The following is a 110,291-nucleotide window of genomic DNA, read 5'->3' as shown; positions in this document are numbered from 1 at the left end:
GACCCCGTCGATGCGGTCGGTTCCCTCGCTGTTCGGGGTGCCGTCTTCACTGCGGCTGTCCATGCCGTCCGGGCGCTCGATGTGGTGCGGGCTGTTCATGCGCCCAAGTATGCGTGGCCCTCGCAGTACCAGGATCGCCGTTCCGCCGTTGACCAGGGTGCTGGCTACCCGGCCCCGCCCGGGAGAACGTACGGGCATGACCGAAGCAACACCGCAGCAGCGCAAGAAGATCCTCGTCGTCACCGCCCACCCGGAACCCCGTTCGCTCAACGCCGCGCTGGCCGCCTTCGCGGTCGAGCACCTGCGAGCGGCAGGCCACGAGGTGCGGGTGTCCGACCTCTACGCGATGAAGTGGAAGTCGGCGGTGGACGCCGACGACTTCCCCGACCACAGCGCGGACCACCGGCTGGATGTGCTGGCCGCCCATGAGCAGGCCACGCTGGCAGGTCGCCTGTCGCCCGACATCGCGGCCGAGCAGGAGAAGGTGCGCTGGTCGGACGCGGTGGTCCTGCAGTTCCCGATGTGGTGGTTCTCCGTGCCCGCGATACTCAAGGGCTGGATCGACCGGGTGTTCACCAACGGGTTCGCACACGGCCCGGCGGTCCCCCCGCCCTACAGCGAAGGCGCGCTGGGAGGGCGGCGGGCGCTGGTGTCGGTGACGATCGGCGCCCGTGAGTCGGCGTTCTCCGACCGGGGCATCCACGGGCGGCTGTCGGACGTCCTGCACCCGGTGCAGCACGGCCTGTTCTGGTTCACGGGCATGACGCCGCTCGACCCGTTCGCCGTGTACAGCACCGTCGACCTGCCGGAGGAACGGTTCGAGGCGGCGAAGCGGGAGTACGGCCAACGGCTCGACGGGCTCTTCACCGACGATCCGGTCCCGTTCCGCTCACTCGTCGGCGGCGACTACGACCATGAGATGCGGCTGTTGCCGGATGTGGAGACGTCGGGGACGAGCGGACTCGCCCTGCACGTCCGCCCAACTGCCTGAGGCCCGGGGTCAGTGGTCAGTGGTCAGTGGCCACTGGTCATGGTCACTGGTCACTAGCCACTGGTCTGGCCAGTGGTCGCTGGCCGCCTCACCTCCCTGCCGTACGACGCTCGGCTCGGGTGGGGAGGCGAGGCGGCCGACCCGACGGCTTCCACCAGGCACGATGTGCCTGCACGAACGAGGCCGAGCGCGCCATGCATACCGCCCGGCGCGCGGTGCCTGCCCTGCGGAAATTGCGCTGGACAGACTCCGCCTGCCTGGCCGATAGTGCGCCGCATGGCCTCTGTTGTGCGACACCTCACCATCGACTGCTCCGACGCCTACCGCTTGGGGCAGTTCTGGGCCGCGGTCCTGGACGGCTCCCTCGCTGACGACGACTTCCCCGGCGACCCCGAGGCGGTGGTCACGGCACCCGGCTCGAACCTCCTGTTCATCACGGTTCCGGAAGCCAAGACCGTGAAGAACCGGCTGCATGTCGATCTGCAGCCGCAGGACCGTTCGCGCGATGAGGAAGTGGAGCGGATCCTCGCCCTGGGCGCGACCGTGGTCGGCGATCACCGCAACCCGGACGGGACGGGTTGGGTGACCATGGCCGATCCCGAGGGCAACGAGTTCTGTGTGGAACGCAGCGCGGCCGAGCGGGCACGGGCACGGGCACAGTGAGCTGCGAGAGGTGAACCGAGCCTCAGGTCACGGTCCAGGCTTGAAGCAGGCTAGGCGGCGCCGGGCAGGCCCAGAGCGACCAAGAGGGCTGAGGAGAGCTCCTCCGCGAACTGGGCCGACCCGGTGAGCGCCTGTCGAACGGCTTCCTCATCGGGCGTCAGCCCGGCGGCCGCCGCCCAGGCGAGCGCGCCGGCCACGGCGGGTTCGATCGGGAACTGGTCCAGGGGTATCTCGTAGTCCTCCGCCATATCGCGATTGAGCAGCCCCTCCCAGCTGGTGCCGTCCGGCATGGCGGCCTCGATGAACCCCACGTCGCTGTCGAGGAAGGACACCGCGATGGCCGGCGTCCCCGTTCTCTGTACGAGGGTCGCCATGCTCCGCGGTCCGGCGTCGGCGAAGTCGGTCACCTGCCAGCCGTCCGCCAACGCCTCCGCGTCGTCCATGCCCGTGAACCCGGCTGCCCGCATGAGCTGATGCAGTTCGCCGGTCGACCGCGTCGTCAATGATCCGCCTGAGTTTCCCATGGTCCGCAAGCTAGCGGATGCCTCTGACAATCCAGGTGACAGCCCAGGTCGCAGCCCACGCGGCTCAGTTCTTCAGTGCGACGCCGACCCAGAGGATGTAGTCGTGCTGGGCGCTGGCCTTGGAGCTGCCCTTGAGCTCGTGCCAGCTCTGCCACAGCCTCTTGGCACCGGGATCCTCCGGGCACTCGCCTTGTACGTCCCCGATGGTGGCCTGCATGTACAGGCCGTAGAGCGCCGACTGGAAGCGGCCCGGGGTCGTGTGGAGCGCCGCCGCCTTGGCGTGCGTCTGCTCGAACTCGTCCTGCAGCGACATCTTGTGCCAGTGCTCCTGCGGATAGAGTTCGAAGGGTTTCCCGTTGTCGCTGATGACCGTGGTGCCCCGGTGGCCGGCACAGGTCCAGTCGAGTTCGAGTTGCCAGCAGACCTCCTCTCGACGGGCGGAGGGCAGCAGGCGGAACTGCTCGATGTCCGTGGCGCTGATCGTGAAGGGGAAATCGACCCCGTCCTCCGTGCTGCTCAGCCGTGGCGGGTCGGCGTCGAGGTCGACGGTGAAGCCACGAGGCCGCATTTGGAGGGCGTCGTATCCTCGGCGGAGCGGCCGGGGAAGCCGACGGGACAGCACCACGGGGCGCATCGCGCGCAGCACCACTGCACGGGCGGGCCGTGCCTCCAGGGTGATCACGTGGCTCGCGCCGCTCTTCATGACGGCCGTTGGCGGGTCGGCATCCACCACCAGGCCTCCCAGGCTCGGCAGATCAACCGTGGCGATGATCGGGTCCTCGATATCGCTGCGCACATCACGGGCAGCTGCCGCTCCGTGGACCTCCAGGCGGGCGATCTCCCCCGCCTGGATGATCGTGTGGTGGTGCCCGCCCTCGGCCCGGTTGTGCACGCTGCCGGCCCGATCCTCGTTGCTCATGGCATTCCCCCGTCGGCGAACGTCCGCTGGCCGACCAACGTACTCGGCCAAGGACGGACGGGGCACGGGGGCGATGGCTTCGACCGAAGGCCGCTCATGGCATGAGGCGATGGCATGAGGCGAAGGGGCAGGGGACCAGACGCCGGCGACCGACGGCCCGGGCGGCCTGCTCGCCCCGTCCCTGCACGGGCGGCAGTTGCCCGCACCTGGTCAGCCGGCCGGCGCCACGTTGGTCGCTGCCACCGCGGGGCGCAGGGCACGGGCGATCCTGACACCGTCACCGACGAGCCAGAAGTGGACGAAGAACAGGCGGGGTTTGTCCGTCAAGCCGTGGTTGTGCAGCTCCACGAGCTCGGCCCCGGCCCGCCGCAGGGCCGCCAGGACGTCCTGGACCTCCTTGGCGATCATGGCGCAGTCACCGCTGAGCGCGGCGTAACCACCGCCCAGCGGCTGGAAGTTGAACGCGGTGGTCGATCCCAACCCCGGGGGCAGTACCCGGCGACCGTCGCTGATGGTCTCGCGGCGGACGAAGACGGACTTGTAGATGCCGTCGTCGATGGAGCCCTTCGCGCCCAGCGTGGCATCGATGGCGGCGGTGTCCAGGTCGAGAGGCTGTGGCGGGGCCGATGCCAGCGGGGGCGGTGTGGCGGTGCGGTCGAGCGCCGCCCGAAGGCCGCGGGCCAGGGTCACGGGGTGGTGGCCATGCGCGTGGACGTGCACCCACCAGATGTCGGGCCTCTGGGAGAGCAGGTGCTTGTGGATCGCGGTCAGCCCGATCTCGTGCTCGGTCAAGGCATCGATGAAGGGCTGCAGTTCGGACTCGGCGACCACCAGATCGCCCATCATCATCGTGCTCTCGTCGGCGTAGCGGACGAAGGACACATGCGAGCCGAGGGCCAGCGCCGGCCTGACGATGACGCCGCGGGAGCGGACGAGGAGGTCCCGGCGCGGGAAGGCCGTGTGGTACATCATGTTGCGCTTCATATCGCCCGGGCGGCCCAGCACGTTGGCCACGGCTTCCCAGCCCGATACGGCAGTGGGGACCGGTTTGACCAACCTGCCGTTCTTTCCCCCGGCCGTCCCGGCGGCCATGGCCCGAGCGGGGGCCGACGCCCCGGCCAACATCGGGGCCAGGGCGGCCGCGGCCAGCACGCGCCGCCGCGGCGCACCCGCGTGCGGGTAGTCGTCCTGCTGTGGGGATCCAGCCATCACGTGAGCACCTCCATGACGAGATGGAAGCACGGCGGACCGGCATCAAGGCCGTCACCCGCATCGCTTGAGGCCACATGGGCTAAGCAATCAGCCCCCGGTCCCGGTGCGGGCGGCACGCGGTGGGCGCACGCTGTCCGCGCCACGCCGCGTGCTGCCACGGCGCGGCGCGGTCGAAGCCGGGGCGGGACCGGGACCGGGTCGCGGGGCCCACCCGCCCCTCGCTCATGGCCGCGTGGTCGAGCGCAGGCGGTGCCGTACCACACGCTGGGCGAGCGGACCGAGCTCGTCGAGGGCGGCGGCCAGTACGGCGAGTTGTTCGAGCGCATCGAGGGCGAGCGTCGCACCGCGTTCGTCGACACCTTCGTAGAGTTCGAGACCGACGAACGAGGCCGCCACGGCGCGGGCGAGTCCCGGGATGTCCGTGAACTCGGCGATCGGCGAGCCGTCCAGGACCCTGGCCAGGACCTTCTCGATCTCGTCGATCCACAGCTGCAGGCCGGCAGCGGTGGCGGGCGCGAGACGCGGCTGGGTCTGGGCGGCTGCCAGCAGCTGTCCGAGGAAGGCGACCTGGCCGGCCGCCCGCTCCTCGATGTGCATCTCGCGGCCGAAGGCGAGGAGCTCCGCGAGGCTGCCGATCTTCGCAAGCCGGGCACGGTAGCGCGCGACGCGCTGCTCGGCTCCATGGCGGCAGGCGGCGGCGAGCAGTTCGTCGACCGAGCCGAAGTGATAGAAGACCAAGGCCTGGTTGACGCCGGCCGCCGCCGCGATGGAGCGGGCGGAGGTCTTGGCGATGCCCTGTTCGGCGAGCGTGCGAAGCGCGCCCTCCAGGAGCTTCTCCTTGGTGGCCGGGGCCTTGGTGTCTGCGGCCTTGGTGTCTGCGGCCCTGGTGTCTGCGGCCTTGATATCCGGGGACTTGGCGTCCCCTGCCTTGGTGGTATCCGCCTCGGCACTCTGGGTCCTGGTGTCCCGGCTCATGCCCGCTCCTCCTCGCGTACGGGACGCAGGCCGGCGCGCACTCCGCACGCGTCCACGTCGGAGTATTCGGCGGTGAACGACCCCTCGTAGCCGAACAGTGGGCCGAAGTAGCGGTTGGTCACCCGTACCCGGATTCGGAAGCGGCCGGTGGAGTCGTCGAAGGACTCCCGTACCTCCGCTTCACCGCCGATCAGCGCCGGTACGCGGAGGTCCAACGGCCCTTCGCGGAAGCGGTGTTCACCGGACCGGATGAGGAGCGAGCCGTCCGGCTCGGCCGTGGGGTGCAGGTCGGTGGCGAGGTGCTGGTGGGTGCCGAGGTAATCCAGCACGCAGTCGCGCTCGGGGCTGTGGACCATGGTGGCGTCGAAGCGGCGTGGCCCGCCGGGCAGCGCGAACGTGCGGACGAAGGTGACGGTCTCGCGACCGTGGGAGTCGACGTAGGGGACGTTCTCGATGGTGAAGGGGGTGTCGGTGCCGGTGCGCGGGACGAGGATGTTGCGGCTGGCGCCGAGTGCGAGAAACGGCTTGACGAAGGCGGGGCCGTGCCAGATCCGGTCCATCACACCACGGCCGGTGCAGGCCTCGCCGCTTTCGAGTCCTACGGAGAAGCGCCGCCGTAGTTGCGGGTGGAGCCGGTTGAAGGCGCGGTCGCCCATGACACGTTGGAAGATCGAGGTCATGCGTGCTCCAAGGTGGCGAGTAGGCCGGGCGCCGCGGTAGGCGCGGGTGGAGTGCGGCGGCAGCGGCGGGCGGCCGGGGTCCGGGGCGAGGGCGGCGCGAGGAGCGCGACGACGGCGAGCGTGAGCGTGAGGTACGCGGCGGCGCTCATCTCCGGCAGGTAGGAGGGCTGGACCGCCCACATCATCGCCGTGCAGACGATGGCCGTTGCCACGGCCAGGGCACGGGCCGTCAGCTCGGCGATCGCATACGCGAGTGACCGGGCCGGGCTGATGCCGCGCTCGCACCACAGCCGCAGCCGGTCGAAGGACCAGGCGGTCGCCCAGCCCATCAGCGGCCGGAACACGATCCGGTCGGCGGTGGCACCGAAGTGGCCCCAACGCGGCCGGTAGTCGTAGCCGGTGAGGAACCGCACGCCGTCGGTGGTGGGCACATACCTCCAGTAGCCACTGCCCTCGGCGAGGAGCGAGAGGCGCTGGGGCGAGGCGAATCGGAGGGCCGAGACGCGCTCACCGCCGCTCCGATGTCGCTCCCCCGCCGATATGCCGGTGCCGGCGACGGTCAGGAAGGGCAGCACCCGGGTCGCGTACCGGAAGCGCTGGGGTTCGCCGGGGGCACGCGGCAGGTAGTCGATCTCCGTGAAGCGCAGGTCCCAGCGTTGGTGATGAGCGGGGACCTGGGTCCGTTCCCAGATCGTCTCCATGTCGGCGCGGATATGCGTCTCCACGTAGAGCTTCATGAACGCCCCGTCCTCACTCATCGACCTGCTCCTGGCGCATCGCCATTTGAGCGACTGCTCAAGGTGAAGTTAGCAGGCGCTTGAGCGGTCGCTCAACAGGGGGTGACGGGGCATCATGCGTCGATCGAGGAGACTGCTTTTCGGGCCCGTCGAGGCGCCTTCTTGAGATCTTCCCGAGCTGACCGATGAGCGGTGCGTCCGGACGCGATGGCCGGCCATGCCATCCCGTCCGGACGCGATCAGGCGCGCGTCCCCTCCCGTCCGGACACGCGGCGGCTTGTCACTCCGTGGACTGTCGCCCCGTCAGGATTCTTCGGTTGTCGGCGTCTTGAGGTACTCAGCCAGGATCGCGACGACGCGGGACTCCGTGGCGGCCTTGTCGATGCCGGCGTCGGCGAGCAAACCCGTGCCGTTCTCGTGTTCAAGGAGCGCCAGCAGGATGTGCTCGGTCCCGATGTAGTTGTGGCCCAGGCGCAGGGCTTCGCGGAAGGTGAGTTCGAGCGCCTTCTTCGCGTCGGCGTCGAAGGGAATGAGGGCCGGCATGCTCTCCGCGGCCGCGGGCAGCGCCGCCGTCGCCGTCTGCCGGAGGGTGTCGAGATCGACGTCCTGGGCACGGATCACGTTCGCCGCGAGCGCCTCGGGCTCGGTGAGCAGTCCGAGGACGAGGTGCACGGTGCCGATCTCGTTGTTCCCCGCCGCGTGAGCGGCGTTCTGCGCGGCCACCACGACGCTCCTGGCGCGGGGCGTGTAGCGACCGAAGCCCTGGTTGGGGTCGAGATCGGTCTCACCGGGGGCCTTGGGTACGAACCGCTTCTGTGCGGCCTGGCGGGTGACGCCCATGCTCTTGCCGATGTCGGTCCAGCTGGCGCCGGAGCGCCGGGCCTGGTCCACGAAGTGGCCGATCAGGTGGTCGGCGACATCGCCGAGGTGATCGGCGGCGATCACGGCATCGGTCAGCTGGTCGAGGGCGTCCGTGTGGACCTTCTTGATGGCTTCGATCAGGTCGTCGAGGCGGACGGGAACAGAGGTCTGGGTTGGCTTCTCCATGTGACAACCGTAGGTTGACACCCAGAGGGGTGTCAACCCGAGGTTGACAGTGAATTGTGGTGCCCGGACGGGCGTCGGCGACGGGGGCTCAGCTACCGGGCTCCTCGGCCAGCCAGGCCGCTATGGCCTGGGCGATGGGCTGATCGGTGTCGACCTGGACGAACCCGAACTGGCCGCCCTGGTTGCACTCGAGGAACCACCACACCCCGTCGCAGTCCACGGCGAAGTCGAAGGCGCCGTAGGCGAGTTGGGTGACGTCCATATAGGAGTCGACCGACCGGCGAACGGTGTCCGGAACCTCGGCGGGCTTCCAGGCGCCCTGCTCCGTGAAGCGGCTGTCGACCTCGTCGGCGTCGGCTTCCTTGCGGGCGGCGAAAATGCGACCGCCGACCCAGGTCAGCCGGATATCGGCCCGCTTGCGGATGTGCTGCTGAAACAGCGTCGGCCCGGCCTCCACCGCGGAGAAGTCCGCATCGGGACTGACGCGGGTGGTGGGCAACACCATCGGAGGGTCACCGGGATGCCGCCCCGAAACCGACTTCACCACCAGGTCCTGGTGCTTGGCCGCGAACTGGCGCGCGACCACCGGGAACGAAGTGATCAACGTGGCGGGAACGCTGAAGCCGCTCTGCTGGGCGATATGCAGTTGCCACGGCTTGTAGCGCGCCTGCACGGCCGCGACGGGATGGTTCATCCAACGCGCCGGGGTGCAGAAGAGCATCCCGTACAACGCCTGCTCGGACTCGGCGGACAGCCACTCGGACTGCTCCACGGCACGGGCACCCGGTGCGCCGGGCCGGCGAACCCACACGGACCGCAGGCTGCTCAAGCTCACCATGCGCTCATCCGTCTTCAGATACCCGCGGAAGTCGCCGCCGGCGTAGTCCGCCGACAGGGCGACCCTCCCCGGCAGATCGGCGGGGTCGAGGCGGACAAGCGGAACACCGAGGTCGTGCAGGGCCGCGACCACCATGTCCGCCGTCAAGTCCTCCTCACAGGTAAGAACAAGAACAGTCATGGACGTTCAATCATCGAAGTGCGTCTTGGAACCAGCGGTGGAGGCAGTGGTTCCCGTCGCCAGCAGCACCGCCCGATTGCGGGCGGCCGGACGCCCGTCAGGAAGGACGTTGAGCTGCCGCGCAGCGTCATAGACGTACGGAGCGGCAACCACCGACCTCACCACCGGACGGGCGTAACCCAAAGCGAACGGACGCATACCTTCTCCTTATAAAACCCATGCCCCACCCCCACGGGCAGATGCAGAGACAGGGAGACTTCACCAGACAACTCTGCACAGATGACGCGATCATCCGGTCAAACAGTTGCCTGTTTCGATCGAATCCGAAGAACTGCTTGACGCAGCAACCCTTAGAACGTAGATGCCGCATGACGGGCGCAACCGGACCACCTCCCTCCGCACAGCATCATCCCGATCAGCGGGACAGCACGGCCCCGCCGCTCCGCAGCCCTCTCCTCGACCTGACCCGCCCGTTCCGTCCGGAACCGGAGCGACGACTCATGAACGCGCGCCGCCCTCACGCGCCAATCCACCAACTCCCCTCCCACCCAAGGAACTTGGCATTGACGGTGCAATAGCCCGATTGACAGGGTGACCGGAACTGACCAATTGCGACAGGGGGAAGCATGGGACACCGTGAAAACGACGCATTAGCAGGCACCGGGAACGGTCGCCCGATGAGTCGGGCGAGGTTTCTGAGGACTGCTGCGGGGGCGGTGACCGCTGGGGGCGCGCTGCTCGGCGGCGTCGGCGCGGCGCAGGCGGTGACCGGGCCCGGCAGCTGTGGCAGTACGACCACGGCAACCCGGAGTTCGACACGGTGCTGCCGGGCGACGTGCTCACCATCGGCGACACCATGTATCTGCATGTGGCCGTCCAGAAGCCGTACCCCACCGTGGTGTGGACGGAGATCTGGAAGTCCAACGACTCCGGTGCCACTTGGGAGCACACCGGCTGCCGCTGGGGCAAGGACGGCGACCCGGGCCTGAGCCCGCACTTCCAGATGGTCACCTGGGGGCAGGGCGACAACGGCTATGTGTACTGCTGGTCCACGAAGTTCGACGGCACCGAGTCGGTCATCATGCACCGGGTCCGGGAGGATCAGATCACCAACCCCACGGCGTACGAGCCGTGGACCGAGGCGGGTTGGGGCACCTGGGGCGACCCGGCCAAGTTCGTCCTCACCGGCAAGTACCGCGAGCTGTGCCTGCGGCCGATCGGCGGAAAGTGGCTGTTCACCGGGCTCGACCTGGGCGGCGGACGGATCGTGGCGCACATCCTGGACGTACCGGACGGCGCGCCGGGCCCCGGTCACACCCTGATCCAGGGCGTACCGAACTGGTCGGAGAACGACCCGAACTCCGGCCGCGTCGCGCAGCCGTACGGCGGCTATGTCATCCCGGGCTCCACCCTGAACGACCTGCACATCACGGTCAGCCAGTGGGAGAACCCGGACGACCAGGTGCCGGACTCCTGGTCGTACCACGTGATGCAGTTCCGCGTCCAAGGCCTGGCCGGCTGAGTCGATCCCGGCATGCGGCCGGTCCGCACCGGGCCGCTCCTGCACCGTTCCACCCCCTGTGCACCGTCCCACCCCACTGCGACACATACGCCCCCTCATCAGGAGAGATGGCGTAAGATCTCCAACCAATACGCACGACTTCGAACAACTGTCGCAGTCACCGCACACTCGGAGTATCCCTCCGTACCGGACCAAGGTGACCGCACAGGGGGGAAGGAAAACTCGATGAAGTCATCCCGTCTTCGGCGCCGTCTGGCCGGAACCGCCGCAGCCACCGTCCTGGTCGGCGCCGGTGCGCTGGCCGCCGCGCCGTCCGCCGTCGCCAAGGCCAATCTCCTGGCCATCGGCAAGGTCTCGCTCCAGGCGTCCGGCCTCCGGGCGAACGTCACGTACTCCTGCGACCCCGGCATGAACCACCAGTTGGTCGCCAACGCCACCAAGGTCAACCCGGCCGGCCACGACGAGTCGATCGCCGCGGGCACCATCAAGAGCGCCAAGCTCACCTGCGACTACAACAGCCACGCCGCGCAGGTCTCGCTGCGTCCGGCCGTCGGTTCGCACTTCGCCAAGGGCGACAAGGTGAAGGTCGCGGTCTTCTACTTCGACGAGGACGGGTTCAGCTACGCGCGCCAGGAGACGGTCACCGTCCTCTAGGCCCCCACGCACCCACGCATCCACGCGCTCCCGTCCGGCAGACGACATTCCGTCACACGTCGTCGCCTGCCGGGCGGGAGACGCGCTGGATGGACTACTTGGATGGACTACTTCTTGCCGGCGATCGTGATGATTTCCCGGCTCGTCGTTGGTCCCCGCGCCGCTGACGACCAGCGCACGCACCAGGTCGGGGTGTTCCAGCGCGGTGTCGGCGGCTATGCCCCGCGCCCATCGACAGCCCTACGAGCACCGCCGGGCCGACGTCGAGATGGCGCAGGAGCGCCGCCGGTGCCGGTGTCGCGGTACGCGAGTCGGCCGTCCGCCAGCTCGAACGAGTACACGTCAGAAGGTCATCGATCTGCTGCGTGCACACGGGCCCATGACCGTCCCGCAAATGGGCCGGGCGCAGGCGCTGAGCCGGCAGTTCGTGCAGCGGATGGTCAACGATGCCGCGGCACAGCAACTCGTCGAGGGCATCCCCAACCCCGCTCACCAGCGGTCTTCGTTGATCCGGCGGACCGAGGAAGGCAGCGCGGCCATCACCGGCGCCGTCAGTCGTGAGCGTGCGGTGCTGCGGCAGGTCGGCGGCGATCTGACGGACGCCGACGTCGAGGCCTGTGTGCGGGTGCTCACCGAGATGCTCAGGCTCTTCGACAACGTCGATGTGAACTGATCTGCGCGCGCCGTGCGGTCGGCGGAGCGGTACGGCGGAACGGTCGGCGGCGGGATCAACCTACGGCAGCACGGAACGGATACGTCTGCCTCGGCGCTTTCCCCGCCGCCGCGCTCCCGATCCGGCTCCGGCTCCGGCTCCGGCTCCGGCTCCGGCTCCGGCTCCGGCTCCGGCTCCGGCTCTCTACGATCCTGGCCGGAGAGAGAACCTAGGCCTGGGGGCCGGGCCGCAAGGTGGCGAACAGCCCCTGGGCGCGGGTGCCGTCCGGAAGGTCCCAGGCGCCGGCGACGTGACCGGTCGCCCCCTGCGGGGGAAGGGGCGAGTCGTCTGCGGCCGGCCGAAGTACCCGATGTACGTGCAGGGTTGCGCCGTGCGGCGTGGTCAGCTCGGTGCCCTCATTGTTGTCGGTGGTCGCAGTCGTGGAGCCCGTGGCGATGCGGCCTTCGCCGGTGTAGGAGCGGGTGACGTCCAGGTTCGGGGTGTCGGTGGTGCTTTGGGCCTGGGCCTGGACCCGCCCCTCTATCAGGGCCAGCAACTCGGTGTTCAGCACCTGGTCGTGGAAGCCGTCGTAGACCCAGCGCTGCCCCAGCACTCCGTGCTCCATCGTGCCGACGAGGGCGTGCTCGGCCCCGTCGAGCGGGGCACCGCGATAGGTCATCGGCACGAGGTAGGTGGTCGGTTCAGGTCCAGAGGTGTCGGTGACCACCATGAACTCGATCCCGACCTCGCCTTCCGGATCGTCCAGCCGGAAGCCGCCGGCCTTGGCCAACTGCGGTTCACCCGCGCCGTCGCGGTACCACGGGCGGGTGGGTAGCCAGGTGGTGAGCAGCTCCAGCTTGGTCGGCTTGATGGTGGTGCGGTGGATGACGGCCATGCCGGAGCTTCTCTTTCGTCAGGTGGATATGAGCACCGACAGCTTTTCATCCGCACGGCGCCGGTAGGGCGGTTCTCCGGAGAACAAGATCCGTTGACCGCGGACACGCCGACTCAGCCCAGCCGCACCTCGGACCCGATCGACTGCTCCCGTGCCGCGGCGACGACGAGGGCCGCCGCCGCGGCGTCCTGGGCCGCTACGCCGACGGACTTGTAGAGGGTGATCTGGTCGTGCGAGGAGCGGCCCGGTTTGCTGCCGTTGAGGAGTTCGCCGAGTTCGGCGTGTACGTGCGCTTCGGTGATGACGCCGTCGCGGATCGGGTTCAGCAGATCGCTGCTGCCTGCGGGGAAGGGCGCCAGTGCCGCCTGTCGCGTTTCCACGCACACCAGGGCCTCGGCGATCGTGGCGTCGTCGATCTCACGGCCGGCCGGGTTGAAGCCCACCGAGGTCACATGGACGCCCGGGGTCAACCAGGCGCGGCGGATCACGGGGTCGGTGGCGTGGGTGGTCGCGGCGGCGATGTCCGCGCCGTCGAGGGCCTGCGCGTACGTGGGTGCCGCCTCGACGGGAAGTCGGAGTGCGGCGGTGAGTTCCTCGGCGAGGGCGGCCGCCTTGGTCTCGTTACGGCCCGCTACGCGGATGTGCCGAATCGGGCGGACCCTGCACATGGCCTCGGCATGGGACCGGGCCTGGGCGCCGGTCCCCAGGACCGCCAGCACCGAGGCGTCCTCGCGGGCGAGCAGCCGCGCCGAGAGGGCGGAGCAGGCGGCGGTCCGTGCCGCGGTGATGGCCGTACCGTCCAGCAGCGCCACGGGCTCGCCGGTCTCCGGATCGAAGACGACGATCAGCGCCTGATGGGTCGGTAGAGGTGTGCCGGCGTTGTGGGGGAAGACGGAGACCAGCTTGCTCATGAGTACCCCGGCCGACGGGACACTTCCCGGCATGGCCGCCAGGAAGCCGTCCCGTTCGGGTACCAGCGCGGCGACGCGGTCCGGTGAGGAGGCCCGGCCGGCGCTGAGGTCCGTCATCGCCGATGCCAGGCCGTCGATCAGCGTGTCCACGTCCAGCAGCGCCTCGACCTGCGAGCGACCGAGAACCAGCATCCGCCTCAACCTCCTGATGGCAGCCGTACGGCCGGCGATTCGCCTGGCCCCGGAGTCGACCGTAGCCCCGTACGGACCATCGGGGCGCGGCGCACCGGTGGAACGCGGCTGCGCCGCCAGACTGGCTCTCCGAGCCGCCGTTGAGGGAGACGGCTCCTGTGACGGAAGGGACCCAGACCATGACCACGGACGCCCACCCCGGCCCGCTGCGCCTGCTCGTCTTCGGTGCCGCGCTGCGCGAGGAATCGACCAACGCCCGTCTGGCGTCCCTCGTCGCGGGGATACTGACCGATGCCGGTGCCACCGTGGACCTCGCCGCGATGCGGGAGTTCGACATGCCGCTGTACGACGGTGACCTGGAGACGGCACACGGGCTGCCGGACGGCGCCCTGGCACTGCGTGACCGGCTGGAGTGGTGCGATGCCTTCGTGCTCGCCTCCCCCGAGTACAACGCCTCCGTGCCGGGCGTGGTGAAGAACGCGATCGACTGGGTTTCGCGGGTGAGGCCGCAGCCGTTCAAGACCAAGCACGCGCTGCTCGTCTCGGCGTCCCCGTCCCTGATCGGCGGCAATCGGGGGCTGTGGGCCCTGCGGGTGCCGCTGGAACACCTCGGTACCCGGGTCTACCCCGACATGTTCAGCCTTGCCGGGGCCCACAAGGGATTCACCGAGGACGGGCAGTTGACCGACGCCGGGTTGCAGCAGCGCCTCGGGGAGACGGTGACGGCCTTTCTCCGTCTCGTCGAGGCCGATGCGCGCTATGTCTGCCTACAGCGCCGGTGGTACGAGTTCCCGGGCGACCGCACGGAGGCGCCGGTGACACAGCGGGCGGAGGACTGACGGGCTCCGCCTCGACGCCGCGGACCGGCCTTCGGGGGTGCACCCGGTCGGCGGCGTTCGGGACGCAGGGAGAGAAGCGGGCGCTCATGGTGATCTTATGAAAACTACACGGATGAATCGCTCGCAAAGGGCCGTTTCACGGTCGCTTGCCGCCACCGCTGCCCTGGGTGTCGCACTGGCGACAGGGGCGGCGTCGGCGGCGGCCGCGGTCCCCGACCCGGACGCCGCCACCGGGCCGACGGCCACTCGGCCCCACCATTCCAAGCCTGCTGAGGGACACTCGTACGAGGGCGGGGAACAGCGGAGCCCGTTCGGCGGCAACCACGAAGACGAGTGCAGTCTCATCATCCTCTGCGTCCTGTGACGGATGATCCGTGTACGGCAGGGTGCTCGGCTGCGGGCTGACTCTCGGTCAGGCCGAGGCCGAGCGGCTCTCCTCAGCCTCCGACGCGGAGGTAGTGGCCCCAGTAGCCCTGGTGGCGGCCGTAGCGGGTGGTGAGTTCGGCGAAGGCGGTGTCGTCGAGGGTGCGGCCGTATACGCGTTGGGCGGCGCGGATCATCTCCTTGTCGGGGGTGAGGTGTTCGGTGCGGCCGAGGCCCCGGATCAGGAGGAACGTGGCCGACCAGGGGCCGATGCCGGTCAGGCTCAGGAGCTGGTCGCGGACCTCGTCGTACGGGCCGGTGCGCAGGAAGGCCTCGTCCAGGTCGAGCCACTGGCGGGTGGCGCGATAGAGGTAGCCGGCCTTGCGTTGGTTCCCGATGAGGTGCTGGAGGGCGGGTTCGTCGAGGGTGGCGAGCTGTTCGGCGTCGGGGAAGGCCCAGCGGGGTTCGCCGTCGACGGTGATGCGGTTGCCGATCGCTTCGACCAGGGCCTGCTTCATGTTTCTGGCCACCGGCATGGGGACGCGCTGGCAGAGGATCGCCCAGCACAGCAGTTCCAGCGGTGAGGGGAATTTGACCTGGTGGTAGCCGTACAGTCGGTCCACGACGCGGGAGAACGGCCGGTCGAGGCGGGCGAGGCGGTAGAAGTCGGTGAGGTCGTCGGCAAGGCCCAGGTGGAAGGAGAGCCGGTCCGCGGCGGCTTGGGCGGTGGCGTCACTGATGGGGGCGGCCGCGGTCAGGAGGCAGTCGACGGCCGGTTCGCCGGAAGCCGCCGTCACGCGGGCGCCCAGGGTGGTGCCGTTCTCGCGCAGGGCCAGCGTCAGGGTGTCCTGCGCCGTGCCCTGTTGTCCGGTCATGGCGGGGAACGCGCCGATGAAGGCGAGGGAGGCGGAGAAGGAGAAGGGGGGCCGGGCCGCCAGCCGGACGGTGCGGGTGGCGGATGCCGCTGCGGTGTCGGGTGCGGTCACCGTCCGGCCGTACCCCTGGCCGGCGGTCGGAGGGGAGGTGGCGAAGGCGCCGGCCCCGAGGGATGTGGTGTCGGTCATCGCGGTCTCGCTTCGTTCGGTGGCGGCCCGGAGGGGGAATCAGACCGCGCGGCCGAGCCAGCCGGCCAGGCGGCGGTGGATGTCGGCGTCCTCGGGGACGGGGTGGACCGCGGCGAAGGGCATCTCGCCGCCGCGCGGCTCGGGCGGCAGGACCTTCTGCGCGATGCCGAAGGCCATGTGGGCCAGGTCCTCGTCCAGCTTCGCGTCAGGTGCGATGACCTGGGCGATGTCCCAGGTGTGGGTCACGGTCTCCATCACATAGCCGCTGAGGGCGATCCGGCCCTCGGCCACGCCCCACGGAACCTCGAACTCCGTGGCGAGCTTGTCGTCGTCCGCCCAGGCGGCGAGCGCGCGAGCCCGGGCCCGGCCGACCGCGCCGCCCCAGTCGGTGTCCGCGATCTCGCCGGCCGCCGCGGGGACGTCCATGCCGCGTCCGCCTTCGCCGATGTAGGCGATCCGGTGGAGCGCGCCGACGGTGTGGCTCAGCAGCGCCCGCAGGTCGTACGCCTCGCAGGGGGTCGGCCGGCCGAGGTGGGCCGGGTCGAGGCCGCTCACCAGCTTCTCCAGCTGGTCCATGGCGTTGAGGAACTGGGGGCGGGGGTCGAACGCGTTCATGGGACGCACCTCTCGTACGGGGCCAGGGCGGTGTGCGCGGGCCGGTGAGACCACTTTGCGGGGTGATACCTGACAGGGCCCGTCAGGTTTTAAACTGCGCGGTATGAAAGCCGACCGGCTGCTGTCCATCCTGTTGCTGCTGCAGGCCCGCGGCGGTATCCCGGCGACGGAACTCGCCGCCCAGCTGGAGGTGTCGGTCCGTACGATCTACCGGGACGTCGAGGCGCTCTCGGCCGCCGGGGTGCCGGTGTGGGCCGAGCGGGGGCGCAACGGCGGGGTGCGGCTGCTGCCCGGGTACCGCACCGACGTGACGGGGCTGACCTCCGACGAGGCTCGGGCGCTGTTCGTGCTGGCGGCCGACGGGGCGCACAAGGCGCTGGGGCTCGGCGGCTCGATCGCCTCCGCGTTGCGCAAGGTGATGGCGGCGCTGCCCCCGGATCACCGGCCGGTGGCGGAGCGGACCAGTGAGCGGATCCTGGTCGACCCGGTGCGCTGGATGCAGGGCCGCTCCTCCGACGTGGAGCTGGGCGAACTGCAGCGCGCGGTGTTCACCGACCGGCGGCTGCGGCTGCGCTATCGGCGCAGCGGGGAGGCCGAGGCGGGCGAGTACACCGTCGACCCGTACGGCCTGGTGAGCAAGGCCGGTGTGTGGTACCTCGTCGCCGACCGGGACGGTGCGCCGCGACTGTTCCGGGCGGACCGGGTGCAGGCGGCGGCGGTCGCGGAGGAACCGGTCCGCCGGCGCCCGGGGCTGGGGCTGGCGGAGGTCTGGACGGCGTTGCGGGACGGGGTGGAGCGGGTCCCGGACGAGGTGCGGGTGCGCTGCCGGGTGCGGAGCGAGCGGCTGGACATGTTTCTGCGGATCCAGTCGGCGCATCTCGCCGGGCCGCCGGTGGACCGGGGCGACGGGTGGGCGGAGGTGGAGCTGGCCTTCCGGGCCGTGCGGGCGGCGCGTGCGCTGTTGGTCTTCGGGGCGGACGTGGAGGTGCTGACGCCCGCCTCGGCGCGCGAGGAGCTGACGGCCGCGGCGGCGGAGGTGACGCGGTTGTACGGGGGCGGGGGCGACGGCGCCGGCCGGGGGTGAGGCGCGCGCCGTGCCCGGCGCGCCGGGCACGCGCCGGGGTGTCGCCGCCGGCGGCCGGGCGACCGCTCAGACCAGCAGCTTCTGGTAGAGGTCCTGCACCTCCGGCGAGGGCTGTACGCCGAGTTCGGCGTCGAGGATGCGCCACAGCCGCTGGTAGGCCTGCAGGGCCTCGGCCCGGCGTCCGCAGTGGTGCAGGGTGCCGATGAGCTGGGCGTGGAAGCCCTCGTTGAGCGGGTTCTCCGACACCAGCGTGCGCAGCTCGGGCACCAGCTCGCGGTGCCGGCCGAGGCGCTGCTGGGCCTCGATGCGGATGCCGACCGCGTTGAGGCGCAGCTCCTGCAGGTAGGTGACGTGCGCGTCGAGGACCTTGCCGATGGGCATGCCCGCGAACGCCGGGCCGCGGGAGAGCCGGAGCGCCTCGGTGATGCGGGTGGCCGCCGATTCGACGTCCCCGCTGCCGAGGAATCCGCTGCCCTGTGCGACCAGGCATTCGAACTGGGAGGCGTCCAGGGCACTGTCGTCGACCGCGATGAGATATCCGGACGGCCGGGTGACCAATATCCTTTCGGTGTTGTGCAGCCGCAGGGCCGTCGCCAGTGTTTTTCGGGCGTGGTAGACGTACGTCTGGAGTGTGGTGAGAGCGCTCCGCGGAACACGCTCTCCCCACAATTCCGCGATCAGCGTGTCGACGCTGACGGTCTCGTTGTTCCTGGCCAGCAGGAGAGAAAGCATCTGCCCGACCTTTGACCTCCCCACGATCAATGACTGGGCTTCATGAGATATCTCCACCTGTCCGAATACCTTGAACTGCACAGCGGCCCCCCGCTTCCATGCTGTCTGGTTTCAGCGACGACTTCGACCGTCCGCCGGAGCCTAACCCCGCCGGTCGGTTTTCCGGCTCAAGAATCAGTAATTTCCCAGCCCCCCGCACACGTTGAGGGCCTGTGCGGTGACCGCGCCGGCGCCGGCAGCGACCAAGTACCGCACCATCGCGGCCACTTCGGACGGCTCCACATAGCGGCCGATCGGCACCCGCCCGGTGATGCGCTGATGCGCCTCCGCCTCGTCCACGCCCCAGACCCCGGCGTAGTGTTCCCGCACCCGTTCCGCCATGGGTGTTTCCACGAATCCGGGGCAGACCGCGTTGACGGTGATCGGCGTCCTGGCGAGCTCCAGCCCCAGCGCCTTGGTGAATCCCACGACCCCGTGCTTCGATGCCGAGTAGGGGGCCGCGTGCACGACGCCTTGTTTACCGCCGGTGGATGCGATGTTGATGATGCGTCCGTAGGCCGCCTCAGTCATTCCACCAAGGGTGAGTACGCGTTTGGTGACGAGAAATACGCTGTTGAGATTGGTGTTGATGACGTCGTACCAGAGGTCGTCGGCTACCTCCGCCGTAGCGCCGCCACCTGGCCGTCCGGCGTTGTTGACCAGGATCTCCACGGGACCGTAGCGGTCCACACAGGCGCGTACCAGCCGGTCGGCCTCGGCGGCCGAGGTCACGTCGCAGGCGGTGCCGTCGACGTCGAATCCGTGCTGCTGGAGCTCCTTGACGGTGGCGGCCACGGCTTCCGGTCGGCGTGAGCAGAGGAAGACCCGGGCTCCGTCCTCGGCGAGAGTCCGGGCGATCTCCAGTCCTATGCCGCTGGTCGCCCCGGTCACCAGTGCCACGCGGTGCTGTGCGCTCATGGTTGTCCCGTCCCTTCCGCGATGTCCGTAAATGATTCGTCGGCACCAGAGAGACCACACGGCGCTCGAAGCTCCCTCGCAGGGCTCTGGAAGGTCGCTCGAAGACCGGTCGAAAGGCCGTCGAAAGGGGAGCGAGACACGGCACGGCACGGCGACGCGGGCCTCCACCGCGCAGTTGAGCGCCCTTCGAGCGGGGTGGGCGATCGTGGCGCGGCGATCGCATCGTGCGGCGCGAGAGGGGAGATCCATGACCGAGCCGGCAGACGAGACGGTGGGCGACCCGTATCCGAACAAGTGCTATCTGCCGTTCATCCTGTACCCGCCGGGCATGCACCGGACCTCCGGCGGCCGGGAATGGCTGGAGTCGCATATCGATATGCGGCAGCAGGGTGGCGACTTCGTGCTGTACATCGGCATCCCGTTCTGCCGTACGCGCTGCAAGTCCTGCCCGTACTTCGCGAGCCTGCTGTCCGAGAAGGACCCCAACGGCCGCGAGGAGCGCTATATCGAGGCCCTGATCACCGACCTCAGGCGGTGGGGCGCCTATCCGAAGTTCGCGACCGGTCTGATCCGCAACATCTTCATCGGCGGCGGCACCGGCAGCATTCTGCGCACCGGGAATCTTCGGCGGCTGGTCGACACCGTCTTCGAGACGTTCCAGGTCGCGGACGACTGCGAGTTCACGCTGGAGGGCAACGCCCGCGACTTCGACGAGGAGAAGATCGACTACGTCGCGGGTTCGGCGATCAACCGGCTCAGCCTGGGCGTCCAGTCCTTCCAGCCGGAACTGCTCGGGGTGATCGGCTCTCCGCACGCCGCGGAGGACAGCGCCCGGGTCATCAAGGAGTTCCAGGCGCGGGGCTTCCGCAACATCCAGCTCGACCTGATGTACAACATGCCGGGGCACACCCTCGACATCTGGCGGCGTGACCTGCAGACGCTGTCCAGCCTGGACGTCCCGCACTTCACGATCTACCTCTACCGGATCCACCAGGACACCATCCAGGCGAAGCTGATCACCAAGGGCAAGGTCGACCGGCCGGCGGACCCCGAGGGCCCGATGGTGAAGGCGATGTACCGGGAGGCCATCGGAATAGCCGAGGAAATGGGCTACTCGATGTACATGGTCGACCATTTCTGCAAGCCGGGCTACGAGAACATGTACAACCACTGGAACTGGAAGGTGTACATCGACACCCTGGCCGTCGGCCCCGGTTCCTACAGCTACTTCGACGGATACCGGCTGGGCACCGAGACGGACGTCGAGAAGTACGTCGAGACCGTCGAGAGCGGCGACTTCCTCATCAGCACGGTCACCGACGAACTCTCCCCGCGCGTCCAGCGCGAGCGGTACGTGGTCTTCGCCCTGCTGTACTATGAGATCGAGTACGCCTTCTACCGGAGCAAGTTCGGCAGCGACTTCCGCGAGGACTTCGCCGACGAACTGGGGCGGCTGGAGCGCAAGGGGCTCATCGAACTCACCGAGGACCGGATGCGGTTGACGCGGCTGGGCCTGATCTGGCACACCAACGTCATCCTCGAATTCTTCAATCCGGAGTTCTGGAACGACTCGCGGTCGCTGACCGAACCGAACTGGTCGCTCAACGGCGTGATGGTCGAGGTCGGCGCGCACTCCCGCGAGTACTGGCTCGGCGAGAAGGACGTGACCTTCTTCCCGCCGCCCGGCGACGCGGCGGCCGTGACGGCGGCTTCCGGCACCCGGCAGGAGGCGGACGGCCGTGGCTGAGACCCAGCGGTTCGTCGCGCAGGCGACCGTCACCGTCAATGCGCTGGTGCACGACATCTGGGCGGTGTGGGTGGACGTCAACGCCTGGAAGACCTGGGACGACGGTATCGACAGCACCCAGCTGCACGGCAACTTCAAGGCCGGCAACAGCTACACCCTCACCCCGCAGGGCGGGCAGCCGCTCACGGTCACCCTCACCTCCGTCACCCAGGGCGAGGAGTTCAGCGACGAGGCGGTGCTGCCGTTCGGGACGCTCGTCACCCACCACCGCATGGAGCCGCTCGGCTCCCGGATCAAGGTGACCCACGAGCTGGTGGCGGATATCGCCGACGAGACCGTGCCGGCCTTCGCGCGGGACGTCTGGCCGCATCTGCAGAGCGGGCTGGCGCAGTCGCTGGTCAACCTCGCCGACCTCGTCGGCAGCGACTGAGGGCCGGGCGGCGATGGGGGTCAACGACGTCCGCTCCGGCACCCGGCCCGCGGTCAAGCTGGTCGACCTGTTGCTGGGGCCGGGCCCTGCGTCCGGCACCGGGGCCGGCGGGGCGTTCCGGCTGACCGAGCCGGGTCGCACCTACACCCGGCAGCAGCTCGCCGACACCGCCGGGCGCTGCGCCCGGCAGCTGCGCCGGCACGGTCTGGCCCGCGGCGACCGGGTGCTGGCCCTGCTCGACCACGACGCGCGCGGTATCGCCTTCCTCGCCGCGGCCGGGGCGCTGGGCCTGCGGGTGCTGATGCCCTACAACCTGCGGGCCGCGGCGCTGCCGGAGTGGCGCACCATCGTCGCCGACGCCCGCCCCGACGCCGTCGTCCACCTTCAGCGCGACGACGGCGGTGCCGATCGGCTCGCCGGGATACGCGCCCTGGGCGGGCTCGGGCCGCGGGTGCTCGTCCTCCCCGAGGAGACCGCGCATGCGCGGCCCGGTGAGGCCGCCACTCCCCTGCCGCCCGGTCCGCCGGAGCCGGTCGAGAACTTCCTGACGCTCTTCACGAGCGGTTCGACCGGTTCGCCCAAGGCCGTCAGTGTCTCCGAGGCGCTGGTGTGCCGGCGGGTGCGCAGCGTGACCCGCATGCTGCGGTTCGGGCCCGGCTCCCGGGTGTTCCTGTCCGGGCTGCTCAACAACACGACCGGGGTGATCTTCTCCTTCGGGGCGCTGCTGCACGACGCCGCGCTGATCGTGCCGCAGAGCCGGGACCCCGCGCGCTGGGCGGCGGAGGTCGCCGCGCACCGGGCCACGCACATCATGCTGCGGCCGTTGGCGTTGCGCCGCTTCCTCGACGGCGCCGAGGCCGGCCCGGCCGATCTGTCCGGGCTGCGGGTGGTCGCCTACGGCGCGGCCGCCATGCCCCGCACCCTGCTCGAACGCGGCCGGCGGGCCATGCCGTGCGCGTGGGTGCAGGGCTACGGCCTGAGCGAGACGTACGGGCCGTTCTGCTGGCTGGACGAGGCCGCGCACCGCGCGGGGCGCCAGCTGCGCGGCGCGTACAACGTGGGGCGGCCGGACGACACCCTGGAGGTACGGCTGGACCCGCTGCCGGGCCATCCGCCGGAGGTGGGCGAGGTCCTGGTGCGCGGCGGGGCCGTCATGGAGGGGTACCTCGATGTGGCCTCCGGTGCCGTCGAGCCGCCGGGCCGGTGGCTGCGCACCGGCGACGTGGGCGCCTGGAGCCCGGACGGCGATCTGCTGCTCAAGGGGCGGCTGAACGGCTCGGTGATGAGCGCGAACGGCCACCGCGTCTACCCGGAAGAGGTCGAGGCGGTACTCGCCGGGCTGCCCGGGGTGCGGGAGGTGGCGCTGGTGGCGCTGGCCGGCGCCGAGACGCTGTCCGAGCGTCCGGTGGCCTGCGTGTCGGGCCCCTTGGGAGCCCGCCCGGCCACGGAGGTCCGGGCGGCGGTGAAGGCCGCGCTGAGCGGGGTGCTCAGCCGGGAGAAGTGGCCGGACCTGGTGTACGCGAGCGACGCCCCGTTCCCCAAGAGCGGCAACGACAAGGTGCTCCGCGCCGAGGTCGCCCGGCGGATCGACCGCGGCGCGCTGATCGATCTGTGACCCGCCGCCGCGCGGCCCGCCCGGCCGTGCGGCACACCACCGTCGAAGAGCAGGAGTTGTGTGCCATGCGCTACCACCTGTCCCACTCCGTCGTCTGTGCCGCTCCGCCGGGGCGGGTGTACGACGTGATCCGCCGTTCGGCCGACTGGCCGCGGATCTTCGCACCGTGCCAGGCGGTCACCGTGCTCGAACAGGAGCCGGACCGCGAACTGATCGAGATCCGCGCCCTGGTGGGCGGCGCGCCGATGACCTGGCGCTCGCGGCGCCGGTTCCTGCCGGAGGTGTGCGGCGTCCGGGCCGAGGTGGTGCGGCCGATGAAGCTGGTCGCCGCGATGACCACCGAGTGGCGGGTGGTCGCGGTCAACGCCCAGCAGAGCCTGCTGTTGCTGGAGCACGCCTACGACCTGTGCGAGGACGTCGCCGGGCAGGTCGAGGGCGTCACCACCCGGGAGCAGGCGGAGCACTTCATCGAGTCCGCGATCGACGCCAACTCCGCGACGGAGCTGGGCAATATCAAGGCCGCGGTCGAGCGGCCCGCGCCGCCCGCCGACGAACGCGACTGCCACGCACGGCACTCCGTCGTCGTCGGCGCGCCGGCCGACACGGTGTACGGGCTGATCCGGGACACCACCCACTGGCCGCGGATCTTCGACGCCTGCCTGGGCGCGGCCTCCGTCGGCTCGGACGCCACCGGCGAGCTGGTGCGCATCGAGGCGGCGCAGGACGGGCGGACCGTGGCCTGGGAGACCCGGCGCCGGTACTACGACGCGATCCGCCGGATCGACTACCACCTGCCGGTGCCGATGCCGTTCGTGGCGTCGATGCGCGGTGAGTGGCGGGTGGTGCCGCTGGGGACGGCGCGCTGTCTGCTGACCGTGGACCGGCACTGGCGGATGCTCGACGACGTCCGGGGCGTCCGCGACGGGGTGACGACCGTGGCGGAGGCCGCCGCGTTGGTCCGCGGCTTCGTCGAGACCAATGCGGCCGCCGAGATGACGGCGCTGCGCGCCTACGCCGAGGACGGCATCGACACCCTCACCGAGATCACCACCCGCATTTCGCTTCCGCACCCCCCGGACGCGGTGTACACCCTGCTCGCCGATGTGGCCGGCTGGCCGAAGCTGCTGCCGCACTGCGAGGGGCTGGAGTTGCGCCACGACGACGGGCGCCATCAGGAGTTCGTGCTGGAGGTGCGGACCGCCGCGGGGGCCGAGGCGTTCCGCAGTGTGCGGCACTGCGACGCCGAGCGGCTGTCGATCGTCTACTTCCAGCCGGAGCCGCCGCCGCTGCTGCTGCGCCACGAGGGCAGCTGGCAGGTGCGGGCCGCCGACGACGGCGGCAGCGAGGTGGTGTCCCGGCACACCGCCGTGCTCGACGCGGTGGCCTGCGAGAAGGCGTTCGGCACGGCCGAGCTGCGGGAGCACAAGCGGCGGGTGCGCGACATGCTGGACGGCAACAGCCGGCGGACCGTGGAGGCGTGCGCGCAGGCGCTGGAGCACCGCCCGCGGCCCGCCAACGGCGCCGCCCCCGCGCCGGTCGGGCACGGTGGCTAGCGCACCGCCGGCCGTCCGGCCGGCCCGGCTTCCCGAGCCGCTCTTCCGCGCCTGCGGCTACTTCCTGCCGCGGCTGCTGTTCCTGCGCTCGCGCTACGCCCCGCAGGTCGGCTGGGGCGATATCGCGGTGGCCCTGGACGGGTTCCCCTGCGACGACCTCGATCTGGCGTCGGCCGCGTTCTGGGACGAGTGGCGGCGGCGCTGGACCTCGCTCGGCGACCGCTACGCACGGCTGTCCGGCGGCTCGTCGACGGCCGCGGGCCGGGCGCGGGCCGCCCGCGCCGCCGCCGGCTGCTACCACTGGGCGGAGTTCATGTACTTCGACGACGCCCCGCGCAAGTACCGGCTGCGCGGGCAGGTCCGCGAGTTCTTCCGCGCCGGCCTGGAGGGCGCGGACCTGGACTTCGAGGAGGGCGAGCTGCCCGCGGGAGAGGTCGGCCCGGAGCCGGTCCCGTACTGGCTGGTGCTGCCGCCCGCGCACCGGCGGCCGGCCGGCCGGCTGCCGTGCGTGGTGCTGTCGAACGGGCTGGACTCGATGACCGAGGTGGAGGTGCTGGCGCTGGCGGAGACCTATCTGGACCGGGGCATGGCGGCGCTGCTGTTCGACGGTCCCGGCCAGGGCCTCCAGGTCGGCCGCACACCGCTGCGGATCGACATGGAGGACGTGGTCGCGGCGCTGGTGGAGCGGCTGCGCGCGGATCACCGGATCGCGGCGGACCGGCTGGCCTTCTTCGGCGTCAGCTTCGGCGGGTACTTCGCGCTGCGGGTGGCGCGTTCGCTCGGCGACGCGTTCGCGTGTGTGGTCAACGCCTCCGGGGGGCCGCGCGTCGCGCCGTACGACGAACTGCCGCGCCGTCTGAAGGACGACTTCCGCTTCGCGTTCATGGGTGGCGGAGCCGCCGACATGCGCGTTCGCCTCGCGGCACTCGCCCTCGACGTCGGCGGCCCGATCGGCACGGAGGTGCTGAGCATCCACGGTGCGCTGGACGACATCTTCCCGCTCTCCGCGTTGGAGGAGCTCGACCGTGCATGGGGGCCTCGCCATCGGCTGCTGACGCATCCCGGCGAGGCGCATGTGTGTCTGAACATGATCGATACCTGGAGCCTGGAGGCCGCCGACTGGGTCGCCGACCGGCTGTTGGCCCCGGGCGGGCCGGCGTGACGGGGAGCGGCGGGTGCCGTCCGGTCGACAGCCCACCACCGCAACGTAAGGAGATGCCATGGCTCTGACGATCCCGACCGGACTGGTCGCCCTCGTGACGGGCGGTGCCGGCGGTATCGGCACCGCCGTCTGCCAGCGGCTGGCCGCCGACGGCCACCATGTCGTGGTGGGCGCCTTCACCGGGGACGCCGCGGCGAAGCAACTGGTCGCCACGATCGAGCAGTCGGGGGGCACCGCCGAGGCGGTGCACCTCGATGTGACCGACGCCGGGCAGGTGTCCGCGGTCTTCGCCGGTGTCCTGGCGCGCCACGGCCGGCTCGACGTCGTGGTCAACAACGCCGGGACGACCGCGCCCCGGCCGCTCGCGGAGACCGAGGAGGAGCACTACGAGCGGGTCTTCGACGTCAATGTGCGCGGGGCGCTGAACGTCCTGCGGGAGGCGAGCCGTCATCTGACGGAGTGGGGGCGGATCGTCGGCATCTCCTCCACGCTCGTGCACGCGCCGATCGCCGGGGCCGGCCTGTACGCCGCGAGCAAGGCCGCGCTGGAGCTGCTGAGCACGGTCGCCGCGAAGGAGCTGGGCGCCCGTGGCATCACCGTCAACTCCCTGCGGGTCGGGCCGACCGTGCCCGGCATGTTCAGCCGGGCGCCCGCCGAGCGGCAGGCGGCGATGGCCGAGGCGTCGCCGTTCAAGCGGCTGGGGCAGCCGCAGGACGTGGCCGATGTGATCGCGTTCCTGGTGAGCGACGCCGGCCGGTGGATCACCGGCCAGGTCATCACCGTGGACGGCGGCGCGACGCCGTAGCCGGGCCACCGCACCGACGACACCACGGGGGAACGGAGAGCAGGGTGCTGGTACGCATCACCAAGGGCGAACCGACAGCGGAGGAGTTGGCCGCGCTGACCGCGGCGTTGGTCGGCGCGTTGGTGCGGCGGCCGCCGCCCCGGCGCGTCCGGCCCGCTCCGGACGGCGAGCGCTACGCCGGGTGGCAGCGCCTGGAGCGGCTGCCCCGCCATGCCGCGCCGGGCAGTTGGCGGCGCGGCCACTGACCGACTACGGCCAGGGCGCCCGCGGCCGACCGCCGCGGGCGCCCTGCGTGTGTCCGCCTCACGCCGCGCAGCCGGGCAGCTTCCCGCCGTTGTAGGCGACCATCTCGCCGAAGACCGGTGGCACGTCCAGCGCCGCCCCCGGCGTGGCGCCCGGTGTCAGTTCGGCGTACGCCCGGTGCAGATTGCCCACCAGCCGCTCCGGGTCCAGCCACCGCCCGAACTCTCCGGGGCCCGCCTCCCGGGCCGCCCGCAGCGGGCTCCAGCCCTCCGCGGTGCCGGTCGCGGCGATGTCCTGGACGCGCCGCAGATAGGCGGCGTTCTCCTCGAACACCTCCGGGCCCGCCACGGGGCCGTGACCGCATACGACGGTCCGGGCGCCGAGGCCGCGCAGCCGCTCGATCGCCGCGAGGGAGCCGGACACCGAGCCCATCAGCGCGAACGGGGTGCAGCCGGACAGCACCACATCGCCGGCGAACAGCACCCTCGGCTCGGGCAGCCACACCACGATGTCGTTGGTGGTGTGCGCCGGGCCGATGTGGAAGACCTCCATGTGCTGTTCGCCGACCCGCAGGGCGATGCGGTCGGCGAAGGTGAGGGTGGGCCGGGCGACGCGGACGTCCCCCCACTCCACGTCGGGCCACAGCGCGGTCAGGGCCAGGCCCGTCTCGTCGAGTTCGGCGACCGCCCGCTCGTGGGCGATCACCTCGGCCGCGGCACCGAAGACATGGTTGTTGAAGGTGTGGTCGCCGTGGTGGTGGGTGTTCACCACCGTGCGCCGCGGGCCGATGCCCAGCGCGTCCACCGACGCCCGCAGCCGCTCGGCCCGCCGCTGGGTGGCGAGGGTGTCCACGACCAGGGCGCCGTCCCCTCCCGCGACGACACCCGCGTTGCTGACACACCAGCCGCCGGGCGGCTGGACGTAGGCATAGACGTCGTCGGCCACCTCGGTCAGGCTCGCCGACTCGGTGGGGTTCTCCATCCGGCCGCTCCCCCGTCCTCAACGCGCCTGTGCGGCGGCGCCGTTGACCAGGTCCAGCACGGCGCGCGGGGTGCGCAGCTCGAAGAGGTCCTCGTCGGCGATGCGCACCCCGAACTCCTGGGTGATCAGCGCCGCGGTCTCCAGCAGGGCCAGCGAGTCATAGCCGAGCGCCTCGAACTCGGTGTCCTCGATGTCGCCCGCGAGGACGCCGTGCTCGGGTTCGCCGGCCGCCTCGGTCAGCATCCGGCGCAGATCGTCGAGGGTCATGGGGGTCGTTGCCATGGTCAGCTCCTTGGTGTGTGGATGGTGCGGGCGAGGTGGCTCGCCGTGCCCGGTGGCTCGGGCCGTGCGGGGTCAGCGGGGGGCGTCGCGGACGACGACGGCGGCGTTGAAGCCCCATCGGCCGCGGGCCAGGACCAGCGCGCAACCGACCCGCGCGGCCCGCGGCCGCCCCCGCACGAGGTCGATGCGGTACTCCTCCGGGACCGTGCCGCCGGGCGTGGGCGGGATGACGCCGTCCCGTATGGACATCAGCGCGGCGGCCACGTCGACCGGTCCGGCCCCCGAGAGCAGCCGTCCGGTGAGGGCCTTGGGCACGGTGACCGGCACACCGTGCGGGCCGAAGAGGTCCGCGAGGGCGTCGGCCTCCGCGCGGTCGAGCTCGGTCACCCCGGCGCCGTCGGCGAACACCACATCCACCTCGCGGGGCGCCACCCCCGCCTGCGCGAGGGCGAGTCGGGCGGCCCGGCCGAGCCCGGACGGCGGTGCGGAGCCGGGCGGGGTGGGGGCCCGGTCGAGGGCGGGCGGCGGGTCGAAGGTCGCCGCGTAGCCGGCGATCTCCCCGTAGATCTGCTGCGCGCCGCGCCGGTGTGCCGCGTCGGCGTCCTCCAGCACCAGCAGTGCGCCGCCCTCACCGGGCACATGGCCCAAGGCCCCGCGGTCGAAGGGCAGATAGGCGGCGGCCGGGTCGGTCGACGGGCTCACCCGGCCGCCGGCGATCTGGGACGCCCAGCCCCACGGGTCCAGTGCGGAGTCCACCCCGCCGGTGACGACCAGCGGGGTGCCGTCCACGATCGTCCGGCGCGCCTGGCCGATCGCGTCCAGCCCGCCGGCCTGTTCGGTCACCAGCGCGCTGCTCGGCCCGCGCAGCGCGTTGCGGATGGAGATCTGGCCGGTGTTGACCGCGTAGAACCAGGCGAAGGACTCGTACACGCTGACCGCTTCCGGCCCTTGTGACCACAGCTTGCGGAACTCGCGGTGGGTGAAGGCGAATCCGCCGCACGCGTTGGCGGTCACCACTCCCATCTCGTAGTCGGCGTACGCGCCGGGCTCCACCTTGGCGTCCTGTAGCGCCCGGTCCCCGGCGACCAGGGCCAGTTGGGTGGACAGGTCCGTCTGCGGCAGCAGCCGACCGGGCAGATGCCGCGCCGGGTCGAAGCCGGTGACCTCGCCGGCGAGCCGTGCCGGGTAGCGCGAGGCGTCGAAGCGCGTGAGCGGGCCGATTCCGCTGCGTCCCTCCAGCGTGGCCTCCCAGAACTCCTCCAGGCCCGACCCGTTGGGCGTCAGCAGACCGATTCCGGTGACGACGGTCCGGACGCCGTCGACCGGCCGCGGCCCGGCGGGTGTCTGCGGCTGTGTCATGCCCGCGCTCCTTCCGGGCGGCGCAGCACCATCGCGCTCTGGAAACCGCCGAACCCGCTGCCCACCGTCAGCACGGTGTCCACGCGGCATTCGCGGGCGGTGCGCGGTACGTAGTCGAGGTCGCACTCGGGGTCGGGCGTGTGCAGATTCGCCGTCGGCGGCACCACACCGTTCTCGATGGCCAGCGCGCACGCGGCGATCTCGATGGAGCCGATCGCGCCCAGGGAGTGCCCGACCATCGACTTGATGGAGCTGACCGGTGTCCGGTAGGCGTGCTCGCCGAGGCTGCGCTTGTAGGCGGCGGTCTCGTGCCGGTCGTTCTGCTTGGTGCCGGAGCCGTGCGCGTTGATGTAGTCGACGTCCGACGGGTTCACTCGGGCCTCCGCGAGCGCGACCCGTATCGCCTCGGCCATCTCCCGCCCGTCGGACTTCAGCCCGGTCATGTGGTACGCGTTGCACCGGTTGGCGAAGCCGGAGATCTCCGCGTAGATGTGCGCGCCGCGGTGGCGGGCGTGGCCGTACTCCTCCAGGACGAACATCGCGGCGCCCTCGGCGAGGACGAAGCCGTTGCGGGTTTTGTCGAACGGCCGTGAGGCGTGCTCGGGGTCGTCGTTGCGGGGGCTGGTGGCCTTGATCGCGTCGAAGCAGGCGACCACGATCGGGGTGATCGGGGTGTCCGCGGCGCCGGCGAGCATGACATCGACGCTGCCCTCGCGGATCAGGCGGCAGGCATGGCCCACCGAGTCCAGGCCCGAGGTGCAGCCGTTGGAGACCAGCGCCACGGGGCCCTGTGCGGCCACCGTCCACGCCACTTCGGCGGGCATCACGCTCGGCACGAGGTAGTCCGCCATGTGCGGTGACATCCGGGTGTGGTCCACCAACCAGTCGCGGCCGGCCCCGGACACCGCGAGGTACTGCTGCTCCAGGCTGGTGGCGGCGGCGACCGCGCTGCCGAGGCTGACGCCGGTGCGGGTGGGGTCCAGCGCCGCGAAGTCCAGGCCGCTGTGCGCCACCGCCTCCCGTGCGCACACCACGGCGAACTGCGAGGCGCGGTCCATCCGTTCGGTCTCGGCGGGGGTCAGGCCCTCGGCGGCGGCGTCGAAGTCCGCTTCGGCGGCCACCTGCGAGCGGTACGGGGACGGGTCGAAGAAGGAGATCCGGCGAGTGGCGGTACGTCCGGAGGTCAGCAGCTCCCAGAACGGCGCGGTGCCGCAGCCGCCCGAGGTGCGTACCCCGATGCCCGTCATGACGACGCGGCGGCTCATGCCGGACCGCCGATCACCGGTGATTGTTGACCGCAGACCATCGCGAACTCCTCTTCCCCCTGGCGGTGTCGATGCGGTACAGCGTGCTCAGCGGGGCTTGAGCGCCGCTTGGCGGCCGATCACCGCCATTGGCCGCGCGCTTCCAGCCGACTTCGAGCGACTTACCAGCGGACCACGACCGGCGTTCGATCAACTGGCCTCCCAGTCGGCACGACAGCAGGGAGAGGGCAGCACACATGGCGCCGACCCAAGGTGATCCGGATTCCGCGCGCGGCCCTCGGGTCACGGCGCCGACCGCCCCGAAGCCCGCCGCGGCCGTGCCCCGCGAGGTGTGGCGGGTGACCGCGGTGGTGATCGTCGGCGCCTTTCTGACGCAGCTCGACGGCGCCCTGGTCAACGTCGGACTCGCCACCGTCGCCGACTCACTGGACGCGCCGCTCTCGTCGGCGCAGTGGACCGTCAGCGGCTATCTGCTGGCGCTGGTCATCGGGTTGCCGCTGTGCGGCTGGGGCAGCCAGCGGCTCGGCGCGGGCCGCCTGTGGCTGTGGGCGCTCGGCGGCTTCACCGCCGCGTCGGCGCTGTGCGCCCTGGCCACCGACATCCGGCTGCTGATCGCCTTCCGGGTACTGCAGGGGCTGGCCGGAGGTCTGCTGCTGCCGGCCGGGCAGACGGTCATCGCCCAGGTCGCCGGCCGCGCGCTCATGGGGCGGGTGATGAGCACCGCGGGGATGGCGCTGGTGCTGGGGCCGGCGGCCGGGCCGACGATCGGCGGTCTGCTGATCGCCCACGCCTCCTGGCAATGGCTGTTCCTGGTGAACGTGCCGCTCGGCCTCCTGGGACTGTGGCTCGGCCGCCGCATCATCCCGCTCGGCGAACGGGCCACCGGGACCCGCTTCGACGTCCGCGGGTTCGTCCTGATCGGCGTCGGCCTGCCCGCCCTCACCTACGCGGTCAGCCTCCCCGGCCGATCCGGCGGGCCCGGCCTCGCCACGACCTACGCCCCACTGCTGCTCGGCTGCTGCGCCCTGGCGGCCTTCGTACTGCTCGGCCGGCGCACCGAGTCACCGCTGCTGCGCATCGGCCTGTTCACCAACCGCGTGTTCGCCGCCGCTGCCGCGTCGAGCTTCCTGGCCGGTGTGATCCAGTTCGGCGCCCTGGTCGTCTGGGCCCTGTACTTCCAGATGGTGCGCGGCTACGACGTGATCGGCACCGGCCTGGCGATGGTCGGTTTCGCGGCCGGCGCCGCGGTGCTGCCGCTGTCCGGCAGGCTGACCGACCGCTTCGGCGGCGGCCCGGTCTCCCTGGCCGGTGCGGTCCTGACGACCGCGACGTTCCTCCCGGCGGCGCTGCTCCCGCCGGACGCCTCCCTCCTCGTCCTGGAGGCCTGCCTGTTCTTCCTCGGTGTCGGCAACGCCCTGTCGGTCGTCCCGTCGTCCACGGCCGCCTATGTCACCGTCGACCCACCGCACCTGCCCGACGCGGTCACCCTCGTCAACATCTTCCTCCGCCTCGGCGGCGCGGTCGGTGCGTCCCTCCTGGTCGCCGTCGTCACCCACAGCGCCGGTGGCCAGACCGCTCCCGGCAGTTACCACTCGGCCTTCTGGTGCCTGATCGCGGCCTCCGTCCTGGCCATCGCCGGCGCCGCGGCCATCCTCATCGCGTCGGACCCGCGGGCGGAGGGAACCGGGAAGTAGAGACCGGGCGAACGGTGGGACAAGCCGTGACCAGACGGCCGCAGTCATCATTTGTCTGTTATATATCTTGTCGCGCGGACTGATCACCCGCACTGTCGGTTCCGGCAGTCGTTGATCACCACCGCCACGCCGGAGAACGGCTGCCCCGCGGGCAACACCGCCCGCACCACCGACCGTTCCCCCGCAGCCAAGGTCTCATGATGACTGAAACGACCGAACGTCACGCCGCCGTACGCGCCGAACTGGAACGCTTCCTGCAGACCCCGGAGTTCAGCTGTCTGGGGGCGCGCGCCGCACTGAAACGCGGCACCATCACGCATCGGCACTACCGAAGAATGGGCGAGCCGGCGTCGGCTCGGGACAACCACCGCGATCTCGTGGCGTATGTCGAGGAGGTGCGGCCCCAGCTGTCCGACCAGAGCTTTCGCACCTTCGTCGCGACGTTCGACGAACCCGGCCCGGTGGACGAACTCGCCTACGAGGGGCTGATATGGCAGCACCTCCAGCTCATGCACGACATCGACAGCCGGACGTACGGCCTGGACACGGGCGCCTCGTCCGACCCCGACCGGGCCAATTTCGGCTTTCACGCCGGCGGGCATGCGTTCTTCGTCGTGGGGATGCACCCCGGTTCGTCGCGGACCAGCCGCCGCTTCTCGGCGCCGGCGATCGCCTTCAACTCCCTGGCGCAGTTCATGCTGCTCGGCGAGAAGTTCTACTCGATGCAGGACGCGATCCGCCGACGCGAGGAGCGCCACAACGGCTCGGTCAATCCGAGCTTCACGGTCTACGAGTACGAGCAGCCCGCTCGGCATTTCTCCGGGCGGTTCACCGAGGCGGACTGGAAGTGCCCCTACGTCGCACGGCATGAACCGGCCACCGAGGACTACACCGAGGGGCTGATGCAGCACAAGCGGTGAGACGCCCCGCACCACGCCGGGCCCCGCTCACCCGCTCGCCCGGACAAGGCCTACAGCACGTCCGAAGCCGAGTCCGCCGGTCGTCGGCGTGCCGCGCGGGCGGCCGGCAGTATCGCGGCCGCCCCGGCGACCGTCACGGCCAGGGCGACGACCAGCAGCAGGAGGCTCAGGGCGGGGCGCTGGGCGATGCCGGTGCCCCAACCACTGGTGTGACCCTGGAGGTTGATCAGCCATTGGGCGGCGAGGACGCCGAGCGCCGTGCCGGCCAGTGCGGCGGCCAGTGTGACGAAGCCGGCGGCCGAGACGATGACCGCGATGATCTGACGGGGAGTCAGGCCGACGGCCCGGAGGGCGAGGAGGTCGCGACTGCGGTCGCGTACGGCGGCGCCGACCGTCGTCGCCAGTTCGACGAGCCCGATCAGGGTCACCACGGCGATCAGGCCGGCGGTCACGGCACGGACCGAGGTGAGCTGGTCGGCGGGGTTGGGCGTCTGGCGCACTTCGAGACGGCCGGCCGAGACCTCGGTCAGGGCGTGGCGTACGGCGCCGGGGTCGGCGTCGTGCGGCAGGACGAGGTGGTAGAAGTCCGGGCGGGGCGAGCCGGCTCCGGCGGGCGCCGGGGGCTCCTCGCGCAGGGTGTCGAGGGTGGTGGAGACGGTGCGGCCGCCGTCGGCGGTCTCGATGCCGCGGCCGACGAGGTGCAGGACGTGCGGGCGGCCGGCGACGGTCATCCGGACCCAGTCGCCGACGTGTGCGTCGAGGAGGTCCAGCAGGCCCTGTCCGGCGACCGCCTCGTCGGGTCCGTGCGGGGCGCGCCCCTCCGCGATGGCGTAGGGGTAGGGGCGGGCGTCCGTGCCCAGCCCGCGCAGCGTGATCGTCCCGGTCTGGCCGGGGACGAGGGCCTGGACCTCGGTGCCGGGGTAGGCGGTGACGTCCGGCTCGGTGGCGAGCAGCCGCTGCACCGCGCGGTCGTCGAGGGTGTCGGAGCGGGCGGTGAGGGCCGCGGGCAGGCCCACGCTTTCCGGGTGGGCGGTGAAACGGTCGAGCGTGGTCCAGGTGCCCAGGGCGATGGTGATCAGCAGCAGGGGCACGGCCAGGCGTGCCACGGCGGCCGTCGAGCGCAGCGGGCGGTGGAAGGCGCCGCGCCAGCCGAGGACCAGGGCGGGCGGGATGCCGAGGCCGAGCGCCCGCCGGGTCGTGGCGGAGGGCCGGCCGGCGGTGGGCGCGGCGGCGCGGGCGACGGGCAGCGGCGGTACCCGTCCGGCCCGCCAGGCGGCCAGGCAGGTCGCGGAGCCGATGAAGGCCATCACCCCGCCGACGATCGCCAGGGGCAGCCAGGCGTGCTCGGGGAGCTGCTCCCACAGGGTCATCGCCTCCCCGATCCGGCCGGGGACGAGGGCACCGAGCGTCTGGGCGAGCAGCGCTCCGAGAGCCGTGCCCAGCAGGGCGAGACCGAGGTGGAGCGCGAGGAACATGCGGACGACCTGGCCGGGGGTGAAGCCGATGGCCTTGAGGACGGAGATGTCCCGCAGGTGTCCGTGGATGCGGTTGGTGATCGCGCCGCCCACGGCGAGGGCGGCGGCGAGCAGGGCGCCGAGACCGAAGAGGCCGAGGAGCCGGGCCAGGAGGTTGTTGTCTCCGGCGGCCTCGGCCTTGGCCTGGCGCCAGGTGGAGACGTCGGTGATCTGGTCGGCGCCGAGCTGGGTGACCGCCCGCTGGACGACGTAGTCGGTGTCCTCGGTGTGGGTGAGCTGGAGGCCGATGGTGCGGCCGCGCTGGTCGCGGGCCGCGTCGGAGGCGGTGAGGGTCCCGGGCAGCACCCAGGCCACACCCGGGGTCTCGCCCGCGTGGAAGGGGGCCTCGGCGGTGTCGGCGATGCCGACCACCCTCAGGGGTGCCTTGAAGCCGCTCAGGGCGAGGGAGTCGCCCGGCTCCGCCCACATCGCGCGGGCCACCGAGCTGTCGAGCACGATGCCCTGGGTGGCGCCCGCGTCGGCGCCCTCGTCGAGCCAGCGGCCGGCGACGGTCTGGGGGGCCGCGGTGGTGGGGCGCTGGGCCGTGCCGCGCAGCTCCAGGGTCGCCTTGGTGCCGCCGGGCTGGAGGCTGGCGGTGGTGCGGACGGTGGGGAAGGGGCCGGAGGTGGCCCGTACCTCGTCCAGCGTGGCGAGTGATCCGGCGGGGGCGTCGGCCTGGGTGTGGATCCAGACGTGGGCGCCGGCGGACTGGGTGAAGACGCGCTGCCAGGGGTCGGTGGCGTAGGCGAAGAGGGCGCTGGCCAGCAGGAGGGAGATGGTGATCCCGGCGGTGGCCAGCACGATCAGCACGGCCGCCGGGCGGTGTGCTCTGAGGTGCGCCTGGGTCCAGCGTGCCGCTGCTCGCACGGATCAGCCCTTGAGCTTCAGTACGTCGGCCACGCCGGCGGCGGGGCGGTCGTGGGGCTCGCCGAGGTGTGCGTCGTCGACGACCTGGCCGTCGTGGAAGCTGATCACCCGGTCCGCGGCGCTGGCGATCCTGGCGTCATGGGTGACCAGCAGGATCGTCTGGCCGCGCTGGTGGAAGCGGGCGAGCAGCCGCAGCACCTCGCGGGTGCCCCTGCTGTCGAGGCTGCCGGCGGGTTCGTCGGCGAGCAGCAGGCTGGGCGTGTTGACCAGGGCGCGGGCCAGGGCGACGCGCTGCTGTTCACCGCCGGACAGCTCACTGGGTGTGCAGTTCTCCTTACCCGTCAGGCCCAGCTCGTCGAGCAGCTCGGCACGGGCCGTACGGGCCTGCCGCGGGGACCGGCCGGCCAGCAGCGCGGGGAGTTCGACGTTGTCGGTGACGGTGAGGTTGGAGACGAGGTTGAAGAACTGGAAGACGATGCCGAGGTGCTTGCGGCGCAGCACCGCCCAGCGGGCCTCGCTGTAGGCGTCGACCTGGCGGCCGCCGAGCCAGAGGGAGCCGCTGTCGGGGCGGTCGAGGCCGCCGAGGAGGTGCAGCAGGGTGGACTTGCCGGCTCCCGAGGGGCCGGTGACGGCGACGAATTCGCCCCGTTCGATACGGAGGTCGACACCGCGCACCGCGTGGACGGGGGCGGCGCCTTCCGACCGGTGGGTCTTGACCAGGCCGGCTGCCCGCAATATCGGGCCGGATGGCTCGTCCCGGTTCATTCCAACTCCTCTTGGCAGCGCTCCAGCCAGTCGAGATCCGCCTGCAGATGCAGCATCGCGCCCTCGATCAGCAGCTGTGCGACGCGGTTGCCCCGGTCCTCGACGGCCGCGAGTTTCGACAGGTCGCGCATGGTGTTGAGGTAATGGCGTCGCTGCTTGTTGATCAGGGCGATCTGGTTTGCGGTCCCGGTGTGGCGGGCCAGGGCGAGCTTCATGAAGAACTCGTCCCGTACCCGTGGTTCGGCGGTGGTCTCCTCGAACCACGCGTCCACCGTCTCCCGTCCCGCCTCGGTGATCCGGTAGATGCGCTTGTTCGGACGGTCGGACTGCTCGACGTCCTCGCCCTCGATCAGGCCCGCCTTCTCCAGCCTGCCGAGGGTGACGTAGATCTGGCCGACATTTGGCTGAGGGTAAGCGGCGCCGAGGAGGTTCTCAAGGCCCTGTTTCAGTTCGTAGCCGTGTGCGGGTCCGCTGACCAGCAGTGCCAGGAGTGGCAGCCGCACGCTCTCTCCCTCTCCTCCCCGCCCTACATGCCGGTTATCTGGGCCTGTCCGACTGTGAGCCGGATCGCCGTCGTATCTTCCTGCGACATCTAGTATCCCGCATGGCTAACAGGTATACATGGGGCGGGCTGTCGGTCCTGTGTCCCGTCGACGCCTGGTTCAAGGAGGAGCCCATGCGGTGGAAGCGTGCCGCGGGGAGGGCTCTGCTGATTTTCTCGCTGCTGCTCACGGGCAGTGCGGGTGCGCAGGCCGGGGAACCGGCCGGCGGCTCGGACGGCCGGGGCCCGGTCACGCTGGTGACCGGCGGTGACCTCACGGGCTATCTGCGGGGCGTCCTCAACGGCTGGAACGAGCAGCATCCGCGCGAGAAGGTGACGCTGGTCGAGCTGCCGGACGCGGCCGACGAGGTCCGGGCGCAGATGGTCACCGAGCTGCGCTCGCGCAGCGCCCGCTTCGATGTGCTGAACATCGACGTGGCGTGGACGTCGGAGTTCGCCGCCGCGGGCTGGATCAAGCCGGTCGACGGCGGCCAGTTCCCGCTTGATCGCTTCCTGCCGCCGGTGGTCGACACCGCCACCTTCCGTGGCCGGCTCTACGCGGTCCCGTACGTGACCAACGCGGCGCTGCTCTACTACCGCAAGGACGTCCTGGCGAAGGCGGGCGCGCACCCGCCGCGCACCTGGGCGGAGTTGGCCCATCTGGCGAAGACGGTCGCGCCCAAGTACGGGCTGGACGGCTACGCGGGCCAGTTCCTGCCGTACGAAGGGCTGACCGCCAATGTCGTCGAGGCCGTCCAGTCGGCGGGCGGCACGGTGCTCGCCGGGGAGGGCGAGCGGGTGACGGTGGACTCCCCCGCGGCCCGGCGGGGCCTGTCCTTCCTGCTCGACGGGGTGCGCGAGGGGTGGATCCCCCAGCGTGCGCTGTCGTACAAGGAGGAGGAGTCCCGCGAGGCCTTCCAGGACGGCCGGCTGTTGTTCCTGCGGAACTGGCCGTACGCGTACGCGCTCGCCGGCGGCCCGTCCTCGAAGGTGGCGGGCAAGTTCGGCGCGGTGCCGCTGCCGGGCCCCGACGGCCCGGGGTCCAGTGCGCTGGGCGGTTCCAACCTGGCCGTCAACACGCAGTCGCGGCACCAGAAGACGGCCACCGAGCTGATCTCGTATCTGACGTCCGAGGCGGTGCAGCGCCGGGTGCTCACCGAGGGTGCGCTGCCGCCGGTCTGGGCCGGGCTGTATACAGATCCCCAGTTGGTACGGCGGTTTCCGTACCTGCCCACGCTCGAGCGGAGCATCCTTGCGGCCAGGCCGCGTCTGAAGAGCCCGCAGTACGACCAGGTGAGCCTCGCGGTGCAGGCCGTGATGCATGACGCGCTGGTCCACCGGCGGAGCACGGACGCCACCGTCGCGCGTCTGGTGCCCGAGCTGAGGGCGATCGTCAGCCGCGGCTGACCCCGTCTCATTCGGTCGCGAGGGCGACCCTTCTCTAGTTACTTGTTAGGTACAGCCTCGCGCTGCCGCGCCTCTCGCGACTGCACAAGTCACCGCAAACTAGGACACTTAACGAGCATATTCGTCCGCTCCGTTGACACCCAAATAACATCCCTACTTAACATGCATGCATAACAGCGACCAGCAGGTCGCACGGCACGCCCCTGCAAGAACGGGATCACGGCAGATGCTCATAGCCACGGCGGACAGCGGCCAGCCGGCCGACTCCGCGCCCTCTCTCCCCCTCCCCGGCCCGGGCGCCCCCGCGCTCGCTCCCGCCACCGAGGACGCGTCCCGGAGCACGGCTCAGCGCTGGTGGCGCGACGCGGTGATCTACCAGGTCTACGTCCGCAGCTTCCTCGACAGCACCGGCGACGGCATCGGCGATCTCGACGGCGTCCGCACGGGGCTGCCGTACCTCAAGAAGCTGGGGGTGGACGGCATCTGGCTCAGCCCCTTCTACCCCTCCCCGCAGCACGACCACGGCTACGACGTCGCCGACTACCGCCAGGTGGACCCCGTCTACGGCGACCTCGCCGCCTTCGACCTCCTGGTGGCCGACGCCCACCGGCTCGGCCTGAAGGTGCTCCTGGACATCGTCCCCAACCACTGCTCCAGCGAGCACCCGTGGTTCCGCGCCGCCCTGGAGGACCGGCCGGGCAGCCCCGCACGCGAGCTGTTCCACTTCGCCGACGGGCGCGGTGAGAACGGGGAGCTGCCCCCCAACAACTGGCGGGCGATGTTCGGCGGCCCCGCCTGGTCCCGCGTCACCGAGGCGGGCGGCACCGCCGGCCAGTGGTACCTGCACATGTTCACGCCCGAGCAGCCGGATCTGAACTGGCGCAACCCCGCCGTGGGCGCCGACTTCGAGAAGGTGCTGCGTTTCTGGCTGGATCGCGGCGTCGACGGGTTCCGGATCGACGTGGCCGCCGGCCTGTTCAAGCACCCCGAGCTGCCCGACTCCCCCGACCCGTCGGCCGACGAGCGAACCCGCGACTCGGTCAATCCGCTGGCCTGGAACCAGCCCGAGGTGCACCAGGTGTGGCGCGAGTGGCGCGCGCTGTGCGAGGAGTACACCGCCCGCGACGGCCGCGACCGACTGCTGGTCGGCGAGGTCTCCGTACGGACGCCGAGCGAGCAGGCCGCCTACGTCCGGCCCGACGAGCTGCACCAGGCGTTCTTCTTCCACCTGCTGACCGCGCGCTGGGACATCGACACCTTCCGCACGGTGATCTCCGAGGCGCTGACCGACATCGCCGCCACCGGCTCCACCGTCACCTGGGTGCTCAACAACCACGACCAGGTCCGCACCGTCACCCGCTACGCGGCCGGGCCCGACGGCGGGACCGGAGCCACCGCCGGTACGGAGCCCGCGGACGGGTGGGGACCGGCGCGGGCCCGCGCCGCCGCCCTGCTGATGCTGGCGCTGCCCGGCGCGGCGTACATCTACCAGGGCGAGGAACTCGGTCTGCCGGAGGTCGTCGACCTGCCGGACGAGGTCCTCACCGACCCGATCTTCCACCGCACGGGCAGCCGGCAGCACGTCCGCGACGGCTGCCGGGTGCCGCTGCCCTGGTCCGGGCAGGCCTCCCCGTTCGGCTTCACCGCCACCGCCGACGCGGCACCGACCTGGCTGCCGCAGCCCGCGTGGTTCGCCGAACACACCACGGACCGGGCGCTGTCCGACACCCGGTCGTTCTGGCACCTGTACCGCGAAGCGCTCCAGCTGCGCCGCAGCCTGCCGCAGCTCGGCGAGGGCACCCTGCGCTGGCTGCCCTCGTCGCCGCTGGTCCTGGCGTTCGTCCGCGGCGACGGCCTGGTCTGCGCGGTCAACTTCGGCACCGAGCCGGTGCCGGCGCCCGTACCGGGCCTCCCCCTGCTGGCCAGCGGCGACTGCCCGCCGGGAACGCTCCCCGGCTCCACCGCCGCCTGGTGGATGCACACCCCCGACCCCCGATAACGCCACCCCTCCAAGCCCCGCCCCGCTGGCCCCGCCAGTCCCCCGCCCCGTCCTCGCAAGTCCTCCCGAAGGGAATCCCACGATGAGACGCTCCGCAGTACGACACACCCGAGTCGCCCTTTCCGGCGCGGCCGTACTCGGCCTGGCCCTGTCCGCCACGGCATGCGGCGGCGACGTCTCCGCCGGAGGCGGCAAGAAGGAACTCAACGGCCAGACGGTGACCGTCGCCGGGGTCTGGACCGGCGTGGAACAGCGCAACTTCAAGCAGGTCCTGGACGCCTTCTCCGAGAAGACCGGCGCCAAGGTCGTCTTCTCCTCCACCGGCGACAACGTCTCCACCGTCGTCGGCAGCCAGATCGAGGGCGGCAACGCGCCCGACGTGGTGATGGTCCCCCAGGTCGGTGTGCTCCAGCAGTTCGCCAGGAAGGGCTGGCTGGCCCCGCTCTCCCCGGAGATCTCCGCCGCCGCCAAGACCAACTTCGCGAAGGTGTGGAAGGACTACGGCACGGTCGACAAGACCTACTACGGCCTGTACTTCAAGGCCTCGCACAAGTCGACCGTCTGGTACAGCCCGGAGGCCTTCCAGCAGGCCGGGGTCGAGCCCGCCAAGACGTACAAGGAGTTGCTGGCGTCGGGCCGCACCCTCTCCGACTCGGGTGTCCCGGCCTTCTCCGTGGCGGGCGAGGCCGGCTGGCCGCTCACCGACTGGTTCGAGAACGTCTACCTCTCCCAGGCCGGTCAGGAGAACTACGACAAGCTCGCCGCCCACAAGATCCCCTGGACGCACCCCACCGTGGTCAAGGCGCTGACCACTCTGGGCAAGCTGTTCGGGGACAAGAACCTGGTGGCAGGCGGCGGATCGGGCGCGCTGCGCACCGACTTCCCCGAGTCCGTCCAGCAGGTCTTCGGCCCGGAGCCGAAGGCGGGCATGGTCTACGAGGGAGACTTCGTCAGCGCCCTGGTCACCGACGAGCTGCACAAGCAGGTCGGCAAGGACGCCAAGTTCTTCCCCTTCCCCTCCGTCGACGGCGGCAAGGCGCCGGTGGTCAGCGGTGGTGACGCCGCGGTGGTGCTCAAGACCGGGAAGAACAAGAAGGCCGGGATGGAGCTGGTGAAGTACCTGGCCTCCCCCGAAGCGGCGAGCGTCTGGGCCAAGGCCGGCGGCTATATCTCCCCCAACAAGAAGGTGCCCGCGAGCGCCTACCACGACGAGGTCACCCGCGATGCGGCCAAGTCGCTGACCGACGCCGGGAACTCGGTGCGGTTCGACATGTCCGACCAGGCGCCCGCGGCCTTCGGCGGCACCCAGGGAGCCGGCGAGTGGAAGCTGCTGCAGGACTTCCTGCGTGACCCCTCCGACCCCAAGGGGACGGCCGACAAGCTTGAGGCCGCCGCGGCCAAGGCGTACGGAAAGTAAGGAACAGGGCCCCTTCCATGCCTGTCACCACACCGGAGGTGCCGCGCGCCACGACGCGCGGCACCCCGCCCCTCCCGCCGGGCGGCACCCACCGCCGGGCCGACACCGCCCGGCGCGTCGTCCGGCGCCGCCGCCGGATCGCCGCGGTGTTCCTGTTCCCCGCACTGTTGCTGCTGGGCGCCCTCGTGGCCTATCCCATCGTCTTCTCGGTCATCCGCAGCCTGTACGACGCCTCGGGCGACACGTTCGTCGGCGCCGGCAACTACACCCAGATGTTCCAGGACCCGGCCACGCTCCGGGCCATCCGCAACAGCGCGATCTGGGTGGTCTTCGCCCCCGCGCTGCTGACCGGACTCGGCCTGGTGCTCGCCGTGCTGACCGAGAAGATCCGCTGGAAGACCGCGTTCAAGCTGCTGATGTTCATGCCCATGGCGATCTCCTTCCTCGCCGCCGGCATCATCTTCCGCCTCGCCTACGAGCAGGATCCGCAGCGCGGCGTCCTCAACGCGGTCACCGTCGGCATCCACGACAGCGTCCAGGGCGAGTCCGCCTCCTTCCCCACCGCCAAGACGCGCATCGGGGACAAGCAGTTGACCCACGGCCGTGACGGCTCCTACCGCACGGCCGACCGCACCTCCCCCGGACACACCGTCAACCTCGGCCTGGTCGGCGTGGCGCCCAAGGACATGCCGCCGCAGGCACGCCCCGCCGCACCGGCCGCCGACGCCCCGGTGGCGGAAGGCGAACTGCGCGGTGTGGTCTACCTCGACTTCACCCCCGGCGGTGGCGGCACACCCGGCACCGTCGACCGCGGCGAGCGCGGACTGCCGCGGCTCTCGGTCGAGGCGGTCGACTCCCACGGCAAGGTGACGGCCACGGCCACCACCGGACCGGACGGCTCCTACCGGCTGAAGGGCCTGTCCTCGGGTTCCTACACCGTCCAGCTCCCCGCGAAGGACTTCGCCCCGCCCTACGAGGGCGTCTCCTGGCTCGGCCCGGCCCTGATCACGCCCGCCATCATCGGCGCCTACATGTGGATCTGGACCGGCTTCGCGCTCGTCCTGATCGGCGCGGGACTCTCGTCGATGCCCCGGGACGTCCTGGAGGCCGCGCGGATGGACGGCGCGAACGAGTGGCAGGTGTTCCGCAGGATCACCGTGCCGCTGCTCGGCCCCGTCCTGGGCGTGGTGTTCGTGACGATGGTGATCAATGTGATGAAGGTCTTCGACCTCGTCTACATCATCGCCCCCGGCCCCGTACAGCAGGACGCCAACGTCCTGGCCCTGCAGATGTGGCTGGTCTCCTTCGGCGGCGGCAACAACCAGGGCCTGGGCAGCGCCCTCGGTGTCCTGCTGCTGCTCCTGGTGGTGCCGGCCATGGCCCTCAACATCCGACGCTTCCGCAGGAGCCAGTCTTGACGTCCTCGCCGGGTTCGCACGCAAGGAGAATTCGATGACCACCGTCCAGCGAACCGCCGCGCCCCGCAAGCGGGCGGCCGCGCGGCCGGCGAAGTGGCTCAGCCGCGGCGCGGTCCAGATCTTCCTGGCCGTCGTCGGGCTGGTCTGGCTCACTCCGGCCGCGGGCCTCTTCCTCTCCTCGCTCCGTACGGAGGAGGCGAACGCGAGCAGCGGGTGGTGGACCGCGCTGACCGCGCCCGGCCAGATGTCGTTCGACAACTACGCGGCGCTGCTGAAGGACTCGGGCATCGTCCAGGCCTTCTGGAACACCGTGTTGATCTCGGTGCCCACCACCCTGGCCGTGGTGGTGTTCGCCGCGCTGGCCGGATACGCCTTCGCCTGGATGGAGTTCCCCGGCCGGGACTGGATCTTCCTGGTGGTGGTCGCCATGCTCGTGGTGCCGGTCCAGATCGGACTGCTGCCGGTGGCCAAGCTGTTCGGCGCGCTCGGCCTGTTCGGCTCCATCCCGGGTGTGATCCTCTTCCACACCGCGTACGGTCTGCCGTTCGCCATCTTCCTGTTGCGCAACTACTTCGCGGAGATCCCCAAGGAGATGCTGGAGGCCGCCCGCATGGACGGCGGCGGGGAGTGGCGGATCTTCTCCCAGCTGGTGCTGCCGCTGGGCCGGCCCGCCATCGCCAGCCTGGCCATCTTCCAGTTCCTGTGGGTCTGGAACGACATGCTGGTCGCGCTGCTGTTCGCCGACAACTCCTCGCAGCCGCTGACGGTGGCCCTGCAGTCGCAGATGCGGCAGTTCGGCAGCAACATCGGCGTGCTGGCGCCCGGTGCGTTCCTGTCCCTGATCGTGCCGCTGATCGTGTTCTTCGCGTTCCAACGGCACTTCGTCCAGGGGATCATGGCGGGCTCGGTCAAGTAGCCCGCCCCCGGGGCGCAAGGAGGGGATGGGCGAGGCGGCGCCGGGGTTCTCGGCGCCGCCTCGCCCATGCCGTCTTCCTACTTGCCGGGGTCCGGCAGGGGAACCGCCTGGCCCGTCACCCGTATCCGGGCGTCGTCGGGGTGCAGGTCGACGAAGAGGTCGCTGGGGCGGCCCATGTCCTCGCCCTGCCGGATGTGGATCCGCAGGGGCTCGGTGACCAGGCCCAGCGTGCGCAGATAGCCGCCGAAGGCCGCCGCGGCGGCGCCGGTCGCCGGGTCTTCCACGACGCCCCCGACGGGGAAGGGGTCGCGGGCGTGGAAGTCGAGGCGGTCGGGGGCCGCACGGTGCACAAGGTGCACGGTGGTCCAGCCGTGCCGCCGCATGATCTCGTGCAGGGCGTCGAAGTCGTAGTCGAGCGCGGCCAGTCGTGCCCGGCCGGCGACCGCCAGTACGAGGTGCTCGTTGCCGCCGAAGGCGACGTGCGGCGGGAGGTCGGCGTCCAGGTCGTCCCGGCTCCAGCGCAGGGCCCGCAGCACCGGTTCGACCTCGGTGTCCTCGGCCGGGCGGGAGTGCGCCGGAACGCTGGTGAGCGTGGCGCGGACCGGCCCGTCGCCGTCGGCGGTGGTCCCCACCCTGATCTCGCCCGCGGGCGTGTCGAAGAGCAGCTCGCCGGTCCCCGTCCGGGAGGCGAGGGCGACCGCGGTGGCGATCGTGGCGTGCCCGCAGAAGACGACCTCGGCGCGGGGGCTGAAGTACCGCAGCCGGTAGCGGCGGGCGACGGGGTCGGACGCGGTGACGAACGCGGTCTCGGAGTATCCGACCCGGGCGGCGATGGCGAGCATCTGCGCGTCGTCGAGGTCCTCGGCGTCGAGCGCCACGCCGGCCGGGTTGCCGCCCGCGGGGTCCGCGGTGAAGGCCGAGTAGCGCAGTACGTCGAGGGCGGGCGCCGAAGCGGTGGAGGACTGCTGTGTGCTGGTCATGCACTCACCCTGGCACCGTGCGTCCATCGCGTCCAACGATGGTTTTCGTTCACCTCCATCGAGTATCACGATAGTGTGCGCCGATGGACACCAGACTCCTGCGGACCTTCGTGACGCTCGCCAGAACGGGCGGCTTCACGGCCGCGGCCCGCGCACTGCATCTGGCGCAGTCCACGGTCACCGTCCAGATCCGCACGCTGGAGCGGGAGCTGGGGACGCCGCTGTTCGACAGGCTGCCCTCGGGGACGGTGCCGACCCGTGCCGGGGCGCGACTGCTGGAGGCGGCCGAGGAGGTGCTCGACGCGGTGGCCCGGCTCCGCGCGACGGCCTCGGCCGGGCAAGGCGACCCGGAGGGCGGGACGGTCGAGGGCGAGGTGGCCGTGGGGGCGGGTGATTCGCTGTGCTCCTCACGGCTGCCCGCGGTGATCGCCGCGTTGCGGCGCGACCACCCCGGTCTCGATGTCCATCTTCACTCCGTCGGCACGGCCGCGGCGGTGGACGGTCTGCGCACCGGTCGGCTCGACCTCGCGCTCCTCCTGGAGCCGGAGGTCGCCGAGAGCGATCTGCTGGCCCGCCGGGTCGCGAGCGAGCCGCTGGCGTACGTGGTGGCACCGGACCACCGGCTCGCCGACCGGGCCGCCGACTGGGAGGAGTTGGCCGGTGAGAGCTTCTTCGTGCACGAGGAGGGCTGCTCCTACAGCGATCGGCTCGTCCGGACATTGCTGGGTATATCCGAAGCCCGTCCCCGGATCACCCGGTTCGGCAGCATCGACGCCGCCCGGTCGTGCGTCGAGGCCGGACTCGGTCTGACCCTGCTCCCCCGGGTGACGGTCGAACGGCATCTGTCGGAGGGCCGGCTGTCCGCGGTGGACGGCCCGGAGGCTCGGCCGGTCCCCGTCCAGCTGGTCCGGCACCGCAGGCGCTGGGTCTCGCCGGGCGCCCGGGTCGTGGCGGAGGAGCTGACGCGGACCTTCGCCGGGGGCTCCGACGCGGCGTCGCACGGGGCCTGACCGGACGCCGGCATCGGGCTCCGGCGCGGCGTCGGGGATCCGGATAGCGGACACCAGACGACTCCCCTGTGATATCCGCCATACCTGTGGGCGGCATCAACTAAGCCGGTTAGTAATTGATCTGCTGGCGACATAGGGGACTTGTCCGTCTTGATAGCGGAATACCTCATGCGGGGCAGGACGATATGAGTTCACCCTGAAGCGGTCCCCCGCCCATTCGCCACACAAGGCATTCTGACGGGGCACCAGCAATTCCCGGACGATGTGGATCAGGGCCTGCATGCCGATACCTCCATGACAAGGGCCGAGGCGATCTACTATTCGCTTTAGTACTTTGCTTTCTTGTCTTGCCCGGCAGCGGTCCGAAGAATGACGACCCGACGGCATCTCCGCAGCTCAGAAGCGGGGACTAGGCGGAGCAAGCCGCACTCAAAGGCGCTCCGCGATTACCGAGCGAGGTCAGGGATGAGCAAGCACCGCAAGACGAGGCACCGCCGGAAGATAGTCATCGCCGCTCTCGCCGTCGGCGCCGTGGGTGTGCCCTCCGTCGCCATGGCGTGCTTCGGTGATCAGGGGGACGAGCGCGTCCGGTCCCATGACCGCGGGCAGCACGGGTCCCACCAGCGCTGGCAGCACGAGTCCCCTGACGGCCGGCAGCACGATCGGTCCCAGCACCACCGGTCGCGGCACGGCGAAGGGCACGCGAAGCCGACCGCGAAGGCCACCGAGACCCCCACCGCGACGCCCACCAAGGCCCCCTCCAAGGCGCCGACCGCGACGCCCACCAAGACCGCCACCAAGGTACCCACCAAGGCCCCCGCCCCGGCGCCGAGCGCCACGAGGACCGCCGCTCCGGCATCCTCCTCGGCCACCGCCCGCGTGGTGGAACTCGTCAACATCGAGCGCAGCAAGGTCGGGTGCTCGCCGCTGAAGGTGAATGCGCAGCTGACCAAGGCCGCTCAGGATCACAGCAAGGACATGGCGGCGCATCGGAACATGTCCCACACGGGATCCGACGGATCTTCTCCGGAGGACCGTATCCAGCGTGCCGGCTACAACTGGAGCACGTACGGCGAGAATGTCGCCTACGGATACTCCACACCGGAGAGCGTGATGAAGGGCTGGATGTCCAGCCCCGGCCACAAGCGCAACATCCTGGACTGCTCGTTCAAGGAGATCGGCGTCGGTCTGGCCCAGCCCGGCTATTACTGGACGCAGGACTTCGGAACGGCCGGATAACCGCGAGAAGTCGAAGCAGCCGAATATCCGCGGTACTTCGAAAACGGCTATGAGGTCCCCGGCGGGAATTTCCGTCGGGGACCTCAGCGCTGTCCGACCGCCGACGCCTTGCCGTCGCGGGCGATCAGCAGATGGCGCGGACCGCGCAGCACGGGGCTGCGCCGGTACGGCGGCGGGTCCTCGATCAGCCGGGGGTCGTCGAGGTGCCGGATGAGTTCGGTGAGGGCGATCTGGGCCTCCAGACGGGCGAGCGGTGCGCCGAAGCAGCTGTGGATGCCGCTGCCGAACCCCAGGTGCTGGTTGTCCTCGCGCGCCGGGTCGAAGCGGTCGGCGTCGCGGAACCGCAGCGGGTCGCGGTTGCCGGAGGCGAGCACCAGGACGAGCGGAACGCCCTTGGGGATGGTGACGCCCGCGACCTCGATGTCGGCCAGCGGGGTGCGCTGCGGCAGCATCTGGACCGGCGGCTCGTAGCGCAGCAGCTCCTCGACCGCCGGCGGCATCAGCGCGGGTTCACGGCGCAGGCGGGCCAGCTGGTCGGGGTGGCGCAGCAGGGTCAGCACGCCGTTGGTGATCAGGTTGACGGTCGTCTCGTGGCCCGCGATGAGCAGCAGGACCGAGGTGGTCATGATCTCCAGCGGTGTGAGCTGCTGGTCGGCGCATTCGCCGGCGCCGTTGACGAACGCGGAGAGCATGTCGTCGGACGGCTGGTCGCGGCGCTGCTCGGCGAGCCCGCCCAGATACAGCCCCATCGCCTTGCGGGCCTCCAGGGCGGCGTGCTCCCGTTCCGCGGGATCCTCGCCGGGAGTGGGGTCGAAGCCGGCGACGATGACGTCCGACCACTGCCGGAACTGCGGCTCGTCCTCGGTCGGTACGCCCAGCAGCCGGCAGATGACGGTGACGGGGAGCGGGTAGGCGAAGTCGTCCACCACGTCGATCCGGTCCTTGTCCCCGACGCCGGCGAGCAGTTCCTTGACGATCCGGGCCATCTCCCCGTGCATGGCGTCGATCCGCCCCGGGGTGTGCGGGGGGCCGAAGGGTCGCATCGCCAGGCCGCGCAGCCGGTGGTGGGCGGGGTCGTCGAGCCCGATGAAGGACGGCGGAAGCTGCTCCCCGGCTCCCGTCCCGGCGCCCTCCGGCGTGGTGCGTTTGCGGCGGTCGGAACTGATCCGCGGGTCGTGGAGCAGCGCCGTGATCTCGTGGTACGTGCCGACCAGGTAGCTGCCGTCCTCCTGGCGCACCACCCCCGCCTCGCGCAGCTCGGCGTAGAGCGGATAGGGGTCGGCCCGGCCGGCGTAGTCGGTGATCCGGTGGAACAGGGTGTCCGAGGCCATGGGCGGGGGCTCCTCATCGCTCTGCGTCGCTAGGGAGTGGCGGGTCTCAGCGGGCCGGGCGCACCAGGGTCAGGCGCCGGTCCGGCAGATGACCGGTGAGGGCGACGGTCGGACCGTGCGAGAGCACTTTCGGGTCCGGTACGTCGGAGGGGGCCGGCGCCATGCGGCCGACCTGGTCGGGGGAACCCGGCCCGGGCGGGAACGGCGCCGCCGTCTCGATCATGCGCTCGTAGTGCTCCAGGGACTTGGCCTGGTTCACGCTCACCGCGGCGGTGACGCGCCCCCGGTAGCCGTAGACGGCGACCAGCCGGGCTTCCTGGAGCGACCCCTGGGCGATGACCACCTGGTCGGAGAAGGTGGGGACGCCGACCGACTTGATGTTGAGGCCGAACTGGCTGGACCAGAAGGCCGGGACGGACAGATGCGGGCGTCTGCGGGGCCCGGGGTTGACCATGTTGTGGGCGGCGACCTCGACCTGCGCGACCGCGTTGCCCCAGTGCTCCAGGGACAGCAGCTGATACTCGAAGAGCGGGTGCGGGAACCTGGCCACATCGCCGGCGGCGAAGACGTCGTCGGTGACGATCCCGTACATGTCGAAGGCGCGGCACCCCGCGTCGCAGGTCACCCCTCGTGGGCCCGCGGCGAGTCCCGACTCCGCCAGCCACTCGGTGTTGCGGACCGCGCCCAGGGCGACCACGGCGACATCGGCTTCGACCCGTGTGCCGTCGGAGAACCGTGCGCCGGTGAGGCGCCCGTTGCCTTCCAGGGAGGTGACCGTCACTCCGCAGCGCAGATCGACGCCGTGGGCGCGCTGCAACCTCGCGGCGAGCGCACCGAGCGTGCCGCCGAGCGCGCCGACCAGTGGCGCCGGCCCCCGCTCGGCGACCGTCACCTCCAGGCCGCGTTCCCGGCAGGCGGAGGCGATCTCCGAGCCGGTGAAGCCGGCGCCGATGACCAGGACCCGGCGCGGCCCGGCTGCCAGTCGCTCGGCGAGCCGGCCGGCCTCGTCGCTGGTGCGCAGGGTGAACACACCGTCCAGGGCGGCCTCGGCCGGGTCCGGCCAGGGGCGGGCCCGGGTTCCGGTGGCGATCAGCAGCCGGTCGAAGGGCACCCCGGCACCGTCGGCGAGCAGCACCCGCTTCCCGTACGGGTCGACGCCGGTGGCCCGCACGCCCAGTCGCCACTCCGCGTCGATCTCCCGGCGCCGCGGCAGGCCGGTGCGGTCGGCCGGCACCCTGCCGAGCAGCACCTGCTTGGACAACGGTGGCCTGTCGTAGGGGGGTTGCGGCTCCTCCCCGATCAGGGTCAGCGAACCGCCGAAGCCTTCCGAGCGCAGCGTCTCGGCGGCTCGCAGTCCGGTGAGCGACGCGCCGACGACGACGATCCGGCCGTCGCGGAGTTCACCCTGCACCGGTGCCCGCCTCCTCGCCGACGAGGATGGCCTGCACGGGGCACGCCGCCGCGGCCCGGTGTACCCGTTCGAGCTGGTCCTCCGGGATGACCGGGGTGTACATCAGGGCCTCCTCGCCGTGCATCGCGAACACCGCGGGGGCGAGGAACGCGCACTGCGCGTAGCCCTGACAGCGATTGAGGTCGACGACGACGTTCATCCCGAGCATCCACTCCTCCCGCGGCCACACCTGTCCCACCACCTCCGTCCTACTGCCGATCCCCGTGGGGGGGCAGGCGGTGCCGGGCCGTCGGAGTGGTGACTCACGGTGGCGGAGTGGCTGTCATGGGCATGTCCCTCCGCCCGTGCGGCAGCCGCTGAGAGACGCCCCGACCAGAAGAAACAAGACCTGACCCCCCTTCCGCTTCTCGCGCCCACTGAGCACCCTTTTGCCACGAAGGCGGAAGATCGGAACGCCCGCCGCCACCCCCGAACACCCGAGAAGTGAGTCGCACCATGGACGCTGAACACACCGCCCACCCCTTAGCGGCCGAAGGAACCTCGGCCACCGACTGGTACGTGGACGACCGCTGCAACAACTGCGACGTCGCCAGGCAGCTCGCGCCGACGCTGATCGGCGAGGTCGACGGACGGTCCCGGATCCTGCGTCAGCCGCGCGACGAGGCGGAGGAACGCCAACTGCACGCCGCCGCGTTCGCCTGCCACTCCCGCTCCATCCGCCACCCCGCCCGACGGCTGGACACCTCGCTGGACCCGTTCCCACAGCCCCTCGACGACACCGACGACACGGTGCACCTGTGCGGCCACAACTCGCCGCAGACCGCCGCGGCCAACTCCTACCTGGTACGGCGTCCTTCCGGGACCCAGATGATGGTCGACACCCCGCGCTGGAGCGAGGAACTGGCCTCGCGGTACGAGGCTCTCGGCCCCGTCACCGATGTCCTGCTCACCCACCAGGACCACGCCGCGCACGGCCGCCGGTACGCCGACCGCTTCGGCGCCCGGCTGTGGATCCACGAAGGCGACCTCGCGGCGGCTCCCGACGCCGACCGCGTACTGCGCGGCACCGACACCGCCGAGATCGCCGACGGCGTCCTCGCCCATCCGCTCCCGGGCCACACCAGGGGAAGCGTGCTCTACGTCGTCGACGAGCGGTACTGCTTCAGCGGAGACAGCTTCTACTGGTCCCGGTCGACCGGCGACATCGAGGTGGCGGACAGCGTCACCTGGTACTCCATCGAAGAGCTGGCGGCGTCCCTGGCCCGTACGGTCGACCGGCTCCGCTTCGAGTGGCTGCTGCCCGGCCACGGCGACCGCAAGCGGCTGCACGCCGCCCGAATGGACCGCAGAATGCGGCAGTTGGCGGCTCGGGTCGGCGAACTGGAGCCGCGGCCGATCGACTTCACCGCGGTGCGCTGGTGAGCGCCGGCAGGCGGGGCTTCGGAGCGGCGGTTCACCGCACCGAGGCGGCCGGTGGGCGCTCGCGTACGGCGCCGTAGGCGAGGAAGTAGGCCGGTACCCGGTTCAGCCACCGCGAGGTGGTGACCAGCTCGGCCATCCGCTTCGCCCGCCGGGGGTTGCCGAACGGCGCTTCCCCGGCCAGCACCGGCCCGATGACGCGGGTGTGGGCGAGCCGCTGCAGGGACTGGGTCAGGGCGGTGGTCGGCCACCGGCGGCGCTGGACGGCCCGTACGTCGCGCAGACCGACACGGCCCGCACTCAGCGGCCCGACGAGGTGCCGGGCGGCGGCCACCGCGTCCTCGACGGCGAGGTTGATGCCGATGCCGAAGACCGGCGACATCGCATGCGCGGCGTCGCCGATGCACAGCAGCCCCGGGCGGTGCCACCGCCGCAGCCGGTCGAGCCGTACGTCGAGCAGCTTCACCTCGTCCCAGGACCGAAGCGCCAGGACCCGGTCGGCCAGCCATGGGGCGGCGGTGGTGAAGTTGGCCATGAACGGTGCGAGGCCGGCGGCGCGGCGCTCGGCGTCGGTGCCCTTGGGGATCAGCGCGGCGCACTGCCAGTAGTCACCGCGGTCGATCATGGCGGCGAGCAGTCGGTCGCCGACACCGCCCACGAGTCCGTGCGGGTCGCCCGCGCGCCGCGGCAGCCGGAACCACCAGGCGTCCATCGGGCAGGCGAAGCTGTGCAGTCCGAGCTCGGGCAGCAGACGGGCCAGCGAGCCCCGTCCGTCACAGGCGACCGTGAGCGTGGCCCTCAGCTCGCCGGTACGGCCGTCGGACGTGCGGTAGCGCACCCCGGCGACCCGGCCGCGATCGACCAGGAAGCCGGTCGCCTCGGTGCTCATCCGTACCGAGAAGGACGGCTCGCGCCGGGCCTCGTCCGCCAGGAGGTCGAGGAGGTCCCACTGCGGCACCATCGCGATGTAGTTGAACCTGCCGCGCAGCGCGCCGATGTCGCCGACGGTGACCAGCGCACGGTCCCGCCCGAGCGGCAGCTGAACCGTCTTCACCCGCCGCTGCGGCAGACGGGCGAACCGCTCGCTCAGCCCCAGCTCGTCCAGCAGCGCCAGGGTGGAGGGGTGGACGGTGTCGCCGCGGAAGTCGCGCAGGAAGTCCCCGTGCTTCTCCAGGACCGTGACCGCCACCCCCGCCCGGGCCAGCAGCAGGCCGAGCACCATCCCGGCGGGGCCGCCGCCCACCACGCAGCAGGTGGTCCGCTCCATCGCAACCGCTCCTCTCCGGTGGCCGCCCGGCATCCGCCGCACCGGCGCCCCTGCGGGCACCGGCACTCAGCGACATATACCCGCATACCAGGACGCCATCGCGAATCCGCTTTCGCGACCCGGCGGGAGCTGCGGCGGGCCGGCTCGCCGGAGGGCTTCGTCACCAGGTGTGCGCGACGTCCACGATCAGCTGGTGACCGGACTGCTGGACCCGGAACGGCAGCTTGGCGCGCACACCGAGGCCGACCTGGGTCTGTCCCTCGAAGCTCGCCCCGAACCGGGTGTCCTTGAACGTCCGGTAGCCGGTGAGGTCCACGCCCGGCAGCGGCTTGCCGGCCTCCGCGGCATAGCTCTGCTTCCCGGTCGACGGGTCGTAGCTCGGCGCGGAAACATAGACCTGAAGGATGGCGCCGCCGCCGACCGGGATCCGCTGGCCGGAGCCGTCCTGATGGAACGCGTCGACGTAACCGACGTGGTAGCCGACCTTGCCGGCCGCGCCGCCGATGTCGAAGACCATCCGGTCGTAGCACGCGTGCCGGCCGGTCCTGACGCCCTTCAGCGGCTCGGCGTTGGCGCCGGTGGCCGACTTGACGCCGCTGCCCCAGCCGGTCGCGCAGGTCGTGGCCGGGGCGGTCGTGCCGACCGGCCCGGTCGCGGCGCCGGCCGCCCCGGCCGTGCCCAGCACCCCGGCGCCCGCCAGCACGAACACCGCGGCCGCGGTCCCCAACCGTCGCATGACATACCTCCAGAAGAATTTCGGTACGGAGAAATCCGGTGCAGCGCATTCGATACACCGGTAACGATGCGTGCGGGAGGACGACTCATGGGGCCACCGCGTTCCGCCTGTGCTCGCTTTCGGCCAGCGAGGGGCCGAAGTTGTCGCGAAAACGGGCGCCGTGGTCACCGCACGCCGTGGGGCCGGAACTGCACGCTGATCCGCGGCCCCGCCGCCCGGGTGCTCTTGGGTATCGCGTGCTCCCAGGTCCGCTGGCAGGAGCCGCCCATCACGATGAGATCGCCGTGCCCGAGGGGCTTGCGCACCGAGCCGCCACCGCGACGCGGACGCAGCAGGAGGTCGCGCGGCGCGCCCACGGACAGGATGGCGACCATGGTGTCCGTATGCCGGCTGCGGCCCGTCCGATCGCCGTGCCAGGCCACGCTGTCGTGGCCGTCGCGGTAGTAGCAGAGGCCGGCCGTGGTGAAGGGTTCGCCGAGTTCGGCGGCGTAGTGGGTGGAGAGCACGTCCCTGGCCTCGTCCAGGACGGGGTGCGGCAGGGTGTCGTCGGCCTGGTAGAAGGCGAGCAGCCGCGGTACGTCCACCACGTGCTCGTACATCTGCCGGCGCTCGGCCTGCCAGGGCACCTCGGTGGCGAGCCGCAGGAACAGGGCGTCCGCCCCGTTCAGCCACCCGGGCAGCAGATCGATCCAGGCCCCGTCGCCGAGCTCGGTCCGGCGCAGCCCGTGCAGCGGGCCGAGGCGGATGTCGTCGGTCTGGTCGAAGAGCGAGCCCTGAAGATGCGTGCCCATGCTGCCAGCGTACCCAGATAATCGAATGAATGTTCTGTGGTGCGTTCTGTAGCGGCCCCGGTCGTCGGGTCCGGGCATCCGGCCGTGCCGCTTCGGCGCCGGAAGCGCGCGGAGCCGCCGCCACGCCCGGTGGCGCGAATTGCGATCATGGAGCGAGCAACCGTGGAGCCTCACCGAGGGCTCCCCCGCGCGTGAAGGAAGTAGATCTCCGATGCCGGCAATTCCCGCCGATCCGACCGTGGTTCACCCGATGCCCGAGCAGCCCCGGGTCGTGCTGCTCAGGCCGCTGCTGACCTCGCCGCTGATCGAGGTCGGGGAGTTCACCTACTACGACGATCCGAACGACCCGACCGCTTTCGAGACCCGCAACGTGCTGTACCACTACGGGCCGGAGAGGCTGGTCATCGGGAAGTTCTGCGCGTTCGCCGAGGGCGTGCGGTTCATCATGAACGGCGCCAACCACCGCATGGACGGCCCCTCGACGTTCCCCTTCCCGATCCTCGGCGGCTCCTGGGCCGAGCACATCGATCTGATCGCCGGCCTGCCCGGCCGCGGTGACACCGTGGTCGGCAACGACGTCTGGCTCGGAAACGGGACCACGGTGATGCCCGGTGTACGCATCGGCCATGGAGCGATCACCGCCACCGGCTCCGTCGTCGTCGACGACGTGCCGGACTACGGCATCGTCGGCGGCAATCCCGCACGGCTCATCCGCCGCCGCTACGGCGACGAGGACATCGCGCGCCTACTGGCCCTCGCCTGGTGGGACTGGCCCCTCGAGCACCTCACCGAGCACCTCCGCACGATCATGTCCGGCAGCATCGACGACCTCGAGGCCGCGGCCCCGGTCCCGCGGTAACCCCCCGGGACGGTCTCACCGGTCCCGTCCGGCCGCCCCCGCCACCGCCTTCTCGTCGGCGGTCGACAGGCGGAAGTACAGCCAGGGCAGGGCGAGTTCGATGACCGTCAGAACGAGCTGGAACCACTGCGGCCGACCGTGGACGGCGAGGGACAGCAGCCGGCCGGCTCCGCCGAGCAGGAGGATGCCGGCCAGCCACCGCACCGCCGTCGACGGGACCGGCGACTGCCGGGCCGCCCAGATCCAGGCGAGGCCGTACCCGAGGAAGACCGCCCCGTAGAAGCGCTCCCGGCTGTCGACGGTCGCGCCGGCCGAGCCCTCGCCCGGTACCGAGCCGATCCCGAGAGCGAGGTGGACGGCGCCGATCGCCACACAGGCGATCCCCATGACCAGCACCAGCCACTTGAGAAGCCTGACCATGATCCGACCACCCCTTCGCCTAGTAGACAGCTGCCTACTAACGGCGAAAGTAGGGACCTTAGTAGACACATGTCAAGCAAGTAGGCTGTGCGGCGTGACCACGCGCCGCAGACTCGATCCCGCCGAGCGCCGCGACCAGCTGCTCGACGTCGGAGCGCGGCTCTTCGCGGCGAAGCCGTACGACGAGGTCCTCATGGAGGACATCGCCGAGAGCGCCGGTATCTCCCGCGCGCTCCTCTACCGCTACTTCCCCAACAAGCGCGATCTGTTCGCCGCCATCTACCGACAGGCCGCGGACCGGCTGCTGGCCGCGACCCACCTCGATCCGTCCGGGCCCGTGGCCGAGCAGCTGGCCGCCGGACTCGACGCGCACATCGACTACTTCGTCGCGCACCGCAACACCGTGCTCGCGGCAAACCGGGTGCTCGCCGGCGACCCCGTGATCCAGGCCGTCATCACCGACGAACTGGCCGTGCTGCGGCAGCGCCTGCTCGATACCACCGCCCTCCAAGACGGCCCCGGTGACCTGGTGTCGGCGGCGCTGATGAGCTGGTTGGTGTTCGTCCGCGCCCTCTGCGTGGACTGGCTGACGCATCAGACGTTCTCCCGCACCGAGCTGCGCGAGATGTGTGTCGGTGCTCTGCTGGGGGCGCTCGAACCGGTCATGGACCTCGGTCCGCTCCTGGCCGGGCGCCGGGGCGCGGACACCGGCGCCGGCCACGAGACCCGCGCCGGCGGCTGAACTCCCCTCAGGCCGACGCCTGTGCGGCGGCGCGTTCGCGGGCGGCGGCGGCCCGCGCCGGGTCGCCCAGCTGGTCCTCCAGCCGGGCCTTGGCCGCCCAGTTGTACGGGCAGACCGGGCGGAGTTGGATGCGTTCGCTGAGCAGGGTGCGGGCCAGTTCGGAACGGCCGGCGCGCAGCGCCGCCTCGACGAGGGTGCGCTGGATCGCGTCGCGCTGGGCGTGGCTGCCCCCGAAGGTGTGCAGACGGTCGCGGACCGGCAGCAGCAGATCGGCGGCCAGGGAGTAGTCCTGCTGTCCGTAGGCGATCAGCGCGCGGCAGACCGGCAGGCCGATCCGGGCGGTCATGGCGCGGTTGGCCCCGGCGGGCTCGGCCGCCAGCCAGCGCTCCCGGTCCTGGACGAGGCGCTGCGCCCGGGCGATGCGGCCCGCCCCCACATAGGCCATGACGGCGTGGGCGTCGTTGAAGGCGTAGTGCGGGCCGTCCTGGCGGCGCTCCCAGGCGTCGGCGAGTCGCTCCCACCGTGCGCTGTGTACGTCCTCGGCCAGGTACAGCCGCCACAGCAGGGCCGCGGCGTCCAGCAGTCCCATCGCCATGCCCGCCGAACCGTCGTGGTGGATGGCCGAGTCGTAGATCTCCAGCACCCGGGCGCCGTCGCCGGCCTCCAGTGCGTAGAGGGCGTAGTGCCACCAGTTGTGGACGGTGAGCAGGGTGCCGCTCGACCAGTCGTCGGTACGGGCGTCGAGGAAGCGGATCCCGTCGGTGAAGCGTCCGCGCATCTCGTAGCTGTGGACCACACCGTGGATCGCCCACACATCGCGTGGATGCCGCGCGACGGCCGCCAGGCCGACCTCCTCGGCGCGTTCGTAGTGGCCCGACTCCTCCAGGCCGAACGCGTACATGCCGAGCAGCGGCCCGTGGTGGGGGTCGTCCTCGTCCCAGGCGTCCAGTGCTCCGCCGACACGGTCGCGCAGGCGTACGGCGTCGCCGGTGAGGAAGTCGTGCTGATGCCCGACGAAGAGCGCCAGCGCATCGCGCGGATGGGCGATGGAGATATCGCCGAGGATGCGGCCGGCGCCGTGCAGGTCGCCGTCCAGCCATGCCGTGGCGGCGGCGAGGTGCATGCGCTCGCGGCGGGTGAGCCGCTCGGTGTCCAGCCCGGAGCGGAAGTCGACGAATGCCTCGCGGGCCGCGGCCGCGTCCTTCTCCTCGGTCCCCAGCACGCCCAGATACGCCATCAGGCTCTGCCCCATCACGGAGCGCGGCGCCGCGGCGAGCACGGACTTGGCCGTCTCCATGATCTGGGGGCGGAAGAACAGCAGGTCGTCCAGGGCCTGTTCGTAAGGGGTGACGGCATCGGCGCCGGTGTCGGTCATCGTGTGGCCGTGCCGGTCCGTGGTCATGGATACCTCCTGTGTGGCATGGGTGCCGGACGGGCTGGTCCGCTCAGCTGCGGGCGAAGCGCAGGCCACCGCTCCGGGGACGAGGCGCTCACGCATCCGGCCATCGTCCCCGTGCCGGAGACGCGCGTCAGGCCCCCTCACCCGAATGGCCGAACGGCGTCCCCGGGACCGATCCGCGAGCGAACGCCTCCCGCACCGCCCTCAGCCGACCCTGGGCATCTGCTGGGTCGAACAGTGGATGCCGCCTCCGCCCTCGCCGAGGTGGTCCACCGGCAGTGGGACGACCTCTCGGCCCGGGTACAGGTCGCGCACGATGGACGCGGCCCGGCGATCGGCCTTCCGGTCACCGAAACGGGGCATGATGACGGCGCCGTTGACCACGTAGTAGTTGACGTAGCAGGCCAGGAATCCGTCCCCGCGCCGACCGATGTCCACCGGCTCCGGCAGCTCGACGACCTCCAGCCGCTTCCCCCGGGCGTCGACGGCGCGGTCCAGGACCTTGCGGGCCTGGTCGTAGGCCGCGGTCCAGACGTCCCTGGGCGCCTGCTCGGGCGGTGTGCTCATGACCACCACGCCGGGTTCGCTGAAGCGTGCCAGCGCGTCGATGTGGTAGTCCGTGATGTCCTCGCCCAGGACGCCCTTCACCCAGATCACCGTGGTGACGCCGAACAGGTCCTTGAGCGCCCGCTCGATGGCGTTGCGCGACATGCCGGGGTTGCGGGAGTCGTTGACCAGGGAACTCTCGGTCACCAGCAGCGTCCCCCGGCCGTCGGTCTCCAACGCCCCGCCCTCAGCGGTGATCGGCGCCTTGATCCTCTTGATGCGCTCGTCCTCCAGGACGGCCCGGGCGACCCGGCCGTCGCGGGCGTGCTCCTGCTTGCCGCCCCAGCCGTTGAAGTTGAGGTCGACGCCCGCGATCCGGTCGGCGCCGCGTACGAAGGTCGGCCCCGTGTCGCGCATCCACAGGTCGTCCACCGGGGTCGGGACGACCTCCACCCCGGATCCGCACGCCCGCCGAGCCGCCTTCACCTCCTCACTGTTGGCGAGCAGGGTCACCGGCTCGAAGTCGGCGACGGCCCGCGCGATGCGTGCGATGTCCTCGCGTACGCCGTCGGTGGCCGACCCCCAGATCCGGCGCGTGGGCCAGGCCATGTAGGTCAGCTCGTGCGGCCGGGACTCGTCGGGCCACCACCGCCGCCGGTCGGCCGGCCGTGCGCAGCCGATCCCGCCGAAGGCGGCCACGGCCGCTGCTTGCAGGGTCTGACGTCTGGATATTCCCACGATCAACCACCTGACTGAAAATTTGGTCAGGATGATTCTAGGGCATGATCTGAGCCGACACAGTGACCTTTCTTCTGGACCTCGGGAGTACGTGATGCCGGACCGGCCCACCCAGATCCTGGAAGCCGCCGCCCGGCTGATCGCCCGGCGCGGTGTGCGCGGGCTGCGCGTCGAGGAGGTCTCCGCCGAGGCCGGCGTCTCGACCGCGCTGATCTACTACCACTTCAAGGACCGCGCCGGGCTGCTGCGGCGGACCCTGGAGTTCATCAGCCGGCGCGCGGTCCGCTACACCGACCCCGCCCTGGAGTCCTCCGACGATCCGCGAACCCAGCTCACCGACATGCTGCTGCTGGAACTTCAGGACATCGCCCAGGTACGGGAGAACAGCGCGGCCTGGGGCGAGTTGCGCGCCACCGCCGTCTTCGACCCGGACCTGCGGGAGCTGCTGGCGGACGCGACCCGCGACTGGGTCGAGGACCTCGCCCAGCTCATCGGCCAGGTGCAGACGGCCGGTTCGGCCGGCACCGACACCGCCACCGACCCGTACGCCGCGGCCGAACGGCTCACCGCTCTGGTGGAGGGCCTCAGCGAACGCTGGCTGAGCGGGACCACTTCGCTGCAGCGCGCCCACGAGCTGCTCCGCGGCGGCATCGAGGCGGAACTACGGGCGAGGTGACCGGGAGACCGGCACGTCCCCGCGCCCCCGATCCCGTCGTCTGACAGGGCATCAGCGCCAACGGGCACGCCCGACAGCGGCCGCGAAGGTCAGCGGAATCGTCAGCACGGCGGCGGCGGCGAAGATCGCGCCGTACTCATGGTGGGCGGCGGCGCTCGCCGTCAGGCTGCCGGCGAGCGCGCTGCCGCCGTAGAGGCTGACGCCGAACATCGCGACGCCGGTCGCCCGGGCCGTCGGAGTCACCGCCGTCGCCCACGACTGGACCGTGGTGTGCAGGAACGACCAGCCGGTGCCCAGCAGCAGCGCGGCGACCCCCAGGGCCGGGACGGACCGGCTCACCGTCGCGAGGGCGTAGGCCGCGGCGGCCTGTGCCCCGCCCGCCGCGATCAGCATGGCGGGGCTCCACCGGCCCACCAGCTTCTTGACCAGCTGTGCGCTCGCCATGGCGCCCACACCGTAGAGCGCCGACACCGCCCCGGCCACCGCGGCCGGCACGCCCCGGGCCTCCAGCGCCGGTGCCAGATACGTCAAGAAGCCCAGCATGACGGCTCCTTCGAGCAGGGCGACGGCCATGACGTACCACATCCACCGCGTGGTCAGGACGATGCGGAACGGGGTCAGCAGGCCGGCCCCGGAGGGGGTGCGCGCCGGTTCGGGGAGCCGGCGCAGCGCGTGGGAGAGGTACCCGGCGAGCAGCGCGGGCAGCAGGAAGACCGCGCGCCAGCTGACGTAGTGCGCCAGCACACCGGCCACGACCGTGCCCAGCGCCGTGCCCAGGGCGAAGGCGGTCATCAGATCGGTGAGCGGGCGCTGGCGCCGCTCGGCGGGTACGACATCGCCGATATGGCTCAGGGAGGCGGGGATGCAGGCGGCGAAGCAGGCTCCGGAGACGGCACGGGCCACGATGAGCGTCTCGGCGTTCGGGGCGAGCGCCGAGAGCACCGCGGCGAGCGAACCCGCGGCGAGGGAGAACCGCATCACACGGATCCGCCCCAGCCGGTCGCCGGCCAGACCCCAGACCGGCTGCATCAGGCCGTACGCCAGGTAGTAGCCGCCCGCTGCGAGCGCCACCTTCGACAGATCCGCGCCGAGTCGGTCGGCGATGATCAGCAGCATCGGGGCGATGCAGAACCGGTCGAAGTTGCTGATCAGGCCCGCGGCCCGCAGGAGCCGGAGCGAACGAGCGGGCAGCGCGGGCACCGGCTCGGTGGGCTGGGCGGGCCCGGTGGGCGAGGAGGTGGACACGGAGCGGTCGCTGAACACGGGGGACTCCCTTCGGCGCCCGGCGCCTTCCCGGGCTCTGTACAGCCAGCCCACCACCCCCGCCGTCCACTTTTGATCGCCAAGCGATCACCATCACTCACACTTTGAGCTGGAACGACGCGCGTTACGAGAAAGGAAGTCGACGCGATGAGCGTCAGGGAACGGCCGGCCGGCGAGGGACCCGGCCCGGCGAGTACGTCACGCAAGGAGCTCGGCGCCTTCCTTCGCTCGCGCCGGGAGCGGCTGGCGCCCGCGGAACTGGGGCTGCCGGTCGCTCCGCGCCGTCGCGCCCCCGGCCTGCGGCGCGACGAGGTGGCCGAACGGGCCGGTATCAGCAGCTCCTGGTACGCGTGGCTGGAGCAGGGGCGGGTCCGTACGTCGGAGCAGGTGCTGCGCGCGGTGGCGCGGGCGCTGTGCCTGGACGGGGCCGAGACCGCGCACGTCCTGTCGTTCGTCGAGGAGGCCGTGCCGGCCGGCGCCCCGCCGGGCTATGTCTCACGGAACCTGTTGTCCCTGGTGGAGTCGGTGTCGCCGAACCCCGCCGTGGTGATCGACCCGCACTGGGACCTGCTGGCCTGGAACGCCGGTTACGCCGCACTGCTCACCGACCCCGCGCGCCTTCCCCCGAAGCGGCGCAACCTGCCGTGGCTGGTGTTCCGTTGGCCGCCGGCGCGTACCCTGCTCGCCGACTGGGAGGCCGAAGCGCGCGGTCTCCTGGGCCGGTTCCGTGCCGCCGCCGCCCGCCGTCCGGAGGACCGGCGGTATGCGGAGATCATCCGTGAGATCACCCAGGACCCGGACGCGGCCCGCTGGTACGGCCGGCGGGAGACGGCCGTCTACCAGCCCGCGGTCCGCCGCTTCCGACACCCCGGGGCGGGCGCTCTGAACCTGCGCTATGTGAAGCTGGCCGACCTCGACGAGCCGGGGCATCACTTCCTGTGCTACCTCCCCGACGACACGGACACCGAGGCCGCGGTGCACAGGCTCACCGGGGACGGCGGCTGACTTCGGCCCGGCCCTCGGACAGCCCTATGCCGCGCCCCCCACACCGGAGCGGCACGCCGGGTGGCCCCAGCCGTCCGGGTTCTTGGCGATGGGCTCGCCAGCGGCGTAGGACCGCCCGCACCGGCAGCGTCCGGGGAACTTGGCGTTGAGGGTCCGCGTGGAGTTGCCCGAGGTGCGCCGCCGCGGCGACGAGGCCGTCTTCGAGGCGGCCGTGGGCGCGGAAGCGGTTGCGGAGGCCGTCTTCGTCGCCGAGCCGGTGGTACGGCGGCGCGCGCCGCCGGGCCGAACGGCGTCCGGCGCGGGCGGCGGCTCCGCGGATCCCAGCGCGCTGCCCGCGGCCTCCTGGACGACGGCCGCCTGGCTCGCGGCCCGGTCGGCGAAGTCATTGAGCCGGTCGCCGTCCACCTGGTGCGCGGGCACGTACCGGAACTCCACCTCGCGCCCCGTGAGCAGGGCGTCGATCCGTACGACGAGTTCCTGGTTGGCCACCGGCTTGCCCGCGGCCGTCTTCCACCCCTTGCGCTTCCAGCCGGGCAGCCACGTCGTGACGGCCTTCATCGCGTACTGCGAGTCCATCCGGATCTCGATCGGAACGGCCGGGTCGGTGGCCGTCAGCAGGCGCTCCAGCGCGGTGAGCTCCGCGACGTTGTTCGTCGCGGTGCCGAGCGGACCGGCCTCCCAGCGAAGGACGGTCTCCCCGGCGTCGGCGACGACCCAGGCCCAGCCCGCGGGCCCGGGGTTTCCTTTCGATGCACCGTCACATGCGGCAATCACGCGTTCAGCCATGCGCGCGATCATGCCAGGCGGCGGCTCGCGGGGCGAAGTCGCGCCCCGAGGAGCGCCCGTCGGCAGAGGCGCCGGTCGGCGGGACCGTCGGTGGAGCCGTCGGCAGCGCCTTCCGCACGCGCTCCCCAACGCGCCCGATCAGTTGCCGGCGGCCTTCTCCGGGCGGAGCTCGCTCGGCCGTACGACCACGAAGCCCTCGCCGTCGAGGCGGAGCTGAACGGCCTCACCGGAGCCGCCCCGGAGCATCGAGCCCAGGCTCTGCGAACGGTGCAGCGTGGTCTGCAGGCTGCTGCTCCAGCCGACCACGGCGTCGGTGTCGACGAAAACCGGAGACTGCGGCGACACGGGAATGACGATGGGATTTCCCTCGCACACGACACCCAGCTTGCCCTGGCCGCTGAAAACGGAGTTGAAGAGTCCGCCGCCGACCATACCGGCGCCCTTGACCACCTTGATCTCGTAGGAGAGCGACGGATCGAAGCACAGCACGTTGCGGCCGTTGACGGACAGGCCGTCGCCGGGGGCGAGATCGATGATGAAGCAGTTCGCGGCTTCATGCGCGAACCACACCTCACCGCGGCCCCGTACGGCCATCAGCGCCAGTCCCTCGCCGGTGACCGCTCGCTTGAGGAACTTGCCGACACCCTGCCCCTGCTTCTCGAACTGCAGGTCACCGCGGTAGGCGACCATCGCGCCCTGCCGGGCGTAACACTCGCCGTCCAGCGCATACTTGATCGACTTCGCGTTCTGCTGCGTCATACCGGGCGCGGTCGCCGGTATGGCCATGTTCTCCGAGGCAAAAAGAGCACTGTTCATGGCCGTCATGGTAGGGCGCGTCGCTGTCGCACCAACCGGATATGACGGCCGGGGGCAACCGATGCGTTCCTGCCCCGTCTTCGGCTGCGCACCACGGACCCGTTCGTACGGCAGATCGTCAACTCCGGCCGCGAAAGCACCTAGAAGTCTGATCTTGGGGGCCGGTACCCGTGGAGCGGCATTCGGCGGGGAATCGACATCGGTGTACGCACAGAGCGGCTCACAGCCGTGGTGCGAGGCGCTCCTACGGGGCCGCATCGCCCAGGAGCCGCTTCCTTCACCAGTAGGGAGACCGATCGATGGCTCACCGGATCAAGAGTGCCCTCCTGACCGCCGGCGCCTGCGCCGTCGTCCTCGGCGGGGCCGGCCTGGCCTTTGCCGACAGCGGCGCACAGGGCGCATCGCTCCACTCGCCCGGTGTCCTTTCCGGCAACACCACCCAGATCCCCGTCCATGTTCCGGCCAATGTCTGCGGCAACACCGTCAACATCGTCGGACTGCTGAACCCCACATTCGGCAACACCTGCGTCAACGACTGACGCCTTCCAGGCACACGGCGTTCCGAGGCGAGCAGCCCGCCCAGGAACGCCGTGTGCCGGACGAGCGGGCCCTCGGTTTCCCTTCCCGAGGGCCCGCTCTTCGCGTCGTGGGACCGACTTCGTGCCGTGGGCACTGACTTTACGTCGTGGGCGCTGACTTTACGTCGTGGCACTGAATGGATCCGTGCACGTCGATCGGTCGATCGGAATACCGCTGACCGGCCCGTTCTCCCCCGGACGGAATTCCACGACCGCGCAGGCCGCTTTACCCCTAAAATCTTCCCCCGTTTACCCTCTTTGCATGGGTAAGGCACGTAGCCGCATCCCATCGCCCTGATTTGAAAGCTCACGCATTTACCCCTAGGCAAGCGCCTCCTTGCGTAGCACGATCGACTGTAAAGGGCCGGACCTTCATCTCGACACATCAGGTAGTCAGCACGTCTCTCACCGCCACCGCTCACCCCTGATTCGGCTCGCGATCCACCAGACTTTCCCCACCCTGAGCGCACCGGCGCGTCGCGTGGTCGCGGCGCCGGTGTTCGGCACCGCGACCACAGAACGCGCCGGTGCGGAAAGCGACACCGTCATGAAACTGCTCGCCGAGCCACGTCCGGACGCCGACTCCGGGCCCAACGGACTCCGGTCTCCTCCCATCACCGCAGCCGATGTCGGCTTGCTGCTGCTCCGCCTGAGCGTAGGACTGATCCTGGCCGGCCACGGCGCCCAGAAGCTCTTCGGGCTCTTCGGCGGCGACGGGCTCACCGCCACCGGAAAGGGATTCGCCGCCCTCGGTTACCGACCGGGCGAATTCTTCGCCGGCCTCGCCGGGACCTCGGAGCTTCTCGGCGGTCTCGGCCTCGCGGCCGGGCTGCTCACCCCGCTGGCGGCCGCCGCACTGATCGGCGTAATGATCAACGCCATGGCGCTCTCCGCCCCCAAGGGCCTCTGGGGCCAGTCAGGCGGCCTGGAATACCCCCTGTGCATCGCCGTCGTCGCCCTCGCGGTCGCCGCGATCGGCCCCGGCCGCCTCGCGCTCGACCGTCCCTTCGTCTGGAGAGACGGAGGGTGGGCCTGTGCCGCCGTCGCCCTGGGAGCGGGCGGCATCGGCGCCGCCATCACCTTGGCCCTGTGATCCGGAGAATTCCCCACCTGCGATCCGGAGGCACGCTGGAAAGAACCACGCGATAGACGTTCTCGACCGAACACGGGGCCACTCGACCGGCGTCGCAGGGTAGTTCTGCGTGCTTACGCGACAATGGATCGGTCGGTCATGCGTCCGGGATGGTGGCCTGCACCTGGCGCAGGAACGTCGCATTGTCCGGAGTGTGTCGCACCTTCTCCAGCAATGCCTCCCATTTCGCCGGTCCATCCCCGGTCTGGAGAGCCCGACGTAGTCGACGCATGGCCGTCAACTCGGTGGCCGTGAGCAGCAGTTCCTCGCGGCGGGTGCCGGAGGCGGTGACATCGACCGCTGGGTAGATCCGCTTTGCCGCGAGTGCGCGGTCCAGGCGGAGGTCCATGTTGCCGGTGCTCTTCAATTCCTCGAAGAAGTAGTCATCGGCCCGGGAGCCGGTCTCCACCAAGGCGGTGGCGAGGATGGTCAGGGAACCGCCCTCCTCCGCGAGGCGCGCGGCTCCGAAGAGCCGCTTGGGACCGTACGGCGCGGCGGCGTCCACGCCTCCGCTCAGCGTTCGACCACCCGATGCGGCGGCGGTGTTGTGCGCCCGGCAGAGCCGGGTCAGGGAATCCAGGAGAATGACGACGTCCTCTCCCTGCTCGACGAGTCGTTTCGCGCGTTCCACGGCCAGATCGGCGAGCGCGATGTGCTCTTTCGCCGGTCGGTCGAAGGTGGAGGCGAGCACTTCACCGCGTACGCAACGGCGCATTTCGGTGACCTCCTCCGGCCGTTCGTCGACCAGGACCACCATCAGCCGGCATTCGGGGTGGTTGTCGGCGACGGCGGCGGCGAGCTGCTGCAGCAGAACGGTCTTCCCGGTCTTCGGCGGGGCGACGATCAGTCCGCGCTGCCCCTTGCCGACCGGGGCGATCAGGTCGACGATGCGTGATGTCAGACCGCCGCTCGCGCTTTCGAGGCGCATCCGGTGCCGTGGATGCAGCGGCGTGAGATCACGGAAATGCGGCCGGCCCCGCATTTCCTCCGGCGGGCGACCGTTGACGATCTCGACCTCGGTGAGCGTCCGCGTACGGCCGCACCCGCCCACGACGAAGTCGCCTTTGCGCAGGCCGTTCTTGCGGATCAGCGCAGCGGGCACTCGGATGTCTACGGGTGAGGCGAGGCACCCTTCCGCCCGGAGAAAGCCGAATTCCTGTTTCTCGTTCGCGATATCCAGGATCCCGGCGGCCGGGGTGGCGATGTCGACTCGGGGACGGGTCATAGTGAGGGATTTGGTGGAGCTGCTGGAGTTGGTGGGCTTGGTGGCGTGAGTGGTGAGCGCGGTGGGCGCGGTTTTGGTGGTGGTCACGGTGTCCTCTCGGGACGTACGTAGGTGAGTACGCGGTAGGGCGGTACAAGGGGAGCCGGCAGATAGGGGGCGGTGACTTCACGCCCCACGGGCGGGCAGGAAACCCGCGGCCGGAGAGGGATGGTGATGCTGCCCGGCAGAAGTGAGAACTGCGGGTGCCGGGCAGAGAGCCGGTGCCGGATCGCCGTCGCCGGTCTGGACAGACAGACAGCAGACAGACAGACCGAGGGCGTATCGGCGATGCGCATCCGTCGCGAACGCACCGCGAACAGCGACAAACAGAACAGAGAAGAACGGATGCGGATGCGAGGCATATGCGACGCGGAGGTGAGCCGGGCACCGGCGCCGGAATTACGGCGAACACGAGTGCGCTCTGAACGCACTGTAGCACTCGGCGCGGACGAGTCGACAGGCTTTTCGAACCCCATCCGGCGCCACCCAGCGCCGCGGACCGCCGAGGAGCCTATGCTGAGCGCGATGTTCGCACCCCAGGGCCCCACGTTCCGTGAACTCGCCGTCCAGGCGCTGTCCTCCGTCGAGCACGGCTATGACCTGCTCGCTCCGAAATTCGACCACACCCCCTTCCGGACACCGCAGTCGGTGCTGACTCCCGTGTCACAGGCGCTGCTGAACCTGGGGCCGTTCGAGAGCGGCCTCGACCTGTGCTGCGGTACGGGTGCGGGGGTGGGCGTACTGCGGCAGGTGTGCCGGGAGCGGGTCACGGGGGTCGACATCAGCGCGGGGATGCTCGCCGTGGGCCGCGACCGTGAACGGATGACCACGACCGCACCGCGCATCGACTGGGTACGGGCGGATGCACGGGCCCTTCCGTTCGGCCCGGTCTTCGATCTCGTCGTGAGCTTCGGCGCGTTCGGGCATTTTCTGCCCGAGGAGCAGCCGGGGCTGTTCGCGCAGGTCCACTCCGTGCTGCGCCCCGGCGGCCGGTTCGTCTTCCCGATCGGCGCGCCGCCCCGCCCGGGGTCGCCTGCCTACTGGGCGCTCCTGGCCTTCGATACGGCGATGCGGGTCCGCAATGCGCTGTGGCGGCCGCCCTTCGTCATGTACTACCGGGCGTTCCGGCTGGCCGACGTACGGGCGGAGCTGATCCGGACCGGCTTCGAGGTGGAGCTGCACGCGCTGCCGGAGCTGGGCCTGCGTCCCGATGGCAGCCCTCGGGGCCGGTTGGTGGTGGCCACCCGGGCCCGGTGAGACCGGACGGGGCATCTGCACCTCACCGGCCACTGGAGGACGAGTTCATCACCGGCCACTGGATGGCCGGCACATCGCCGTCCAGTGGCCGGCAGGCACGTCATCGCCCGGTGGCCGGCGGACGTGTCACCGTCCAGTCGTTGACGGCGTACCGGTGAGCTCCGTGCGAGCCGCAACGACCGCCGCCGCGTCCATGACCTGCCGGGCCACCGCCGTGGCGTCCGCGAGGAGTGTGAGGTGGCCGCACCCCGGCCGGACGATGAGGCGACCGTCGCGGCAGGCATGGAGGAAGCGGCGTTCATCGCGGCGGAAGTGGTCGCGTTCGCCGTTCCACAGCCAGACCGGCCCCGGATACGCCGACAGCGCGGCGAGCGGGTCCAGCGTGCGGACGGCTGCGACGACGTCGGGCACGACCTCGCAGCTCAGGCCGCCTGCGGCCATGGCCCGCCCCAGACGGTCGGGCAGCGCGTGACGGAAGGTGAACGCGCTGAGGCGGTTGGCTCCTTCCGGATACCTGGCCGCCCCTCGTGCCGCGCCCCGGTACACGGCGCCGAGCGGTCCGCGCGGCAGCGCCGTACAGCCCATCGCCATCAGGCCGGCCACTCGGTCCGGGTGTTCGGCAGCCGTGGCGATCGCGACGTAACCGCCCAGGGACAGTCCCGCGACCAGGGCCCGGCCGCCGAGTCGATCCACCGCCTCGGCCACTGCCGCCACGGCCCCGGGCAGGGTGAACGGCTCGCCGCGCCTGACCCCGTGGCCCGGTAGGTCGGGTACCGCCACGGGATGGCGGGTTCCGATGGCTTGGACAACGGGTTGCCACATCGTGCCGCTGACGCGTGTGCCGTGCACGAAGACGACGGGCAGTCCGGCTTCTTTGGTCTCCATGCTCGGTACGCTACCGCAAATGCAACGCAACGTTGCGTTGTATTTTGATGCTAGCCTTTCCTCATGAGCGAGGAACGACACGACGGAACGCGGCGCAGCGGCGGCCCCCGGAAGGCGCCGGAGATCTTCGACGCCACACTGGACCTGCTCGCGGAGAAGGGCTACGAGGGCCTGACCGTCGAGGGAGTCGCCCAGCGGTCCGGGGTCAACAAGACCACGATCTACCGCTGGTGGCCGTCCAAGGGAGCCCTCCTCGGCGCCGCACTCACGGGCGCCCGCCGGCTCGACGTCGAACTCCCCGACACCGGCAGCCTCCAAGGCGACCTGGAGGCGCTGCTGCGCACGGTGGTGACCTTGCTGACCACCCCACCCGGCTCCGACGTCGCCGTCTCCGCGCTGGGTGCGGTCACCCACAGCCCCGAACTCGCAGGTCACGTACGCGACTTCTTCGCCGATCGGATCGACCGCGAGCGCCCCGTCTTCGACCGCGCCGTGGCCCGCGGTGAACTCGCGGCGGACGCCGACCCCATGCTGCTGGTGGACCTGCTGGCCGGGGCCGCCTGGCTCCGCGTCGTACTGCGACAGCTCCCGGTGGAGAAGGACTTCGTTTCGCGAGCCGTGAGCACCGTCCTCAACGGCGCGTCCATTACCCGGCGGTGAGAAGGGTTCCCACGAGAAGGCTCCCGCGAGAAGGGCTCCGAGAGAAGCCTGAAGAGGGCCCAAGGAGGGCCCCAAGTGGGCCTGAAGAGGACCTGTGCGAGAACTCGGCGAGACCCGTCGAAAACTGACGCGGCCTCCGTTTCGTTTCCCCCTAAAGGGACTGTTTCACCATCAACTACAACTTTGCCAACTCTTGGTGTAGTTGAATCAATTTTCACACCAGTCTCGAACGCAACAGCGGCGGACGCGACATGCGCCACATTCTCTCCGGAACTGTCGCTTCCATCTGGCGTGTGTGAAATAGGCGAGAAGCACGAGAGGCAACACCAAGATGACGAAGAGGAACGGCAGAACGATCCGCTACGGAAGCCGGCTGATGGCACTGCCCACGGCCGCGCTGGGACTGGTCGCCGCGATGACCGTACCCGCTGCGGCAGACGACGGCCCCGCCCGGGAGCAGCTCATAGCCGACTGCGCCTCCGGCGAGGGGAAGTGCAGCTTCAACGAGCCGACGCTCGGCAAGGCGTACCTCGGGGACTTCCGGCAGGTCTCCAACTCCCTTTACAACTGCAGCACTTCGGATGCCACGCAGTCGATGGGCTGGGCGGACACGGTGGGTTCGACGGACAGCGCCGGCGTCTCGGTCACGGCCGGCGGGAAGATCGCCGGTCTGATCGACCTGAGTGTGACCGCGACGTACAGTCACACCTGGTCGAGCTCGCACACCGAGAACAGCTCCCTGAACATGACGGTGAAGCCGGGCGAGGTGGGCTGGATCTCCCGGGCACAGGTCATGCAGACCGTCTCGGGTACCTGGCAGACCCACTACGACAGCCCCAAGTGGGGGCACTACTTCTGGTTCGTGCCGGACACCGTCACCGGTCCTGCGCCCAACGGCACGGACGGGCAGAGCAACGCGGTGACGGTCAAGACCCGCAAGATGACCGAGTCGGAGAAGGCTTCCTGCTCCGCCGAGGCGAAGCAGGGCCGGGCGTTCGTCGTGAAGCGCTGATCACGGCAGCTGCGACCGCCTGACGGTGGGGCGCGGCAGACGTGAGAGCGGGACCGGCCGAGCAGGCGGCCCGGTACCTCCCGGCCCACCCCATGGGGCCGGGAGGTTCCTCGTGAAGGACTCCCGCTGAAGGACTCCCGCTAGTCGAGGGATTCGGCCGCCTTGGTCCGCGGACCGCCCGCGTCACCGGTGTTGAGCGTCCCGGCGGGTTCGAGCAGCAGGACGGCGGTCTCCTCGTCCGCGCGTGGGCAGTGTTCGACGCCACGGGGAACGACGAACAGTTCACCGGGTCCGAGCACCACATCGCCGCCCCTGAGCTGGATGGTGAGGCGACCGCTGATGACCAGGAACAGTTCATCGGTGTCCTCGTGGGTGTGCCAGACGAACTCCCCCTTCAACTTGGCGAGTTTGACCTCGTAGTCGTTGAGATCGGCCACCTTCTTCTGTGACCAGAGGTCACTGAACTGCGCGAGCTTGTCGGCCAGATCGACCGGGGCGGGAGGTTGCGACATCTGAGGTCCTTTCACAGGGCGGGTGGATCGGCGCATCCGGAGGACATTCGTCTCCGGGCGAGATCATGAGCCGTTGTCATGAGCCATCGCTGTGAGCGAGCGTCATGAGCCACCAGCCTGCCGCGCCCGGGCCCTTGCGATCTTGTACGTTCCTGGCATGACAGCAGCTTCGGGCCCGCCTCCCACGACGATCAGCGCCTGGCGGCCGTCGGTACCGGGTATCTCCGAGGTCCTCCATGCGCACTTCACCGATCACGCCTATCCGTCCCACACCCACGACACCTGGGACCTGATGATCCTCGATGACGGATCGGTCGACTTCGCACTCGACCGGCAGCGTCATGGGGCGACCGGTTCCGGCAAGGTCGTTCTGCTGCCTCCCGGCGTCTCCCATGACGGCAGGACGGTCACCGCGACGGGCTTCCGCAAGCGCGTGCTCTACCTGGACTTGACCGTGCTGCCGGAGCACTTGACCGGCAGTGCGGTGGACGGCCCGGTCCTCCACGACGCGCTGCTGCGCCATCGGATCCACCAGTTGCACACCGCACTCGGCGATGCCGGTAACGCAGCCGACGACGGGGCCGAGGGCCGGCCCGGAGCCGGAGGCAGCCGCGGTGACGCCGCGTTCGAAGCCGCATCCCGGCTGGCATTCATCCGCGAACGGCTGCACCTTCACCTCGACCCACCCGGCCGCCTCGACGCGCTTCGGCCCCGTACGCCCGGCCGCGAGGCGAACCGGCTGGCTGCCGAGCTGCGGGGGCTGCTGGACTCCCGGATACCCGCCGGCATCTCTCTGCAGGAGGCCGCCGCCGTCCTGCACGCCCACCCCACCCATCTCATCCGCTGCTTCAAGCAGACCTACGGGCTGCCGCCGCACGCCTACCTGACCGGCAGACGCATCGACCGGGCCCGTCGGCTCCTGCTCGACGGCCGCCGGCCGGCCGAGGTCGCGTCGGCCGTCGGGTTCCACGACCAGGCTCATCTGAACCGGCACTTCACGCGCCATGTGGGCACTACGCCGGGCCGCTACGCCGCCGCGCGAGGCAGTGGCTCGTCGTGAGGGCGCCGGGAGGAGTGTTTTGGCCGACCGTGGCGTTACGGGGAGCTGAAGCGCCGTCATTTCGGCCATCTCCCAGGGTTATCGGCCCGATGCGCTGCGTGTTGTGCCTACAGTCCCGCCATGACGCATGGGCAGGACGTGGCCGGCGACCGGGTGCTGGTGGCCGGGGCGTACTCGGTCGATCTTGTGTACCGGGGACTGACGGGACCCGTTGCGTACGGCAAGGAAGTGTGGGCCGAGGGCTTCAGCATGGTGCCCGGCGGGGCGTTCACCCTGGCGATGGGGTTACGGCGGCTGGGCCGCGAGGTCGTATGGGCGGCGGACTTCGGCAATGACCCGTTCAGCCTGGAGGTGCTCGCGGCGGCGCGGGACGAGGGGCTGGACGAGCGGGGCTTTCGGCGCCATGCGCGACCGCTGCCCAATGTGACGACCGCGTTGTCCCGGCCCGGTGACCGGGCGATGGTCTCGTACGAGGAACCGGTCGTCGCCCCTCCGCTGGCGCAGCTGATCGAGACCTACCGGCCGGCGCTGGTGATGCTGCCGTTCCTGCAGTACGGACCGGCGGTGTCCAAGGCGCTGGACGCCGCCGCGCGCGTGGGGGCGGAGGTGTTCATGGACTGCCAGGACTACCCGGGCAGCGTCGATGTCCCCGAGGTGGCCAAGGCGCTCGGGCAGGTTGCCGTCTTCGCGCCCAACGCGGCGGAGGCGCTGCGGGTGACCGGGACCGGGTCCGTCGACGAGGCGCTGGAGGTGCTCGCGGGGTTGGTGCGCACCGTGGTGATCAAGCAGGACAGCCGGGGCGCGGTGGCCGCGGAGGACGGTGTACGGATCACGCAGCCGTCGCTGCCGGTGGACGTGGTGGACACCACGGGCGCGGGTGACTGCTTCAACGTGGGTTTCGTCCATCGCCGCCTCGCCGGCGGGACGCTCGGCGAGTGTCTGGCCGCCGGTGTCGTCTGCGGGGCGGCGTCCGTCACCGCGGCGGGTTCGGGCGCCGCGCTGGACGCGGCCGGGCTGGAGCGGTGGCTGGCACGTCTCTCCACGTAGCGCAGCCGTCCTCGTACGGCGCACACGGGCCGTACAGCAGCGACGGTCCGTACGGAGCCGCGGAGAGCAGACCTGCTCGGCGGAGTGCGGGCCCGCACAGCCGGAGTACCGACCCGTACCGCGCAGACGCGCCCAACGACGACGGGGGAAACATGGCAGCGCTGGTGTCGGACGAGCAGGCTTCGCGCGAGCCGTCGGCCGGGGGTGCCGGTGACCGGGTGCTGGTCACCGATCTGGACGGCACGCTGCTCGGCGGCGACCGCACGGACCGCCGGCGGCTGCGCCAGGCGCTCGACCGGCACCCGGAACTGACCGTGGTGTTCGCGACCGGCCGCTCGCTGCCGTCCGTCGAGGGGATCCTGCGCGGCGATCCGCTCGTCCCCTCCCCCCGGTGGATCATCGCGGACGTCGGCGCGAGTGTGATCGACGGCAGCGACCGCACGGGCATCGGCCCGCTGCAGGACCGGCTGCGTCATGGCTGGCCGGGGCAGCGGTGCGTACGGGAGCGGTTGGCGCGCTTTCCCGAACTCGTCTATCAGGACGGGGTGGTCCAGGAGGGCCGCTGCTCGTTCTTCCTGCGTCCCGAGCAGCTCTCCGAATCGCTCACCGACGCCGTGCGGGAGCTGGGCTGCGGATGGACGTACTCGGCGGACCGCTACTTCGACGTCCTGCCGGCCCGGGCGAGCAAGGGCAACGCCCTGGCGCTGCTGGCCCGTCGGCAGCGGTGGCGGATGGACTCGGTCCTCGTGGCCGGGGACTCGCTCAACGACCTGTCGTTGTTCCAGCTCGGCGCGCGGGGCGTGCTGATGAGCAATGCGGAAGCGGCTCTTCGGGAGCGGATTCCCGACCGTGCCGACGTCCACCGGCCGGAGCGTCCGGGGGCGGCCGGCATCCTGTCGGCGCTGGAGAGCCTGGGCTGGATCGAGCGTGCTCGCCCCCTCGTGGTCGGCTACCACCGTCCGCCGGTGCGATGGGCCGACGGGCAGTGGCAGCGGCCGCTGAGCCCGAACGGCGTGCTGCCCACGTTGCGGGGCCTGTTCAGCGCCGACGGTCCCGATGCCGTGTGGGCCACGGCGCTGGTCGAGGACGACGCCCCGCAGGGTACGGGCGGTGGCGCGCACGGCGGCGGTGCTGGACCTCGCAGGGGTGGGGGTGCCTTGCCCACCCGTTCCGGCCTGCCCACCCGTCCAGATCTGCCCACCCGTCCCGGCCTGCCGCACCGGACCGGTCTGCCGCTGGCGTTCCTGCCGGTGGCCGCCGCCGAGTGGACGGAGTACTTCCATCGCGCGTGCAAGGAGACGCTCTGGCCCGCGCTGATGTCCCAGCCCGACCGGATGCGCTACCGCGCCTCGGCCTGGCGGCACTACGAGGCGTTCAACGCGCGCTTCGCCGACCATGTGAGCGCCCATGCGGCGCGCGGCGCCACGGTCTGGCTGCACGACTACAACCTCTGGCTCGTGCCCGGCATCCTGCGCGCGACGCGGCCCGATCTGCACCTGGGGCTGTTCCATCACACGCCGTTCCCGCCGCCCGACGCGTTCGCCCGTATCCCCACCGCCGAGCAGCTCCGCGACTCCCTCGCCTGCCTGGACTGGGCCGGCTTCCACACCGCCGAGTTCGCCGCCCACTTCCGGCAGGTGCTGGCCGGGGCCCGTAGGGCACCGCGTACCGGCGTCCACCCTCTGGGCATCGACCGGCGGGCCGTCGAGGAGCTGGCCCGTGCGCGCGAAGTGCCGACGGCGCGGCAGGGGCGGCCGGGGCCGGCCCTGATCCTTTCGGTGGAGCGACTGGACTACGCCAAGGCACCCCTCGAAAAGGTCCGCGCCATCGCGACCCTGCTCGCCCAACACCCGGAACTGTGCGGCGAGTTGCGCTTCCGCCTGGTGTGCCCGCCGCCCGAGCCGGGGATCCGGGTGCACGACGGCACCCGCGCCGCCCTGGAGCGCGCCATCGCCGACCTCAACGACCGCTGGTGCACCGGTGGTTGGGAACCCGTCGACTACGTCCCGCGCGCCCTGTCCTTCGGTGAGGTGGTCGACCACTACCTGGCAGCGGATGTGTTCTGGGTGACGTCCCTGCAGGACGGTATGAACCTGACCGCCAAGGAGTTCATCGCCAGCCATGCCGCGACCGGCCGGTCCGGGGTGCTCCTCCTCTCCCGCCACACCGGAGCGGCCTCCCAACTGGGCGCCGCCGCCCTGCTCACCGACCCGCGCTCCCCCCAGGACCTCGTCGACACCCTGCATCGCGCGCTGACCATGACACCTTCGGAGCGCCTGGCCCACATCACCCGACTCGCCGCCCTCCTCGACGATCAGACACCCACCCGCTGGGCCCTCCAGATCATCGGCGCCATTCCACGACCACCGAGGGAGACGATGAAGACGACGGGCGGGGCGAGCGAGGAGAGCACGGCCAGCGGGCCGAGCACGGCGACCACCGAAGAGGCCTTCACGCGCTGAACCGGCCTTGGGGAACATCGGTACAGCGGTTGGCGCCGAGAACGATCATGGTCAGCCTGTGAGTGCGCTGACCCGGTTCTCGTACTCACGGCGGGCCTTGCGCTGTGCCGGGACCGCAGGGACGCCCTGGGCGCCGTCGAGCGGCTGGCAGCGGGCGAGGAGCTGGTGGTGCACCGCGAGGACGGCGGTCACGCGCAGGGTGTAGCCCTGGCCGTGCCGTACGGTCGCCCCCTGGTCGAGCGCGGCCTGCTGGGCAGGCTCCAACTCGGTGGTGCGGAGGAAGTCGGCGACCTTGCCCGGCATGTCGAGGGTGACCGGCAACTCCGGGGCCGGGACGGGTTCGGCGGCGGCGACGTGCTCGGGCAGGAGGTCGGCGACGGCGGTACGGATGGCCCCGCGGCTGACGCTGTACTCGCGGCCCAGCGCGGTGATGGACTGGCCCTCCAGGTAGGCGGCCCGTACGTCGGTGACCGTGTCGCCCGCGAGGACGGGGCGGCGTCCGCCCTTGTTGCCCTTGGCTTCGGCGGCCCGCAGCCCGTCGTACGTCAGCTCGCGCTGGAGTTCGCCGGCGGCGGCGAGGGTCTGCACCATGAACTTCACGGTGGACAGCAGCTCGCCGGTGCACGCCGCCCCTGTCGTCATTCGATCGTTTGACGACAGGCGGACGACGCGTCCGGGTGATGTAGTCGGGACAGGCTGCTGTCTGCCATCGGTGAACACCACCCCGAGCGGGCGCAACGGTCATTACCGTCCAGTCGCATGACGACGGTAACAACCCGTACGGTCGAATACCCGGCCGACAACCTGACGATGATCGGATACCTCGCGCTCCCGGCCGGTGCCGAGAGCCGGCCCGCAGTCCTGATCGGACCCGAGGGGATGGGGCTCAGCGATGTCGAGCGCCGGCGGGCCGAGGCTCTGGCCGAGCTGGGGTACGTGGCGCTGGCCTTCGACCTCCACGGCGGACGCTATTTGGAAGACCCAGAGGAAATGTTGGCCCGTTGCATGCCGCTGCTCGCCGATCCCGACCGCATGCGAGGAATCGGTCACGCCGCGCTCAACGTGTTGCGTGCCGAATCACGGGCCGACCCAGACCGGACCGCCGCCGTCGGCTACGGCACCGGGGGCGCAGTCGCACTGGAACTCGGTCGCGATGGCGTCGACCTGCGCGCGATTGGGACAGTCAACGCACTGACCACGGGCCGACCGGGCGAGGCGGCACGCATTCGCTGCCCGGTATGGGCCGGGGTCGGGTCGGAAGACCCAATCATGCCGCCCGCCCAACGGGAGGCGTTCACCGCAGAGATGCAGGCCGCGGGCGTCGACTGGCGCCTCGTGGTCTACGGAGGAGCCCTTCACGCCTTCCACCACCCACCGGTCGACCACACCGTGCCTCCCGGCGTCGGCTACCACCCACGGCACGCACAGCGAGCCTGGCGTGACATCGTCGCCCTGCTCGCCGAGTGCCTGCCCGTCACGGATTGATCCGATCGGCTCCTGATACTCACTCCTGCCCGCCGTCGTCGTCTTCGTCCAGTTCTGGGGCGCCCGGGTCGCGCAGCGGGCGCAGGGCGCCGACGGCCGGGGTGGAGGCGGTGAAGCTGTAGCGGCCGAGCAGGTTCAGGTTGCGGTGCTTGAGCGGCGACAGGCGGGCGATGTCCTCGTCTCGGATCTCGCGGCCTTCGGCGTGAAGCTGGGCGACGGCGGCGTCGATGTACTTCGTGGTCCACAGCACGATGGCGTTGAGGACCAGGCCGAGCGCGCCGAGCTGGTCCTCCATCCCGTGGCCCGCCAGAACCGCTGGTCGTCCAAGTCGCGGAACCTGGGGCTGAAGTTGTAGCCGAGGATCTTGAACAGGCCGAACACCATGTCGGAGTACGAGGCGTTGTCGGTGGCCACCATCTCCGGCTTCACGCCGCCGTCCAGGTTCAGCAGCGCGTCCAGGATGTGCAGGGAGTCGCGCGGAGTGCCCCGTCCACCGAGGCGAGCAGCCCGTCGCCCCAGAACTTCACGATGGGCACCTCGGCCTGGGCGGCGATCAGCGCGGCGTTCGCCGCGGCGATGGTGTCGGCGCGCAGGTAATACTGGTCGACGTGCACGAGCCGGGACCGGGTCAGGGCCTCGTAGCCGGGGTTGACCACCGGGGCCAGGCCGATGTTGCACGCCTCCGACACCAGCAGCGCGACCACCGAGGTGGGCAGGTCCTTCATCCGAGTGGTGCCGTCGCCGAGGTGCACGAAGGCGTCGAGGAACCCGGTCCAGGCGTTCACCTCGAACAGCAGGTCCGGCAGGTCGATCTTCGGGAGCATCCTCTCGACCCGCTTGCGCAGCCAGGTCAGGGACTTCGGCTCGCCGAGCGCGCCGAGCTTGTCGACGTTCAGCTTCACCCGCCCGTCGTCCTGCACCTCGATGGAGACCTTCGCCGCCGGCCCCGCCTCTTCCAGACGCTCGGCGAGCTGCTTCCATCCGGCGCCCAGGCCCCGCACCAGCTCCGCCAGGTGTTCGGTGACGGGCATGTCCAGGCTCAGCCCGGCCAGCACGTCCTCCTCGACCGCATCCCAGTCGGGCCCGTCCAGCAGACGGGCGCGCGGGTTGGACCAGCGGTGCGTCGGAGCGGCGAACACGTCGCGGTTTGTTCAAGGCCCGGTGCAGCTGCTCCAGCACGCACACCACGTACGCGTCCCGGTCCACCGCGCCCTGCGGCAGATCGGAGTGGGCGTACACCGCCTTGCGCCACGCGGGCGGCACGAGCTTGTCGTCCACCTCGCGCGGCAGCAGCGGCTTGACCCCCACCTTCCGCCGCGCCAGCGCCGGAAGGCCGCGCACCCCGGCCAGGACCCGCTTCCCGGAGCTCGCCGCGTCCAGCGCCTTCGACTCGCCCAGCAGCGACAGGAACGGGCGCACCGTGGCGTACCGGTTCGCGAGCGCGGCCCGGCGCGCGGGCGACCTCTTCCACCGCCGCCCACAGCGCGGCCACGTCCAGGTCCGCTTCCTGCTCCTCGACCAGCTCCACTTCACCACCGAGGCGTCCTCGATACCGAGTTGCCCGGCCAGGCGCTCGATCACCGGCCACGGTGCGTCGAGCGGGTCGTCCGGGAGGAACCGGCCGATGTAGCGCACTGTGCACATCTGGAGCGCGAAGCCGAGCTGGTGGTGCGTGGAGCGTCGCAGCGCGATCAGATCGCGGTCGACGTCGTCCAGGAAGAAGAACCGCTCCAGCTCGGGGCGGGTCGGCTCCTCGGCGAACTTCCCGTACGCCTCGGCCTGATCATCAGTCAGAATCTCCACCGGCACGAGCGGACCGTAGCCAGCCCCGGCAGCCGCGCGGCGATCTTTCCGCGAACCCCAGCGGAGCCCCCAGCCGGTGCACTAGCCGACCATGATCAATCTCAGCGCCAACCGCTGTACCGATGTTCCCCGAGGCCGTGAAGCCATGCACAGGACCCATGCACAGGACCCACGCACGGGAACCCTGCGCTGAACCACTCCCCCGCCGCGCGCCGAAGTGTGCGGTGCGCGCGCCCGAACAGCGGGTATCACCCTGGGGAATCCGCATTCTTGCGCTCCCGGGAGCCGCTCATGAGGCACACCCATCCCCAGCCCGGCGACATCGGACTCACCCAAATCTCCGGCGTCACCGGCCGGTTGATCCGCTTCGGGCAGTGGATCAACGGCGACGGTTTCGCCGACTACCAGCACGCCTTCCTGGTCCTGCCCGACGAGCGGCTGCTGGAAGCCCAGCCCGGCGGGTCCCGCATCCGGCCGCTCACGGACTACGCCGACGCCGATGTGCTCTACGTGTACCCGGAGGGGCTCACGGAGCAGCAGCGCGCCGGAATCTGCGCGGCGGCCTCCCGCTACGTCGGGGTGCCGTACAGCTTCCTCGACTATCTCGCGATCGCCACGCACCGGTTGCGGATGCCCGTTCCGGGGCTGCGGCGCTATATCGCCAGCACCCGGCACATGATCTGCTCCCAGCTCGTCGACCAGTGCTATCTGGACGCCGGCGTGCATCTGTTCGTCGACGGGCGCTGGCCCGGGTATGTGACGCCGATGGCGCTGTACAACATCCTGGGCCGCTGACGCCGCCCGAGCCGAGAAAGCGGGCGGCACGAGGGAACGGGCGGTGTGGGGCGCCGGAGCCGGCCATCCGGCTGCTGGACCAGCGCCCCTTGCTCGTTCTCCACGGTCGCCCGCGCCCGCGGGGCGTGCGCGCCGGTGATCAGGTACCGGACTTGCGGCCGTAGACGTAGACGTCGTCGCCGGTCTTCAGCAGGGACCAGTACTTCTTCGCGTCGCCGTCGCGCATGTTGACGCAGCCGTGCGAGCCGGGGGCCGACCAGACACTGCCGCTGATGGAGTGGAAGGCCTGACCGCCGTCGAAGAACTGGCTGTAGGGCATGGGGACGTCGTACAGCGTCGACACATGGTGCAGGTTGCGCCAGTAGATCTTCTTGGCGCCGGGGCGGGTCTCGTAGCCGTCGCGGCCGCTGCGGATCGGCACCGGCCCGAACACCAGCCGCGATCCGTCCTGTATCCAGCTGAGCTGGCGGGTCAGGTCGACGCAGGCTATTCGCCCCCGGCTGGTGGGGCATTTGCCGGCTTTGTTCGGATTGTGGCCGGCTGCCTTCTGCTGTGCGACCAGGCTCATCACGCCCCAGGTGACGGGACCGGCGTAGCCGATGTTCGGGGTGATGCCGTGACTGGTCTGGAAGGCGCGGATCGCCCGGCAGTCGGAGGCCGACTGCCGGCCGTCGACCCGGAGGCCGAGGAACTTCTCGGCCTGCTTCTGGTAGGGGCCGCGGCTCGCGGTGCAGGCGGACGCGGCGGTGGCGGCCTGGGCGGTGGGCCCGAGGGCCGCCGTCAGCGGCAGGGTCAGCGCGGTGAGGGCGAGCGCCGCGCCCACCCGGCGGCCGGAGCCGGAGCGCCGCGGTCTGCCGAGGCTCACCCGCCGTCGCAGGTTCAGTCGTGGTTTCATGCCGGGTAGGACTGTTCGCCCGACCTGTCGGTTGCAGACGTGACCGACCCGAAATAACTGCGTACGTCATATCCGGTCAGCCGGTGTGCCGCCGCCCACTCCTCACCCCGGCGCCTGGTCCGGCCCCCGTGCTCATCCGTGCCCCGGCGGCGACGCCGCCCCGGACGCGAACGCCGACGGATCAGCCTCCCACCATTCCTTCGCTTCCCTTGCGACCATGGGCCCGCCGCCGGGGCTGACGCCCTCCGCCCGTCGTCGCAATGGAGCCTGTATGACCGCCGCCAGTGCAGACCTGCTCGTCGATGCCTTCGGCCGTATCCGGGAGGTCGTCGAGGAGGTGGTCAGTGGGCTCAGCCCCGAGGAGCTCGCCGAGCGGCCCGACGACGCCGCCAATTCCATCGGGTGGCTGGTCTGGCATCTGACCAGGATCCAGGACGATCATGTGGCCGGAGCGGCCGAGGCGGAGCAGATCTGGATCTCGGACGACTGGTACGGGCGCTTCGGGCTGCCGTTCACGGCCGACGACACCGGATACGGCCACTCCCGCAAGGAGGTGGCGGCGGTACAGGACCTCAGCGCGCAGCTGCTGACCGATTACCACGAGGCGGTCCACGACAACACGGTGCAGTACCTCGCCGGGATCGAGGACAAGGACCTCAAGCGCGTCGTCGACCGCGCCTGGTCGCCGCCGGTCACGCTGGGCGTCCGGCTCATGAGCGTCATCGCCGACGATCTGCAGCACGCCGGCCAGGCGGCGTACGTACGCGGGCTGCTCGGTCGCTGAACGGTCGGGCGCCACGGCCGGGCGTCGGTGGTGCGGCCGACCGCGGCGTGGTGCACGGCCAGCGGGCGGGCGACGAGCCCATCGCCGGCGCCGGCCTCGAAGCGCCACCGGTAGAGCGCGCTGTCCCACTTGTCGAGGGTGCGGAGGCCAGGGCCATGAGTGCCCCGAGGGGCGGTTCGCGCTGGGCGGCGACCTCACGGGGCGTCCGGGGCGGGTACCGCACCCTCCGTGGCCGGCGGCGCGGGCCTCGCTCCGCCCCCTCCGTCCCTTGCGTCCCGACCAAGGCCGCTCCGAACTGCCGTGACAGGACGGGTTGTTGCACCGCGGAGCCGGGGCGGGACGAGCCGTTGCACCGCCCGGCGGTCCGTGCGCGGTGCGTGCGGACCTGCGCAGCGCATGCACCAAGTGCCTCGGATGCGCTCGGCGGACACCCCCGCAGCGGGTGAACGATCCCCCGGACCCCGTGGGGCATGCGCCTACGGCATGAGGGGTGCGCCCCTGCCCGTCAGAGCGGGTGCGCCGTGGGCAGGCATGCCCGTGCTCCGGAGGCAAGGGGGCAGACCGAGCGGCGACGGCGCTACCGCGCGCTCTGCCGATGCGAACTCTGTGCGTGGTTGTCTCATCCCCGTCGAATTCATGGCGCCGCACGGAAATCGCGGTCGGGCCCCGCTCGAACGCGATTTCCGCCAAGGCGTCACGTTTCCTGAATGGCCGCCAGGGAACTGCGCGGCAAGCGACGGGAGCAAACGCATGGAATTTCCGCAGGTATCGGAATCGACCGCCCGGAACGAATTCCGGGGCTACGGGGTCCGAGGCATCACGGCGGCAGCCGTACTGCTGGCGGCCGGCGCGCTGAACGTGGCGGCCGAGCAGCCGGCTCAGGCGGTGGCAGGCGGGACGTGGGACCGCCTGGCCGGGTGCGAGAGCGGAGGCAACTGGCGTATCGATACCGGGAACGGGTTCTCCGGAGGGCTGCAGCTCGCCCACTCCACCTGGCGCTCGTTCGGCGGCGGGGCGTACGGGACACGGGCGTCGCAGGCGTCCCGGGCACAGCAGATCAACGTGGCGGAGCGGGTGCTGGCCCGACAGGGATGGGGTGCGTGGCCCGCCTGCTCGGCCCGACTCGGGCTCAACTCGGCCTCGCGGCACACCGCCCCACGGGTCACCACCCCGCGCCCCGCACCGCGGCACCGGGCCCAGCCGCCGGCTCGCCAGCGGCTGCCGCACCCGCAGTTCCACGAGAAGCGGTACAAGCCGCGTCCGCATCGCAGCGGCACCACCGTCGTCGTCAACACCGGGGACACGCTGAGCGGTATCGCGCAGGAATTCGGGTGCCGCTGGCAGGAATTCCACCGGTTGAACCGCAAGGCGATCGGTGCGAATCCGGACCTCATTTACCCCGGCACCCGACTGGCCGTGCCGCGAAACCGCTCCCACTGAGCGCCGATTGAGCGGGAAGCGGGCAGCGGACACAAACTGAGCGCACCGTAGAACCGTCTCGAAACCCCGTTTCGAGACCCGATCCAAAACCCGTTACGGAATACCCGGGTATTCCCCAGCGGTGGGTTGCAGGCCGTCCGTGGCGCCGCGGACGGCCTGCCCGCGCGAGCGGACCCGGTGCGGATGCAGGGCCGGACGGGGCGTCAGACCTTGGTGAAGCAGAGCGTGTAGTTGCCGCTGCGGAAGCGCGCGCCCGTGTACACGATGCTGGTGTCGTACTGCGGCCCGCACTTCTGGCCGGAGCCGTCCAGCCGGTCGCCGGTCTTGTACTCGGCCTGGGAGGAGCCGCAGTCGACGACCAGCGGCCGCGGAGCGTCGGCGGTGCCCTGCATGTCGATGCAGTCACCGGTCTGCGGGGAGTACTTCTTGTTCTCCTCGGCCCGCGCGGACGCCGAGGCCTCCGCCTTGGCCTTGCCACCGTTGGGGTCGGTGTTGTAGTTCCACACGTACCAGGCGCCGCCGCCGAAGACCGCCAGCACGATGACGGCGGTGATCAGTCCCCGCAGCGGGCTCGCCTGCCGCTGCTGCGGCCGCTGCGGCCCGCCCGGCTGCTGCGGATACGCGTACTGCTGCGGCTGCTGCCCGTACGGCTGCTGCTGATAGCCGTAGGGCTGCTGCGGCGGCTGGTTCTGGTAGGGCGGCGGCGGTGCGGACACGACTGAGGTCCCCCATGGTTGACTGCACGAACGACGTCAACGCGTTGTTGACCGATGCAGGTTACCTGCCGTCAGCCGGCCGTCGGTCAGGCGGTCCCCCGCGCCCGGACGGCGCGCCGGGCTGGAGCCTTCCCGGCTCCAGCGCACCGGTGCGCCGGGGTGTGCAGGAGGGGCGATCGTCAGGCGGTCGCGTACACGCGGGTCGCGAACTCCGCGATCTGCTTGTCGTTGAGGTTCTTGGCGACGTTGGCCTCGGTGATCATTCCGACCAGGCGGTGGCCGCCCTTGACGTCGATCACCGGCAGGCGCTTGACGTGGTTGTTCTCCATGGTCTCCAAGGCCTTGGTGGCGTCCGCGTCGGCGTCGATCCAGTGCAGCTCCCCACCCAGGGTGCCGGCCTGCACGGACGCCGGGTCCACTCCTTCCGCACAACAGGTGACGACGATGTCGCGGTCGGTGATCATGCCCATGAGCTTGTTGTTGTCACCGCAGATGGGCAGGCATCCGACGTCGAGATCGCGCATCATCTTGGACGCGTCGTAGAGCGACTCATGCGCACCCACGCAGCGCACGCCGCCGGTCATGATGTCTCGGGCTCGCAGTTTGCCGGCCATGGTTCCTCCTGTCTCAAGGAGCGTTGCTTGCCTCGCCTTCGATGACACCACGAATGGCCCAACGACGCTTCCCGGGGAAGGGCCCGGCGGACCGTATTCGGCGACTGCCGGACCGGGCGCCGCCCCCGGGCATAGGGTCGACGCCCGTGATGCCGACGAACCCTTTCTTCGAACCGAGTGACCTGCCCTACGAGCTGCCGCCCTTCGCGCGCATCCGGCACGAGCACTATCTGCCGGCCTTCACCCGCGGAATGGCCGACCAGTTGGCGGAGGTGGCGGCGATCGGGAGCCGCGCCGTCCCGGCGACCTTCGAGAACACCGTGGAGGCGATCGAGCGCAGCGGTGCGCTCCTGGGCCGGGTCCGGCGGGCGTTCGCCACCAAAGCCGCGGCGGACACCGACGAGGAGATCCAAGCCCTGGAGGCCGAGATCGCGCCCCGGCTGGCCGCCCACGACGATGCGCTGCTGCTCGACTCCGCTCTGTTCGCCCGGCTGGACGCGGTCTTCGAGCAGCGCGAGCACCTCGGGCTGGACGCGGAGCGGCTGCGGCTGCTGGAGCGCCACCACTCACGCCGGGTGCGGGCCGGCGCACGCCTCGCACCGGAGCAGCAGCGGCGGCTGCGCGAGCTGAACACCGAGATCGCCACCCGGAGCATCGAGTTCCGCCGGAATCTGCGCGAGGACACCGCCCGCGCCGCGCTGGTGCTGGACCACGCAGAGGAGTTGGCCGGTCTACCGCCGGACCAGATCGCCGCGGCGGCCGAGAACGCCCATGCGCTGGGGCACGAGGGCAAGTTCGTGCTCAGCCTGAAGAACTTCTCGAACCAGACCGAGCTCGCCGCGCTCGAGCGCCCCGAACTGCGTGCGCGCCTGCTCGACGCCTCACTGCGCCGCGGCGGCGAGCGCAACGGCCCGATCGCCGTCGCGCTGGCCCGGCTGCGCGCCGAGCGCGCCGCCCTGCTCGGCTTCCGCAACCACGCGGCCTGGGAGCTCGCCGACCGGACCGCCGGCACCACCGACGCCGTCGAGGACATGTTCGACCGGTTGGCCGCCCCCGCCGTCGCCAGCGCCGAGCGCGAGCGCGCCGCCCTGGCCGAGGCCGCCGGTGTCGCGGAGATCGGCGCCGCCGACTGGCAGTACTACGCCGAGCGGGTCCGCAAGGAGCGGTTCGACCTGGACGCGACCGCGCTGCGGCCCTATCTGGAGCTGGAGCGGGTACTGCGCGACGGGGTCTTCCACGCCGCGGAGCTGGTCTACGGGATCACCCTGACCGAGCGCCCCGACCTGGTGGCGTACCACCCGGACGCCCGGGTCTTCGAGGTGCGCGACGCCGACGGCGGCCCGCTCGGGCTGTACATCGGCGACTTCCACGCCCGCGAGTCCAAGCGGGGCGGCGCGTGGATGGACTCTCTGGTGGTCCAGTCCCATCTGCTGGGCCAGCGGCCCGTGGTGGTCAACAACCTGAACATCGCCAAGCCCCCGGAGGGCGAGCCGGTGCTCATGACCTGGAGCGAAGTCACCACGCTGTTCCACGAGTTCGGGCATGCGCTGCACGGCCTGTTCTCCGACGTCCGCTATCCGCTGCTGTCCGGTCTGCAGGTGCCGCGCGATTTCGTGGAGTTCCCCTCGCAGGTCAACGAGGTCTGGGCGGACCGGCCCGAGGTGCTGGCCCACTATGCCCGCCACCACGCCACCGGAGAGCCGATGCCGGCCGACCTGCCGGCCCGTCTGCGCGAGGCGGAGAACTTCGGCGCGGGCTTCCGGATGGTGGAGCACCAGGCCGCCGCGGTGCTGGACTGGTCCTGGCACACCCTGTCCGCCGACGGCCGACTGCCGGGCGACGGCGAGGCGGAGGCGTTCGAGGCGGCCGCGCTGGAGCGCGCGGGGCTCGCCGTGGCCGCGATCCCGCCGCGCTATCGCACCGGCTACTTCGCCCACATCTTCTGCAGCGGGTACGCGGCCGGGTACTACGGCTACCGCTGGGCGGAGGTGCTGGACGCCGATGCCGTGCGCTGGTTCACCGAGAACGGCAAGACGGTCCGCGAGAGCGGTGAGATCTTCCGCCGGGAACTCCTCGCCAAGGGCGGCAGCGTCGATCCCATGGAGGCGTTCCGCGCGGTGGTGGGACACGATCCGGAGATCGGGCCGTTGCTGGCCCGGCACGGTCTCAAGCGTGTTGCAGAAGGCTGAGCGGGCTCCGGCCGGGGCCTCAGCACGTCTCGAACCGGGCCTGTCGCTCCCCCCGGAGGCGTCCGGCGGGGAGCTTGCGACCGAAGGCGACCAGCAGCAGGTCCTGGGCGGCGCCGGACAGCGGGGCGCCGGCGCCGAAGGACCAGTCGAGGTCGTCGGCGCGCAGTGCGACGCCGCCGAGGTCGGCCCCGAAGAACCTGGCGGACCTGGGGGTGACGTTGGCCAGGAGGAGGCGCACCCGGTCTTCGGGGACCCGGCGGTCGATGCCGAGGGCGACGGTGATGTCGAGGCCGTGCACCACGTCATGGCCCAACGCGGAGGCGAGCCCGCCGACCGGCGGCTTCCAGGGGTGGTGGGCGTTGTCGCGGAGGAAGGCGACGAGTTCGTCCGTCGAAGCGCCGGCGGCATCCCGGCGGGCCAGCCGGTCGGCCACCTTGTTGATGCTGCCGCCCGCCTTGACGAGTTCGGCGGCCACCTTGGGGAACGAGTAGCGGAATCCCATCGACATATGGGCCGCCACCTCCCGCACCCGCCAGCCCTCGCACAGGGTGGGAGCGTCCCACTGGGTGTCCGTCAGACCCGCCAACATGTCCGCGATCTCCCGGCGTTCGGCCGCGATCGCCGCTTTGATGTCCATGTTCCAAGGATCTTGGTCCTGGAGCCATAAGTCCAAGAGCTGGTGGTTCTCCGCTCCATAACCAGCGGTTCTAGAATCTCGCACCATGGAACTACGGCAGTTGCAGTACTTCGTCGCGGTGGCGGAGGAGGCGAGCTTCACCCGGGCCGCGGCCCGTCTGCATCTGGCGCAGCCCGGGGTGAGCGCCCAGATCCGGCAGTTGGAACGGGAGCTCGGTCAGCCGCTGCTGGACCGCTCCGGCCGTTCGGTGACGGTGACGGAGGTGGGCGAGGCGGTGCTCGCGTACGCACGGGCCGCGCTCGCCGCCGTCGAGGGGATCCGGTCCACCGTCGACGAGTTCACCGGGCTGCTCCGCGGCCGGGTGGCGATCGGCCTGATCTCCGGCGCCGCCATCGGCGCCTTCGACGTGCCCTCCCTGCTCGCCGACTTCCACGACGACCACCCCGAGGTGGAGATCGCGCTCACCGAGGACAATTCGGAGCGGATGCTCGCCGCGCTGCACGCCGGCTCACTCGATATCGCGGTGATCGGCCTCGCGGAGGAAGCGCCCCCGCAGGGCATCTCCCTTCAGATGCTGATCGATGTGCCGCTCGTCGCCGCCGTCGCACCGGACGATCCCCTCCTTGCGCCCCCGGAGCGCGGATGCGTCCCGCTGGCCGCGCTGGGCGACCGCCCGTTGATCAGCCTGCCGCGCGGCACCGGCCTGCGCGGTGTCCTGGAGCGGGCCTGTGCGCAGGCGGGCATCCGGCCCCGGATCGCCTTCGAGGCGGCCGCCCCGCAGGTGCTGGCGCAGCTGGCCGCCCGCGGTCTGGGCGTGGCTGTGGTTCCGGCGCTGCCGGCACAGGCGGCAGCGGACCTGGGGCTGCGCACGCTGAGGATCACCGAGCCGCAGCCGCGCGGCCGGGTCGCGCTGGCCTGGCGAACGCGGGGACCGGCCGGCCCGGCGGCCAGGGCGCTGCTGGAGCGGCTCCGCGGTACGTTGCCCGCGCCCGGTTGAGGCGCGGGCGCCGGCTCACCAGGCGGACGGGGCGTAGTCCTTCAGGAAGCAGCCGAAGAGGTCCTCGCCGAGTTCGCCGCGAACGATCGGGTCGTACACCCGGGCCGCGCCGTCGACCAGGTCGAGCGGGGCGTGGAAGCCCTCGTCGGCCAGGCGCATCTTGTCGGGGTGCGGGCGCTCGTCGGTGATCCAGCCGGTGTCCACGGCGGTCATCAGGATGCCGTCGGTCTCCAGCATCTCCCGGGCGCTGGTGCGGGTGAGCATGTTCAGCGCGGCCTTGGCCATGTTGGTGTGGGGGTGTCCGGCACCCTTGTAGCCGCGGCTGAACTGGCCCTCCATCGCGGAGACGTTGACCACGTACTTACGGCGCGCGGCGGCCGCGGCCATCGCCGGGCGCAGCCGGCTCACCAGCAGGAACGGTGCGGTCATATTGCACAGCTGGACTTCCAGGAGCTCGACCGGGTCGACCTCGTCCACCTTCTGGATCCAGCTGTTGCTCGCGTGCAGGTCCGGGACGAGCCCGCCCGCGTCGATCGCGGTGCCCGCCTCGATGCGGGCGAGCGAGGCGGAGCCGGTGGTCAGGGCGAGGGCGGTGACGTCCTCGGCGGTCAGCCCGCCCTGCCCGGCGGTCGAGGCGGCGGGGAGGGCGGCGGGGGCACCGCTGCCGAAGTTGCCGAGGACGAGGGAGGCCGGCAGCTCACCGGCGGGCAGCGGCGCCGACTCGGCGGCGAGCAGCTGCCCGTACGCCTCGGGCGAGCGGCGGACGGTCTGCGCGGCGTTGTTGATCAGGATGTCGAGCGGGCCCTGTGCGCTCACCTCGTCGGCGAGCGCGAGGACCTGGGCGGGGTCGCGCAGGTCGATTCCGACGATCTTCAGCCGGTGCAGCCACTCCGCGCTGTCCGGCATCGCCTTGAACCGGCGGACGGCGTCGTTCGGGAAGCGGGTGGTGATCGTCGTGTGGGCGCCGTCGCGCAGCAGCCGGAGCGCGATGTACATGCCGATCTTCGCCCGCCCGCCGGTGAGCAGCGCGCGCCTGCCGGTGAGGTCCGTACGGGCGTCGCGGCGGGCCCGGTTCTCCTGGGCGCAGGGCCGGCAGAGCTGGTGGTAGAACGCGTCGACCTCGGTGTAGCGGGACTTGCAGGTGTAGCAGGACCGGGGGCGCTGCAGGATTCCGGCGATCTCCGAGGTCACGGAGCTGGTGAGGGCCAGGCCCTGGGTCTCGTCGTCGATCCGGTCGGGCGCTCCGGTGGCCGTGGCCGCGGTGACGGCCTTGTCGTTGGCCGTCTTCGCCGCCCGGCGCTCCTGCCGCCGGCGCTGCTTGACCTTGCGGTAGATGCCCGCGGTGGCGCGGCGTATGGCGATCGCGTCGGGGTGGTCCAGCGGCAGCGCGTCCAGCTCTTCGAGCACGCTCAGGCAGACCGCCATCCGCTCCGAGTCGATACCCGCGCCATCGGCCCGGCCTGTTTCGGTCACCGTCATCGCCGCTGCCGCTTTCCTGGGATCGTACGTTCTATTGTTCGTGCTTCGGCGGAACTGTACGTAGACGGGGACCCGTCCGCCAAACCGGTGCGGGCCCGGCACCGGGCCCGCACGGCCGCGTCAGGTCACCGCGTCGTGCCCCAGCTCGATATCGCAGTCGCTGCGCCCGGCGGCTCGGACCCGCACCGAAGCGGCCACCGGCGGGTAGCCGCCGGCGATCAGCGTGTAGGCGCCGCCGTCGAGGTCGGTGAGGACGTACGCGCCGTCCCGGTCGCTGGTGGTGGTGCGCACCACATGGCCCGCCGGGTCCAGCAGGGTCACCCGGGCGTCGTCCACCGGCCCGCCGTCCACCGTGCGTACGGTGCCGCGGACCCGGGCTCCCGGCTTCAGCCGGATCCGGTAGCGGTTGCGGGTGCCGGCGGCCACCTCGGCCGGGAGGGCGGCGGGACGGTGGTGCTCGGCGCTGACGGCCACGGTGTAGCCGCCCGGGACCAGTTCGTCGAAGGTGAAGCCGCCGTCCCGGCCGGTCCGGCCCGAGGCCACGACCTCGCCGCGGACGTCGGTGACCACGACGAGCGCGTCGGGCACCGGGACGTCGCCGCGCTCCGTACGGACCTCACCGGCCAGGCCCGCCGCGCCGCTGAGGGTCAGGTCGTAGGACAGGGGTCGCTCGCCCACCACGACCGTCACCGCCTGCGGCCGCCGGGCGTCCCCGGAGGCGATCAGCACATAGGTGCCGGCGCCGGTCACGGGCACGGCGTAGCCGCCGTCGGCCGCGGTGGAGGTACGGCCGAGCTGCCGGCCACCGACGGTGATCACGGTGAGGGCGGCGTCCGCCACCGGTCGGCCGGCGCCGTCCCGTACGGTGCCGTGGATCGACGGGCCGGCCGGGCCGGGGGGCTCGGTGGGCGCCGGTGCGGCGTCCGCGGTGCCGGCGTCGTCCGTACTGGTGTGATCCGTACCTTCGGCATCCGTGCCGGCGGCCTCCGCCTCCGCACGCGCCTGCAGCCCGGAGACCTGCCGCAGCGGCACCTCCTTGATGAACCACATCAGCAGGAAGGCCAGCGCGACGACGACCGCGCCGATCAGGAAGACGGTGTGCATCGAGTCGGCGAAACCGCGCTTGAACGGCTCGGCGAGACGCGGGTCGAGGTGCTGGATGAACGACGAATCGCTGAGCACTCCGGAGGAGTCGCCGCTGCCGCGGTGCCCCAGCATGTCCAGTACGGGCTTGTTGGCCGGGTCGCGCAGTACGGCGGGATCGTGCAGCGCGGCCTGGAAGCGCTCGGCGGACGCGGCGCTGCGGAAGGCCGCGGAGATCTTGTCACCGACCGTGCTGAACAGCACCGACAGGAAGACCGCGGTACCGGCGGTGGCACCCATCTGCCGGAAGAACGTGGACGAGGCGGTCGCCACTCCCATGTCCCGCGGCGGCACCGTGTTCTGCACGGCGAGCACCAGGCTCTGCAGACAGCCGCCCAGGCCGAGGCCGAAGACCAGCATGTAGGCCATGGTCTCCCACAGCGGGGTGTCCCACTGGACGCGGAGGTGGAAGAGCAGCATCCCCGCGACCATCAGCGCGGTGCCGACGAGCGGGAAGACCTTGTAGCGGCCGGTCTTCGCGGTGATCTGGCCCGACGCGACCGAGGCGATGATCATGCCCGCCATCAGCGGGAGCATCTCCAGGCCCGACGTGGTGGGGCTGGCACCCTTCACGATCTGGAGGTACTGCGGGATCAGCAGCATTCCGCCGAACATGCCCATGCCGATCAGCACGGACAGCAGGCTGATCTTGCTGAAGGTGCCGTTGCGGAACAGCCGCATCGGGATCAGCGCGTCGTCGCCGACCCGCCGCTCGACGAGGATCCAGGCGAGGATGCCGACGGCGCCGACGACGTAGCAGGTGAGGGAGCGGGAGGAGTCCCAGCCCCACTCCCGGCCCTGCTCGGCGACGAGCAGCAGCGGGACCACACCGACGGAGATGGTGAGCGCCCCCCACCAGTCGATGCGGTGGTCGCGCCGGGTGTGCGGGATGTTGAGGACCTTGGCGACGACGAACAGCGCGAGGGCGCCGATCGGTACGTTGACCAGGAAGACCCAGCGCCAGCCGGTGATGCCCAGCAGCTGGTCCTGGCCGGCGAGGGCGCCGCCGATCAGCGGGCCGGCGACGCTGGAGGTCGCGAAGGTGCCCAGCATGTAGCCCTGGTACCGGGCGCGTTCCCGCGGCGGGACGATGTCACCGATGATCGCCAGCGCCAGCGACATCAGGCCGCCGGCGCCCAGGCCCTGCACCGCCCGGAACGCGGCGAGCCCGGTCATCGAGGTGGAGAAGGTGCACAGCACCGAGCCCACGACGAAGACGCCGATCGCGGCCAGGTAGTACGGCTTGCGGCCGTGCAGGTCGGACAGCTTGCCGTAGAGCGGGGTGGCGATGGTCGAGGTGATCAGATAGGCGGTGGTCGCCCAGGCCTGCTGGCTCAGGCCGTGCAGATCGTCGGCGATGGTCCGGATGGAGGTGCTGACGATGGTCTGGTCGAGTGCGGCGAGGAACATCCCCAGCATCAAGCCGCTGAGGATGGTGAGGATCTGACGGTGCGGCAGGTCCCCCGGCCCGGATATCGCCCGGGGCCCGGCTTCGGGAGGGGAGGTGGCGGTGCTCATGTACGTATCTCTCCCTGCTCCACGGCGGCTCCCTGGACTCCCCCGGGACCCGGCCGTGTGTGGTGTCGTTCTGCCCTGTCCTCGTTGAGGGGCCCCAACGGCCGACCTGCTCGGCCCGGCCCTGGGTGGCCACGGATCAAGGAGCGCGACCCGTTCGGTGCCGCGCCGACGGCGGTGGTGGCGAGGGCGCCCCGCCCCGCATTGCTTGTACGTTGCAAGGTTAGCGGGGCGGGCGGCGCGCCGCGGCTCCAAGTCCCCGGCCGGCACGGGCGGTTGGGATCACCGGGCGGCGCTCACCCGGCGCCGTCCGTACACCGTTCCTCGTCCTTGACCACGGTCAGCGTGATCTGCCGGCCCTTCACGGGCGTACCCGGTGCCGGCTGCTGTCCGCAGACCTTCCAGGAGGCCGGCCACAGCACATGGCGGCCCGCGCCACGGCCGTCCTTGAACCGGATTCCGGTGTCGTAGTCCAGTGCCTGGAAGGCGTCCACCAGGCCCCGACCGGTCACGTTGGGCATGGTGCGTCCGTCGGCGTGGGCGAGTCCGGCCAGTGCCAGCGCGGACAGGACCAGGGCCGCGGCGGTGCCGGCCTGCGCGGTGCGGGTCCTCGCGGTGTGGTTCTTCGCGGTGAGGTTGTCGTTCACCACTGGGGAACGATCTTCGTCGAGGACGGTCACTTGCGGGCCGCGGGCTCCTGCTCCTGTGGGCCCACCAGGTCACGGGCGAGTGCGACGCGGGAGAGCAGGAGGGCGCCCCACAGGACCAGGGTCATGCCCAGCGCTTCGGGGAGCAGCCACCAGCCGGTCCGGATCCGCTCGTCGAACAGGGTGATGCCCAGGGACAGGCTCACCAGCGCGTCGCCGAGCGTGTCCACCGGCTGGGAGGCCGTCAGCGGGCCGGACTGCATGGCGTTTTCGTAGAGGAACAGCGCCAGCACTCCGACGAGCGCGAAACCGTAGGTCTGCCAGGACGTGAAGAACGCGCCGGGGCCGCCGACCTCCCAGGCGTGGGTGGCGTCCTTCATCAGTGCCGCGGTGAGTGCGTAGGCGATCGCGGCCGACGCGGCGAAGCAGGCCGCCCGCACGCCGCCCGCGCCCCGGCGCAGTGCGGCGCCGACCGCCGTGGCGATCACCGCGGCGCAGACCGCGAGGGCGGGTACCCAGCGGCTGAACGGAGCGTTGTCGTTGCCGATGGTGGGCGCGGCGGCCGCGAGCGCGGACCCCAGGCCGACGACGATCAGCGCCACGCCCGTCCAGCCGACCCGCGAGATCCGCCCGCCGAGGATCAGCCGTCCGATGATCAGGGTCAGCGGCAGTTCGAGGACGAAGATCGGCTGGACCACCGACAGCGCGCCCTGCGACAGCGCCAACGCCTGGAAGCAGGCGGCGGCGATGACCGCGAGCATCCCGCCGAGCCAGGCGGCGCGGTGCAGCAGATCGACCAGCAGGCCCAGGCGCAGCCTGGAGGAGAGCGGGATGGTGCGCGCGGCATGGCGCTGCAGCGCCGTGGCCAGACCGTTGCTGGCCGCCGCGAACAGCGCGAACAGCACGGACGGCCATACGCTCATGCGTCCTCCTCGTGCGCCGTTGCCCGCCGTCGACGCTATCCGGACGGCGGCGGGGACCGGCCGACGACACGGGCGCGGCGGCCGGGGGCACTGCGCCGGACGACGGTATCCGGTGCCCTCGGCGGTCGCGCACAAGGTGGCGCAGCAGCCCTCGGCAGGCTCGAAACGGCAGGTCAGAGGCGCTTTCCGAAGGGCCGTGGGTGGCGCAACATTGCGGCAACACCACTGCCCGGGATGCCTCGGTATGGTCCACCGCAGGCCGGCCCGGACCGCGGCGGCCGGCGCTCGCGGGGCCGGTCGCGCCGCACGGCCTGAGCCCCTTTCGCCCCGCTCCCCCGCCCTCCCGCCGCTCCTGCCTTGGAGACCGCCATGTCCCTGGTACCCCAACGGGCCGATGTGCCCGTGACCATCGACGAGTCGAAGTGCATCGACGGCTGCACCCTCTGCGTCGACATGTGCCCGCTCGACTCTCTCGCCATCGACCCGGCCAGCAACAAGGCGTACATGCACGTCGACGAGTGCTGGTACTGCGGCCCGTGCGCCGCTCGCTGCCCCACCGGCGCGGTCACCGTCAACATGCCCTACCTGCTGCGATGAGAGGCACCACCATGGATATCCCCGCTCTGGACTCCGCCGGGGAACTGTCCTGCGACGTCCTCGTCATCGGCGGCGGCACCGCCGGAACGATGGCCGCGCTCACCGCCGCCGAACACGGCGCGTCGGTCCTGCTGTTGGAGAAGGCGCACGTCCGCCACTCCGGTGCGCTGGCCATGGGCATGGACGGCGTCAACAACGCGGTCGTCCCCGGGCGGGCCGAACCCGACGACTATGTCGCCGAGATCACCCGCGCCAACGACGGCGTCGTCGACCAGTCCACCGTCCGCCAGACCGCCACCCGCGGCTATGCGATGGTGCGGCGGCTGGAGTCGTACGGCGTGAAGTTCGAGAAGGACGAGCACGGGGCGTACGCGCTCCGGCAGGTGCACCGCTCCGGCTCGTATGTGCTGCCGATGCCGGAGGGCAAGGACGTCAAGAAGGTGCTCTACCGGCAGCTGCGCCGCCGCGAGATGCGCGAGCGCATCCGGATCGAGAACCGGGTGATGCCGGTGCGCGTCCTGACCGGGCCCGACGGCCGGGCGATCGGGGCGGCGGGCTTCCACACCCGCACCGGCGGCTTCGTCGCGATCCGCGCGGGCGCGGTGATCCTCGCCACCGGTGCCTGCGGCCGCCTCGGCCTGCCCGCCTCCGGATATCTCTACGGCACGTACGAGAACCCCACCAACGCGGGCGACGGCCATGCCATGGCGTACCACGCGGGCGCCGAGCTGACCGGTATCGAGTGCTTCCAGATCAACCCGCTGATCAAGGACTACAACGGCCCGGCCTGCGCCTATGTGGCCAATCCCTTCGGCGGCTACCAGGTCAACCGGCACGGCGAGCGGTTCGTGGAGTCCGACTACTGGTCGGGGCAGATGATGGCCGAGTTCGCGGCCGAGACGGCCTCCGAACGCGGACCGGTCTACCTCAAGCTCAGCCACCTCCCGGAGGAGTCGGTGGCGGCGCTGGAGACCATCCTGCACACCACCGAGCGGCCCACTCGCGGCACCTTCCACGCCGGGCGCGGGCACGACTACCGCACCCACGACGTGGAGATGCACATCTCCGAGATCGGGCTGTGCGGCGGCCATTCGGCATCCGGTGTCCGCGTCGACGACCACGCCCGCACCACCGTGCCCCGGCTGTACGCGGCCGGCGACCTGGCCTGCGTCCCGCACAACTACATGATCGGCGCGTTTGTCTACGGCGACCTTGCGGGCGCGGACGCCGCCCGATTCCGCGCGTACGAGGGCGAGTTGCCCGCGGACCAGCTGCGCGCCGCCCATGAGCTGATCTACCGGCCGCTGCGCCATCCCGACGGCCCGCCCCAGCCGCAGGTCGAGTACAAGCTGCGGCGGTTCGTCAACGACTACGTCGCCCCGCCCAAGAGCGGCGCCCGGCTGTCGCTGGCCGTCGAGCACTTCGAGCGGATGCGCGCCGAGATCGCCGGCATGGGCGCCCGCACCCCGCACGAGCTGATGCGCTGCGCCGAGGTCGGCTTCATCCGCGACTGCGCCGAGATGGCCGCCCGCTCGTCGCTGGCGCGTACCGAGTCCCGCTGGGGCCTCTACCACCAGCGCACCGACCATCCGGGGACCCACGACGGCGACTGGCTGTGCCACCTGGACCTGCGGAAGTCCGCCGCCGGGCGGATGGAGTTCACCGCCCGCCCGGTGGCGCCGTACCTCGTCCCGGTCGAGGGGTACGCCCCGGTGGGCGGCGCCGTCCGCTTCCTCGGCGAGGTCCATCCGGAGCAGGTCTCGACGGCGGGGCGGCGGGACACACCGCCGGTGGGTTCCGTCTCCGGTTCCCGGCCCGGGACCGCCGGGCGCGCCGCCGAGTCGGGGTCCGCTCCCGGTGCCCCCTCGCCACGGATCCTCGAACTCCTCGCCCTTGCCGAGGACCAGCCGGACCTGGCGGCGCTCGGCCCGTACCTCGCCGACCCCGACCCCGCCGTACGCCGCGCGGCGCTCGACGCGCTCACCGAAAGCGTGCCGCCGGGCACCGGCCCGGCCCTCGCCGCCGCGCTCGCCGACACCGACGCCGCCGTACGGGCGGCCGCCGGCGCCTCGCTCCGCGAACTGGTCGAGGTGCTGGTGCCGGAACCGGGGCTGCGCGCGCCGCTGGCCGCCGCGGTACGCGGGCCCGACCCGCGGGTACGGTCGTCAGCCGTGGAGGTGCTGCGCGCGCTCCGCCTCGGCGACCGTCCCCTGTTCGCCGCCGCGCTCGCCGACCCCGACGTGGACGTCCGTATCCAGGCCGTCCGCGCGCTGGTCTCCGTGGACGCCGCCGACGAGCTGCGGCGGGCCGCGAAGGACGCCTCCCGCGAGGTCCGGGTGGCCGCCGCGCACGCCCTGGGCACGATCGGCGGGGCGGCCGACCTGGCGGCGCTGGTGCACGACGAGGACGTCCTGGTACGGGCCGCGGCGCTCGGGGCGCTGGCCACCACCGGCTGCCCGCCGCCGTACGAGTCACTGGTCGTCGCGGCGCTCGACGACCCGGCGTGGCAGGTCCGGGCCGGCGCCGCCCAGGCCCTGGCCGCCGCCCGCCCCGAGTCCGCCGTGGCCGCGCTGCGCTCCGCCCTCCGCGACGGCCACGCCGACGTCCGCAAGGCCGCGGTGCTGGCGCTGCGGGCCCACGCCGGGCGCGCGGACGCCCGCGGCGCGCTGGCCGCGGTCGCCGACGACCCGGACGCCGATGTGCGGGCATACGCCCGGCTCGCCTCGAAGGAGTGACACACGTTCGGGCCCTCCCGGTGGCCCCTCGGTCCCCGCGGCTGAAGGCTGGGGGCCGAGGGTCCGTCCGTCCCGCGCAAGGAGTCCCTGATGGCCCCCACGTACCGCTACGACGACCTGAGCGCCCTGTTCGTGAACTGCACGCTCAAGCGGTCCCCGGAGACGAGCAACACCGAGGGGCTGGTCGAAAAGAGCCGCGCCCTGATGGCGGAGAACGGGGTGGCCACCGAGGTGATCCGCGCCGTCGACCACGACATCGCCACCGGTGTGTGGCCGGACATGACGGAGCACGGCTGGGCGTTCGACGCCTGGCCGGAGCTGTACGCGAAGGTGCTGGCCGCGGACGTCCTGGTGCTCTGCGGACCGATCTGGCTCGGCGACAACAGCTCCGTGATGAAGCGGGTCGTCGAGCGGCTCTACGCCTGTTCCAGCGTGCTCAACGACCGTGGCCAGTACGCCTATTACGGCCGGGCGGGCGGCTGTCTGATCACCGGCAACGAGGACGGGGTCAAGCACTGCGCCATGAACGTCCTCTACAGCCTCCAGCACCTCGGCTACACGATTCCGCCGCAGGCCGACGCCGGCTGGATCGGCGAGGCCGGGCCCGGGCCCTCGTATCTGGATCCGGGCTCGGGCGGTCCGGACAACGACTTCACCAACCGCAACACGGCGTTCATGACCTGGAACCTGATGCATCTCGCGGCGATGCTCAAGCGGGCCGGCGGCATCCCGGCGCACGGCAACCAGCGCACCGAGTGGGACGCCGGCTGCCGGCCGGGCTCCGCCAACCCCGAGCACCGCTGAGCGCCGGGGATCCGGGCCGCGCGGTATGCCGAACGATCCGCTCCCGCCGTACTCCGCCCGATGGCCCCGGTACGTCGAGTTCGCGCCGGGCGTCCTGGTCGCCGGCGGGCTGCTCTGGGACACGCTGTCACCGGAGGAGTACTGGGGCGATCCCATGCTGACGGCGGCCAGTGTGACGGCCGGTGCGCTGCTCTCGCTCCAGCACACCCTCGTGATCGGCGTCGTGATCATCGTCGGTGTCGCCCTGCTGACGGTGAAGGACGGCACCGCCGGCGACATCGTGGGCTATCTGGAGCTGATCAACACGGTCTTCGCCGCGCTCATGGGCGTCGGTGTCAACTGGGTGGTCGCCCGCCACGGACGCTCTTTGGACATCATGCGCACGGTCGCGGAGGCCGCCCAGCGCGCCGTGCTGCCCGCGCCTCCGGAGCGCATCGGTTCCCTGACCACCGCGGCGCGCTACCAGGCCGCCCAGAGCGAGGCCCGGATCGGCGGCGACGCCTACGCGGTGCAGCGCACTCCGTTCGGCGTCCGGCTGCTGATCGCCGACGTCCGCGGCAAGGGGCTGGACGCGGTGAGCGCGGTGTCGGTGCTGCTGGGCGCCTTCCGGGAGGCCGCCGAGGAGGAGCCGGGGCTGCCGGCGCTCGCCGACCGGATGGAGCGCGCGCTGCTGAGGGAGAGCGAGCAGACCTCCGAGGAGGTCCGCCTTGAGGGCTTCATCACGGCCCTGATCTGCGAAATCCTCCCGCAGGGCGGCGGGCTGCGGCTGCTGAACTGCGGCCACCCCGCGCCGTATCTCTGCCACGGCACCGAGGTCCGGGCGCTGGAGACCGGCGAGCCGGGCCTGCCCCTGGGCATGGGCGGGCTGGGCGTGCCGCGGCCGGAACCGACCGACCGGCCCTTCCCGCCGGGCAGCACTCTGCTGCTGGTCACCGACGGCGTGACCGAGGCCCGGGACCCCGGCGGAACGTTCTACGACCCCGCGGTGCAGCTCGCGGGCCGGGGACCGTTCCAGGAGCCGCGGGAGGTCATCGACCTCCTGGCGCGGGAGGTCGAGCGCTGGACCGGCGGGCCGCGCGACGACGACATGGCGATGCTCGCGATCACCCGTCAGCCGATGCCGACGCCGAATCTCCTCGTGTGATACGGGCCTTGTGGGGCGAGAAATGAGAAGATCGAGTAGAGCATCAGCATCCGCACCGAGCGTGCCATCGCTCCCGCGCAGATCGGAGTTGATGTGTCCGACAACAGATCAGCACTGCACAACGGATCCGCACTCCACGACAGTTCGCCACGGCACGACAGCTCGGCGGCGCACAACAGATCGGCTCTGCTGAGTCAGCGCGCCGCCGTCATCCTCCTCCTGGGCGCCCTCACCGCCATCGGTGCCGGAGTGCTCACCTGCTTCAACGGGGGCACGCTGGCGTCCGCGGCCCTCGTCGGCGGCGCGGCCTTCGGCGCCGGCGTCACCTTCTTCCATACGGTCATCGACTGAGCCGTCCACCGATCCGGCCGCCCGGCGCCTCGCGGCGGGCACCGCCGGGATTATTGAAGGAGAAATCACCCATCGGCGGGCGGCTGCCGGGCCGGCCCGGCGGGCCGAGTGGGACACCGGCGGAATTCGCGGCCCCGCATACGCTGCGCCGCCGCACTGCAAGTGCCAGACTTGAGGCACCGCGCCCGGCCGCCGGCCGGGGCCCTTGTCGCCGAGGGGAACATCATGACCTGGGCATCTTGGACCACTGTCGGGATCCACGCCCTACCCGGCGCGGTTCGCACCGAAGAGATCGGCGTGATCAACGGCGACCTGACCATCCATACGACCTGGTCGGAGAACCTGGCCCATGTGGCCGTGCAGCACACCGGGTCCTCGGACTGGTACACCATGGTCGGCAGCCCCGTGCCCTGCCCGTCCGAAGAGGCCAGCCGCAGCTTCCATCAGGCCGTGGTCGAAGCCGTCCGGGGCGGGGAGCGGGCCGACGCCTCCCTTGAGGAGCTCTTCGATCCGCAGGGGGCGGCCGCCGCGGCGGACCAGCCGGGCCGCCCGAACAGCGACGCCTAGAGACCTCTCGGCCGCCGGATCAGGGCCGGAGGGGCCATGGCTCGCGCGCTGCCGTCTCGATCACCTGGCACATCGATCGATCGTCTGCCGCCTCGACCGGCGTCCGCTCGGCGCGTAGCGGCGCCGCTGCTCAGCGCGCCCCCGCCGCGACGCCCCGCCCGTCAGGGCACACGCTTCCCCGCGCGGTAACCGCGCCGCTCCCGGCTGCGCCCCGGCGCGTCCCGCCGCGCCTTCGGTGACGGCCAAGGGAGCTTCGCGCTTTTATCGGCCCGGCACCGGCAATTCCCGCCGGTGGCCGGGCAACCTTTTCGCGCCTCTTCATGTCTGTTGAGACAGACCACAATTGGTCACCTCGCGGCTACCCATAGGTGATCAATTGTCAAATTTAGACCACAAATCTCGAATACTGATCATTTAGCTTTACATGCCCATGCCAGGGCATACAGGGTTTGCGCGGGGTCACACGGCCCCCGCGGTGCACAACAACACCGCGTGTACGGGCGGTTGGCCTGTCGATCGCCCCACAGCGCTAAGGACCCCCATCAGTGCGTAGACCCCACATACGCAGCCGCCGCCTGGCCATAGCCGTCGCGGTGGCCACGGCCGCGACCCTCACGGCCGGTGCGGCGACCGCCGTCGGCGCGACCAGCGCGTCTCCCGAATCCCACTCCCCCTCCTCAACTCCCTCCACCGACAAGGTCGTTGACGCGGCACGTGCGGCCGCGTACGCACACGCCACGGCCACCGGAGTCGGCAAGCAGGACACCCTCAAGGCCACCGACACGATGGTCGACCCGGACGGCCGACAGCATGTCCGTTTCGTCCGGACGCACCGCGGACTGCCGGTGCTCGGCGGCGACCTCGTCGTCCATCTGACCGCCACCTCGGCGTACGAGGGCGTGACCCGGGCCTTCAACCACAAGGTCGACGTGCGCACCACGGACCCGAAGCTGTCGGCCGATCAGGCCCGGTCCAAGGCCGCCACCGTGGCCAAGGGCGACGCCGGCGAGCCCGAACTGGTCCTGGCCGCCCGGGACGACCAGACGACGTTGGCCTACCAGGTGCAGGTCGCCGACAGCCGTACCGCCGAGGCCGGTGGCGCCCGTACGGTCGTCCTCGACGCGACCTCCGGGGCGGTGCTCAGCAACACCCCGGAGAACGACTCGTTCCTCTCCCCCGCCCTCATGGACAAGCTGCGCGAGCGGGGCGAGCGGCTCAACCCCGTGACCGGGCTGCTGGCTCCCCCCGCGCCCGCCACGGGCACGGCGGCCAAGGCCCCCGGCTTCCCGTCCGCGGCCAAGGGGACCGGCTCGTCCCTCTTCGTCGGCAGTGTGCCGCTGTCGACCACCCAGACGGCGAAGAAGTCCTTCACCCTCAAGGACCCCACCCGCGGCAACACCGAGACCCGGGACGCCGGCGACAAGGAGCTGGAGAAGTTCACCGGCGGCAAGGCGTTCACCTCCGCCACCAACCGCTGGGGCAACGGCACCACGAGCGACCGGGCCACCGCCGCCGTGGACGCCCAGTACGGCATCACCAGCACCCTGGACTTCTACAAGAAGACCTTCGGCCGCAAGGGCATCAAGAACGACGGCCGCGGCGCCCGCGCCCTGGTGCACTTCGGCAAGAACGTCGGCAACGCCTTCTGGTCCTCGGACTGCGGCTGCATGCTCTACGGCGACGGTGACGGGAAGACCTTCGCCAAGCCGCTGGTCGTCCTGGACGTCACCGGCCATGAGCTCAGCCACGGTGTCGTCGACGCGACCGCCAACCTCCAGCCCACCCGCGTCGACGCCGAGGGCAACCAGTTCGGCGAGCCCGGCTCGCTCAACGAGTCGCTGGCGGACATCTTCGGCAGCGCGGTGGAGTTCGCCACCGACAACCCCAAGAACCCGCCGAACTACCTGATGGGTGAGAAGCTCGGCCTGGAGCAGAAGTTCCTGCGCCGTCTGGACAAGCCGTCCCTGGACAAGCTCGAGGGCACCGTCGACTACTGGTCGAAGGAGTCCTACGACACCGAGGTGCACGCCGGCTCCGGCGTCTCCTCGCACGCCTACTACCTGCTCGCCGAGGGCAGCGGGAAGAAGACGATCGGCGGGGTGGCCTACGACTCCCCCACCGTCGACGGCTCCAAGGTGACCGGCATCGGCCGGAGCAAGGCGACGGCGATCTTCTACCGGGCGCTGACCCGGTACATGGTCTCCACGACCGACTTCCACGACGCCCGGACCGCGACGCTGCACGCGGCCAAGGACCTGTACGGCGCCCAGAGCACCGAGTACAAGACCGTGAAGAAGGCCTGGGCCGCGGTGAACGTGACGGCGGCCAACACTCCGTCAGCCAAGCACTGAGCACGGGCCCCGGCTCGTGTGGTGCCCCCGCCGTCCGGCGGGGGCACCGTGCTTTTCCGGGCCGCCGGTCCTCGACCTCACGGCCCGCCTGCGCCTACGTTTGAGCCCATGATCACCGATCGCGCCGACGGGAAACGGGCCCTCGGCTATCCGGCGGCGGCGGGCGTGTTCGCCGTCGGCATGGCCGGTACGACCCTGCCGACCCCGCTGTACGGGCTCTACCGCGAGCAGCTCGGCTTCTCGGAACTGATGGTGACCGTGGTCTTCGCGGTCTACGCCCTGGGCGTGATCACCGTTCTCCTCCTCGCGGGCAACGTCTCGGACGAGACCGGCCGGCGACCGGTGCTGCTGTGTGCGCTGGGGCTGTCGGCGGCGAGCGCGCTGTGCTTCCTCTTCGAGGGCGGGCTGCCGCTGCTGCTGGTGGGGCGGGTGCTGTCCGGGTTCGCCGCCGGCCTGTTCAGCGGCGCCGCCACCGCGGCCGTACTGGAGCTGGCGAAGCCCGGCCAGGAAGCACACGCCGGATTCGCCGCGACCGCCGCGAACATGGGCGGCCTCGGCTGCGGCCCACTGCTGTCCGGGCTGCTGGCCCAGTACACGCCCTGGCCGCTGGCCCTGCCGTTCCTGGTGCACCTGGTGCTGGTGGCCATGGCGGCCGCGGTGACCTGGTTCCTGCCGGAGACCGTCGCGCACCCCCACCGGCCCCGCACCCTGCGACCCCAGGGGCTCCGCGTTCCGCCGGAGGTACGCGGGGTCTTCGGCCCCTCGGCCGTAGCCGCCTTCGCCGGATTCGCACTGCTGGGCCTGTTCACCGCCGTCGCCCCGGCCTTCGTCAGCCAAACCCTGGACGAGCACAACCTGGCCGTCACCGGACTGGTCGTCTTCACGGTGTTCCTGGCCTCGACCGCCGGGCAGCTGCTGACCGGGCGGATCGGCGTGCGCAGAGCCCTGCCGGTCGGCTGCCTGGTCCTGGTGGTGGGGCTGTTGCTGGTGGCCACCTCCCTGGCCGTCACCGCGCTCCCCGTCCTGGTCGTCGGCGCGGTCTGCGGCGGCATCGGCCAGGGGCTGGCCTTTCGCGCGGGTCTGACCGCGGTGGGCGGCGCGGCGCCGCCCGAGCATCGCGGCGGCACGATCTCGGCCTTCTTCCTCGTCGCCTACCTCGGCATCTCCCTGCCGGTCGTCGGCGTCGGAGCGCTCACCCTGGAACTCGGTCTGCGCGGGGCGGGCCTGACCTTCTCCGCCTGCGTCATCGTGCTCGCGGTGGCCGTCGGCCTCTACGTATGGCGGCGGCCGCTCACCGATGCCGACTGACCGCACTCGGCCTGGCCCGCCCCGTACTCAGGCCCCGCCGACCGCCCCCGCCCCGGCCGCGAGCCGTACCCGAAGCTCCTGCGGCCCGCGGGTGAAGACGCCCGCGTCGGCCGGCTCGATGCCGTCGGCGAAGGCCATGGCGGGGAAGGCGTCCAGCAGCTGGTTGACCGCGGTCTCCACCTCGGCCCTGGCCAGCAGGGCACCTACGCAGAAGTGCCGGCCGAGGCCGAAGGCCACATGGTCGGCGGCGGCGCTGAAGGCGTGGGACGGGGTCAGGTCGGTGCGGAAGAGGTCGAAGGAGTCGGGCCGGGCGTACCGGTGCTCATCGCGGTTGGCGGCACCGATCAGACAGGTGACCGTGGCGCCCGCGGGCACGGTGCCGCCGCTGAGGGTGACGTCCGCGGCGGGCTGCCGCATGATCATCTGGACCGGCGGGGTGTAGCGCAGCGTCTCGGCCAAGGCGGCCGGCACCAGCGACCGGTCGGCGCGTACCGCGGCGAGCTGCGCGGGGTGGGCCAGCAGATGGCGGAAGATCAGCCCGATGGCCTTGTCGGTGGTCTCGCCGCCGGCGGCGAGCAGCAGACTGACGAACGCGGTGATGTCCCGGTCGGTCATCCGGATGCCGTCGATCTCGGCGGTGCAGAGCCTGGAGAGCAGGTCGCCGCCGGGCGCGGCACGGCGCTGCCGGATGATCGGACGCAGATACCCGGCGAGTTCCTCGCCCGCCCGCCGGCCCGCGGCCGCGACGTCGGGGTCCTGGGCGAGGTTGGACAGGAAGGCCACGACCGCCGCGTACCAGCCGTGGAAGCGGTCGTGGTCGGCCCGGTCCAGTCCGAGCATGTCGACGATCACATTGACCGGGAAGCGGGTCGCGAACCGCGCCACCAGGTCGGTCTCCGGCGCGTCGCGGAAGGCGTCGATCAGCTCGCGGGCGTTGCGCTCGATGACCGGCAGGAACGTCTCGCGCAGCTCCCGGCCCCGGAACGCCGGGGCCACCAGGGCGCGGCGTACGGAGTGTTCGTGGCCGCTCATCTGCGGGAGGGTGCGCCCGCCGTGCGCCGGCTCGATCTGCCAGTCGTAGTTGTCGCTGGTGAACACCGGCTCGCGAAAGGCCCGTTCGACGTCCTCGTACCGCGAGATCAGATAGCTGTCGATGCCCTTGTGGTGCAGCAGCGGATAGTGCTCGCGCAGGATGCGGTAGGCGGGGTACGGGTCGGCCGCGAACCCGGGTGACAGGATGTCGGGCGGCTGCGGGATGGTGGTCACAACGCGCGACGCTAAGGGGCGCCGGTGGCCTCGTCCAGGGTGCGTCGGCGGTGCGCGGGAGCGTCCGGGGGCGCGCCCGGGTCCCGGGTGGCGGCGTCAGTCGTCGCAGGCGGCCCGCAGGCGCGCGGCCTCGCGGGGCGCGTTCTCGTTGAGCCGGCCGGCGCGGGAACCCGCGAGCTTCTCGGACAGGTGCCGGCCGACGGTGGTGGGCGGGTAGAGCGGCTCGGTGCCGGCCGGTACGCAGCCGGGCAGGCAGCTGATCTCCGCGTCCCAGTTGCCGTCGTGGAAGTACGCGGCGGAGCGGCGCCGGACGACCCGCCCCGCGTCGTCGGTGGGCGGCAGGACCCGGTGCATCGTCGACAGCCAGCGCCCGTTGGTCCAACGGGCCAGTAGATCGCCGAGGTTGACCAGCAGACAGCCGGGCTCGGGCAGTACGTCGTGCCAGTCGCCGCGGGTGTCGAGGATCTGCAGTCCCGGTACGCGGTCGGCCCACAGCACGGTGACGATGCCGTAGTCGGTGTGCGCGCCCATCCCCATCTGGTCGCGGTCGAGGACGGTCTCCCGTTCGGGGCGCGGGTAGTGGTTCATGCGCAGCACGTCGAGGGAGTGGTCGGTGAACGGCGCGAAGTAGCCCTCCTCCAGGCCCAGCGCATGCGCGAAGATCCCGGTCAGCTGCCGGGCGAGTCCGCCCGCCCGGGCGCACCACTCCTCCACCGCCTGCCGGAAGCCCGGCACGGACGGCCAGATGTTGGCCGGGTACAGCTCTTCGGGCAGGCCCAGGCCCGGATAGGCGGACGCTTCGGAACCGACGTTGAAGGCCTCGAAGAGGTCCTCGGCGGCCGCGGGCACGCCCAGGCTCAGGCTCAGCTTCTCGGTGCGGGGCGGGGTGTAGCCGCGGTTGATGTCGGGGGACGGCGGCCGCAGTTGCTTCTTGTCCTCCAGGGGGAGCGCGAAGAACGCGTCCAGCGCGTCGGCGAAGGCCTGCGCCGTGGCCTCGGGGATGCCGTGCCCGCGCAGCTGCAGGAAGCCGACGGTGCTCGCCGCCCGGTCGACGGCCGTCGCGAGTGCGGCGCGGTGGGCGTCGGTGCCGGTGTGCCAGTCGGTGATGTCGATGACGGGTACGTCCAGTACGCCGTCGACGGCGGTGGCCCTGCCCGCGGTACTGCCCATCGTGAGGTCGCCCCTTTCTCTCCCGGTGCTCCGCTGGGGGTGCGGCCCACCCTGTGTCGTTCAAGATTTCACTGAACGCTGCACCAACAAGCGTGATCGGAACGAGCCGACCGGCGCCGGACATATCGATACCCGAGGCAGCCGTGGAGTATCAGGCGCGAATCGCCCGGCGCCGGCAACGGCCGTGGCCGCCGCGCCGGTTTCCGGCGAGCGTGCCGGGCGTCGCGGGCAGTAGGAAATGAGAAGACAGTCCCTAGGTGGAGATCACTTCCTGCACCAGCCGGGTCATCTGCTGCGAGGGCGCGACTTCGAGTTCCTGCTGCAGCAGCTCGCGATAGGTGTGGTAGCGCTTGAGCGCACAGGCGATGTTGCCCTCGGCGATATGGATCTCCACGATGATGCGGTGGGCGGTCTCCCGGATCGGATCGATGGCTATCGCGGTCAGCGCCGTCTGGAGGGCGGGCAGGTACTCCCCGGCGGTCTGGAGTTGCTGGGCCAGGCTTTCGAGGGCGTGCAGCCGTGCCTGGTCCCAGCGCTCACGCTCCAGCATGAGCCAGTCGTCCGGCCAGCCCGGAAGTAACTCCCGGTTCAGCTCGCCCACCAGTGCGTCGCAGTCCGCCGGCAGCGGGCTCAGCCCGGTGATCACCCGCTGGGCCGTCTTCCGCATCGCGTCCAGGTCGACGTCCACCGAGGGCGAGAGCCGCAGGCGTTGACCGGCGCTGTCGATGACGGTCACGGACCGGATCCGCCGGACCGGGCACAGGGCCGACCGCAGATTCGCCGCCGCCCGGCTGGGTGTGCAGTCGGGCCAGAGCTGCTCGGCGGCCGCCCCTCGGTAGACGCCGTGCTTCTGCAGGGCCAGCAAGGCCAACAGGCGCTGGGCTCCCAGTGGGAGGGGGATACGGCTTCCGGCATATGCGAACTCGAAGGTCCTAAGTAGTTCCAGGTACGCGCTGTTCGAATTCACAAGCTCCACTCTGCGACCGGCGGCTGCATCGCGCATCCGGATATGCCGTAGGCATCGCGTTCACCGGCTGTTCGTGCGCCGTTCGAGCATCTCCGTCAACCGGTTTCGTCGGGTGGATCGAGGCGGTCTGACCGGCCAGTCAACGGCTCGGAGATGAACCAGAGACGTTTGCGGAACGCCCTTTGGACAATCCGGGGGACGCCCGCCGGACGGGCCGGCCGGAGTCTGGTCCTGAACGGCACCCGTGACCTGAGCCATTGGCGGAGAGGGGGGCCGGATGGAAGCCAGATCGGTCCTTGCACGCCTACCGATACGCGAGGACGAGCTGCTCGGTGACGCCCGAGTGTGCATCGCCGTACTGGACGGTCCGGTGGACCTGTCCCACCCCTGCTTCGCGGACGCCGATCTGACCAGGCTCGACACCCTTGTCGAGGAGCCCGCCGGAGGCGGGCCGATGTCGCTGCACGGCACACACGTCACCAGCCTGCTGTTCGGCGGGCGCGGCAGCCCGGTCTTCGGGCTGGCCCCCCGTTGCCGGGGGCTGCTCCTGCCGGTGTTCCGGGACGCTCGGAACGGGCGCGTACCGCAGCTGGACTTGGCCAGGGCGATCGAGCGGGCGGTCGAGGAGGGCGCCCACATCATCAACATCAGCGGTGGTGAGCGCACCCCGGACGCACAGGCCGACAGTCTGCTGGCACGGGCGCTGCGGCGGTGCGACGACAGCGGTGTCCTGGTGGTCTCGGCCGTCGGCAACGACGGGTGCGACTGTCTACAGGTCCCGGCCGCCGTGTCATCGGTGCTCGCGGTAGGTGCGCTGGGGAGCGACGGCGAGCCACTGAAGATCAACAACTGGGGCGACGCCTACCGTACGAACGGGGTCCTGGCTCCCGGCCAGGACATCGAGGGTGCCGCGCCCGGTGGCGGCCGGGTGGCGCTCACCGGCAGCAGCTTCGCCACCCCCGTGGTGTCGGGAGTGGCCGCGCTGCTCGTGGCCGCCCAGCTGCGCGCGGGGCACGAGGCGGACCCGAAGGCGGCGGCCGAGGCCATCCTCAAGACCGCCTCCACCGTCCCGTGCTCCCCCGGTGACGCCCCCGAGTGCCGCCGTCGCCTGGTCGGCACCCTGGACGCCGCGCGCGCCCATGACCTCATCACGGGGCGAAGTGACACGACGGGGCGAAGTGACTCGTCCGTGACGTCATACGACGTGACAGCGGTCCCGTCCGGGACCGCACCGCACAGCGCGCACCGCACGCAGCTCCTCGCCCCCGAACCGGGAGTCAACGCCGCCGGTGCACTCCCTTCGCCCGGGACGTCCGCCGCGCAGGCGCCGCCGACGCAGGCGCCCTCCGGCGAGCCGTCCCCCTCGGAAACGACAGAGGGAGTCAATGCCATGGACACCGATCAGACAGACATCGCCGCGTACGAGCCGGACGGGGCCGCCGATGCGCGGGGGACGACGCAAGCCGCGCCGGAGCCACCCGACCCGGTATCCGGGACGCCCGGCGAGGAGACGTCCGACCAGGAGCCGAGGGAAGGAGACAGTGTCATGGAGACCAACGGCGTGGACGTCCCTGTACGGGAGACGACCGGAGCCGTGGATGGAGGGGAAGCGACGCCCCCGCCCCCCGGGCCGGCAGTCGCCGGCAGTGGGCCGGGGGGCGGGGTGCGTCCGTCCTGCGGTGCCGGCGACAGCGGTCCCTGTGCATGCAAAGGGAACGGCTCGCGCCCCCTTGTCTATGCGATCGGCACGATCGGGTTCGACTTCCAGACCGAGGCCCGCAGGGACACCTTCCGCCAGCTCATGCCCTGGCCCGAATCCACGAAGAAGGGTGAGCACGGCGAGCCGGTCTACAACCAGCCGAACGTCTACAACCCCCAGCAGCTGAGCGACTACCTGTCGGCGAATCCGTGGGAGTCCGACAAGCTGACCTGGACGCTGGAGTTGGACCGGACGCCGATCTACGCGCTGGAGGCAGAGGTACCCGTCGGCATGAACTGGGGCGGTCCGGTGGTCGCCGATCCGCAGGAGGCGCGGCGCTTGGCGAGTCAGGCCGCGGCCGACCCGAAGAAGCTCGCGGAGTACCTCGTCACCGACCACTCCCATCCGCCGGTGTCGACGGTCTACAAAATCTTCCGGGAGGCGATCGCAGGACAGGTCAAGGAAGCAGACGACCTGGACCTGATCTCCCGGGTGTCGATCCCCGGGGTACTCACCGACCGCACGGTACGGCTGTTCTCCGGGCAGGTCGTCCCCGTGGTCGAGGTCAAGGGCCGCGGGCTCGCGACCTGGAACGAGACCCTGCTGGTCAACGCCGTGGTCGACGCGGTCACCAAGGATCCCCGCAACAAGGACACCACCAACCAGGACGACCTCCGGAAGACCATCCGCGCACTGCTGGACAAGGTCTACTACCAGTTCCGCAACCTGGGGCAGAGCTCCGCCGACCGGGCCATGAACTACGCCGGGACCAACGCCTTCCAGCTGGGGAGGTCCATCGCGGACGGCCTGCTGTCCGCTCAGCACGTCCCGGGGGCGAAGAACAACTTCTATGCGCTGGACTCCGTCCGCGTCTCCAAGAGCCCGTACTGCCGTATCGGCTCGGACTGCCAGGACGTCATCGTCACCTTCATGGATCCGGAGGACGACCGGCGGTCGAAGGTCAACTACCTGTTCACGATCGACGTCAGCGATCTGCCGCCGGTCAGCCTGGCACCGGTCCACACCTTCCTGGGCGACATCTGAGCCGGCCCACCGGGCAGCCGAGAACGACGAGGAGAGAGCAGACCATGAGAGAGCTGGACAAGCAGCCGAAGATCACGCTCCCCGTGCAGGCCCCGCCAGTACGCCGGGACGACCAGGGCCCCGCGGCGGCGCAGGTCCCCGCGGACGGGGTCGAAGCGGCCGTGCGCTGCGCCGACATGACGGGGATCGCCCGGCAGATGTGCTTCGCCCGCGGCGGCCTCTCGGCGTGAGGGGAGACGGCGGTGACCTCGCGGACCGTACCGGAAGCTGTCGGGCCACCGCCGCCGCGACCGCAGCGCGGGTGGAGGGCTCCGGCGGGGCAGTCCCGCCGGCGAACGACGCAATGGAAAGAAGGCCATGATGTTTGACCGGATGGAGCAAGAGGCGGACCGGGCCAAGAGGCCCGCCGGGCCGGAGATGCCGCGCCAGGCGCCGCCCATCGACCGCACCACGAGCGCGACCGCCGGTGCCTACGACGACACCGCGGGTGTGGAGCCCAACGGGTTCCTCACCGACATGCTCGCCAGGGTGCTCCCGATTTGAGCTGTCACGCGCCGGTGACAGCGGTCGCACCGTTCACCGGCGCTATGACATCCACAGTCGATGTCACATGACAGCACATGACGACACACCGGAAGAAGCAAGCCATGAGGACCGAACACACCGACCACGACACCGACCGACCCATCCGACCCACCACCCTGGAGATGCCACGACAGGCACCCCCCATCGACCGCACCGGAACCACCACCGGCGCCTACGACGACACCGCGGGAG

The 110,291-nt window shown here is 71.2% G+C and carries 105 protein-coding genes and 2 pseudogenes (2 of these 107 running past the window's edge); 54 read left to right on the top strand and 53 right to left on the bottom strand.

Annotation, left to right across the window (positions count from 1 at the left end; genetic code table 11):
* On the bottom strand, positions 1 to 99 hold the 5' end (the start) of the coding sequence (locus tag WAB15_RS38085; protein WP_407289116.1) for a helix-turn-helix transcriptional regulator. 867 nt of this gene lie to the left of the window's left edge; the window shows 99 of its 966 coding nt (coding positions 1-99); the start codon lies at positions 97 to 99; the stop codon falls past the left edge of the window.
* A gap of 97 nt (positions 100 to 196) precedes the next feature.
* Here WAB15_RS38085 and WAB15_RS38080 point away from each other — a divergent pair, with 97 nt between their 5' ends.
* Together WAB15_RS38080 and WAB15_RS38075 are read left to right on the top strand one after the other, a co-directional pair.
* Positions 197 to 991: an NAD(P)H-dependent oxidoreductase gene (locus WAB15_RS38080; RefSeq protein ID WP_407289115.1), complete on the top strand. Its 795-nt coding sequence runs from the start codon at positions 197 to 199 to the stop codon at positions 989 to 991.
* Between the two features lie 276 nt (positions 992 to 1,267).
* Positions 1,268 to 1,654, top strand: coding sequence for a VOC family protein (locus WAB15_RS38075; protein ID WP_407289114.1), 387 nt, complete (start codon positions 1,268 to 1,270; stop codon positions 1,652 to 1,654).
* A 50-nt stretch (positions 1,655 to 1,704) separates the two neighbouring features.
* On the opposite strand, the gene WAB15_RS38070 is transcribed toward WAB15_RS38075, so the two are convergent.
* From WAB15_RS38070 to tgmA, 9 genes are all read right to left on the bottom strand, one after another.
* Entirely contained in the window at positions 1,705 to 2,178 is a 474-nt protein-coding gene (locus WAB15_RS38070) for a hypothetical protein (RefSeq protein ID WP_399148510.1), read from the bottom strand.
* A gap of 64 nt (positions 2,179 to 2,242) precedes the next feature.
* A complete protein-coding gene (locus tag WAB15_RS38065; RefSeq protein ID WP_407289113.1) occupies positions 2,243 to 3,097 on the bottom strand; it encodes an acyl-CoA-binding protein in 855 nt (284 codons plus the stop codon).
* Between the two features lie 210 nt (positions 3,098 to 3,307).
* On the bottom strand, positions 3,308 to 4,306 hold the full coding sequence (locus WAB15_RS38060) for a DUF1259 domain-containing protein (protein ID WP_407289112.1): 999 nt from the start codon (positions 4,304 to 4,306) through the stop codon (positions 3,308 to 3,310).
* 225 nt (positions 4,307 to 4,531) lie between these two features.
* Entirely contained in the window at positions 4,532 to 5,284 is a 753-nt protein-coding gene (locus WAB15_RS38055) for a TetR/AcrR family transcriptional regulator (protein ID WP_407289111.1), read from the bottom strand.
* Positions 5,281 to 5,964 (bottom strand): DUF4166 domain-containing protein, encoded by a 684-nt coding sequence (locus WAB15_RS38050; protein WP_407289110.1) that lies wholly within the window; start codon positions 5,962 to 5,964, stop codon positions 5,281 to 5,283. Before WAB15_RS38050 ends, WAB15_RS38055 begins: the two co-directional genes overlap by 4 nt.
* Entirely contained in the window at positions 5,961 to 6,701 is a 741-nt protein-coding gene (locus tag WAB15_RS38045; protein WP_407289364.1) for a hypothetical protein, read from the bottom strand. The genes WAB15_RS38050 and WAB15_RS38045 overlap by 4 nt, the downstream gene beginning before the upstream one ends.
* 303 nt (positions 6,702 to 7,004) lie before the next feature.
* Positions 7,005 to 7,748, bottom strand: a complete 744-nt coding sequence (locus WAB15_RS38040) for a Clp protease N-terminal domain-containing protein (RefSeq protein WP_407289109.1) — start codon at positions 7,746 to 7,748, stop codon at positions 7,005 to 7,007.
* 88 nt (positions 7,749 to 7,836) lie between these two features.
* Positions 7,837 to 8,766 (bottom strand): ATP-grasp ribosomal peptide maturase, encoded by a 930-nt coding sequence (gene tgmB, locus WAB15_RS38035; RefSeq protein ID WP_407289108.1) that lies wholly within the window; start codon positions 8,764 to 8,766, stop codon positions 7,837 to 7,839.
* A 6-nt stretch (positions 8,767 to 8,772) separates the two neighbouring features.
* Positions 8,773 to 8,964 carry a putative ATP-grasp-modified RiPP gene (gene tgmA, locus WAB15_RS38030; RefSeq protein WP_384441964.1) on the bottom strand — a complete coding sequence of 64 codons (192 nt, stop codon included), beginning with the start codon at positions 8,962 to 8,964 and terminating at the stop codon, positions 8,773 to 8,775.
* A 451-nt stretch (positions 8,965 to 9,415) separates the two neighbouring features.
* On the opposite strand from tgmA, the gene WAB15_RS38025 reads away from it, so the two are divergent.
* Together WAB15_RS38025 and WAB15_RS38020 are read left to right on the top strand one after the other, a co-directional pair.
* A complete protein-coding gene (locus tag WAB15_RS38025) occupies positions 9,416 to 10,288 on the top strand; it encodes a DUF4185 domain-containing protein (RefSeq protein ID WP_407289363.1) in 873 nt (290 codons plus the stop codon).
* A gap of 225 nt (positions 10,289 to 10,513) precedes the next feature.
* The gene (locus tag WAB15_RS38020; protein ID WP_407289107.1) at positions 10,514 to 10,942 is read left to right on the top strand and encodes a hypothetical protein; all 429 of its coding nucleotides are present in this window, start codon (positions 10,514 to 10,516) and stop codon (positions 10,940 to 10,942) included.
* Positions 10,943 to 11,092: 150 nt separating this feature from the next.
* Here WAB15_RS38020 and WAB15_RS38015 read toward each other — a convergent pair.
* Positions 11,093 to 11,228, bottom strand: a pseudogene (locus WAB15_RS38015) (alpha/beta fold hydrolase); the annotation flags it as partial.
* On the opposite strand from WAB15_RS38015, the gene WAB15_RS38010 reads away from it, so the two are divergent.
* Positions 11,211 to 11,615, top strand: coding sequence for a MarR family winged helix-turn-helix transcriptional regulator (locus tag WAB15_RS38010; RefSeq protein WP_407289362.1), 405 nt, complete (start codon positions 11,211 to 11,213; stop codon positions 11,613 to 11,615). The pseudogene WAB15_RS38015 and the gene WAB15_RS38010 overlap by 18 nt on opposite strands.
* Positions 11,616 to 11,823: 208 nt before the next feature.
* Here WAB15_RS38010 and WAB15_RS38005 read toward each other — a convergent pair whose 3' ends face one another.
* Positions 11,824 to 12,489 carry a maltokinase N-terminal cap-like domain-containing protein gene (locus WAB15_RS38005; RefSeq protein ID WP_399148501.1) on the bottom strand — a complete coding sequence of 222 codons (666 nt, stop codon included), beginning with the start codon at positions 12,487 to 12,489 and terminating at the stop codon, positions 11,824 to 11,826.
* 113 nt (positions 12,490 to 12,602) lie between these two features.
* Positions 12,603 to 13,592 (bottom strand): ornithine cyclodeaminase family protein, encoded by a 990-nt coding sequence (locus tag WAB15_RS38000; RefSeq protein ID WP_407289106.1) that lies wholly within the window; start codon positions 13,590 to 13,592, stop codon positions 12,603 to 12,605.
* Positions 13,593 to 13,771: 179 nt separating this feature from the next.
* Here WAB15_RS38000 and WAB15_RS37995 point away from each other — a divergent pair, with 179 nt between their 5' ends.
* Positions 13,772 to 14,431: an NADPH-dependent FMN reductase gene (locus WAB15_RS37995; protein WP_407289105.1), complete on the top strand. Its 660-nt coding sequence runs from the start codon at positions 13,772 to 13,774 to the stop codon at positions 14,429 to 14,431.
* Positions 14,432 to 14,868: 437 nt separating this feature from the next.
* On the opposite strand, the gene WAB15_RS37990 is transcribed toward WAB15_RS37995, so the two are convergent.
* Entirely contained in the window at positions 14,869 to 15,858 is a 990-nt protein-coding gene (locus tag WAB15_RS37990) for a DNA-3-methyladenine glycosylase family protein (RefSeq protein WP_407289104.1), read from the bottom strand.
* A 39-nt stretch (positions 15,859 to 15,897) separates the two neighbouring features.
* Positions 15,898 to 16,473 (bottom strand): TIGR03086 family metal-binding protein, encoded by a 576-nt coding sequence (locus WAB15_RS37985; protein WP_399148497.1) that lies wholly within the window; start codon positions 16,471 to 16,473, stop codon positions 15,898 to 15,900.
* A gap of 103 nt (positions 16,474 to 16,576) precedes the next feature.
* On the opposite strand from WAB15_RS37985, the gene WAB15_RS37980 reads away from it, so the two are divergent.
* On the top strand, positions 16,577 to 17,557 hold the full coding sequence (locus WAB15_RS37980; RefSeq protein ID WP_399148496.1) for a helix-turn-helix transcriptional regulator: 981 nt from the start codon (positions 16,577 to 16,579) through the stop codon (positions 17,555 to 17,557).
* 66 nt (positions 17,558 to 17,623) lie between these two features.
* Here the strand turns inward: WAB15_RS37980 and WAB15_RS37975 are convergent, their stop codons facing one another.
* The gene (locus tag WAB15_RS37975; protein ID WP_399148495.1) at positions 17,624 to 18,289 is read right to left on the bottom strand and encodes a BTAD domain-containing putative transcriptional regulator; all 666 of its coding nucleotides are present in this window, start codon (positions 18,287 to 18,289) and stop codon (positions 17,624 to 17,626) included.
* 174 nt (positions 18,290 to 18,463) lie between these two features.
* Positions 18,464 to 19,246 (bottom strand): SDR family NAD(P)-dependent oxidoreductase, encoded by a 783-nt coding sequence (locus WAB15_RS37970; RefSeq protein ID WP_399148494.1) that lies wholly within the window; start codon positions 19,244 to 19,246, stop codon positions 18,464 to 18,466.
* A 247-nt stretch (positions 19,247 to 19,493) separates the two neighbouring features.
* Between WAB15_RS37970 and WAB15_RS37965 the strand changes: the two genes are divergently transcribed.
* The 7 genes from WAB15_RS37965 to WAB15_RS37935 are packed head-to-tail and all read left to right on the top strand — an operon-like array spanning position 19,494 to position 26,803.
* Complete coding sequence (locus WAB15_RS37965; RefSeq protein ID WP_407289103.1) at positions 19,494 to 20,993, top strand: coproporphyrinogen-III oxidase family protein; 1,500 nt, start codon at positions 19,494 to 19,496, stop codon at positions 20,991 to 20,993.
* Entirely contained in the window at positions 20,986 to 21,423 is a 438-nt protein-coding gene (locus WAB15_RS37960; RefSeq protein WP_399148492.1) for an SRPBCC family protein, read from the top strand. The genes WAB15_RS37965 and WAB15_RS37960 overlap by 8 nt, the downstream gene beginning before the upstream one ends.
* Before the next feature lie 13 nt (positions 21,424 to 21,436).
* Positions 21,437 to 23,038, top strand: a complete 1,602-nt coding sequence (locus tag WAB15_RS37955; protein WP_407289102.1) for a class I adenylate-forming enzyme family protein — start codon at positions 21,437 to 21,439, stop codon at positions 23,036 to 23,038.
* Positions 23,035 to 24,591 carry an SRPBCC family protein gene (locus WAB15_RS37950; RefSeq protein ID WP_407289101.1) on the top strand — a complete coding sequence of 519 codons (1,557 nt, stop codon included), beginning with the start codon at positions 23,035 to 23,037 and terminating at the stop codon, positions 24,589 to 24,591. Before WAB15_RS37955 ends, WAB15_RS37950 begins: the two co-directional genes overlap by 4 nt.
* On the top strand, positions 24,584 to 25,753 hold the full coding sequence (locus tag WAB15_RS37945; protein WP_399148489.1) for an alpha/beta hydrolase family protein: 1,170 nt from the start codon (positions 24,584 to 24,586) through the stop codon (positions 25,751 to 25,753). Before WAB15_RS37950 ends, WAB15_RS37945 begins: the two co-directional genes overlap by 8 nt.
* 58 nt (positions 25,754 to 25,811) lie before the next feature.
* Positions 25,812 to 26,558, top strand: a complete 747-nt coding sequence (locus WAB15_RS37940; RefSeq protein ID WP_399148488.1) for an SDR family NAD(P)-dependent oxidoreductase — start codon at positions 25,812 to 25,814, stop codon at positions 26,556 to 26,558.
* A 44-nt stretch (positions 26,559 to 26,602) separates the two neighbouring features.
* The gene (locus WAB15_RS37935; RefSeq protein ID WP_399148487.1) at positions 26,603 to 26,803 is read left to right on the top strand and encodes an acyl-CoA carboxylase epsilon subunit; all 201 of its coding nucleotides are present in this window, start codon (positions 26,603 to 26,605) and stop codon (positions 26,801 to 26,803) included.
* A gap of 58 nt (positions 26,804 to 26,861) precedes the next feature.
* Here WAB15_RS37935 and WAB15_RS37930 read toward each other — a convergent pair whose 3' ends face one another.
* The 4 genes from WAB15_RS37930 to WAB15_RS37915 form a co-directional block, all read right to left on the bottom strand.
* Positions 26,862 to 27,782 (bottom strand): MBL fold metallo-hydrolase, encoded by a 921-nt coding sequence (locus WAB15_RS37930; RefSeq protein WP_399148486.1) that lies wholly within the window; start codon positions 27,780 to 27,782, stop codon positions 26,862 to 26,864.
* A gap of 18 nt (positions 27,783 to 27,800) precedes the next feature.
* The gene (locus WAB15_RS37925) at positions 27,801 to 28,064 is read right to left on the bottom strand and encodes an acyl carrier protein (protein WP_399148485.1); all 264 of its coding nucleotides are present in this window, start codon (positions 28,062 to 28,064) and stop codon (positions 27,801 to 27,803) included.
* Between the two features lie 72 nt (positions 28,065 to 28,136).
* Positions 28,137 to 29,423: a ketosynthase chain-length factor gene (locus WAB15_RS37920; RefSeq protein WP_399148484.1), complete on the bottom strand. Its 1,287-nt coding sequence runs from the start codon at positions 29,421 to 29,423 to the stop codon at positions 28,137 to 28,139.
* Positions 29,420 to 30,688 (bottom strand): beta-ketoacyl-[acyl-carrier-protein] synthase family protein, encoded by a 1,269-nt coding sequence (locus WAB15_RS37915; protein ID WP_407289100.1) that lies wholly within the window; start codon positions 30,686 to 30,688, stop codon positions 29,420 to 29,422. Before WAB15_RS37915 ends, WAB15_RS37920 begins: the two co-directional genes overlap by 4 nt.
* Before the next feature lie 236 nt (positions 30,689 to 30,924).
* Here WAB15_RS37915 and WAB15_RS37910 point away from each other — a divergent pair, with 236 nt between their 5' ends.
* On the top strand, positions 30,925 to 32,382 hold the full coding sequence (locus WAB15_RS37910) for a DHA2 family efflux MFS transporter permease subunit (protein ID WP_407289099.1): 1,458 nt from the start codon (positions 30,925 to 30,927) through the stop codon (positions 32,380 to 32,382).
* Positions 32,383 to 32,579: 197 nt separating this feature from the next.
* Positions 32,580 to 33,302 carry a guanitoxin biosynthesis heme-dependent pre-guanitoxin N-hydroxylase GntA gene (gntA, locus tag WAB15_RS37905; RefSeq protein WP_407289098.1) on the top strand — a complete coding sequence of 241 codons (723 nt, stop codon included), beginning with the start codon at positions 32,580 to 32,582 and terminating at the stop codon, positions 33,300 to 33,302.
* Between the two features lie 50 nt (positions 33,303 to 33,352).
* On the opposite strand, the gene WAB15_RS37900 is transcribed toward gntA, so the two are convergent.
* The 3 genes from WAB15_RS37900 to WAB15_RS37890 are packed head-to-tail and all read right to left on the bottom strand — an operon-like array spanning position 33,353 to position 36,951.
* Positions 33,353 to 35,683, bottom strand: coding sequence for an FtsX-like permease family protein (locus WAB15_RS37900; RefSeq protein WP_407289097.1), 2,331 nt, complete (start codon positions 35,681 to 35,683; stop codon positions 33,353 to 33,355).
* A gap of 3 nt (positions 35,684 to 35,686) precedes the next feature.
* Positions 35,687 to 36,448, bottom strand: a complete 762-nt coding sequence (locus WAB15_RS37895) for an ABC transporter ATP-binding protein (RefSeq protein ID WP_407289096.1) — start codon at positions 36,446 to 36,448, stop codon at positions 35,687 to 35,689.
* On the bottom strand, positions 36,445 to 36,951 hold the full coding sequence (locus WAB15_RS37890; RefSeq protein WP_399148478.1) for a PadR family transcriptional regulator: 507 nt from the start codon (positions 36,949 to 36,951) through the stop codon (positions 36,445 to 36,447). The genes WAB15_RS37895 and WAB15_RS37890 overlap by 4 nt, the downstream gene beginning before the upstream one ends.
* Before the next feature lie 173 nt (positions 36,952 to 37,124).
* Here WAB15_RS37890 and WAB15_RS37885 point away from each other — a divergent pair, with 173 nt between their 5' ends.
* From WAB15_RS37885 to WAB15_RS37865, 5 genes are all read left to right on the top strand, one after another.
* Complete coding sequence (locus WAB15_RS37885; RefSeq protein WP_407289361.1) at positions 37,125 to 38,396, top strand: ABC transporter substrate-binding protein; 1,272 nt, start codon at positions 37,125 to 37,127, stop codon at positions 38,394 to 38,396.
* 226 nt (positions 38,397 to 38,622) lie between these two features.
* On the top strand, positions 38,623 to 40,395 hold the full coding sequence (locus WAB15_RS37880; protein ID WP_407289360.1) for a glycoside hydrolase family 13 protein: 1,773 nt from the start codon (positions 38,623 to 38,625) through the stop codon (positions 40,393 to 40,395).
* Between the two features lie 82 nt (positions 40,396 to 40,477).
* Positions 40,478 to 41,812, top strand: coding sequence for an ABC transporter substrate-binding protein (locus WAB15_RS37875; RefSeq protein ID WP_407289095.1), 1,335 nt, complete (start codon positions 40,478 to 40,480; stop codon positions 41,810 to 41,812).
* 17 nt (positions 41,813 to 41,829) lie between these two features.
* Positions 41,830 to 43,230, top strand: a complete 1,401-nt coding sequence (locus tag WAB15_RS37870; protein WP_407289094.1) for an ABC transporter permease subunit — start codon at positions 41,830 to 41,832, stop codon at positions 43,228 to 43,230.
* 34 nt (positions 43,231 to 43,264) lie between these two features.
* Positions 43,265 to 44,146, top strand: a complete 882-nt coding sequence (locus tag WAB15_RS37865) for a carbohydrate ABC transporter permease (protein WP_399148475.1) — start codon at positions 43,265 to 43,267, stop codon at positions 44,144 to 44,146.
* Between the two features lie 77 nt (positions 44,147 to 44,223).
* Here WAB15_RS37865 and WAB15_RS37860 read toward each other — a convergent pair whose 3' ends face one another.
* Complete coding sequence (locus WAB15_RS37860; protein WP_407289093.1) at positions 44,224 to 45,126, bottom strand: PhzF family phenazine biosynthesis isomerase; 903 nt, start codon at positions 45,124 to 45,126, stop codon at positions 44,224 to 44,226.
* An 83-nt stretch (positions 45,127 to 45,209) separates the two neighbouring features.
* On the opposite strand from WAB15_RS37860, the gene WAB15_RS37855 reads away from it, so the two are divergent.
* Both WAB15_RS37855 and WAB15_RS37850 read left to right on the top strand, forming a co-directional pair.
* Positions 45,210 to 46,136, top strand: a complete 927-nt coding sequence (locus tag WAB15_RS37855) for a LysR family transcriptional regulator (RefSeq protein WP_407289092.1) — start codon at positions 45,210 to 45,212, stop codon at positions 46,134 to 46,136.
* A gap of 465 nt (positions 46,137 to 46,601) precedes the next feature.
* Complete coding sequence (locus WAB15_RS37850; RefSeq protein ID WP_407289091.1) at positions 46,602 to 47,375, top strand: CAP domain-containing protein; 774 nt, start codon at positions 46,602 to 46,604, stop codon at positions 47,373 to 47,375.
* Between the two features lie 83 nt (positions 47,376 to 47,458).
* Here the strand turns inward: WAB15_RS37850 and WAB15_RS37845 are convergent, their stop codons facing one another.
* The 3 genes from WAB15_RS37845 to WAB15_RS37835 are packed head-to-tail and all read right to left on the bottom strand — an operon-like array spanning position 47,459 to position 50,316.
* Positions 47,459 to 48,706, bottom strand: a complete 1,248-nt coding sequence (locus WAB15_RS37845; RefSeq protein ID WP_407289090.1) for a cytochrome P450 — start codon at positions 48,704 to 48,706, stop codon at positions 47,459 to 47,461.
* 46 nt (positions 48,707 to 48,752) lie between these two features.
* Entirely contained in the window at positions 48,753 to 50,117 is a 1,365-nt protein-coding gene (locus WAB15_RS37840; RefSeq protein ID WP_407289089.1) for an NAD(P)/FAD-dependent oxidoreductase, read from the bottom strand.
* Entirely contained in the window at positions 50,107 to 50,316 is a 210-nt protein-coding gene (locus WAB15_RS37835; protein WP_399148575.1) for a ferredoxin, read from the bottom strand. Before WAB15_RS37835 ends, WAB15_RS37840 begins: the two co-directional genes overlap by 11 nt.
* Positions 50,317 to 50,612: 296 nt before the next feature.
* Between WAB15_RS37835 and WAB15_RS37830 the strand changes: the two genes are divergently transcribed.
* Complete coding sequence (locus WAB15_RS37830; protein ID WP_407289088.1) at positions 50,613 to 51,539, top strand: MBL fold metallo-hydrolase; 927 nt, start codon at positions 50,613 to 50,615, stop codon at positions 51,537 to 51,539.
* A gap of 31 nt (positions 51,540 to 51,570) precedes the next feature.
* On the opposite strand, the gene WAB15_RS37825 is transcribed toward WAB15_RS37830, so the two are convergent.
* The 3 genes from WAB15_RS37825 to WAB15_RS37815 all read right to left on the bottom strand — a co-directional run bounded on the left by WAB15_RS37825 (position 51,571) and on the right by WAB15_RS37815 (position 54,330).
* On the bottom strand, positions 51,571 to 52,803 hold the full coding sequence (locus WAB15_RS37825; RefSeq protein ID WP_407289087.1) for an FAD-dependent oxidoreductase: 1,233 nt from the start codon (positions 52,801 to 52,803) through the stop codon (positions 51,571 to 51,573).
* A 160-nt stretch (positions 52,804 to 52,963) separates the two neighbouring features.
* Complete coding sequence (locus WAB15_RS37820) at positions 52,964 to 53,539, bottom strand: hypothetical protein (protein WP_407289086.1); 576 nt, start codon at positions 53,537 to 53,539, stop codon at positions 52,964 to 52,966.
* Positions 53,540 to 53,703: 164 nt separating this feature from the next.
* Positions 53,704 to 54,330 (bottom strand): alpha-ketoglutarate-dependent dioxygenase AlkB, encoded by a 627-nt coding sequence (locus WAB15_RS37815; protein WP_399148466.1) that lies wholly within the window; start codon positions 54,328 to 54,330, stop codon positions 53,704 to 53,706.
* 211 nt (positions 54,331 to 54,541) lie between these two features.
* Here WAB15_RS37815 and WAB15_RS37810 point away from each other — a divergent pair, with 211 nt between their 5' ends.
* Positions 54,542 to 55,189 (top strand): CatB-related O-acetyltransferase, encoded by a 648-nt coding sequence (locus WAB15_RS37810; RefSeq protein ID WP_407289085.1) that lies wholly within the window; start codon positions 54,542 to 54,544, stop codon positions 55,187 to 55,189.
* Positions 55,190 to 55,204: 15 nt separating this feature from the next.
* Here the strand turns inward: WAB15_RS37810 and WAB15_RS37805 are convergent, their stop codons facing one another.
* Positions 55,205 to 55,609: a DUF4345 domain-containing protein gene (locus WAB15_RS37805; protein ID WP_407289084.1), complete on the bottom strand. Its 405-nt coding sequence runs from the start codon at positions 55,607 to 55,609 to the stop codon at positions 55,205 to 55,207.
* 94 nt (positions 55,610 to 55,703) lie between these two features.
* Here WAB15_RS37805 and WAB15_RS37800 point away from each other — a divergent pair, with 94 nt between their 5' ends.
* Positions 55,704 to 56,351 (top strand): TetR/AcrR family transcriptional regulator, encoded by a 648-nt coding sequence (locus WAB15_RS37800; protein ID WP_407289083.1) that lies wholly within the window; start codon positions 55,704 to 55,706, stop codon positions 56,349 to 56,351.
* Between the two features lie 7 nt (positions 56,352 to 56,358).
* Here the strand turns inward: WAB15_RS37800 and WAB15_RS37795 are convergent, their stop codons facing one another.
* Together WAB15_RS37795 and WAB15_RS37790 are read right to left on the bottom strand one after the other, a co-directional pair.
* Positions 56,359 to 57,753, bottom strand: a complete 1,395-nt coding sequence (locus tag WAB15_RS37795) for a tetratricopeptide repeat protein (RefSeq protein ID WP_399148462.1) — start codon at positions 57,751 to 57,753, stop codon at positions 56,359 to 56,361.
* Positions 57,754 to 57,954: 201 nt separating this feature from the next.
* Positions 57,955 to 59,034, bottom strand: coding sequence for an agmatine deiminase family protein (locus WAB15_RS37790; protein ID WP_407289082.1), 1,080 nt, complete (start codon positions 59,032 to 59,034; stop codon positions 57,955 to 57,957).
* A gap of 94 nt (positions 59,035 to 59,128) precedes the next feature.
* Between WAB15_RS37790 and WAB15_RS37785 the strand changes: the two genes are divergently transcribed.
* Positions 59,129 to 59,710 (top strand): TetR/AcrR family transcriptional regulator, encoded by a 582-nt coding sequence (locus tag WAB15_RS37785; RefSeq protein WP_407289081.1) that lies wholly within the window; start codon positions 59,129 to 59,131, stop codon positions 59,708 to 59,710.
* A gap of 51 nt (positions 59,711 to 59,761) precedes the next feature.
* On the opposite strand, the gene WAB15_RS37780 is transcribed toward WAB15_RS37785, so the two are convergent.
* Entirely contained in the window at positions 59,762 to 60,973 is a 1,212-nt protein-coding gene (locus tag WAB15_RS37780; RefSeq protein WP_407289080.1) for an MFS transporter, read from the bottom strand.
* Positions 60,974 to 61,120: 147 nt separating this feature from the next.
* Between WAB15_RS37780 and WAB15_RS37775 the strand changes: the two genes are divergently transcribed.
* On the top strand, positions 61,121 to 61,978 hold the full coding sequence (locus WAB15_RS37775; RefSeq protein ID WP_399148458.1) for a helix-turn-helix transcriptional regulator: 858 nt from the start codon (positions 61,121 to 61,123) through the stop codon (positions 61,976 to 61,978).
* Positions 61,979 to 62,002: 24 nt separating this feature from the next.
* On the opposite strand, the gene WAB15_RS37770 is transcribed toward WAB15_RS37775, so the two are convergent.
* Positions 62,003 to 62,776: a ribonuclease H gene (locus WAB15_RS37770; RefSeq protein ID WP_407289079.1), complete on the bottom strand. Its 774-nt coding sequence runs from the start codon at positions 62,774 to 62,776 to the stop codon at positions 62,003 to 62,005.
* Positions 62,777 to 62,902: 126 nt separating this feature from the next.
* Positions 62,903 to 63,580: an AIM24 family protein gene (locus WAB15_RS37765; protein ID WP_399148456.1), complete on the bottom strand. Its 678-nt coding sequence runs from the start codon at positions 63,578 to 63,580 to the stop codon at positions 62,903 to 62,905.
* 299 nt (positions 63,581 to 63,879) lie between these two features.
* On the opposite strand from WAB15_RS37765, the gene WAB15_RS37760 reads away from it, so the two are divergent.
* Both WAB15_RS37760 and WAB15_RS37755 read left to right on the top strand, forming a co-directional pair.
* Complete coding sequence (locus WAB15_RS37760; RefSeq protein WP_399148455.1) at positions 63,880 to 64,119, top strand: chaplin; 240 nt, start codon at positions 63,880 to 63,882, stop codon at positions 64,117 to 64,119.
* Positions 64,120 to 64,705: 586 nt separating this feature from the next.
* Complete coding sequence (locus WAB15_RS37755) at positions 64,706 to 65,251, top strand: DoxX family membrane protein (protein WP_399148574.1); 546 nt, start codon at positions 64,706 to 64,708, stop codon at positions 65,249 to 65,251.
* 136 nt (positions 65,252 to 65,387) lie between these two features.
* Here WAB15_RS37755 and rho read toward each other — a convergent pair whose 3' ends face one another.
* The gene (gene rho, locus WAB15_RS37750) at positions 65,388 to 66,515 is read right to left on the bottom strand and encodes a transcription termination factor Rho (RefSeq protein WP_407289359.1); all 1,128 of its coding nucleotides are present in this window, start codon (positions 66,513 to 66,515) and stop codon (positions 65,388 to 65,390) included.
* Positions 66,516 to 67,079: 564 nt separating this feature from the next.
* On the opposite strand from rho, the gene WAB15_RS37745 reads away from it, so the two are divergent.
* Positions 67,080 to 67,811 carry a class I SAM-dependent methyltransferase gene (locus WAB15_RS37745; RefSeq protein ID WP_407289078.1) on the top strand — a complete coding sequence of 244 codons (732 nt, stop codon included), beginning with the start codon at positions 67,080 to 67,082 and terminating at the stop codon, positions 67,809 to 67,811.
* A gap of 126 nt (positions 67,812 to 67,937) precedes the next feature.
* Here the strand turns inward: WAB15_RS37745 and WAB15_RS37740 are convergent, their stop codons facing one another.
* On the bottom strand, positions 67,938 to 68,696 hold the full coding sequence (locus tag WAB15_RS37740) for an alpha/beta fold hydrolase (RefSeq protein WP_407289077.1): 759 nt from the start codon (positions 68,694 to 68,696) through the stop codon (positions 67,938 to 67,940).
* Between the two features lie 63 nt (positions 68,697 to 68,759).
* Between WAB15_RS37740 and WAB15_RS37735 the strand changes: the two genes are divergently transcribed.
* Both WAB15_RS37735 and WAB15_RS37730 read left to right on the top strand, forming a co-directional pair.
* Positions 68,760 to 69,356 (top strand): TetR/AcrR family transcriptional regulator, encoded by a 597-nt coding sequence (locus WAB15_RS37735; protein WP_399148452.1) that lies wholly within the window; start codon positions 68,760 to 68,762, stop codon positions 69,354 to 69,356.
* Positions 69,357 to 69,687: 331 nt separating this feature from the next.
* Entirely contained in the window at positions 69,688 to 70,368 is a 681-nt protein-coding gene (locus WAB15_RS37730; RefSeq protein WP_407289076.1) for a hypothetical protein, read from the top strand.
* 140 nt (positions 70,369 to 70,508) lie between these two features.
* Here the strand turns inward: WAB15_RS37730 and WAB15_RS37725 are convergent, their stop codons facing one another.
* On the bottom strand, positions 70,509 to 70,880 hold the full coding sequence (locus WAB15_RS37725; protein ID WP_407289075.1) for a cupin domain-containing protein: 372 nt from the start codon (positions 70,878 to 70,880) through the stop codon (positions 70,509 to 70,511).
* A gap of 157 nt (positions 70,881 to 71,037) precedes the next feature.
* Between WAB15_RS37725 and WAB15_RS37720 the strand changes: the two genes are divergently transcribed.
* The 3 genes from WAB15_RS37720 (at position 71,038) to WAB15_RS37710 (ending at position 75,449) form a co-directional block, all read left to right on the top strand.
* Positions 71,038 to 71,940, top strand: coding sequence for a helix-turn-helix domain-containing protein (locus WAB15_RS37720; RefSeq protein ID WP_399148449.1), 903 nt, complete (start codon positions 71,038 to 71,040; stop codon positions 71,938 to 71,940).
* Between the two features lie 120 nt (positions 71,941 to 72,060).
* Entirely contained in the window at positions 72,061 to 72,987 is a 927-nt protein-coding gene (locus WAB15_RS37715) for a carbohydrate kinase family protein (RefSeq protein ID WP_407289074.1), read from the top strand.
* A gap of 152 nt (positions 72,988 to 73,139) precedes the next feature.
* Complete coding sequence (locus tag WAB15_RS37710) at positions 73,140 to 75,449, top strand: trehalose-6-phosphate synthase (protein WP_407289073.1); 2,310 nt, start codon at positions 73,140 to 73,142, stop codon at positions 75,447 to 75,449.
* 51 nt (positions 75,450 to 75,500) lie between these two features.
* On the opposite strand, the gene WAB15_RS37705 is transcribed toward WAB15_RS37710, so the two are convergent.
* Positions 75,501 to 76,091: a hypothetical protein gene (locus tag WAB15_RS37705; protein WP_407289072.1), complete on the bottom strand. Its 591-nt coding sequence runs from the start codon at positions 76,089 to 76,091 to the stop codon at positions 75,501 to 75,503.
* Between the two features lie 117 nt (positions 76,092 to 76,208).
* On the opposite strand from WAB15_RS37705, the gene WAB15_RS37700 reads away from it, so the two are divergent.
* Complete coding sequence (locus WAB15_RS37700) at positions 76,209 to 76,934, top strand: dienelactone hydrolase family protein (RefSeq protein ID WP_407289071.1); 726 nt, start codon at positions 76,209 to 76,211, stop codon at positions 76,932 to 76,934.
* A 19-nt stretch (positions 76,935 to 76,953) separates the two neighbouring features.
* Here the strand turns inward: WAB15_RS37700 and WAB15_RS37695 are convergent.
* A pseudogene (locus WAB15_RS37695) lies at positions 76,954 to 78,743 on the bottom strand (Tn3 family transposase).
* 285 nt (positions 78,744 to 79,028) lie between these two features.
* Between WAB15_RS37695 and WAB15_RS37690 the strand changes: the two are divergent.
* Positions 79,029 to 79,532: a hypothetical protein gene (locus tag WAB15_RS37690; RefSeq protein WP_399148444.1), complete on the top strand. Its 504-nt coding sequence runs from the start codon at positions 79,029 to 79,031 to the stop codon at positions 79,530 to 79,532.
* 139 nt (positions 79,533 to 79,671) lie between these two features.
* Here the strand turns inward: WAB15_RS37690 and WAB15_RS37685 are convergent, their stop codons facing one another.
* A complete protein-coding gene (locus WAB15_RS37685) occupies positions 79,672 to 80,427 on the bottom strand; it encodes a L,D-transpeptidase family protein (protein ID WP_407289070.1) in 756 nt (251 codons plus the stop codon).
* Positions 80,428 to 80,698: 271 nt separating this feature from the next.
* Here WAB15_RS37685 and WAB15_RS37680 point away from each other — a divergent pair, with 271 nt between their 5' ends.
* Both WAB15_RS37680 and WAB15_RS37675 read left to right on the top strand, forming a co-directional pair.
* A complete protein-coding gene (locus WAB15_RS37680) occupies positions 80,699 to 81,211 on the top strand; it encodes a mycothiol transferase (RefSeq protein WP_407289069.1) in 513 nt (170 codons plus the stop codon).
* Positions 81,212 to 81,961: 750 nt separating this feature from the next.
* Positions 81,962 to 82,651, top strand: coding sequence for a transglycosylase family protein (locus tag WAB15_RS37675; RefSeq protein ID WP_399148441.1), 690 nt, complete (start codon positions 81,962 to 81,964; stop codon positions 82,649 to 82,651).
* 203 nt (positions 82,652 to 82,854) lie between these two features.
* On the opposite strand, the gene WAB15_RS37670 is transcribed toward WAB15_RS37675, so the two are convergent.
* The gene (locus WAB15_RS37670; protein ID WP_407289068.1) at positions 82,855 to 83,367 is read right to left on the bottom strand and encodes a hypothetical protein; all 513 of its coding nucleotides are present in this window, start codon (positions 83,365 to 83,367) and stop codon (positions 82,855 to 82,857) included.
* Between the two features lie 179 nt (positions 83,368 to 83,546).
* The gene (locus tag WAB15_RS37665; protein ID WP_399148439.1) at positions 83,547 to 83,981 is read right to left on the bottom strand and encodes a CBS domain-containing protein; all 435 of its coding nucleotides are present in this window, start codon (positions 83,979 to 83,981) and stop codon (positions 83,547 to 83,549) included.
* A 149-nt stretch (positions 83,982 to 84,130) separates the two neighbouring features.
* Between WAB15_RS37665 and WAB15_RS37660 the strand changes: the two genes are divergently transcribed.
* A complete protein-coding gene (locus tag WAB15_RS37660) occupies positions 84,131 to 86,170 on the top strand; it encodes a M3 family metallopeptidase (protein ID WP_407289067.1) in 2,040 nt (679 codons plus the stop codon).
* A gap of 19 nt (positions 86,171 to 86,189) precedes the next feature.
* Here WAB15_RS37660 and WAB15_RS37655 read toward each other — a convergent pair whose 3' ends face one another.
* Positions 86,190 to 86,807: a maleylpyruvate isomerase family mycothiol-dependent enzyme gene (locus WAB15_RS37655; RefSeq protein ID WP_399148437.1), complete on the bottom strand. Its 618-nt coding sequence runs from the start codon at positions 86,805 to 86,807 to the stop codon at positions 86,190 to 86,192.
* Between the two features lie 85 nt (positions 86,808 to 86,892).
* Between WAB15_RS37655 and WAB15_RS37650 the strand changes: the two genes are divergently transcribed.
* Entirely contained in the window at positions 86,893 to 87,804 is a 912-nt protein-coding gene (locus WAB15_RS37650) for a LysR family transcriptional regulator (protein ID WP_399148436.1), read from the top strand.
* A gap of 15 nt (positions 87,805 to 87,819) precedes the next feature.
* Here WAB15_RS37650 and WAB15_RS37645 read toward each other — a convergent pair whose 3' ends face one another.
* From WAB15_RS37645 to WAB15_RS37630, 4 genes are all read right to left on the bottom strand, one after another.
* Positions 87,820 to 89,283 carry an SDR family NAD(P)-dependent oxidoreductase gene (locus WAB15_RS37645; protein WP_399148435.1) on the bottom strand — a complete coding sequence of 488 codons (1,464 nt, stop codon included), beginning with the start codon at positions 89,281 to 89,283 and terminating at the stop codon, positions 87,820 to 87,822.
* 120 nt (positions 89,284 to 89,403) lie between these two features.
* Complete coding sequence (locus tag WAB15_RS37640; RefSeq protein ID WP_407289066.1) at positions 89,404 to 91,944, bottom strand: MFS transporter; 2,541 nt, start codon at positions 91,942 to 91,944, stop codon at positions 89,404 to 89,406.
* Between the two features lie 293 nt (positions 91,945 to 92,237).
* Positions 92,238 to 92,591 (bottom strand): PASTA domain-containing protein, encoded by a 354-nt coding sequence (locus WAB15_RS37635; RefSeq protein ID WP_407289065.1) that lies wholly within the window; start codon positions 92,589 to 92,591, stop codon positions 92,238 to 92,240.
* Between the two features lie 26 nt (positions 92,592 to 92,617).
* The gene (locus tag WAB15_RS37630; RefSeq protein WP_407289064.1) at positions 92,618 to 93,511 is read right to left on the bottom strand and encodes a DMT family transporter; all 894 of its coding nucleotides are present in this window, start codon (positions 93,509 to 93,511) and stop codon (positions 92,618 to 92,620) included.
* 369 nt (positions 93,512 to 93,880) lie between these two features.
* On the opposite strand from WAB15_RS37630, the gene WAB15_RS37625 reads away from it, so the two are divergent.
* From WAB15_RS37625 to WAB15_RS37590, 8 genes are all read left to right on the top strand, one after another.
* A complete protein-coding gene (locus WAB15_RS37625) occupies positions 93,881 to 94,108 on the top strand; it encodes a ferredoxin family protein (RefSeq protein ID WP_384437254.1) in 228 nt (75 codons plus the stop codon).
* Between the two features lie 11 nt (positions 94,109 to 94,119).
* On the top strand, positions 94,120 to 96,843 hold the full coding sequence (locus tag WAB15_RS37620; protein ID WP_407289063.1) for a fumarate reductase/succinate dehydrogenase flavoprotein subunit: 2,724 nt from the start codon (positions 94,120 to 94,122) through the stop codon (positions 96,841 to 96,843).
* Positions 96,844 to 96,933: 90 nt separating this feature from the next.
* Complete coding sequence (locus WAB15_RS37615; RefSeq protein WP_399148431.1) at positions 96,934 to 97,647, top strand: flavodoxin family protein; 714 nt, start codon at positions 96,934 to 96,936, stop codon at positions 97,645 to 97,647.
* 25 nt (positions 97,648 to 97,672) lie between these two features.
* Positions 97,673 to 98,791: a PP2C family protein-serine/threonine phosphatase gene (locus WAB15_RS37610; RefSeq protein ID WP_407289062.1), complete on the top strand. Its 1,119-nt coding sequence runs from the start codon at positions 97,673 to 97,675 to the stop codon at positions 98,789 to 98,791.
* A gap of 93 nt (positions 98,792 to 98,884) precedes the next feature.
* The gene (locus WAB15_RS37605) at positions 98,885 to 99,142 is read left to right on the top strand and encodes a hypothetical protein (protein WP_393496024.1); all 258 of its coding nucleotides are present in this window, start codon (positions 98,885 to 98,887) and stop codon (positions 99,140 to 99,142) included.
* 225 nt (positions 99,143 to 99,367) lie between these two features.
* Positions 99,368 to 99,709: a hypothetical protein gene (locus WAB15_RS37600; RefSeq protein ID WP_399148429.1), complete on the top strand. Its 342-nt coding sequence runs from the start codon at positions 99,368 to 99,370 to the stop codon at positions 99,707 to 99,709.
* A 545-nt stretch (positions 99,710 to 100,254) separates the two neighbouring features.
* Positions 100,255 to 102,060 carry a M4 family metallopeptidase gene (locus tag WAB15_RS37595; protein ID WP_407289061.1) on the top strand — a complete coding sequence of 602 codons (1,806 nt, stop codon included), beginning with the start codon at positions 100,255 to 100,257 and terminating at the stop codon, positions 102,058 to 102,060.
* A 108-nt stretch (positions 102,061 to 102,168) separates the two neighbouring features.
* Positions 102,169 to 103,368, top strand: coding sequence for an MFS transporter (locus WAB15_RS37590; RefSeq protein WP_407289060.1), 1,200 nt, complete (start codon positions 102,169 to 102,171; stop codon positions 103,366 to 103,368).
* A gap of 27 nt (positions 103,369 to 103,395) precedes the next feature.
* Here the strand turns inward: WAB15_RS37590 and WAB15_RS37585 are convergent, their stop codons facing one another.
* The 3 genes from WAB15_RS37585 to WAB15_RS37575 all read right to left on the bottom strand — a co-directional run bounded on the left by WAB15_RS37585 (position 103,396) and on the right by WAB15_RS37575 (position 106,771).
* Positions 103,396 to 104,634, bottom strand: a complete 1,239-nt coding sequence (locus WAB15_RS37585) for a cytochrome P450 (RefSeq protein WP_407289059.1) — start codon at positions 104,632 to 104,634, stop codon at positions 103,396 to 103,398.
* Between the two features lie 96 nt (positions 104,635 to 104,730).
* Entirely contained in the window at positions 104,731 to 105,804 is a 1,074-nt protein-coding gene (locus tag WAB15_RS37580) for an isopenicillin N synthase family dioxygenase (protein WP_407289058.1), read from the bottom strand.
* 253 nt (positions 105,805 to 106,057) lie between these two features.
* Positions 106,058 to 106,771, bottom strand: coding sequence for a BTAD domain-containing putative transcriptional regulator (locus WAB15_RS37575; RefSeq protein ID WP_399148424.1), 714 nt, complete (start codon positions 106,769 to 106,771; stop codon positions 106,058 to 106,060).
* Between the two features lie 277 nt (positions 106,772 to 107,048).
* Here WAB15_RS37575 and WAB15_RS37570 point away from each other — a divergent pair, with 277 nt between their 5' ends.
* From WAB15_RS37570 to WAB15_RS37555, 4 genes are all read left to right on the top strand, one after another.
* Positions 107,049 to 109,514, top strand: a complete 2,466-nt coding sequence (locus WAB15_RS37570) for a S8 family serine peptidase (protein ID WP_407289057.1) — start codon at positions 107,049 to 107,051, stop codon at positions 109,512 to 109,514.
* A gap of 44 nt (positions 109,515 to 109,558) precedes the next feature.
* Positions 109,559 to 109,744, top strand: coding sequence for a hypothetical protein (locus tag WAB15_RS37565; protein ID WP_399148422.1), 186 nt, complete (start codon positions 109,559 to 109,561; stop codon positions 109,742 to 109,744).
* 142 nt (positions 109,745 to 109,886) lie between these two features.
* Positions 109,887 to 110,057 (top strand): hypothetical protein, encoded by a 171-nt coding sequence (locus WAB15_RS37560; RefSeq protein ID WP_399148421.1) that lies wholly within the window; start codon positions 109,887 to 109,889, stop codon positions 110,055 to 110,057.
* Positions 110,058 to 110,161: 104 nt separating this feature from the next.
* Positions 110,162 to 110,291: the 5' portion of a hypothetical protein gene (locus tag WAB15_RS37555; protein ID WP_407289056.1), read on the top strand. 53 nt of this gene lie beyond the right edge of the window; only the first 130 of its 183 coding nucleotides appear in the window; it begins with the start codon at positions 110,162 to 110,164; its stop codon lies off the right edge, out of view.

The sequence above is a fragment of the Streptomyces sirii genome, from assembly GCF_045690365.1.
Lineage (GTDB): Bacteria > Actinomycetota > Actinomycetes > Streptomycetales > Streptomycetaceae > Streptomyces > Streptomyces sirii.
This window is presented reverse-complemented; position numbering and strand designations above follow the sequence as displayed.

Excerpts from the sequence above, each read along its gene's own strand:
- WAB15_RS37725 (WP_407289075.1), bottom strand. The coding sequence starts at position 70,880 with ATGTCGCAACCTCCCGCCCCGGTCGATCTGGCCGACAAGCTCGCGCAG.
- WAB15_RS37655 (WP_399148437.1), bottom strand. The coding sequence starts at position 86,807 with ATGGACATCAAAGCGGCGATCGCGGCCGAACGCCGGGAGATCGCGGAC.
- WAB15_RS38010 (WP_407289362.1), top strand. The coding sequence starts at position 11,211 with ATGGCGCAGGAGCGCCGCCGGTGCCGGTGTCGCGGTACGCGAGTCGGC.
- WAB15_RS37610 (WP_407289062.1), top strand. The coding sequence starts at position 97,673 with ATGCCGAACGATCCGCTCCCGCCGTACTCCGCCCGATGGCCCCGGTAC.
- WAB15_RS37810 (WP_407289085.1), top strand. The coding sequence starts at position 54,542 with ATGCCGGCAATTCCCGCCGATCCGACCGTGGTTCACCCGATGCCCGAG.
- WAB15_RS37565 (WP_399148422.1), top strand. The coding sequence starts at position 109,559 with ATGAGAGAGCTGGACAAGCAGCCGAAGATCACGCTCCCCGTGCAGGCC.
- WAB15_RS37680 (WP_407289069.1), top strand. The coding sequence starts at position 80,699 with ATGACCGCCGCCAGTGCAGACCTGCTCGTCGATGCCTTCGGCCGTATC.
- WAB15_RS37795 (WP_399148462.1), bottom strand. The coding sequence starts at position 57,753 with ATGACCACGGACCGGCACGGCCACACGATGACCGACACCGGCGCCGAT.
- rho (WP_407289359.1), bottom strand. The coding sequence starts at position 66,515 with ATGACCCGTCCCCGAGTCGACATCGCCACCCCGGCCGCCGGGATCCTG.
- WAB15_RS37880 (WP_407289360.1), top strand. The coding sequence starts at position 38,623 with ATGCTCATAGCCACGGCGGACAGCGGCCAGCCGGCCGACTCCGCGCCC.
- WAB15_RS38055 (WP_407289111.1), bottom strand. The coding sequence starts at position 5,284 with ATGAGCCGGGACACCAGGACCCAGAGTGCCGAGGCGGATACCACCAAG.
- WAB15_RS37825 (WP_407289087.1), bottom strand. The coding sequence starts at position 52,803 with ATGGAGCGGACCACCTGCTGCGTGGTGGGCGGCGGCCCCGCCGGGATG.
- gntA (WP_407289098.1), top strand. The coding sequence starts at position 32,580 with ATGATGACTGAAACGACCGAACGTCACGCCGCCGTACGCGCCGAACTG.
- WAB15_RS37660 (WP_407289067.1), top strand. The coding sequence starts at position 84,131 with ATGCCGACGAACCCTTTCTTCGAACCGAGTGACCTGCCCTACGAGCTG.
- WAB15_RS38070 (WP_399148510.1), bottom strand. The coding sequence starts at position 2,178 with ATGGGAAACTCAGGCGGATCATTGACGACGCGGTCGACCGGCGAACTG.
- WAB15_RS38000 (WP_407289106.1), bottom strand. The coding sequence starts at position 13,592 with ATGCTGGTTCTCGGTCGCTCGCAGGTCGAGGCGCTGCTGGACGTGGAC.
- WAB15_RS37650 (WP_399148436.1), top strand. The coding sequence starts at position 86,893 with ATGGAACTACGGCAGTTGCAGTACTTCGTCGCGGTGGCGGAGGAGGCG.
- WAB15_RS37700 (WP_407289071.1), top strand. The coding sequence starts at position 76,209 with ATGACGACGGTAACAACCCGTACGGTCGAATACCCGGCCGACAACCTG.
- WAB15_RS37940 (WP_399148488.1), top strand. The coding sequence starts at position 25,812 with ATGGCTCTGACGATCCCGACCGGACTGGTCGCCCTCGTGACGGGCGGT.
- WAB15_RS37930 (WP_399148486.1), bottom strand. The coding sequence starts at position 27,782 with ATGGAGAACCCCACCGAGTCGGCGAGCCTGACCGAGGTGGCCGACGAC.
- WAB15_RS37685 (WP_407289070.1), bottom strand. The coding sequence starts at position 80,427 with ATGAAACCACGACTGAACCTGCGACGGCGGGTGAGCCTCGGCAGACCG.
- WAB15_RS37835 (WP_399148575.1), bottom strand. The coding sequence starts at position 50,316 with ATGAACGTCGTCGTCGACCTCAATCGCTGTCAGGGCTACGCGCAGTGC.
- WAB15_RS37865 (WP_399148475.1), top strand. The coding sequence starts at position 43,265 with ATGACCACCGTCCAGCGAACCGCCGCGCCCCGCAAGCGGGCGGCCGCG.
- WAB15_RS37820 (WP_407289086.1), bottom strand. The coding sequence starts at position 53,539 with ATGCGACGGTTGGGGACCGCGGCCGCGGTGTTCGTGCTGGCGGGCGCC.
- WAB15_RS37615 (WP_399148431.1), top strand. The coding sequence starts at position 96,934 with ATGGCCCCCACGTACCGCTACGACGACCTGAGCGCCCTGTTCGTGAAC.
- WAB15_RS38050 (WP_407289110.1), bottom strand. The coding sequence starts at position 5,964 with ATGACCTCGATCTTCCAACGTGTCATGGGCGACCGCGCCTTCAACCGG.
- WAB15_RS37995 (WP_407289105.1), top strand. The coding sequence starts at position 13,772 with ATGACCACGGACGCCCACCCCGGCCCGCTGCGCCTGCTCGTCTTCGGT.
- WAB15_RS37560 (WP_399148421.1), top strand. The coding sequence starts at position 109,887 with ATGGAGCAAGAGGCGGACCGGGCCAAGAGGCCCGCCGGGCCGGAGATG.
- WAB15_RS37855 (WP_407289092.1), top strand. The coding sequence starts at position 45,210 with ATGGACACCAGACTCCTGCGGACCTTCGTGACGCTCGCCAGAACGGGC.
- WAB15_RS37815 (WP_399148466.1), bottom strand. The coding sequence starts at position 54,330 with ATGGGCACGCATCTTCAGGGCTCGCTCTTCGACCAGACCGACGACATC.
- WAB15_RS37690 (WP_399148444.1), top strand. The coding sequence starts at position 79,029 with ATGAGGCACACCCATCCCCAGCCCGGCGACATCGGACTCACCCAAATC.
- WAB15_RS37600 (WP_399148429.1), top strand. The coding sequence starts at position 99,368 with ATGACCTGGGCATCTTGGACCACTGTCGGGATCCACGCCCTACCCGGC.
- WAB15_RS38060 (WP_407289112.1), bottom strand. The coding sequence starts at position 4,306 with ATGGCTGGATCCCCACAGCAGGACGACTACCCGCACGCGGGTGCGCCG.
- WAB15_RS37770 (WP_407289079.1), bottom strand. The coding sequence starts at position 62,776 with ATGATCGCGCGCATGGCTGAACGCGTGATTGCCGCATGTGACGGTGCA.
- WAB15_RS37710 (WP_407289073.1), top strand. The coding sequence starts at position 73,140 with ATGGCAGCGCTGGTGTCGGACGAGCAGGCTTCGCGCGAGCCGTCGGCC.
- WAB15_RS37785 (WP_407289081.1), top strand. The coding sequence starts at position 59,129 with ATGCCGGACCGGCCCACCCAGATCCTGGAAGCCGCCGCCCGGCTGATC.
- WAB15_RS37755 (WP_399148574.1), top strand. The coding sequence starts at position 64,706 with ATGAAACTGCTCGCCGAGCCACGTCCGGACGCCGACTCCGGGCCCAAC.
- WAB15_RS38040 (WP_407289109.1), bottom strand. The coding sequence starts at position 7,748 with ATGGAGAAGCCAACCCAGACCTCTGTTCCCGTCCGCCTCGACGACCTG.
- WAB15_RS37975 (WP_399148495.1), bottom strand. The coding sequence starts at position 18,289 with ATGCTTTCTCTCCTGCTGGCCAGGAACAACGAGACCGTCAGCGTCGAC.
- WAB15_RS37955 (WP_407289102.1), top strand. The coding sequence starts at position 21,437 with ATGGGGGTCAACGACGTCCGCTCCGGCACCCGGCCCGCGGTCAAGCTG.
- WAB15_RS37625 (WP_384437254.1), top strand. The coding sequence starts at position 93,881 with ATGTCCCTGGTACCCCAACGGGCCGATGTGCCCGTGACCATCGACGAG.
- WAB15_RS37665 (WP_399148439.1), bottom strand. The coding sequence starts at position 83,981 with ATGGCCGGCAAACTGCGAGCCCGAGACATCATGACCGGCGGCGTGCGC.
- WAB15_RS37870 (WP_407289094.1), top strand. The coding sequence starts at position 41,830 with ATGCCTGTCACCACACCGGAGGTGCCGCGCGCCACGACGCGCGGCACC.
- tgmA (WP_384441964.1), bottom strand. The coding sequence starts at position 8,964 with ATGCGTCCGTTCGCTTTGGGTTACGCCCGTCCGGTGGTGAGGTCGGTG.
- WAB15_RS38065 (WP_407289113.1), bottom strand. The coding sequence starts at position 3,097 with ATGAGCAACGAGGATCGGGCCGGCAGCGTGCACAACCGGGCCGAGGGC.
- WAB15_RS38080 (WP_407289115.1), top strand. The coding sequence starts at position 197 with ATGACCGAAGCAACACCGCAGCAGCGCAAGAAGATCCTCGTCGTCACC.
- WAB15_RS37590 (WP_407289060.1), top strand. The coding sequence starts at position 102,169 with ATGATCACCGATCGCGCCGACGGGAAACGGGCCCTCGGCTATCCGGCG.
- tgmB (WP_407289108.1), bottom strand. The coding sequence starts at position 8,766 with ATGACTGTTCTTGTTCTTACCTGTGAGGAGGACTTGACGGCGGACATG.
- WAB15_RS37580 (WP_407289058.1), bottom strand. The coding sequence starts at position 105,804 with ATGGGCAGTACCGCGGGCAGGGCCACCGCCGTCGACGGCGTACTGGAC.
- WAB15_RS37640 (WP_407289066.1), bottom strand. The coding sequence starts at position 91,944 with ATGAGCACCGCCACCTCCCCTCCCGAAGCCGGGCCCCGGGCGATATCC.
- WAB15_RS38075 (WP_407289114.1), top strand. The coding sequence starts at position 1,268 with ATGGCCTCTGTTGTGCGACACCTCACCATCGACTGCTCCGACGCCTAC.
- WAB15_RS37895 (WP_407289096.1), bottom strand. The coding sequence starts at position 36,448 with ATGAACCGGGACGAGCCATCCGGCCCGATATTGCGGGCAGCCGGCCTG.
- WAB15_RS37730 (WP_407289076.1), top strand. The coding sequence starts at position 69,688 with ATGACGAAGAGGAACGGCAGAACGATCCGCTACGGAAGCCGGCTGATG.
- WAB15_RS37705 (WP_407289072.1), bottom strand. The coding sequence starts at position 76,091 with ATGACGACAGGGGCGGCGTGCACCGGCGAGCTGCTGTCCACCGTGAAG.
- WAB15_RS37920 (WP_399148484.1), bottom strand. The coding sequence starts at position 29,423 with ATGACACAGCCGCAGACACCCGCCGGGCCGCGGCCGGTCGACGGCGTC.
- WAB15_RS37645 (WP_399148435.1), bottom strand. The coding sequence starts at position 89,283 with ATGACGGTGACCGAAACAGGCCGGGCCGATGGCGCGGGTATCGACTCG.
- WAB15_RS37970 (WP_399148494.1), bottom strand. The coding sequence starts at position 19,246 with ATGAGCGCACAGCACCGCGTGGCACTGGTGACCGGGGCGACCAGCGGC.
- WAB15_RS37850 (WP_407289091.1), top strand. The coding sequence starts at position 46,602 with ATGAGCAAGCACCGCAAGACGAGGCACCGCCGGAAGATAGTCATCGCC.
- WAB15_RS37740 (WP_407289077.1), bottom strand. The coding sequence starts at position 68,696 with ATGGAGACCAAAGAAGCCGGACTGCCCGTCGTCTTCGTGCACGGCACA.
- WAB15_RS37980 (WP_399148496.1), top strand. The coding sequence starts at position 16,577 with ATGAAAGCCGACCGGCTGCTGTCCATCCTGTTGCTGCTGCAGGCCCGC.
- WAB15_RS37570 (WP_407289057.1), top strand. The coding sequence starts at position 107,049 with ATGGAAGCCAGATCGGTCCTTGCACGCCTACCGATACGCGAGGACGAG.
- WAB15_RS37765 (WP_399148456.1), bottom strand. The coding sequence starts at position 63,580 with ATGAACAGTGCTCTTTTTGCCTCGGAGAACATGGCCATACCGGCGACC.
- WAB15_RS38045 (WP_407289364.1), bottom strand. The coding sequence starts at position 6,701 with ATGAAGCTCTACGTGGAGACGCATATCCGCGCCGACATGGAGACGATC.
- WAB15_RS38020 (WP_407289107.1), top strand. The coding sequence starts at position 10,514 with ATGAAGTCATCCCGTCTTCGGCGCCGTCTGGCCGGAACCGCCGCAGCC.
- WAB15_RS37990 (WP_407289104.1), bottom strand. The coding sequence starts at position 15,858 with ATGACCGACACCACATCCCTCGGGGCCGGCGCCTTCGCCACCTCCCCT.
- WAB15_RS37985 (WP_399148497.1), bottom strand. The coding sequence starts at position 16,473 with ATGAACGCGTTCGACCCCCGCCCCCAGTTCCTCAACGCCATGGACCAG.
- WAB15_RS37630 (WP_407289064.1), bottom strand. The coding sequence starts at position 93,511 with ATGAGCGTATGGCCGTCCGTGCTGTTCGCGCTGTTCGCGGCGGCCAGC.
- WAB15_RS37860 (WP_407289093.1), bottom strand. The coding sequence starts at position 45,126 with ATGACCAGCACACAGCAGTCCTCCACCGCTTCGGCGCCCGCCCTCGAC.
- WAB15_RS37965 (WP_407289103.1), top strand. The coding sequence starts at position 19,494 with ATGACCGAGCCGGCAGACGAGACGGTGGGCGACCCGTATCCGAACAAG.
- WAB15_RS37760 (WP_399148455.1), top strand. The coding sequence starts at position 63,880 with ATGGCTCACCGGATCAAGAGTGCCCTCCTGACCGCCGGCGCCTGCGCC.
- WAB15_RS37875 (WP_407289095.1), top strand. The coding sequence starts at position 40,478 with ATGAGACGCTCCGCAGTACGACACACCCGAGTCGCCCTTTCCGGCGCG.
- WAB15_RS37830 (WP_407289088.1), top strand. The coding sequence starts at position 50,613 with ATGGACGCTGAACACACCGCCCACCCCTTAGCGGCCGAAGGAACCTCG.
- WAB15_RS37775 (WP_399148458.1), top strand. The coding sequence starts at position 61,121 with ATGAGCGTCAGGGAACGGCCGGCCGGCGAGGGACCCGGCCCGGCGAGT.
- WAB15_RS37620 (WP_407289063.1), top strand. The coding sequence starts at position 94,120 with ATGGATATCCCCGCTCTGGACTCCGCCGGGGAACTGTCCTGCGACGTC.
- WAB15_RS37845 (WP_407289090.1), bottom strand. The coding sequence starts at position 48,706 with ATGGCCTCGGACACCCTGTTCCACCGGATCACCGACTACGCCGGCCGG.
- WAB15_RS38005 (WP_399148501.1), bottom strand. The coding sequence starts at position 12,489 with ATGGCCGTCATCCACCGCACCACCATCAAGCCGACCAAGCTGGAGCTG.
- WAB15_RS37805 (WP_407289084.1), bottom strand. The coding sequence starts at position 55,609 with ATGGTCAGGCTTCTCAAGTGGCTGGTGCTGGTCATGGGGATCGCCTGT.
- WAB15_RS37745 (WP_407289078.1), top strand. The coding sequence starts at position 67,080 with ATGTTCGCACCCCAGGGCCCCACGTTCCGTGAACTCGCCGTCCAGGCG.
- WAB15_RS37885 (WP_407289361.1), top strand. The coding sequence starts at position 37,125 with ATGCGGTGGAAGCGTGCCGCGGGGAGGGCTCTGCTGATTTTCTCGCTG.
- WAB15_RS37675 (WP_399148441.1), top strand. The coding sequence starts at position 81,962 with ATGGAATTTCCGCAGGTATCGGAATCGACCGCCCGGAACGAATTCCGG.
- WAB15_RS37910 (WP_407289099.1), top strand. The coding sequence starts at position 30,925 with ATGGCGCCGACCCAAGGTGATCCGGATTCCGCGCGCGGCCCTCGGGTC.
- WAB15_RS37715 (WP_407289074.1), top strand. The coding sequence starts at position 72,061 with ATGACGCATGGGCAGGACGTGGCCGGCGACCGGGTGCTGGTGGCCGGG.
- WAB15_RS37915 (WP_407289100.1), bottom strand. The coding sequence starts at position 30,688 with ATGAGCCGCCGCGTCGTCATGACGGGCATCGGGGTACGCACCTCGGGC.
- WAB15_RS37735 (WP_399148452.1), top strand. The coding sequence starts at position 68,760 with ATGAGCGAGGAACGACACGACGGAACGCGGCGCAGCGGCGGCCCCCGG.
- WAB15_RS37925 (WP_399148485.1), bottom strand. The coding sequence starts at position 28,064 with ATGGCAACGACCCCCATGACCCTCGACGATCTGCGCCGGATGCTGACC.
- WAB15_RS37720 (WP_399148449.1), top strand. The coding sequence starts at position 71,038 with ATGACAGCAGCTTCGGGCCCGCCTCCCACGACGATCAGCGCCTGGCGG.